Source organism: Anaerobacillus alkalidiazotrophicus (assembly GCF_001866055.1).
In genome coordinates, this window is record NZ_MLQS01000030.1 from 288,358 (window position 1) to 403,700 (window position 115,343).

General features: G+C 34.6%; 101 protein-coding genes, 1 riboswitch and 3 other annotated features (2 of these 105 only partly in view). Of the genes, 87 read left to right on the forward strand and 14 right to left on the reverse strand.

Annotated features, from left to right (window positions below):
- The 12 genes from sppA to argH all read left to right on the forward strand — a co-directional run.
- Window positions 1-468: the 3' end of a signal peptide peptidase SppA gene (gene sppA / locus BKP45_RS17405; RefSeq protein ID WP_071389856.1), read on the forward strand. It extends 549 nt beyond the left edge of the window; only the last 468 of its 1,017 coding nucleotides appear in the window; its start codon lies beyond the left edge, outside the window; its stop codon occupies window positions 466-468.
- A 6-nt stretch (window positions 469-474) separates the two neighbouring features.
- A complete protein-coding gene (locus BKP45_RS17410) occupies window positions 475-951 on the forward strand; it encodes an RDD family protein (RefSeq protein WP_071389857.1) in 477 nt (158 codons plus the stop codon).
- 92 nt (window positions 952-1,043) lie between these two features.
- Window positions 1,044-1,712, forward strand: a complete 669-nt coding sequence (locus BKP45_RS17415) for a DUF2953 domain-containing protein (RefSeq protein WP_071389858.1) — start codon at window positions 1,044-1,046, stop codon at window positions 1,710-1,712.
- Window positions 1,713-1,732: 20 nt separating this feature from the next.
- A complete protein-coding gene (gene ytfJ, locus BKP45_RS17420; protein ID WP_071389859.1) occupies window positions 1,733-2,176 on the forward strand; it encodes a GerW family sporulation protein in 444 nt (147 codons plus the stop codon).
- Window positions 2,177-2,763: 587 nt separating this feature from the next.
- On the forward strand, window positions 2,764-3,264 hold the full coding sequence (tpx, locus tag BKP45_RS17425; protein WP_071389860.1) for a thiol peroxidase: 501 nt from the start codon (window positions 2,764-2,766) through the stop codon (window positions 3,262-3,264).
- Window positions 3,265-3,630: 366 nt separating this feature from the next.
- The gene (locus tag BKP45_RS17430) at window positions 3,631-4,617 is read left to right on the forward strand and encodes a class I SAM-dependent methyltransferase (protein WP_071389861.1); all 987 of its coding nucleotides are present in this window, start codon (window positions 3,631-3,633) and stop codon (window positions 4,615-4,617) included.
- A gap of 400 nt (window positions 4,618-5,017) precedes the next feature.
- Window positions 5,018-6,205, forward strand: coding sequence for an acetate kinase (locus BKP45_RS17435; protein WP_071389862.1), 1,188 nt, complete (start codon window positions 5,018-5,020; stop codon window positions 6,203-6,205).
- 346 nt (window positions 6,206-6,551) lie between these two features.
- Window positions 6,552-7,493 (forward strand): 3'-5' exoribonuclease YhaM family protein, encoded by a 942-nt coding sequence (locus BKP45_RS17440; protein WP_071389863.1) that lies wholly within the window; start codon window positions 6,552-6,554, stop codon window positions 7,491-7,493.
- A gap of 122 nt (window positions 7,494-7,615) precedes the next feature.
- The gene (locus BKP45_RS17445) at window positions 7,616-8,467 is read left to right on the forward strand and encodes an EcsC family protein (protein WP_071389864.1); all 852 of its coding nucleotides are present in this window, start codon (window positions 7,616-7,618) and stop codon (window positions 8,465-8,467) included.
- 71 nt (window positions 8,468-8,538) lie between these two features.
- Window positions 8,539-9,369, forward strand: a complete 831-nt coding sequence (locus tag BKP45_RS17450; protein ID WP_071389865.1) for an alpha/beta fold hydrolase — start codon at window positions 8,539-8,541, stop codon at window positions 9,367-9,369.
- A 402-nt stretch (window positions 9,370-9,771) separates the two neighbouring features.
- On the forward strand, window positions 9,772-10,980 hold the full coding sequence (locus BKP45_RS17455; RefSeq protein ID WP_071389866.1) for an argininosuccinate synthase: 1,209 nt from the start codon (window positions 9,772-9,774) through the stop codon (window positions 10,978-10,980).
- A complete protein-coding gene (argH, locus tag BKP45_RS17460; protein WP_071389867.1) occupies window positions 10,977-12,359 on the forward strand; it encodes an argininosuccinate lyase in 1,383 nt (460 codons plus the stop codon). Before BKP45_RS17455 ends, argH begins: the two co-directional genes overlap by 4 nt.
- 69 nt (window positions 12,360-12,428) lie before the next feature.
- Here argH and BKP45_RS17465 read toward each other — a convergent pair whose 3' ends face one another.
- A complete protein-coding gene (locus BKP45_RS17465; protein ID WP_071389868.1) occupies window positions 12,429-12,863 on the reverse strand; it encodes a universal stress protein in 435 nt (144 codons plus the stop codon).
- A gap of 143 nt (window positions 12,864-13,006) precedes the next feature.
- Between BKP45_RS17465 and BKP45_RS22700 the strand changes: the two genes are divergently transcribed.
- The 3 genes from BKP45_RS22700 (at window position 13,007) to BKP45_RS17475 (ending at window position 14,582) form a co-directional block, all read left to right on the forward strand.
- Window positions 13,007-13,150, forward strand: coding sequence for a hypothetical protein (locus tag BKP45_RS22700; protein WP_169824101.1), 144 nt, complete (start codon window positions 13,007-13,009; stop codon window positions 13,148-13,150).
- A 171-nt stretch (window positions 13,151-13,321) separates the two neighbouring features.
- Complete coding sequence (locus BKP45_RS17470) at window positions 13,322-14,080, forward strand: SDR family oxidoreductase (RefSeq protein WP_071389869.1); 759 nt, start codon at window positions 13,322-13,324, stop codon at window positions 14,078-14,080.
- A gap of 121 nt (window positions 14,081-14,201) precedes the next feature.
- Window positions 14,202-14,582, forward strand: a complete 381-nt coding sequence (locus BKP45_RS17475; protein WP_071389870.1) for a hypothetical protein — start codon at window positions 14,202-14,204, stop codon at window positions 14,580-14,582.
- A 114-nt stretch (window positions 14,583-14,696) separates the two neighbouring features.
- Here the strand turns inward: BKP45_RS17475 and BKP45_RS17480 are convergent, their stop codons facing one another.
- The gene (locus BKP45_RS17480; protein WP_071389871.1) at window positions 14,697-15,794 is read right to left on the reverse strand and encodes a M24 family metallopeptidase; all 1,098 of its coding nucleotides are present in this window, start codon (window positions 15,792-15,794) and stop codon (window positions 14,697-14,699) included.
- A 197-nt stretch (window positions 15,795-15,991) separates the two neighbouring features.
- Between BKP45_RS17480 and BKP45_RS17485 the strand changes: the two genes are divergently transcribed.
- From BKP45_RS17485 to BKP45_RS17500, 4 genes are all read left to right on the forward strand, one after another.
- Entirely contained in the window at window positions 15,992-16,678 is a 687-nt protein-coding gene (locus BKP45_RS17485; RefSeq protein WP_071389872.1) for a metal-dependent hydrolase, read from the forward strand.
- A 133-nt stretch (window positions 16,679-16,811) separates the two neighbouring features.
- On the forward strand, window positions 16,812-17,060 hold the full coding sequence (locus tag BKP45_RS17490; protein WP_071389873.1) for a hypothetical protein: 249 nt from the start codon (window positions 16,812-16,814) through the stop codon (window positions 17,058-17,060).
- 89 nt (window positions 17,061-17,149) lie between these two features.
- Window positions 17,150-18,457 carry a CBS domain-containing protein gene (locus tag BKP45_RS17495; RefSeq protein WP_071389874.1) on the forward strand — a complete coding sequence of 436 codons (1,308 nt, stop codon included), beginning with the start codon at window positions 17,150-17,152 and terminating at the stop codon, window positions 18,455-18,457.
- A gap of 81 nt (window positions 18,458-18,538) precedes the next feature.
- Window positions 18,539-19,483 carry a DHH family phosphoesterase gene (locus BKP45_RS17500; protein ID WP_071389875.1) on the forward strand — a complete coding sequence of 315 codons (945 nt, stop codon included), beginning with the start codon at window positions 18,539-18,541 and terminating at the stop codon, window positions 19,481-19,483.
- A 212-nt stretch (window positions 19,484-19,695) separates the two neighbouring features.
- Here BKP45_RS17500 and ytrI read toward each other — a convergent pair whose 3' ends face one another.
- Window positions 19,696-20,202, reverse strand: a complete 507-nt coding sequence (ytrI, locus tag BKP45_RS17505; RefSeq protein ID WP_139193817.1) for a sporulation membrane protein YtrI — start codon at window positions 20,200-20,202, stop codon at window positions 19,696-19,698.
- Between the two features lie 6 nt (window positions 20,203-20,208).
- Window positions 20,209-20,535 carry a YtrH family sporulation protein gene (locus tag BKP45_RS17510; protein ID WP_071389876.1) on the reverse strand — a complete coding sequence of 109 codons (327 nt, stop codon included), beginning with the start codon at window positions 20,533-20,535 and terminating at the stop codon, window positions 20,209-20,211.
- A 454-nt stretch (window positions 20,536-20,989) separates the two neighbouring features.
- On the opposite strand from BKP45_RS17510, the gene dnaE reads away from it, so the two are divergent.
- The 8 genes from dnaE to BKP45_RS17550 all read left to right on the forward strand — a co-directional run bounded on the left by dnaE (window position 20,990) and on the right by BKP45_RS17550 (window position 32,964).
- Window positions 20,990-24,352 (forward strand): DNA polymerase III subunit alpha, encoded by a 3,363-nt coding sequence (gene dnaE / locus BKP45_RS17515; protein ID WP_071389877.1) that lies wholly within the window; start codon window positions 20,990-20,992, stop codon window positions 24,350-24,352.
- Window positions 24,353-24,537: 185 nt separating this feature from the next.
- On the forward strand, window positions 24,538-25,770 hold the full coding sequence (locus tag BKP45_RS17520) for an NAD(P)-dependent malic enzyme (RefSeq protein ID WP_071389878.1): 1,233 nt from the start codon (window positions 24,538-24,540) through the stop codon (window positions 25,768-25,770).
- A 589-nt stretch (window positions 25,771-26,359) separates the two neighbouring features.
- Complete coding sequence (locus BKP45_RS17525; RefSeq protein ID WP_084787866.1) at window positions 26,360-27,025, forward strand: FadR/GntR family transcriptional regulator; 666 nt, start codon at window positions 26,360-26,362, stop codon at window positions 27,023-27,025.
- A gap of 114 nt (window positions 27,026-27,139) precedes the next feature.
- A complete protein-coding gene (accD, locus tag BKP45_RS17530; protein ID WP_071389879.1) occupies window positions 27,140-27,994 on the forward strand; it encodes an acetyl-CoA carboxylase, carboxyltransferase subunit beta in 855 nt (284 codons plus the stop codon).
- Between the two features lie 17 nt (window positions 27,995-28,011).
- Window positions 28,012-28,989: an acetyl-CoA carboxylase carboxyl transferase subunit alpha gene (gene accA, locus BKP45_RS17535; protein ID WP_071389880.1), complete on the forward strand. Its 978-nt coding sequence runs from the start codon at window positions 28,012-28,014 to the stop codon at window positions 28,987-28,989.
- Window positions 28,990-29,189: 200 nt separating this feature from the next.
- Window positions 29,190-30,149, forward strand: coding sequence for a 6-phosphofructokinase (gene pfkA, locus BKP45_RS17540; protein WP_071389881.1), 960 nt, complete (start codon window positions 29,190-29,192; stop codon window positions 30,147-30,149).
- Window positions 30,150-30,267: 118 nt separating this feature from the next.
- Window positions 30,268-32,022, forward strand: a complete 1,755-nt coding sequence (gene pyk, locus BKP45_RS17545; RefSeq protein WP_071389882.1) for a pyruvate kinase — start codon at window positions 30,268-30,270, stop codon at window positions 32,020-32,022.
- Window positions 32,023-32,568: 546 nt separating this feature from the next.
- Window positions 32,569-32,964 (forward strand): FxsA family protein, encoded by a 396-nt coding sequence (locus BKP45_RS17550; protein ID WP_071389883.1) that lies wholly within the window; start codon window positions 32,569-32,571, stop codon window positions 32,962-32,964.
- Window positions 32,965-33,102: 138 nt separating this feature from the next.
- On the opposite strand, the gene ytvI is transcribed toward BKP45_RS17550, so the two are convergent.
- Window positions 33,103-34,212 carry a sporulation integral membrane protein YtvI gene (gene ytvI, locus BKP45_RS17555; RefSeq protein WP_071389884.1) on the reverse strand — a complete coding sequence of 370 codons (1,110 nt, stop codon included), beginning with the start codon at window positions 34,210-34,212 and terminating at the stop codon, window positions 33,103-33,105.
- 183 nt (window positions 34,213-34,395) lie between these two features.
- Here ytvI and BKP45_RS17560 point away from each other — a divergent pair, with 183 nt between their 5' ends.
- The 25 genes from BKP45_RS17560 to nrfD all read left to right on the forward strand — a co-directional run bounded on the left by BKP45_RS17560 (window position 34,396) and on the right by nrfD (window position 66,311).
- A complete protein-coding gene (locus BKP45_RS17560; protein WP_071389885.1) occupies window positions 34,396-34,866 on the forward strand; it encodes a DUF441 domain-containing protein in 471 nt (156 codons plus the stop codon).
- Between the two features lie 641 nt (window positions 34,867-35,507).
- Window positions 35,508-36,623 (forward strand): citrate synthase, encoded by a 1,116-nt coding sequence (gene citZ / locus BKP45_RS17565; protein ID WP_071389886.1) that lies wholly within the window; start codon window positions 35,508-35,510, stop codon window positions 36,621-36,623.
- A gap of 174 nt (window positions 36,624-36,797) precedes the next feature.
- Window positions 36,798-38,069 carry an NADP-dependent isocitrate dehydrogenase gene (icd, locus tag BKP45_RS17570; protein ID WP_071389887.1) on the forward strand — a complete coding sequence of 424 codons (1,272 nt, stop codon included), beginning with the start codon at window positions 36,798-36,800 and terminating at the stop codon, window positions 38,067-38,069.
- Between the two features lie 352 nt (window positions 38,070-38,421).
- Entirely contained in the window at window positions 38,422-39,360 is a 939-nt protein-coding gene (gene mdh, locus BKP45_RS17575; RefSeq protein ID WP_071389888.1) for a malate dehydrogenase, read from the forward strand.
- 299 nt (window positions 39,361-39,659) lie between these two features.
- A complete protein-coding gene (locus tag BKP45_RS17580; protein WP_071389889.1) occupies window positions 39,660-40,382 on the forward strand; it encodes a response regulator transcription factor in 723 nt (240 codons plus the stop codon).
- Window positions 40,375-42,147 carry a two-component system histidine kinase PnpS gene (pnpS, locus tag BKP45_RS17585; RefSeq protein WP_071389890.1) on the forward strand — a complete coding sequence of 591 codons (1,773 nt, stop codon included), beginning with the start codon at window positions 40,375-40,377 and terminating at the stop codon, window positions 42,145-42,147. Before BKP45_RS17580 ends, pnpS begins: the two co-directional genes overlap by 8 nt.
- A gap of 304 nt (window positions 42,148-42,451) precedes the next feature.
- Window positions 42,452-43,417, forward strand: coding sequence for an FtsH protease activity modulator HflK (hflK, locus tag BKP45_RS17590; protein WP_071389891.1), 966 nt, complete (start codon window positions 42,452-42,454; stop codon window positions 43,415-43,417).
- Window positions 43,417-44,346, forward strand: a complete 930-nt coding sequence (gene hflC, locus BKP45_RS17595) for a protease modulator HflC (protein ID WP_071310067.1) — start codon at window positions 43,417-43,419, stop codon at window positions 44,344-44,346. The genes hflK and hflC overlap by 1 nt, the downstream gene beginning before the upstream one ends.
- Before the next feature lie 170 nt (window positions 44,347-44,516).
- Window positions 44,517-47,129 (forward strand): DNA polymerase I, encoded by a 2,613-nt coding sequence (gene polA / locus BKP45_RS17600; RefSeq protein ID WP_071390154.1) that lies wholly within the window; start codon window positions 44,517-44,519, stop codon window positions 47,127-47,129.
- A gap of 233 nt (window positions 47,130-47,362) precedes the next feature.
- Window positions 47,363-48,190, forward strand: a complete 828-nt coding sequence (mutM, locus tag BKP45_RS17605; protein WP_071389892.1) for a DNA-formamidopyrimidine glycosylase — start codon at window positions 47,363-47,365, stop codon at window positions 48,188-48,190.
- Between the two features lie 176 nt (window positions 48,191-48,366).
- A complete protein-coding gene (gene ytaF, locus BKP45_RS17610; RefSeq protein WP_071389893.1) occupies window positions 48,367-49,002 on the forward strand; it encodes a sporulation membrane protein YtaF in 636 nt (211 codons plus the stop codon).
- Window positions 49,003-49,024: 22 nt separating this feature from the next.
- Window positions 49,025-49,627, forward strand: coding sequence for a dephospho-CoA kinase (gene coaE / locus BKP45_RS17615; protein WP_071389894.1), 603 nt, complete (start codon window positions 49,025-49,027; stop codon window positions 49,625-49,627).
- A gap of 395 nt (window positions 49,628-50,022) precedes the next feature.
- Window positions 50,023-50,430 carry a hypothetical protein gene (locus BKP45_RS17620; RefSeq protein WP_071389895.1) on the forward strand — a complete coding sequence of 136 codons (408 nt, stop codon included), beginning with the start codon at window positions 50,023-50,025 and terminating at the stop codon, window positions 50,428-50,430.
- Between the two features lie 263 nt (window positions 50,431-50,693).
- Window positions 50,694-51,158, forward strand: a complete 465-nt coding sequence (gene nrdR, locus BKP45_RS17625; RefSeq protein ID WP_071389896.1) for a transcriptional regulator NrdR — start codon at window positions 50,694-50,696, stop codon at window positions 51,156-51,158.
- A gap of 204 nt (window positions 51,159-51,362) precedes the next feature.
- A complete protein-coding gene (locus tag BKP45_RS17630; protein ID WP_071389897.1) occupies window positions 51,363-52,808 on the forward strand; it encodes a replication initiation and membrane attachment family protein in 1,446 nt (481 codons plus the stop codon).
- Entirely contained in the window at window positions 52,808-53,740 is a 933-nt protein-coding gene (gene dnaI, locus BKP45_RS17635) for a primosomal protein DnaI (RefSeq protein WP_071389898.1), read from the forward strand. The genes BKP45_RS17630 and dnaI overlap by 1 nt, the downstream gene beginning before the upstream one ends.
- A 179-nt stretch (window positions 53,741-53,919) precedes the next feature.
- On the forward strand, window positions 53,920-55,029 hold the full coding sequence (mqnC, locus tag BKP45_RS17640; protein WP_071389899.1) for a cyclic dehypoxanthinyl futalosine synthase: 1,110 nt from the start codon (window positions 53,920-53,922) through the stop codon (window positions 55,027-55,029).
- A 402-nt stretch (window positions 55,030-55,431) separates the two neighbouring features.
- Complete coding sequence (gene ytxC / locus BKP45_RS17645; protein WP_071389900.1) at window positions 55,432-56,295, forward strand: putative sporulation protein YtxC; 864 nt, start codon at window positions 55,432-55,434, stop codon at window positions 56,293-56,295.
- A gap of 75 nt (window positions 56,296-56,370) precedes the next feature.
- Window positions 56,371-56,732 (forward strand) — a binding site (T-box leader).
- 67 nt (window positions 56,733-56,799) lie between these two features.
- Window positions 56,800-58,722 (forward strand): threonine--tRNA ligase, encoded by a 1,923-nt coding sequence (thrS, locus tag BKP45_RS17650; protein ID WP_071389901.1) that lies wholly within the window; start codon window positions 56,800-56,802, stop codon window positions 58,720-58,722.
- Between the two features lie 360 nt (window positions 58,723-59,082).
- Window positions 59,083-60,018: a substrate-binding domain-containing protein gene (locus BKP45_RS17655; RefSeq protein ID WP_071389902.1), complete on the forward strand. Its 936-nt coding sequence runs from the start codon at window positions 59,083-59,085 to the stop codon at window positions 60,016-60,018.
- A complete protein-coding gene (locus tag BKP45_RS17660; protein ID WP_071389903.1) occupies window positions 60,015-61,901 on the forward strand; it encodes a histidine kinase in 1,887 nt (628 codons plus the stop codon). The genes BKP45_RS17655 and BKP45_RS17660 overlap by 4 nt, the downstream gene beginning before the upstream one ends.
- Window positions 61,873-62,526: a response regulator gene (locus tag BKP45_RS17665; RefSeq protein WP_245747456.1), complete on the forward strand. Its 654-nt coding sequence runs from the start codon at window positions 61,873-61,875 to the stop codon at window positions 62,524-62,526. The genes BKP45_RS17660 and BKP45_RS17665 overlap by 29 nt, the downstream gene beginning before the upstream one ends.
- Window positions 62,527-62,822: 296 nt before the next feature.
- On the forward strand, window positions 62,823-64,340 hold the full coding sequence (locus tag BKP45_RS17670; RefSeq protein WP_071389905.1) for a multiheme c-type cytochrome: 1,518 nt from the start codon (window positions 62,823-62,825) through the stop codon (window positions 64,338-64,340).
- A gap of 100 nt (window positions 64,341-64,440) precedes the next feature.
- Window positions 64,441-65,118 carry a 4Fe-4S dicluster domain-containing protein gene (locus BKP45_RS17675; RefSeq protein WP_084787870.1) on the forward strand — a complete coding sequence of 226 codons (678 nt, stop codon included), beginning with the start codon at window positions 64,441-64,443 and terminating at the stop codon, window positions 65,116-65,118.
- 14 nt (window positions 65,119-65,132) lie between these two features.
- Window positions 65,133-66,311: an NrfD/PsrC family molybdoenzyme membrane anchor subunit gene (nrfD, locus tag BKP45_RS17680; protein WP_071389906.1), complete on the forward strand. Its 1,179-nt coding sequence runs from the start codon at window positions 65,133-65,135 to the stop codon at window positions 66,309-66,311.
- Window positions 66,312-66,460: 149 nt separating this feature from the next.
- On the opposite strand, the gene BKP45_RS17685 is transcribed toward nrfD, so the two are convergent.
- Window positions 66,461-66,886, reverse strand: a complete 426-nt coding sequence (locus BKP45_RS17685) for a hypothetical protein (protein WP_071389907.1) — start codon at window positions 66,884-66,886, stop codon at window positions 66,461-66,463.
- A 326-nt stretch (window positions 66,887-67,212) separates the two neighbouring features.
- On the opposite strand from BKP45_RS17685, the gene BKP45_RS17690 reads away from it, so the two are divergent.
- The 6 genes from BKP45_RS17690 (at window position 67,213) to BKP45_RS17715 (ending at window position 72,408) form a co-directional block, all read left to right on the forward strand.
- A complete protein-coding gene (locus BKP45_RS17690; protein WP_169824102.1) occupies window positions 67,213-69,372 on the forward strand; it encodes a sensor domain-containing protein in 2,160 nt (719 codons plus the stop codon).
- A gap of 511 nt (window positions 69,373-69,883) precedes the next feature.
- Window positions 69,884-70,006 (forward strand) — a sequence feature (ribosomal protein L20 leader region).
- A 249-nt stretch (window positions 70,007-70,255) separates the two neighbouring features.
- On the forward strand, window positions 70,256-70,759 hold the full coding sequence (gene infC / locus BKP45_RS17695; RefSeq protein WP_071310049.1) for a translation initiation factor IF-3: 504 nt from the start codon (window positions 70,256-70,258) through the stop codon (window positions 70,757-70,759).
- A 65-nt stretch (window positions 70,760-70,824) separates the two neighbouring features.
- The gene (gene rpmI / locus BKP45_RS17700) at window positions 70,825-71,025 is read left to right on the forward strand and encodes a 50S ribosomal protein L35 (RefSeq protein ID WP_071389908.1); all 201 of its coding nucleotides are present in this window, start codon (window positions 70,825-70,827) and stop codon (window positions 71,023-71,025) included.
- A gap of 43 nt (window positions 71,026-71,068) precedes the next feature.
- The gene (gene rplT, locus BKP45_RS17705; protein ID WP_071310047.1) at window positions 71,069-71,425 is read left to right on the forward strand and encodes a 50S ribosomal protein L20; all 357 of its coding nucleotides are present in this window, start codon (window positions 71,069-71,071) and stop codon (window positions 71,423-71,425) included.
- A 97-nt stretch (window positions 71,426-71,522) separates the two neighbouring features.
- Complete coding sequence (locus BKP45_RS17710; RefSeq protein ID WP_245747457.1) at window positions 71,523-71,789, forward strand: DUF1294 domain-containing protein; 267 nt, start codon at window positions 71,523-71,525, stop codon at window positions 71,787-71,789.
- A gap of 37 nt (window positions 71,790-71,826) precedes the next feature.
- Entirely contained in the window at window positions 71,827-72,408 is a 582-nt protein-coding gene (locus BKP45_RS17715) for a TVP38/TMEM64 family protein (protein ID WP_071389909.1), read from the forward strand.
- 87 nt (window positions 72,409-72,495) lie between these two features.
- On the opposite strand, the gene BKP45_RS17720 is transcribed toward BKP45_RS17715, so the two are convergent.
- Window positions 72,496-72,879 (reverse strand): sigma-w pathway protein ysdB, encoded by a 384-nt coding sequence (locus BKP45_RS17720; protein WP_071389910.1) that lies wholly within the window; start codon window positions 72,877-72,879, stop codon window positions 72,496-72,498.
- Between the two features lie 118 nt (window positions 72,880-72,997).
- Between BKP45_RS17720 and BKP45_RS17725 the strand changes: the two genes are divergently transcribed.
- Both BKP45_RS17725 and BKP45_RS17730 read left to right on the forward strand, forming a co-directional pair.
- Window positions 72,998-73,489: a dUTP diphosphatase gene (locus BKP45_RS17725; protein ID WP_071389911.1), complete on the forward strand. Its 492-nt coding sequence runs from the start codon at window positions 72,998-73,000 to the stop codon at window positions 73,487-73,489.
- A gap of 67 nt (window positions 73,490-73,556) precedes the next feature.
- Window positions 73,557-74,633: a M42 family metallopeptidase gene (locus tag BKP45_RS17730; RefSeq protein ID WP_071389912.1), complete on the forward strand. Its 1,077-nt coding sequence runs from the start codon at window positions 73,557-73,559 to the stop codon at window positions 74,631-74,633.
- Window positions 74,634-74,887: 254 nt separating this feature from the next.
- Here BKP45_RS17730 and BKP45_RS17735 read toward each other — a convergent pair whose 3' ends face one another.
- Complete coding sequence (locus tag BKP45_RS17735) at window positions 74,888-75,139, reverse strand: hypothetical protein (RefSeq protein WP_071389913.1); 252 nt, start codon at window positions 75,137-75,139, stop codon at window positions 74,888-74,890.
- 643 nt (window positions 75,140-75,782) lie between these two features.
- Between BKP45_RS17735 and BKP45_RS23135 the strand changes: the two genes are divergently transcribed.
- Window positions 75,783-77,843, forward strand: coding sequence for a BMQ_0737 family morphogenetic spore coat protein (locus tag BKP45_RS23135; RefSeq protein ID WP_245747458.1), 2,061 nt, complete (start codon window positions 75,783-75,785; stop codon window positions 77,841-77,843).
- Window positions 77,844-78,350: 507 nt separating this feature from the next.
- Here the strand turns inward: BKP45_RS23135 and BKP45_RS22705 are convergent.
- From BKP45_RS22705 to tnpA, 3 genes are all read right to left on the reverse strand, one after another.
- Window positions 78,351-78,500, reverse strand: a complete 150-nt coding sequence (locus tag BKP45_RS22705; protein ID WP_169824103.1) for a type II toxin-antitoxin system RelE family toxin — start codon at window positions 78,498-78,500, stop codon at window positions 78,351-78,353.
- A complete protein-coding gene (locus BKP45_RS17750) occupies window positions 78,493-78,687 on the reverse strand; it encodes a hypothetical protein (RefSeq protein ID WP_071389915.1) in 195 nt (64 codons plus the stop codon). Before BKP45_RS17750 ends, BKP45_RS22705 begins: the two co-directional genes overlap by 8 nt.
- Before the next feature lie 642 nt (window positions 78,688-79,329).
- Window positions 79,330-79,728, reverse strand: a complete 399-nt coding sequence (gene tnpA / locus BKP45_RS17755; RefSeq protein ID WP_071389916.1) for an IS200/IS605 family transposase — start codon at window positions 79,726-79,728, stop codon at window positions 79,330-79,332.
- 212 nt (window positions 79,729-79,940) lie between these two features.
- On the opposite strand from tnpA, the gene BKP45_RS22710 reads away from it, so the two are divergent.
- Window positions 79,941-80,081, forward strand: coding sequence for a hypothetical protein (locus BKP45_RS22710; protein WP_169823119.1), 141 nt, complete (start codon window positions 79,941-79,943; stop codon window positions 80,079-80,081).
- A 187-nt stretch (window positions 80,082-80,268) separates the two neighbouring features.
- Here BKP45_RS22710 and sspI read toward each other — a convergent pair whose 3' ends face one another.
- Window positions 80,269-80,478 carry a small acid-soluble spore protein SspI gene (sspI, locus tag BKP45_RS17760; protein ID WP_071309350.1) on the reverse strand — a complete coding sequence of 70 codons (210 nt, stop codon included), beginning with the start codon at window positions 80,476-80,478 and terminating at the stop codon, window positions 80,269-80,271.
- 110 nt (window positions 80,479-80,588) lie between these two features.
- On the opposite strand from sspI, the gene BKP45_RS17765 reads away from it, so the two are divergent.
- From BKP45_RS17765 to BKP45_RS17780, 4 genes are all read left to right on the forward strand, one after another.
- Window positions 80,589-81,350 (forward strand): TrmH family RNA methyltransferase, encoded by a 762-nt coding sequence (locus tag BKP45_RS17765; protein ID WP_071389917.1) that lies wholly within the window; start codon window positions 80,589-80,591, stop codon window positions 81,348-81,350.
- A gap of 101 nt (window positions 81,351-81,451) precedes the next feature.
- Window positions 81,452-81,678 (forward strand) — a binding site (T-box leader).
- A 130-nt stretch (window positions 81,679-81,808) separates the two neighbouring features.
- A complete protein-coding gene (gene pheS / locus BKP45_RS17770) occupies window positions 81,809-82,843 on the forward strand; it encodes a phenylalanine--tRNA ligase subunit alpha (protein ID WP_071389918.1) in 1,035 nt (344 codons plus the stop codon).
- Between the two features lie 156 nt (window positions 82,844-82,999).
- Entirely contained in the window at window positions 83,000-85,426 is a 2,427-nt protein-coding gene (gene pheT, locus BKP45_RS17775) for a phenylalanine--tRNA ligase subunit beta (RefSeq protein ID WP_071389919.1), read from the forward strand.
- A 253-nt stretch (window positions 85,427-85,679) separates the two neighbouring features.
- The gene (locus BKP45_RS17780) at window positions 85,680-86,117 is read left to right on the forward strand and encodes a hypothetical protein (protein WP_071389920.1); all 438 of its coding nucleotides are present in this window, start codon (window positions 85,680-85,682) and stop codon (window positions 86,115-86,117) included.
- 35 nt (window positions 86,118-86,152) lie between these two features.
- On the opposite strand, the gene rnhC is transcribed toward BKP45_RS17780, so the two are convergent.
- Window positions 86,153-87,085, reverse strand: a complete 933-nt coding sequence (rnhC, locus tag BKP45_RS17785) for a ribonuclease HIII (RefSeq protein ID WP_084787874.1) — start codon at window positions 87,083-87,085, stop codon at window positions 86,153-86,155.
- Window positions 87,086-87,556: 471 nt separating this feature from the next.
- Between rnhC and zapA the strand changes: the two genes are divergently transcribed.
- The 10 genes from zapA to BKP45_RS17835 all read left to right on the forward strand — a co-directional run bounded on the left by zapA (window position 87,557) and on the right by BKP45_RS17835 (window position 102,736).
- Window positions 87,557-87,817: a cell division protein ZapA gene (zapA, locus tag BKP45_RS17790; RefSeq protein WP_071389921.1), complete on the forward strand. Its 261-nt coding sequence runs from the start codon at window positions 87,557-87,559 to the stop codon at window positions 87,815-87,817.
- A gap of 3 nt (window positions 87,818-87,820) precedes the next feature.
- Window positions 87,821-88,360 (forward strand): CvpA family protein, encoded by a 540-nt coding sequence (locus tag BKP45_RS17795; RefSeq protein WP_071389922.1) that lies wholly within the window; start codon window positions 87,821-87,823, stop codon window positions 88,358-88,360.
- 509 nt (window positions 88,361-88,869) lie between these two features.
- Entirely contained in the window at window positions 88,870-90,585 is a 1,716-nt protein-coding gene (polX, locus tag BKP45_RS17800) for a DNA polymerase/3'-5' exonuclease PolX (protein ID WP_071389923.1), read from the forward strand.
- Between the two features lie 12 nt (window positions 90,586-90,597).
- The gene (locus tag BKP45_RS17805) at window positions 90,598-92,958 is read left to right on the forward strand and encodes an endonuclease MutS2 (RefSeq protein WP_084787876.1); all 2,361 of its coding nucleotides are present in this window, start codon (window positions 90,598-90,600) and stop codon (window positions 92,956-92,958) included.
- A gap of 15 nt (window positions 92,959-92,973) precedes the next feature.
- A complete protein-coding gene (locus tag BKP45_RS17810) occupies window positions 92,974-93,384 on the forward strand; it encodes a DUF350 domain-containing protein (RefSeq protein WP_071389924.1) in 411 nt (136 codons plus the stop codon).
- 565 nt (window positions 93,385-93,949) lie between these two features.
- The gene (gene nirB / locus BKP45_RS17815; protein ID WP_139193819.1) at window positions 93,950-96,310 is read left to right on the forward strand and encodes a nitrite reductase large subunit NirB; all 2,361 of its coding nucleotides are present in this window, start codon (window positions 93,950-93,952) and stop codon (window positions 96,308-96,310) included.
- 14 nt (window positions 96,311-96,324) lie between these two features.
- Window positions 96,325-98,469 carry an assimilatory nitrate reductase catalytic subunit NasC gene (nasC, locus tag BKP45_RS17820; protein WP_071389925.1) on the forward strand — a complete coding sequence of 715 codons (2,145 nt, stop codon included), beginning with the start codon at window positions 96,325-96,327 and terminating at the stop codon, window positions 98,467-98,469.
- A 151-nt stretch (window positions 98,470-98,620) separates the two neighbouring features.
- Window positions 98,621-98,935 (forward strand): thioredoxin, encoded by a 315-nt coding sequence (trxA, locus tag BKP45_RS17825; protein WP_071389926.1) that lies wholly within the window; start codon window positions 98,621-98,623, stop codon window positions 98,933-98,935.
- 209 nt (window positions 98,936-99,144) lie between these two features.
- Window positions 99,145-100,914 carry an excinuclease ABC subunit UvrC gene (gene uvrC / locus BKP45_RS17830; protein ID WP_071389927.1) on the forward strand — a complete coding sequence of 590 codons (1,770 nt, stop codon included), beginning with the start codon at window positions 99,145-99,147 and terminating at the stop codon, window positions 100,912-100,914.
- Between the two features lie 227 nt (window positions 100,915-101,141).
- A riboswitch (Lysine riboswitch) is annotated at window positions 101,142-101,330 on the forward strand.
- A gap of 173 nt (window positions 101,331-101,503) precedes the next feature.
- On the forward strand, window positions 101,504-102,736 hold the full coding sequence (locus BKP45_RS17835; protein ID WP_071389928.1) for an aspartate kinase: 1,233 nt from the start codon (window positions 101,504-101,506) through the stop codon (window positions 102,734-102,736).
- Between the two features lie 98 nt (window positions 102,737-102,834).
- Here BKP45_RS17835 and BKP45_RS17840 read toward each other — a convergent pair whose 3' ends face one another.
- The gene (locus BKP45_RS17840) at window positions 102,835-103,284 is read right to left on the reverse strand and encodes a YslB family protein (protein ID WP_071389929.1); all 450 of its coding nucleotides are present in this window, start codon (window positions 103,282-103,284) and stop codon (window positions 102,835-102,837) included.
- 127 nt (window positions 103,285-103,411) lie between these two features.
- Between BKP45_RS17840 and BKP45_RS17845 the strand changes: the two genes are divergently transcribed.
- From BKP45_RS17845 to rph, 11 genes are all read left to right on the forward strand, one after another.
- Window positions 103,412-104,761, forward strand: coding sequence for a TrkH family potassium uptake protein (locus tag BKP45_RS17845; RefSeq protein ID WP_071389930.1), 1,350 nt, complete (start codon window positions 103,412-103,414; stop codon window positions 104,759-104,761).
- A gap of 354 nt (window positions 104,762-105,115) precedes the next feature.
- Window positions 105,116-105,724, forward strand: coding sequence for a succinate dehydrogenase cytochrome b558 subunit (locus BKP45_RS17850; protein ID WP_071389931.1), 609 nt, complete (start codon window positions 105,116-105,118; stop codon window positions 105,722-105,724).
- Between the two features lie 24 nt (window positions 105,725-105,748).
- Window positions 105,749-107,518, forward strand: coding sequence for a succinate dehydrogenase flavoprotein subunit (sdhA, locus tag BKP45_RS17855; protein ID WP_071389932.1), 1,770 nt, complete (start codon window positions 105,749-105,751; stop codon window positions 107,516-107,518).
- Window positions 107,515-108,276: a succinate dehydrogenase iron-sulfur subunit gene (gene sdhB / locus BKP45_RS17860; protein WP_071389933.1), complete on the forward strand. Its 762-nt coding sequence runs from the start codon at window positions 107,515-107,517 to the stop codon at window positions 108,274-108,276. The genes sdhA and sdhB overlap by 4 nt, the downstream gene beginning before the upstream one ends.
- Window positions 108,277-108,475: 199 nt before the next feature.
- Window positions 108,476-108,700, forward strand: coding sequence for a helix-turn-helix domain-containing protein (locus tag BKP45_RS17865; RefSeq protein ID WP_071389934.1), 225 nt, complete (start codon window positions 108,476-108,478; stop codon window positions 108,698-108,700).
- 571 nt (window positions 108,701-109,271) lie between these two features.
- Entirely contained in the window at window positions 109,272-109,535 is a 264-nt protein-coding gene (locus BKP45_RS17870) for a phosphocarrier protein HPr (RefSeq protein ID WP_071389935.1), read from the forward strand.
- Entirely contained in the window at window positions 109,535-111,253 is a 1,719-nt protein-coding gene (gene ptsP, locus BKP45_RS17875; RefSeq protein ID WP_071389936.1) for a phosphoenolpyruvate--protein phosphotransferase, read from the forward strand. Before BKP45_RS17870 ends, ptsP begins: the two co-directional genes overlap by 1 nt.
- 639 nt (window positions 111,254-111,892) lie before the next feature.
- On the forward strand, window positions 111,893-112,342 hold the full coding sequence (locus BKP45_RS17880; RefSeq protein WP_071389937.1) for a MarR family winged helix-turn-helix transcriptional regulator: 450 nt from the start codon (window positions 111,893-111,895) through the stop codon (window positions 112,340-112,342).
- A gap of 29 nt (window positions 112,343-112,371) precedes the next feature.
- Complete coding sequence (gene racE / locus BKP45_RS17885; RefSeq protein ID WP_071389938.1) at window positions 112,372-113,169, forward strand: glutamate racemase; 798 nt, start codon at window positions 112,372-112,374, stop codon at window positions 113,167-113,169.
- 480 nt (window positions 113,170-113,649) lie between these two features.
- Complete coding sequence (locus BKP45_RS17890) at window positions 113,650-114,717, forward strand: GerMN domain-containing protein (protein WP_071389939.1); 1,068 nt, start codon at window positions 113,650-113,652, stop codon at window positions 114,715-114,717.
- A 260-nt stretch (window positions 114,718-114,977) separates the two neighbouring features.
- A protein-coding gene (rph, locus tag BKP45_RS17895; protein WP_071389940.1) for a ribonuclease PH crosses the window boundary here: on the forward strand, window positions 114,978-115,343 show its start. The gene runs 393 nt beyond the window's last position; only the first 366 of its 759 coding nucleotides appear in the window; its start codon is at window positions 114,978-114,980; its stop codon lies off the right edge, out of view.

A 115,343-nucleotide genomic window follows, 5' to 3' on the forward strand; every position in this document is an offset into this window, starting at 1 on the left:
AATTTGGGCATCCGTACAGAAACAATCAAGAGTGGTCCATATAAAGACATTATGTCATCTATGCGTGAGATGACTGAAGCTGAAAGAGAAATTTTACAATCAATCATTGATGATTCTTATGAAAAATTTGTAGATGTCATTGCTAATGGAAGACAAATAGCAACCAAAGAAGTAAGAAAGCTTGCTGATGGGAGGATTTATTCTGGAAAACAAGCGCTAGATTTGGGGTTAGTAGATGGGATAGGAAATATAGATGTAGTAATCGATGTTATGCGTCAAGATATTGGTAGAGGTGACATTGATGTTGTAAAGTATGAAGCTCCGTTTAGCTTTCCGGGCTTTTTAACTATGACGATGCAGAATATGGTTTCCAAAAATCAAGACCCACTAGGATTAAAGCAACTTATAAGGTATTCTAATTCACCTAGTTTAATGTATTTATATGACGCAGATTATAAAATGGAGTGAGATAGAATGGATGAACAACACCTGGAGCAAAAAGTAACCATTGAAAAAGAAGAAAAGAACTATAGGTATGCTGGTTTTTGGATGAGATTTTGGGCTTACTTGCTAGATTTAGTCGTTGTTGCAAGTATAAATGGCATTGTTGTAACTTCGGTATTATCTATGTTGGGGTTATCAAACGTTAGAATTGCATTTTTTTCAATAGAAGCAGTATTAATCGCTTTTGTAACTGCCTTATATTTTTTATTACTAACAAAAAAGTGGGGACAAACAATTGGGAAAAAGGTTTTTGGGATAAAGGTTGTTCATGTTAATAACAAGCCGTTAACGTGGTCGTCTGTCATTTTTCGTGAAGTAGTAGGTAGATATATTTTACAAGTTTTCATTTTGACATATTTTCTATATCTCATTGTTGCATTTCAAAAGAAAAAACAAGGTTTACATGATATGGTTGGTGATACGTACGTAATTCATGAGGAAATATAGTTAACTAAGTTAATTTGATTTTTAGTTCAATCTTTTTCATTGTTTATTTTTATATAGAGAAGGCGATAATGATTGAGAAGGAGGAATTTGCCATGCATTGGATTTGGTGGGTAGTGATATCGATTACGACTTCTCTCGTATTGCTTCCTTTTGCAAAAATAAAAGTAAATATTAATTACTCTCATAATCAAGATAATGATGAGCTTGCTATAAAAATATCCACCTTCTTTGGCTTAGCTTCCTATAAAATAAGCGTTCCTGTCTTGAAAATTGATGAAGATTCCGCTTCTATTATTGTTAAAGAAGAACAACATTCAGCAGTAGGTGATAATGAGAAGACAGAAAAAATCACCCCAGAGATAATACTACGTGACCTTCGTAAGATAAAAGGTTTTTTAAGACATGTCGTAGGGTTTCATAAAATAGTTAAAAGGTTTTTAAATCGTATATCAATTAATCACTTCTCTTGGAGTAGTCATTTAGGTATTGGTGATGCAGCTTCTACAGGTACTTTAGTTGGTACGGCATGGGCAATAAAAGGAAGTACACTTGGTATCATTTCTCATTATATGAAGTTAAAAGTTGAGCCACTTATTGAAGTAAACCCGACCTTTCAAAAACTGACTTCACATACTCAAATTTCATGTATGATTTCATTTCGACTAGGGTATGCTATAATCGCAGCTTTGCAAACCGTAAAGCATTGGAAAAAACGTCCAAAGTTTACGTCGGGAAATTTGTATGAGCAAAAAGGTACTTAAAGCGAGGAGGTTATACTTAAATGTCAGAACATCCAATTCAAGGCCTAATGAAAACGGCTATGGAAAATTTAAAGGAAATGGTAGATGTTAATACAATTGTTGGAGATCCGGTGGAAACTCCTGACGGAAGTGTTATCATGCCAGTTTCAAAAGTAGGTTTTGGTTTTGCGGCTGGGGGAAGTCAATTTGTCATTGATAAACCTGGAACTAGTGATAAAGAGCACCCATTTGGTGGTGGTAGCGGTGGTGGTGTTTCAATTACACCAATTGCATTTTTGATTGTAAATGCATCTGGAGTTAAAATGGTTCATTTGGATGAAAATACACACCTTTATGAAAAGTTAATGGATTTTGCACCTCAAGTAGTGGATAAAATTCAACAAATGTTAGGTAATAATAAAAATCACAATGAAAACCAGAGTACAGCAAATCCAATTACAAACAATGATAAGTTTGAATTATAATTAAAAACTGAGCTTGAGGTGATTTTCTCAAGCGCAGTTTTTTTATATAATCAGAATTTATCCCACTCTTAAGGGGCAAGTAAGACCCCCACTGATTGAAGTTCAGCTTTATAAATTCTAACTTGGAAACTGTCTAGCGCAAGCAGCCTAGTAGCTCGGTTACTTCAGTCAAGCAACTGACTTCAATTACCTCTTGAAATCCTTCGTTGATTAGCTTCATGCAGCTTTGCTCCTGCGGTTACTCGTCGCACGGAAAACAATTGCTCCTGCGGTTACTCATCGCACAAAACACTGCTTCGAGGAAGCTTACTATGAAGCAGTACTTGAAGACGAGCACGTAAGAAGCAAAGAGCGGCTTCTGTCAAAGGACGCCCCAGTGAAGCTACTACTTGGAATACTTCGAAGTGGCTTTGCGACGAGCAAACGGAGTGGCACAGGAGCAGCTGCTCGTGACCAAGGCGCTTGCGCTTTTCTAGCTAGGTAAAATTTTGAAGCTAGAAAGTTGTAAGAAGCATATTTCTTGAAATTTCGCAAAAATACAACTATATTAACAGTGTAAAGATTGTTATTATGAGGAGGCAGTTCATATGGCTAACGTAACATTTAAAGGAAATCCTATAACCTTAATAGGTAATGAAGTGAAAGTAGGGGACAAAGCTCCACAATTTTCGGTGTTAGAGAATGATTTAACTCCATTCACATTAGAAAATATTAAAGATAAGGTTACAGTTATTAGTGTTGTTCCATCCCTTGATACAGGGGTGTGCGATGCTCAAACTAGGCGCTTTAATGAAGAGGCAGCTAAACTAAACGGTGTAGACATCTTAACAATAAGCGTCGATTTACCGTTTGCTCAAAAGCGTTGGTGTGGGGCAGTAGGTATTGAAAAAGTTAAAACATTATCTGATCATCGTGACCTATCGTTTGGAACAGCTTATGGTGTTGCAATTGAAGAATTAAGGCTTTTAACGAGAGCGGTATTTGTCATTAATAGTAAAGGGGAAGTTGCATACGTAGAATACGTTTCTGAAGCTACTGATCACCCTAACTACGAAGCGGCGATTGAGGCAGCTAAAGCATTAATTTAGATTCCATTAAAAACCGGAAGGCGCAACAAACAATATTAAGAAGTTAAGGTAACGTCGAGACCATCTAACTCACAAAACAATTACAGCTTTAAAAGACAATGGTAGTAGGATTATTATAATATCAATAAAAAACGCACATATTGTGCGTTTTTTACTTTGGTTATTTAACATAAGACGTATGTAAAATTAGTTAGGATGCTTTTTTCATGTTTTTTTAACAAACTCGAGAAAGAATTGCTAGGTGAGGCACTGTTTTTTTCGGTAAAAGCCTTTCAAGTACAGTTAAATGAGTAAAAGATGTATAATCTTCTTCTCAGGATGGAATAAAAGATGTAGAATAAACACTTGAGAAAGGAGAGGTTTTATATGGGTCAAGAGATTAGTTTTGAAACGTTTTTTAACAGTATAGATGAAAGTGTAGAAGTAATTCAAAATGACCAGAAACTTACATATTTAGAAGCACTTATCATTACGGGGGAATTTCTTTTTCAAGGTGAAATTGAACAACCATTAAGTGAATTAGCTTATAAAAAGGTGAAAACTACCTTGGCAAATGTTAAGGTTGATCAATTTTCGAATGAGCAAATTCGCAAGACTTTTCAATTAGCAATCTTAAAAGGAATGAAGGAAGGTACACAACCGCAACATTTAATGACTCCAGATGCAGTTAGTATGTTTGTGAGTTTCTTAGTAAATAAACTAACAGAGAAAAAAGAATATGTTCGTCTATTAGATCCATCTGTAGGTTCAGGTAATCTACTTACAACAGTATTAAATAATTCAAATAAAAAAATAGATAGCTTTGGGATCGAACCGGACGAGACACTACTACAACTAGCCTATGTAAGTGCCAATTTACAACAGCATAATGTAGAATTCTTCCATCAAGACAGCTTAACTGAAATTTTTATTGATCCTGTAGATGTAGTTGTTGCTGATTTACCAGTAGGCCATTACCCTAATGAAGAAGTAGCAAAACGATATAAACTAAAAGCAGAGAATGGTATGTCTTACACTCACCACCTGATAATTGAACAAATGCTAAATTATACGAAGCAAGGTGGATTTCTACTATTTTTAATTCCTAACACAATGTTTGAAACCGAACAAGCAAAACAGTTACATAGTTTTATTAAAGAACATGCTCATATATATTCTTTATTACAATTGCCGAAATCAATGTTTAAACATGATAACCACGGAAAAAGTATTTTTATAATTAGGAAAAAAGGAGAAGGGGTTAAAGCCCCGAATCAGGCGCTTTTAGCAGAACTACCTTCTTTTTCAAATAAACAAGCCTTAACAGAGATGATAAATAGTATAAACAATTGGCTTGAAGCATATTTAAATTAGGATGTTTAAATAGAGAAATATGAGTGAGTATAACCTTGGCTAGAATGTCAGGGTTTTTCCTTCGATATTTTATCTAATAAAAATATTGCTGATTGGAAAGCTAAAAAAGAATAATGGGTAGTAAATTTAGTTTTTTACTATAGTAATGTTGGTAATACAGGTTGTCGATTTGTTGTGTTACAGAAGTTTGTTTGGTTAGTTTCTTTCTTGTTATATCAATTGTTATCAGTAATTTAATATAAACTGTACTAACAAAATATGATTTTTTTTAGGAAATTGTTCTAAAGGTATTGAAATCTACGATTAACAGTGATTAAATGAGAAGGTATGAACATTTCAGTAATAATTAAATGTAGTTAAGGGATTAAAACAATTTATATTCTTGAAGGAGATGTAGTAAATGTCAAAAATCATGGCGATCAATGCGGGAAGCTCGTCATTAAAGTTTCAACTACTTGAAATGCCGGAAGAAACAGTAGTGACAAAAGGGATTGTAGAAAGAATAGGGTTAGAAGATTCAATTTTTCAAATTGAAGTTTCAGGGGAAAAGAAAAAAGAAACACTTAATATTTCAGACCATTCTCAAGCTGTAAAGATTTTATTAGATAAATTAACAAGCTTAGGGATTATTGAATCTCTAGATGAAATAGAAGGTATCGGACACCGGGTTGTTCATGGTGGAGAGAAATTTAATGATTCCGTATTAATTACAGATGAAGTTCTAAGCGGTATCGAAGATGTTTCGGATTTGGCACCGCTTCATAACCCAGCGAATATCGTTGGTGTGAAAGCATTTAAGGAAGTTCTTCCAAATGTTCCTGCGGTTGCAGTTTTTGATACAGCCTTCCATCAAACAATGCCTGAACAATCATATTTATACAGCCTTCCTTACGAGTACTATGAAAAGTACGGCATCCGTAAATATGGTTTCCATGGTACATCACATAAATATGTATCTGAAAGAGCAGCTGAGCTATTAGGAAGACCACTTGAACAATTACGTTTAATTTCTTGTCACCTAGGTAATGGAGCAAGTATTGCTGCTATTGAAGGTGGAAAATCAATTGATACATCAATGGGCTTTACTCCGTTAGCAGGTGTAACGATGGGTACGCGCTCTGGAGACATTGATCCGGCATTAATTCCATATATTATGGATAAAACTGGACAAACTGCTGCAGAAGTAATTGATGTTTTAAATAAGAAGAGTGGTATGTTAGCTTTATCAGGTTTCTCAAGTGACCTTCGTGATATTGAACAACAAGCACAAGAAGGGAACGAACGTTCTGAACTAGCTTTAGAGGTATTTACTTCTCGTATTCACAAATATATCGGATCTTATGCTGCACGGATGCATGGTGTTGACGCAGTTATCTTTACAGCTGGTATTGGTGAGAATAGTGACGAAATCCGTGCCCGTGTATTAAAAGGTCTAGAATTTATGGGAGTTTATTGGGATCCATCGTTAAATAAAGTGCGTGGAAAAGAAGCATTCTTAAACTACCCACATTCTCCAGTAAAAGTAATAATCATTCCAACGAACGAAGAAGTAATGATTGCTAGAGATACTGTTCGTCTAACTAAATAATATATTTAACTGTAAACAGTGGGAGTAAAGTAATTATAGATCTCCCACTGTTTATTAATACATAGGAGTAATCTGCGGTGGTTACTAAAATAAGGTTTTGCTATATCGGATTTTTAGACTTTCATAGGGGCAGTTAACAAAAACTTATCGTTATCTAAGGTTTTAGTTGGCGTTCTTTCCCCTTACGAGTGGTAAATGAAGAAAGCATCTGCTCAAGTGGAGTAGGTGCTTTTTGTACTATAAAATTATTTAGGTTTAATATTATATTAATTAGTGGATGCTAAATTTCAGTTACAAGCTCTAATTTAGTGATGAAAGTGTTTACAAATAAAAGGTGGTGCAGGAATTGACGTTAATTATAGATGCGGATCAAGGAGACCGTTTGATTGGCTTCTACCTTATTAAAGAATTGCAACAAAAAATAGCGACAAATGGTTCAGAGTATTTCGATCTGGTGTTAGGTGATCGTTCTGGAGTAATCTCGGCAAAGCTTTGGGATATTTCTGAAGAGCAAAAAACATCTTTTGAAGTAAAAAAAATTGTTAAAGTGGATGGTATAGTTACAATTTTTCGAAATCAAAGGCAGATACAAATCCAACGAATTCGTTTATCTACCCCAGAAGATAGTATTGATATACAATCCCTAGTACAAATGCCGTGCACTTCAAGAGAAGAGTTATGGCAAGAACTAAGAATGATGATTGAAGAAATACATTCACCGACTTTAAACAAAATTGTTAAAGCGATATTAATAAATAAAGACATACGTGATAATTTAACCACGCTGCCTGCTGGCAAAACAATGCATCATGCATACTATGCTGGCCTATTAGAGCATATTGTAACATTGATGCGATCTGCATTACAGCTTTTTCCCGTATATCCTCAATTGAATAAAGACTTAATCCTAGCTACTTGTCTATTACATGATATAGGGAAAACTAAGGAGCTTGCAGATCCAATTGTTCCTGAATATACAACTGAAGGAGAGTTAATGGGACATATAGTATTAGGCATTGAGATTATAAACGAAGCTGCTAGTGAGGCAGGAGTTTCGATAAGTGATGAGGAATTATTAGCTTTAAAGCATTGTATATTAAGTCATCATGGAGACGTTGATTTAGGCTACGGAAGTGCAGTTTCTGGGAAAATACCAGAAGCAATCTTTTTTCATTATTTAGATCAAATTGATGCGAAACTAAACGCGATGAAGTTAGCATGTCAAAGTACGAATGATGCTTGGGTTTATTCTCCTATTTTAAAGAGGAAAATACAAAATAATAGATAGTTGAGTAAACTTCATATTTTAATGTAACGGTAGAATCGAACTAATATGGTAACCGTGTAAAAATCTGTAGTATAGCTTCTTAAATATAAATTGTGAAAATTGCATGTAAGGGAGTGGAGGAATTGGAATTAAAAGGTCGTAAAAAAAACGTTTGGGAAGAAATTAAAAAGTGGGAACATTTGTATTTTGATAAAGGAGAAACAAATTCCCTCAACTCATTTGAAGAAAACTTCAATAATATAATAAAATCTTGGCGACCTGAAGTTCAAAAAAAACTATTACAGGCTGTTGATAGCATGATTTTTCATACATATTCAATCATTCAAGACAACCAATTCGATCAAAAGACTATCTCGAAAATTTTAGAACAAGGTAGAGTATTCCGTAGTGATGTTGAGAATATTAATGATATGAAAAAGTTGACAATCGATCAGCTTCGCTATATAACAAATAAGTTCCTAGCAAAGCAACGACTAGTTTCTCTTACCCAGGGCGGAACATTAGGAATTGGTGGGTTACCATTAGTAGTATTAGATTTACCACTATTATTGTTAGTAAATTTACGTTCAATACAACTAACTGCAATGACGTATGGTTACGATTTAAGAAAGCCATATGAAGTAATGCTAGCCCTGAAAGTTTTTCATGTTTCAACTTTGCCAAAAACATTGCAAAAACAAGGTTGGAACAAATTGTTACTAGAGTTAGATTCTTGTGAGGATGAATGGATCTTTTTCGATGAAAAAACAAGTGGTGAGTCCCTAGTATGTTTACAACAACCGATTAAGCAACTTACTAAAGGACTTTTAGTACTTATGTTAAAGAAGAAAACAATACAAGGAGTACCTATTTTAGGGATTGCTGCAGGTGCATCAGCGAACTATTTCTTTACCAAACAAGTCTCGAATATCGCTCATAACTTTTATCAGAAACGATTTTTATTAGAAGAAAAAATGATTAGTGAAAAACAATAAAAAATACATGAAAACTCCTTTAATAGCTTATTCTAAAATGTATAGAATTGAAGGGTAGTAAAGGGGTTTTTATGGAGAAACATTTTGTTTATATAGATGGTACAAAAATTTATTATGAGGATAGTCTTCATGGAAAAGATGTTTTAGTATGCCTTCATGGTTTTATTAGCTCATCTTTGTGTTGGTATCCGATTATGAAACATATGACAAAGTTTTTTCGGGTGATTGCCTTTGATCTTCCTGGCTTTGGACAAACTGTATCAAGTCATGATTTTGAATACACTTTAACAAACTATGGGTTACTAACAATTAGCTTTATTGAGAAACTAGGACTTAATAAAGTTCATTTAGTAGGACATTCGCTTGGTGGACAAATTGCTCTTCAAGCAGCTTTAAAAAAACCTAATCTTTTTCATAAGTTATTTTTAATAGGAGCGTCTGCCCAAAGAAAACGTCCTTCGAAAATTGCACGACTTTTTTGTTGCATTCCATTTGCTGATGAAGCCGCATTTCGCTTTTATTTTCAAGATCGTATGGTAGACATCGCTATTTCTAAAGTTTTAGCAGGTGGAGTTGGCTTAGAAGGCGAGATATTACAACCTTATATTGATACATGTAAAAAGAGAGAAGTTATTCAAGCTGTTCTTAAATTGGGAAAAGAACGAGAAGATGATATGAAGGAAAGCGATCTGAAAACTATTTGTCATGATACATATTTGTTGTGGGGGAGAGAAGACCAAGTAGTATCACTTAAAGAGGGGGAATTTTTAAATCAAAACCTAATAAATTCTACGTTAGCAATTATTGAGCACTGTGGACATCTCCCTATGGAAGAATATCCATTTACAGTATTGCATCACCTTTATTCATTTTTTATTCCAAATTACCGTAACCAAACCTGATAAATTTTATCCCACTCTTAAGGGGCAGTAAGTTAATCTAACAATCAGTGGAGATGAAGGAAAACCCCTACTGATTGAAGTTCAGCTTTATATTACAGATTTTCTGTACAAGGTACAATATCTGGCTGTGTTGGGTGCGCTTTCATCAAGATGTAGTTTGGTGTCCCTTGATTAATTGGATTAGGAAATTCATTTAAGTGAATAAAATTTGATAAAAATATTTATATTTTTTTATGATTCTGTATTGCAAATTTTATAATTTGTTGATAAAGTAGTGATTAGTTATTAATGTATAAAAAGTCAGTATAAATGAGAGAGGTTGTTAAACCCTCTTTTCTTTTAAAAACTTATGTATAATTATAATGATAATAGTATCAATATTCATAAACGGGGGAATTAAAAATGAGTAAACCGAAAGTTGTCTTAGCTTATTCTGGTGGATTAGATACATCAGTTGCTATTAAATGGATTGGAGATCAAGGGTATGATGTAATTGCTGTATGTCTTGATGTAGGTGAAGGTAAGGACTTGGATTTTATTAAAGAAAAAGCACTAAAAGTTGGTGCTATTCAGTCTTATACAGTAGATGCAAAGAAAGAATTTGCTGAGGATTTTGTTTTGCCAGCATTACAGGCTCATACAATGTACGAAGATAAATATCCATTGGTATCCGCTCTTTCACGTCCGTTAATTTCAAAGAAATTAGTGGAAATCGCTAACCAAGTGGGAGCAAGCGCAGTAGCCCACGGTTGTACTGGAAAAGGAAACGACCAAGTTCGTTTTGAAGTTTCTATTCAATCTCTAAATCCAGACTTAGAGGTTTTAGCACCTGTACGTGAATGGGGCTGGAGTCGTGATGAAGAAATTGAGTATGCAAAACAACATAACATTCCAATTCCAGTTAACTTGGATAATCCGTATTCGGTAGACCAAAACCTATGGGGTAGAGCTAATGAGTGTGGAATTTTAGAAGACCCATGGGCAACTCCACCAGAAGGTGCTTATGAATTAACAGCACCATTAGAAGAAACACCAGATGAGCCAGAAATTATTGAAATTGGCTTTGAACAAGGTGTTCCAAAAACAATTAACGACAAAGCATTTGAGCTTGATCAATTAATTTTAGAGCTTAATATTATTGCTGGTAAACACGGTGTTGGTCGTATTGATCACGTAGAAAACCGTTTAGTAGGAATTAAATCACGTGAAGTTTATGAGTGCCCAGGTGCAATGACATTATTAAAAGCTCATAAAGAACTAGAGGATTTAACGTTAACAAAGGACGTTGCTCATTTCAAACCTGTTGTTAGTAAGAAACTAACAGAAATGATTTATGATGGACTTTGGTTCTCGCCGTTAATGCCTGCCTTGCAAGCATTTTTAAAAGAAACACAAAAAACAGTAACGGGAACAGTGCGTGTAAAATTATTTAAAGGGCATGCTATTGTAGAAGGCCGTAAGTCAGAATTCTCTTTGTATGATGAAAAGCTTGCAACATATTCAACTGATGATGAGTTTGACCATAGTGCTGCAGTTGGATTTATTAAGCTTTGGGGCTTACCTACAAAAGTTAGCAGCATGGTTACAAAGAAGGGAGTCAATCAACTGTGACAGCTAAGCTTTGGGGCGGACGTTTTACAAAAAAAGCAGAAAGCTGGGTGGATGCCTTTGGGGCATCCATTGGCTTTGATAAAGAGTTAGTAAATGAAGATATTGAAGGAAGTATGGCACACATCAAAATGTTAGGAAAGTGTGGTATTGTTCCAAAAGAAGATGTTGAGAAAATATTGACTGGCCTTACAGTTATTAAGGAAAGAGCAGAAAAAGGTGAGTTAGAATATAACGTTCAAAATGAAGATATTCATTTAAATATTGAAAAGTTTCTTATTGATGAAATAGGTGAAGTAGGGGGAAAATTGCATACTGGTAGAAGTAGAAATGATCAAGTTGCAACTGATATGCACCTTTACCTTCGAAATCAGGTGAACGAAATAATGGTTTCAATAAAACACCTTCAGGAAGCTCTTCTTGGACAGGCGAAACAACATGTGGAAACGATTATTCCTGGTTATACACATATGCAGCGTGCTCAGCCTGTTTCTTTTGCGCACCATTTAATGGCTTATTTTTGGATGTTAGAGCGTGATTATGAAAGATATGAAGAAAGCATAAAAAGGATAAATATTTCTCCGTTAGGTGCAGGGGCTCTTGCGGGTACCACTTTTCCAATTGACCGAGCTTTTACAGCGGAATTATTGGGGTTTGATGGTATATATGAAAATAGTATGGACGCGGTTAGTGATCGTGATTTTATTATTGAATTTCTAAGTAATTCATCAATGTTGATGATGCATTTATCTCGCCTCTGTGAAGAGATTATCCTTTGGTCTAGTCAAGAGTTTCAGTTTATTGAACTGGACGATGCCTTTGCGACAGGAAGTAGTATAATGCCACAAAAGAAAAACCCTGATATGGCTGAATTGATTCGTGGGAAAACTGGACGAGTTTACGGAAGTTTGTTCTCGCTATTAACTACATTAAAGGGATTACCACTTTCCTATAACAAAGACATGCAAGAAGATAAAGAAGGTATGTTCGATACAGTTCATACTGTGAAAGGCAGTCTACAAATCTTTGCTGGGATGATTGAAACGATGAAAGTGTTAGACAATAACATGGAAAAAGCAACGAATGAAGACTTTTCAAATGCTACTGAACTTGCTGATTACTTAGCGAGTAAAGGAATGCCTTTTAGGGCTGCTCATGAAGTTGTCGGCAAATTAGTACTTCATTGTATTCAGAATAATAAGTTTTTGTTAGATTTATCAATGGCAGAATTCAAAGAAGCTAGTGAATTATTTGAAGATGATATTTATCACGTACTTGAGCCGAAAACTGTTGTGGCAAGACGTAACAGTGCAGGTGGTACCGGGTTTAATCAAGTAAAAGAAGCGATTGTTAAGGCTGAAAGCATAATAAATAAGAAGTAACAAAAAGAGCTGATTTTCAGCTCTTTTTTTGTTACTAATTTCGTTAAATAGGTAAGTGTTAGTTCTTTTCTAATTACGAACTATAAGGACGTCACATTTAGCGCTTCTCGCAATATATTCTGAAACGCTTCCGATCAGAAGTCTTTCAACGGTATTTAATCCTGTGGCACCTGTAATAATTAAATCAACATTATACCTTTGTGATATATGTTTGGAAATTTTTACTTTTGGTGAACCAAAGTCTAAAATACACTCTACATCTATTCCGGCCTTTACAACTTCAGCTTTATAAGCTGAAAGCATGTCCTTAGCGTATTCTTCAGCTCTAGAAACAACAGTTCGATCATATTGTTCAACGGTTGCAAAAGTCCTTGTGTCTACAACGTGAGCAATAAAAATTTTAGCTTGCTCTTTTTTTGCAACATCAATTGCCTTAAGCAAAGCTTTTTTTGCTTCTTCTGAACCATCTACTGCTACGAGAATTCTTGAATAACTCTTCTCCATGGATTCCACCCCTTTTTATAAGATAATGAAAGCCTTTTCGTACTAAGTATAACATGGAATATCAGATTGTTAAATTAAAGGTCGTGTCATAAATTGAGAAAGTTTGTTGAATAATATTTAAGAGGAAAAGGGAGGTGGTATTATTGAAAGAGCAAGAAATTAAAAATATAATTTTTGATGAAGAGGGAGAAGCGATTATTAGGCAACAACTGTTAGATTCCTATTACGAAGGAACAACAGAAACAAAAAAGAGAAATGATACTTATAACAATACTGATAATAAATAATTTTATTAATAATACTCACCTTGGTATAAAGTGCCAAGGTGAGTATTATTGTTCTAAATAAGACATTCTTTTTTACATATAATTTACATACTTCTATAATAGTGCTAAGAACAATTGAGAATAACTTGTTTTAGTTTTTAAATAAATAAAAATATGGGGAGGAGTTTTTCTATGCGTCATGTTTTAATCACAGCTGGAACAAAAGGTTTAGGGAAAAAAATTTCTGAACAGATGTTAGAAAAGGGGCATATGGTTACGATTAGTTATAGAAGCGACCAAGAAGCTGTTAAGCAGCTTTCAAAGGAATGGAAAAAATATGAGGGTTTTTTTCAATTTTTTCAAGCAGATGTAACTAAAAAGGAAGATTTAGTACATCTTGTTGAAGCTGCAGTGAACTCCTTTGGTGCCATACATATTTTAATAAATAATGCTGGTCCGTATGTTTTTCAAAGAAAAAAGTTAGTGGACTATAGTGACTCTGAGTGGTATGAAATGTTGGAAGGTAATTTAAGTAGTGTATTTCATTTAATAAGACAAGTTATACCTATGATGAAAAAGGAAAAATTTGGGCGTATTATTACTTGTGGTTTCCAAGGTGCAGAAAGTACTCCAGGCTGGATTTATCGTTCAGCGTTTGCAGCTGCTAAAGTAGGGCTTGTTTCGCTAACAAAAACTATTGCGATTGAAGAAGCAGAAAATGGCATAACTGCTAATATGGTTTGTCCTGGGAATATTGTCGGTAAGATGAAAGAGGCCTCTATTGCACACTCACGGAACCATTTCGATCAGGATACCCCAATTGGAAGATCAGGGACAGGAGAAGATATTGGGCGGATGATATCGTTTCTTTGTGAAGAAAATTCTGATATGATAACTGGTGCAGTTATTGAAGTGACTGGTGGAGTAGATGTTTTGCATCGCTATCGTTAGTAATGAAAGTTGAAGAAGTGCGACATATTAATTTAATTTATTTAAATTGTGTGACCGTAATACAAGTAGCACTTGTATAATTTACCCATTATTTACTAATAGTAGTGATGAGGTGATAATAATGTTGAAAAAGTTATTTTTAATATCTTTGATAATTAGTAGTAGCTTTGTTTTAATCCCATCACAAGGATTGGCTCTTAATTTGATGGAAAGTTTATACTTAAAGATTTCAATCGTTGAGAATGGTATAGAACATGAGTGGGAATATACTAGTCCAGGTAAGTATGAATATGAAAAAGGTGAGCGTGTAATAAAAACTAAAGTTGCAAAAGAAGAAATGCATTCAATTATCAAAACTTTGAATCTATCCAAAAGTGCTAAAATTGAAGACATGGTTAAGATACTGAAACAGGAGAGATTCCCAAAGTTAGAACGCCTCGATATCCGGTGGATGGATGGAGAAAATAAATTATATACATGGGTATGGATTAAAAATGAGTAGATATAACTTTAGGTTGAAAGAATAATCCCCTTAAGTTTTGTGATATGTTAAAGCTAGAAACAGTGAGGATGAAAAAACTCACTGTTTCTAGCTTAACTTACTAATTTTAGGTGGTTACTTTACTACCAGTAGCTCTTTTGGAAAGCTGGTTAAACTGCGGAAACCGTCTTTTGTAATGACAATATCGTCTTCTATACGAACGCCTCCTATACTAGGTACATAAATACCTGGTTCAACAGTAAAAACAAACCCTTCTTTTAATAAATCCTGGTTATTTTTGTTCATTGAAGGAAATTCATGTACTTCAATTCCTAGACCATGTCCAATACGATGTGGAAAATATTCTCCGTAACCAGCTTTTTCTATATAATCTCTTGCTACTGTATCGATATCTTCTATTTTTGATCCAACCTTACATAACGATAAAGCCGCATTTTGTGCTTCTAAAACCGTTTCGTAAATATGTCTTTGTTTCTCGCTAACCTCTTGATAAATTACTGTACGTGTAATATCAGAGCAATATCCATCTAAAACTACTCCAAGATCGAACAAAACAAAATCCCCTCTTTTTATTTTAGTTTGGCCAGGGTTGCCGTGAGGATCTGCTGTATTAGCTCCTGTTAGGACCATTGTCGAGAAGGACATTTCCCGGACACCTTTGCGTTTTAATTCATATTCAATTAAAGCTAAAATTTCCATTTCTGTTTTACCTTCTTTAATGGTGTTGACGCCAACCTCAACACCAAAATCTGCAAGTTCAGCAGCTTGTTTTAAAACAGTTAGCTCTTTTTCATCTTTTATTAGACGTAATGAATTTAACTTATCTTCAATAGAATGAAATTTAGTGTCAGGAAACATATGTGAAAAATTGTTTGCTCGAGAGAAGGAGATTTGTTCTTTTTCGATAGCGATTGCATGTCCTAATTTATTTTGCCTTTTTAATAGTTGGTGAATTAAGTCCCAAGGATTATCAGTATCACTGTAGCTAATAATCTCATATTCCCATCCAGCCGATTTTGCTGGATTTCTTTCCATATTTGGACATATTAGAACTGGTTCATCATTTGGGAATATAAATAAACCAATTAAACGTTCGTGAGGTTCAGAAAAAAAGCCAGATAAATAAAATACATTTGCTTTTGTTTGGACAAAAGCAAAGTCGTAGTCGTTTTCAGCAAGCCAATTCATTAATTTTTTTATACGTATGTTCATTTTACTCACTTCCTATTTTAATTTGATAAGGTAAGCATATTTAAAACTGTACCATTTTCTAGAGTGTTTGTTAATTTTATGCTTCACTTTTTATATTAAAGTTTAACCTTCGTTATAAAAAAATAGAAGGATTATGACGTTTAAAAGCGTAGTAGGTTTGTAAATAAAGTAAATATAAAGTTTAGGAGTGATAAATTATGAAATTAACATATCATGGCCATTCGGTCGTTTGTATTGAAACGAATGGTAAGAAGATTATCATTGACCCATTTATTAAAGGTAATAGCCAAACTAACCTCGACTTTAATGACCTAAAAGTAGATGTTATTTTACTTACTCATGGTCATAACGACCATGTAGGCGATACAGTTGAACTAGCAAAGAAAAATCAAGCCACTGTTGTTGCACCATTTGAACTGGCTACGTATTTAGGGTGGCAAGGAGTAACGGTTCATCCAATGCACTTAGGTGGTTCACACCAATTTAATTTTGGTAAAGTGAAGTTTACTCAATCTTTTCACGGTTCTGCTTACGTAGAAGAAGAAAATAAAAAGATTGTTTATACAGGAATGCCTGCAGGAATATTACTTTCCGCAGAAGGAAAAACCATTTTTCATGCAGGCGATACGGCTCTGTTTTCAGACATGAAGCTTATTGGCGAACGTAATAATATTGATGTTGCTTTTTTACCAATTGGTGATAATTTTACAATGGGACCAGAGGATGCAGCTATTGCGGCTACATGGTTAAGAGCAAAAATTGTAATTCCAATTCATTACAATACATTCCCGGTAATCGAACAAGATCCAAAGGCGTTTATTGCATTGTTAGCACCTGGGGTTGAGGGTAGGGTTTTAACCTCTGGAGAAACGATGGATTTGTAGAAGTGAATAGTATGAAGTAGACTAAACCATTTTGGTTTAGTCTATTTTTACGGAAAATTAAGATGAAACTAATCATTGTTATTATCTTTCTGCATATAATGCAAGTAAGACAACCTATAAGGAGGGTGAGTTTATGAGAAGAAATCGTTTGTTTTTATGTTTTATACTAGGAATCGCTATTGTATTTTACGGTGTACCATACTTGAATTTTCAAGCCGATTTGAAGACTACTATTTTTTCAGCTACTTGGTTACTGTTTGCGCTTATGGCAATTAGTGGAAACCTTATTGCTCTGTTATATAGTGATAAAATGAAACGAATGAAAACAACAAGAAGAAATATAAGTATACAAAAGAAACAAAAAGTACGACAATATGGATAATTGCCTTGATGTCAAGCTCTCTGATCGCTATACTTGTATCAGTACAGGCCCATTATTTCATGAATACAGGCTAGAAGAGGAGGAGCTTGATGACAAAGCATGAACAAATTTTGCAATATATCCAATCACTAGACATTGGTAATAAAATATCTGTAAGACAAATTGCAAAAGCGTTGTCAGTAAGTGAAGGGACAGCTTATCGAGCAATTAAAGATGCTGAAAACCAAGGATTAGTAAGTACAATTGAACGTGTTGGTACAATCCGAATAGAGAAGAAACAAAAAGATAATTTTGAAAAACTAACCTTTGCTGAAGTTGTTAATATTGTTGATGGACAAGTACTAGGTGGAAGAGACGGTTTATATAAAACGTTAAGTAAGTTTGTTATTGGTGCTATGAAAGCGGAAGCAATGATGCGTTATGTAGAGGCTGGGAACTTGCTAATAGTAGGTAATAGAAATGAAGTACACAAACTTGCTCTTCAAGAAGGAGCAGCAGTACTTATTACGGGTGGCTTTGATACTTCTGATGAAGTAAAAAAGTTAGCTGACGAAATAGCATTACCAATCATTTCCACAACTTACGATACGTTTACAGTTGCAACGATGATTAATAGAGCAATATACGACCAATTAATAAAAAAAGAAATTATTTTAGTCGATGATATTTACATTAAATTAGAAGACACTTATTTCTTGAAGACAACAGACCTGGTTGAAAAATGGTTTTATTTAAATCATGAAACTAGTCATAGTCGTTACCCTGTTGTTGACGAAAACATGAGAATACAAGGTATGGTTACTTCTAAGGATATTATGGGTGTAGATAAAACTTTAGAAATAGATAAAGTCATGACGAAAAGTCCAATTTCTGTAATTGGGCAAACATCAGTGGCATCAGCGGCTCATCTCATGGTATGGGAGGGGATTGAACAACTTCCTGTTGTCGATAATTATAAAAAGTTAATTGGAGTTATCAGTAGACAGGATGTATTAAAGGCTCTACAAATGAATCAGCGACAACCTCATGTAGGTGAGACCATAGAGGATTTGGTTACAAGTGGTTTTCAAGATGCTTCAACTAATAATAAAATTTGTTATCGCTGTGAGGTAACGCCGCAGATGACGAATCAACTCGGGACAATTTCTTACGGGGTATTTACAACAATTGTAACGGAAGCAGGAAGTCGAGCATTACGTACTCAAAAAAAGGGAGATCTGGTAGTAGAAAATATAACATTATATTTTATTAAGCCAGTTCAAATTGAAAGTTTGATCGATATCGTTCCAAGGATATTAGAAATTGGCCGTAAGTTTGGGAAGGTTGATGTAGAAATTTTTCATGAGGGAACTATTGTAGGTAAAGCTTTACTAATGGCGCAAATTATCGATCGATAAAGAGTATGTTGGTTTCGTTAAGAGAGATCCTAAAAGATAATAACACACAACTCTATGATTGATTTAAAAAGGAGAAGTTGAATGAAAGAAAGAATTATTGAAGCTGTTGAAAGTTATGACAAAATTATTTTACATCGTCACGTTCGTCCTGACCCGGATGCATTAGGATCACAAGCAGGTTTAGCTCTCATGTTAAAAAATCACTATCCACAAAAACAAGTTTATATGGTCGGTGAAGAAGAAAAGTCACTTCGATTTATCTCTAAAATGGACGAGATTTCTGACGAAACATTTCAAGATGCGTTAATTATTATTTGTGATACTGCTAATGTAGAACGAATTAGCGATGAAAGATATACAAATGGTGATAAAATCATTAAAATTGACCATCATCCAAATGAAGACCCTTATGGTGATATCATTTGGGTAGACTCTAGAGCAAGTTCTGTTTGTGAAATGATTTATGAACTTTATGAAACTTGGAAAGATTTAAAAGGGATGCAATTGACAGATGAAGCTGCAAGGTGCTTATACGCTGGTATTGTTGGAGATACGGGACGATTTCGTTACCCTAATACAACAGAAAAGACTTTTCGCTACGTAAGTGAGCTAATTAAATATCAGTTTTCACCGATTGAATTGTATGAAAAAATGGATGTGAAATCCTTACAAGATGCTCGACTTGAAGGGTATATATTAACCAATTTTCAAATTTTAGAATATGGTGTAGGTGTCATTAATTTACCAAACAAATTACTCGAACATTATGGAGTAACCGCCAACGATGCTTCAAAGTTAGTTAATACGTTTGCCAATGTTGAAGGATTAAAGGCGTGGGTGTTTTTTGTTGAGGAGCCAGATAACTTAATTCGAGTTAGACTTCGTTCCAAAGGACCAATTATAAATAAAGTGGCCCAAAAGTTTAATGGTGGTGGTCATCCTTTAGCTGCGGGTGCTTCAGTTGATAATTGGGAACAAACGAAAGGGGTAGTAGCTGAATTAATTGAAGCGTGTCGTTGTTATTAACAATACAAAAAAAGAGTCATGCAGTCCTTCTTTTATTAAAGAAAGAACTACATGACTTCCTTTTGGGGTAAAACCAGAAACCTATGCTAGTAATGTCTTCAAAAACAAAAATACCTAATTTCTCAAGTCCCTTTTTTATAGAAGGCAATCTCTATTGATTCGGTATAAGCTGAGTATCCAGACTTTATCTGTTCTACTTTTAAACGGGCGCTTTATTCTGCTAAACGAATCTCTACAAATAATTCTAGCGTTGTATAAATAGACCATCCTTTTATTGTGACTCGGTAACTCTTTTCATTAATGTTAAAATCCCGGTTTTCAATTGCTTGAATTAACAGTTCTTTAGTATTGGCAACTGATTCAATATTTTTGTTTTTTACAGCCTTTAATTCATTTTCAATTTGTAGACGAAATTCATGAATCGATAATTCACTTAGCTTTAAATCTTTATCATTTATAAAATATACCTTTACTTCTTGGATTGTAAGCTTTTTTAAATTTTCTTTATTTAGTTCATCTTGATCACTTCTTAAAATCTCAATCGTTTCTACTTGTGCATTAATCGTTGATTCTTGTTTTTTAATTTCGGTTACAAGTTTCTCTTGAACAGCTCCGAATTCATAAATAAAAAAAAACCAACCTATCAGAATTCCGATAATTATACCGGCAAAAAAGCGTTGCCATCCTGTTTTTTTATAATAAGGTGGGATTCGCATCATCGGTGATTATGCCTCCTGAGTGATCCACTGAATAATAACTCCACCCGAGTGTGCTCCAGAAAGTGCACAAAAGATCATAAACAATGTTTTGGCAATATCAATATGGGAACCGTCATAGATGCCTCTTTCAATACTATAAATCGCGTCAAAAGTACCGCCAATTGCTGCAACTAGTGCCCAGATTTTTAGTCCCGCTGCTAATTCATTAATTGTAGATAAAGGCGGTTTACCAATAAGGAAAGCGCCGATCCCACCTACAATTGCACCACCTATCACAACTCCAAAGGCTACAAAAAAATTCATAACTAGTGTCGCAACAAATTCTTTGTCCATACGAAAGCCTCTCCCTTTTTATTCTGGATTTTAAGGTTTTTTGATTACATATTTTAATTGGTAGAAAACACCAGTGTACGTCGGTGAATAATTCTCTTCTCTTTTATCTCATTTGGAGCGACGTAACATTTTTAAACTATGAGGAACGAAAAATAAAGCCGACAAATATAAAATAATCGTATTAATAAATATGGGACAAAGCTATTAATTATGCTAAGGATTTAAATTGTTTCTTATTTCATGTAAAATGTTAATAAGAAAATAAGGATCGTATGTTCTGTTACTGTTAGTTATAAAAGTTCTTTGTAGAGTGAAGGTCATAATTGCCAAAACCGAGATGCATAAATATTATCTCTAATTTCAAAAAACAACGTGATTAGATGCAGTATCCTAATCGTGTAAATATGTATGTGAAAAACATTGCGGTAAATTACTAATATAAGGGGGGAAAGTTGTGGAGTTCGCTCATTTACATATAAATACTGAATATAGCCTTTTAAAATCTGCTGCAAAAATAAATACACTAGTAAAGAAGGCGGCAGAACTAGGTTTTTTATCATTAGCTATAACTGATCAAAATGTAATGTACGGAGTTGTTCCCTTTTATAAAGCTTGTAAAAAAGCCGGTCTAAAGCCAATTATTGGACTTGAATTAAGTGTTAAAGGAGAACAAACTGATGAGACTAGATTGTTACTTTTAGCCAAAACATTTACTGGTTATCAAAATCTAATAAAATTATCAAGTATTGCTCAAGTATTTTCAACGACCAAATTAAAGCGAATTGAAAAAAAACAACTATTTGATTATTCCAAAGATTTAGTCGCTATTAGTTCGGCTTATAAAGGAGAAATTCAACTGTCATTACAAGACTCTGAAGAAATGGCCTTAAAGAAAATAAAGGAATATAAGCATTATTTCGGTGAGGATTTTTATATAGGCATTCAAGACCATTTTTTAGCTACGGAAAAACAATTAAATTTACAGTTAGTAAATCTTTCAAAGCGAGAAAAAATAAAGTTTGTAGCTACTAATCAGGTTATGTATGTTAGGAAAGAGGATGCGCTTGCACATAAATGCTTATTAGCGATTGACCAAGGAACGACATTACCTGAACTTGAAGGAGCTTTTCAAACAGAAGAATATTATTTAAAGCCAAAAGATGAAATGGTTGAACTCTTTTCGTATATTCCAGATGCAATTATAAACTCTCAAAAAATAGCAGATAGTTGCACTGTAGAATTAGAATTAGGCGGTCAAGCACTACCTAAATACCCACTTGAAAAAGAGAAGAATCCAAGAGATTACTTGCGTGAGCTTTGTTTTCAAGGGTTACAAAAACGATATACAGATATTACTAAAGATGTTGAAAATCGACTACTATATGAACTAGAAATTATTGATCAGATGCAATTTAATGATTACTTTCTAATTGTTTGGGACTTTATGAAATTTGCTCAAGGTCAAGGTATGATTACAGGACCAGGAAGAGGATCAGCAGCTGGGTCGTTAGTAGCGTATGTTCTTAACATTACAAATGTTGACCCCATTAAGTATGACCTTCTTTTCGAACGTTTCTTAAATCCTGAGCGGATTACAATGCCTGATATAGACATAGATTTTCCTGATACCAGAAGAGAAGAAGTTATTGATTACGTTTATCAAAAGTATGGAAAAAATCATGTGGCCCAAATTATTACATTTGGTACGCTAGCTGCAAAAGCTGCACTTAGAGATGTTGGAAAGGTGATAGGCTTACCATTAAAGCAAATTGATAATATTGCCAAGCTTATTCCTTCTAGGCCGAATTTAACTATTGATGAAGCAGTAAAAGAAACTCCTGTCCTACAAAAGCAAATCCAACAAAGTGAGGAAATTAGAGAATGGTTTCGTTTAGCTAGGAGAGTGGAAGGGTTGCCACGCCATGCTTCTACACATGCAGCTGGTATTATCATAAGTAAAGACCGATTAACTGACAAAGTACCCTTACAAAAAGGTCATTCAGACGTGCTACTAACGCAATATCCTATGACCATTTTAGAAGAAGTAGGACTTTTAAAAATGGATTTTTTAGGACTAAGGAATTTGTCATTTATTGAGGAGATTTTAAACCATATAAATAAAATGGAAAGTAAGAGGATTGATATCAACACGATCCCACTAAATGATAATAAGACATTTCAACTGTTAGGAAAAGGAGATACAACTGGAGTCTTTCAATTGGAATCACCAGGAATGAGACGAGTGTTGGCGAATTTAAAACCTACAGAATTTGAAGATATTGTTGCGGTAAATGCTCTGTATCGACCTGGCCCTATGGAAAACATCCCACTCTATATAGATGGTAAGCATAAAAGAAGAAAAGTTACATATTTGCACAAAAACTTAAAGCCTATTTTAGAAAAAACGTATGGAGTTATAATTTATCAGGAGCAAATTATGCAAATTGCTTCAAAAATGGCAGGCTTTTCGCTAGGAGAAGCTGATATTTTACGGCGTGCCGTAAGTAAAAAAAACCTTGAAACATTAGAAGAGCAGCGAGGGAAGTTTGTTCGTGGTTGCTTAGCAAATGGCTCTAATGAAAAAGTTGCAACTGATGTTTATAATTTAATTGTCCGTTTTGCTAATTACGGTTTCAATCGAAGTCACTCTGTAGCCTATAGTGTTATTTCATACTATTTAGCTTATTTAAAAGCAAATTACCCAACAGCTTTTTTTGCTGCGCTTTTAACAAATACTATTGGACAGCAAACAAAAATGAGCCAATACATTCTTGATGCCAAAAACAAAGGAATTAAAGTAGAGAGACCATCGATTAATAAGAGTGATGCAGGTTTTACGATAAGTAAAAATAACAGTGTTCAGTTTGGACTTGCAGCAATAAAAAATGTTGGAATAAGGGCTATTGAAGATATCGTATTTGAACGAAGTAAAGGTGGGGAGTATAAAGATATATTTGATTTTTGTGCTCGTAATGATTCTAAGAATATAAATAGAAGAACACTAGAAGCATTGGTCGCTGCAGGCTGCTTTGATGAGTTAGGGCATCATCGTGCTGCTTTATTAGCAACATTAGATTATGCACAAGAGTTTGGTGAGCAAATACGGCAACAAAATACTGAAAATCAAACTGCTCTTTTTGTTGATGAACTGAAAAAACCTGACCTAGTTCAGGTGCCACCATTTAAAGAAACGGAAAAGCTATATTTTGAAAAAGAAGTTTTAGGATTTTATCTATCTAGTCATCCGATTGAACAATATCATGATGTATTTATCTCACATGATAGAAATTCAATTTTGGAAGCATTGAAAAAAGGTGAAAGTCACCCGCGCCTTGCTGGACTCCTTGAAAGTGTAAGGTTGATAAAAACAAAAAAAGGTGAACAAATGGCTTTTCTAAAGCTAAGTGATGAAAGTGGAGAGATTGAGGTAACTGTTTTTCCGAAAACCTATCGAGAGTTTTATTCAGCTCTTAAGATAGGACAGCTTGTTTTTCTAGAAGGGAATTTAGAAATAACAAAAGAAAGAACACAGTTAATTCTAAAAAAAGTAGTAGATGTTACAACTTTACAAAAGAAGCAGAAGTTAGAAAGTGTATTATATATAAAAATTAGTAATGAATATGCTAGCCAAAAGAAATTAATACAATTAAAACAAGTTATTAAAAGGTACCAAGGTAACGTGAAAGTTATACTATATTATGAAGAAAAAAAACAATCAGTTCAATTGTCCGATGAATATAAGGTATCTGCAACAAGACAATGCTTAGAAGAATTATATACAATTTTAGGAAGGGAAAATGTGGTAGTTAAAAGATAAAGGGTAGACAGAAGAAATTGATCTGTTATAATATGGTGGGACGTGGTCAGACCACTTTTTTCGCATTCTTATAAATTTTATACTTGTGTTAAATAAGGGTAAAAAAGTTTGTCGCGACATAATAACGTATTCGTTTCTAATTTTTTAATTAGGTTTCAAATTACGATTATGGAGAGTGAAAGTTCATGGCAACATTAAGAGAAGAAGCACTTCATATGCACCGAATTAATAAAGGGAAGTTAGAGTCAAAATCTAAAATACCTGTAAGAAATGCCAAAGACTTAAGTTTGGCATATTCACCTGGGGTAGCAGAGCCTTGTAAAGAAATATTTGATGATGTAAGTAATGTGTATGAGTATACAATGAAAGGAAACATGGTTGCTGTAGTTTCCGATGGAACTGCTGTATTAGGTTTAGGTAATATTGGTCCTGAAGCTGCTTTACCAGTTATGGAAGGTAAAGCTGTATTATTTAAATCTTTTGCAGGTGTTGATGCATTTCCTATTTGTTTAGCCACTAATGATGTTGAAAAAATTATAGAAACCGTTAAACTTCTTGAACCTACATTTGGTGGCGTAAACCTTGAAGACATTGCGGCACCAAATTGTTTTGTAATAGAAGAACGCCTAAAGAAAGAGTGTAATATTCCTATCTTTCATGACGACCAACATGGTACAGCGATTGTAACTGCTGCCGGCTTATTAAATGCCTTAAAATTAACTGGAAAATCAATTTCAGAAGTGAAAGTTGTTGCCAATGGTGCAGGCTCAGCAGGGATCGCTTGTGTTAAACTTATGCAACGTATGGGGGTTAAGGATGTTATACTTTGCGACACCAAAGGTGCTATTTATGAGGGGCGTCCAGTTGGTATGAATCCAGTAAAGGATCAAATAGCTAAAGTAACCAATCGAGATAAGCTCCAAGGTAAATTGGAAGATGTTATTAAAGGTACAGATGTATTTATAGGGGTTTCTGTAGAAGGAGCTGTTACGAAAGAGATGCTTTTGAGTATGAATGCAGACCCGGTTATTTTTGCAATGGCTAATCCTGTACCTGAAATAATGCCAGAAGATGCAAAAGCAGCAGGCGCTAGCGTGATTGGTACTGGCCGTTCTGATTTTCCGAATCAAATTAACAACGTTTTAGCCTTCCCAGGTATTTTTCGTGGTGCATTAGATGTCCATGCGACAAATATTAATGAAGAAATGAAAATTGCAGCAGTAGAAGCAATCGCTAGTCTAGTTTCAGAAGAAGAGCTTAATGCTGACTATGTAATCCCAGCCCCATTTGATCCACGAGTCGCTCCAGCTGTTGCTAAGGCAGTAGCGAAAGCAGCAATGGAAACAGGTGTAGCAAGAAGAAAAGTTAATCCTGATGATGTTGAAGCAAAAACAAAGAAACTTGCAATTATAGACTAATTAGGTTCAAAATATTTTTATTAGTTTTCCTTTGCGATAAGAGTTCAGAGTTTGATTTCTTCCTCTTAAAGGTTTTGTGGATCTTTTCAAGTTCTGAACTCAATCTAATTATAATATGAAAAATAAAGTTTAAGAATTATAGAAACTATCTAGTTATAGAGCCTATATGCTCAAGGTTACTTGCCTCATTATTTGCAAGGAGTGGATCATTACTGTCTTAATGTATTGGTCTCTCGAGGGGGCGTCGGTGCTTGTTGCGGTGATTAAGGGCGCGCTTGCGCTTTTTTAATAAGGTAAGAAAGTATAAAATTTTTAACTTAGATACTGTCTAGAGCAAGCAGCCTACGAGCTCGGTCACTTCAGTCAAGCAACTGACTTCAATTACCTCTTAAAATTCTTCGTTGATTAGCTTCATGCAGCTTTGCTCCTGCGATTACTCGTCGCACAAAACACTGCTTCGAGGAAGCTTACTACGAAGCAGTACTTGAAGACGCAGAAGCACGTAAGAAGCCAAAGAGCGGTTGCCTATCGCTCGTGACTAAGGTGCTTGCGCTTTCTTATTACAATAAAGAATAAAGGTGGTGATATTATGTCATCACACCAAGACAAGGTTTATATCGAGATTATACGTGAACTTAATCGAATTATTCAAGAAGATGACTTGAAGGCTGGGGATAAACTCCCATCGGAAAGAGAACTTTCAGATCGATTACAAGTGGGCCGTTCTTCTGTACGAGAAGCCCTTAGATCACTTGAATTATTGGATCTAATTGAAACGAGACGAGGGGAAGGAACGTTTATAAAAACGATTGGTGGACATCGCTTGGTAGAGGTGCTAGCAAGTTTCTTTTTAAGGGAGGAAAAAGCTAGAAGTGACCTAGCCGAGACGAGGAAAATCGTTGAAGTTGAGGCTCTTCGCTTAGCTTGTGAGAGAATTAATGAAGAGCAAATATCAAATCTGGAAAGATTGATTGAACAGTCAAAAAGTTGTTTAGGGAAAGGCGACTTACCTGTTGAAGAAGATTATTTATTTCATAAAACCATTGTAGAAGCTTGTCAAAATCGTTTAATGGTTAATATTTGGATTTCACTTGTAGAGTATAGCAAAGTAACTTTACGGGAATCCTTGTCTAGAAAAGGGAGAGCTGAAATCTCAGTAAACGAACATGAACAGATTTTGGATGGACTAAAAAATAGAGATGAAAAAAAAGCGATTTCCGCAATGGAAAATCATCTCGAAAAAAGTCGTTTTTAATAAAAAAATGTATAAAAAGCGGTAATTGTTTATCTTGAAACAATTGAATTTATTATGGTATGATTTATGAAAATTTTGATTGAATGTGATCTTGTCCAGTAGAGAGGTGTAACTGTGTTAAGAGATTTATTTTCTAAGAAAAAAAAATATGCGACGATTCCGTCTGAGCAGGCAAAAATGGATATTCCAGAAGGACTTATGACTAAATGTCCAAAGTGTAAAACGATTATGTATACGAAAGAATTGAAGAAAAATTTATATGTTTGTGATTCTTGTGGGTTTCACCATCGTATCACAGCTTATGATAGAATTAATAGCTTAGTTGAAGAAGGTACATTTATTGAATATGATAGTGACATGGTTTCCAAAGATCCGTTATCATTTCCGTCTTATCTAGAAAAAACGAAGGCTGATCGTGAGAAAACGGGGCTAAATGAAGCCGTTGTTACTGGACAAGGTCAAATGGCAAATATGACAATTGTTATTGCCGTTATGGATGCTCGCTTTAGAATGGGGAGTATGGGATCTGTTGTTGGAGAAAAAATTACAAGGGCTATTGAAAAAGCCATTGAGATACATGCGCCATTTATCCTTTTTTCTGCTTCAGGTGGAGCTAGAATGCAGGAGGGAGTATTAAGCCTAATGCAAATGGCAAAGACGAGTGCCGCCCTAAAAAAACTAAGTAATGAAGGTGGTTTATTTATTTCTGTTATGACACACCCGACAACTGGTGGTGTATCAGCAAGTTTTGCTTCACTTGGGGATTATAACTTCGCTGAGCCAGGTGCTCTAATTGGTTTTGCAGGGAGAAGAATTATTGAACAAACGATACGTCAAGAACTCCCGGAAGATTTCCAAACCGCTGAGTTTTTGTTAAAACACGGGCAATTAGATAAAGTAATTTCACGTTTGGAAATGAAACAGACATTAACATTTGTTTTAGATATACATCGCAATATTTACTCGTAAAAGGAGGTGTAGATAATATGGCCAATGAACTACATTTTGAAAAACCGATTATTGAATTAAAAACAAAAATCGAAGAGTTAAAAAAATTTACTGAAGATAAAGGTATAGATTTATCAGGAGAAATTGTTAAATTAGAAGAAAGACTACTTCAGCTTGAGAATGAAATATATGGCAACATGAAACCATGGGATCGTGTTCAAATCGCTCGTCACAGTGATCGCCCAACCACAATGGACTATATATCTTATATGTTTACAGATTTTATTGAATTGCATGGTGATCGTTTGTATGGTGATGATGAGGCTATTGTTGCTGGAATCGCTAAATTTAACGGGATGCCGATAACAGTCATCGGTCATCAGCGAGGGAAAGATACAAAAGAAAATCTACGCCGTAATTTTGGGATGCCGCACCCTGAAGGCTATCGAAAAGCCTTAAGACTTATGAAACAAGCAGAGAAGTTTAAAAGGCCAATTATTTGTTTTATTGATACAAAGGGAGCCTATCCAGGTAAAGCTGCAGAAGAAAGAGGGCAAAGTGAAGCCATCGCTAGAAACCTTCTTGAAATGGCGGGTATAACTGTACCGATTATTTGTATTGTTATTGGAGAAGGTGGAAGTGGAGGGGCGTTAGCCTTAGGTGTAGGTAACCATCTTCACATGTTAGAAAATTCGACATATTCTGTTATTTCACCAGAGGGAGCTGCTGCACTTTTATGGAAAGATGCATCTCTTGCTCAAAGAGCTGCTGAAACAATGCGAATTACAGCACCTGATTTAAAGGAATTGAACGTAATCGATGAAATCATCCCTGAAGTTAGAGGGGGAGCTCATAGGAACGTGAAAGAACAGGCGAATAAAATTGAAGAAGCAATCAAAAAATCGCTCTCTGAATTGGTAAAATATTCCGAGAAAGAGCTCGTTGAACAACGTTACGAAAAATTTAATAAAATCGGCGAGGTGGACCTTGTAAACGATACCATTGCGATTAAATAAGGAATTTGCTTTCTCTTTTTAGAGAAGGCATTTTTATTTGTCGATGGATGTCTATTGTCATTATGAAAAAGAAGTGTTATTTTAGACACGTAATGAAAATACTAGTATTAAAGTTGTTTTAATCAAAATGAACATTTTAATACTTTTAGTATAATAATTAATTGAAAACTACTTATTATTTAATTATGAGGTGAATTGGAATGAAACGTATAGGAGTTTTAACAAGTGGTGGAGATTCCCCAGGAATGAATGCTGCAATTAGAGCAGTTGTTCGAAAGGCTATTTATCACAATTTAGAAGTTTATGGTGTTTATAATGGTTATGCAGGTCTTATATCAGGAAATATTGAAAAACTTGAAATTGGGTCTGTAGGTGATATTATCCATCGTGGTGGAACAATGCTTTACACGGCACGTTGTGAAGAATTTAAAACCCTAGAAGGACAGAAAAAGGGTATTGAGCAATTAAATAAGTTTGGTATTGAAGCTTTAGTTGTTATCGGAGGAGATGGTTCTTTCCAAGGTGCAAAAAAACTTACTGAACATGGCTTCCCTTGTATTGGAGTTCCTGGTACAATTGATAATGATATACCTGGTACAGATTTTACGATCGGTTTCGACACAGCTCTAAATACGATCATCGAGGCAATTGACAAAATTCGTGATACTGCAACTTCTCACGAGCGTACATACGTCATTGAAGTAATGGGGCGTGATGCAGGAGATCTTGCTTTATGGTCAGGTCTTGCTGATGGCGCAGAAACAATTTTAATTCCTGAAGAAAATTATGACATGAAGGATATCGTTGCACGCTTAGAAAGAGGACATGCTCGTGGTAAAAAGCACAGCATTATTGTTGTGGCTGAAGGTGTAGGAAGTGGTATCGATATTGGACGAGTTATCCAAGAAGAAACAAGTTTAGAAACAAGGGTAACTGTTTTAGGTCATATCCAACGTGGTGGTACGCCTACTGCTTTTGACAGAGTATTGGCTAGCCGTCTTGGTGCAAAAGCTGTTGAATTACTACTAGATGGTTATGCGGGTAAAATGGTTGGAATCGAGAAAAATGAACTTGTTTTCCATGACATTGATGAGGCACTAGCTAAGGAACATACTCTTGATCAAGATCTATACCAATTATCAAAAGAATTATCCATTTAATTTGTAACATGCAGTAATTATGCCATACTTTATTCCTCTAATCAATAGGAATAGTATGGCAAAATAGAAAAAAAAGGCATAATTAATTAATTTATATTATTTAGGAGGAGTATTAATCATGAGAAAAACGAAAATAGTATGTACTATTGGTCCCGCAAGTGAAAGTTTAGAGAAATTAACCAAATTAATTGAAGCAGGTATGAACGTTGCAAGGTTAAATTTTTCACATGGTGATTTTGAAGAGCACGGGCAAAGAATTAAAAACATTAGGGAAGCAGCTGCTAAAGCTGGGAAATATGTTGCTATCTTATTAGATACAAAAGGTCCTGAAATTCGTACCAATAACTTCGAAAATGGAGTGGCAGAATTAAAAGCCGGTGAAGAAGTTATTGTATCAATGGAAGAAGTGATGGGTACCGCTGAGAAGTTTTCAATTACATACCCTGGTCTAGTTGATGATGTTCAAATTGGATCTAAAATTTTATTGGATGATGGTCTAATTGAATTAGAGGTTATCGAAATTGCGAAGAAAGAGCTTAAAACGAAAATTTTAAATAGTGGAGTTATTAAAAATAAAAAAGGTGTTAACGTACCGAATGTAAGCGTGAAACTTCCAGGTATTACTGATAAAGATGCTAATGACATTATTTTTGGTATTGAACAAGGTGTAGATTTCATTGCAGCATCATTTGTACGTCGTGCTTCAGATGTATTAGAAATTCGTGAATTGCTTGAAAAACATGATGCAGGACACATTCACATCATTCCAAAAATCGAGAATCAAGAAGGTGTGGATAACATTGATGAAATTCTTGAAATTTCTGATGGGTTGATGGTTGCACGTGGAGATTTAGGTGTAGAAATTCCAGCAGAAGAAGTACCTCTTGTACAAAAAGAATTAATTAAAAAGTGTAACTTCTTAGGTAAACCTGTTATAACAGCTACACAAATGCTTGACTCTATGCAACGTAACCCTCGTCCGACACGCGCAGAAGCTAGTGACGTTGCGAACGCAATCTTTGACGGAACAGATGCTATTATGCTTTCGGGTGAGACTGCAGCTGGTGATTATCCAGTAGAGTCTGTACAAACAATGAATAATATTGCTTTACGTACAGAAGCAGCATTGAATTATGGAGAATTATTAAAGTCTAAAGGTAAAGAAAGTCAAAGAACTGTTACGGATGCAATTAGTCAATCTGTTGCACATACAGCTTTAAACTTAGAAGCAGCTTCAGTTGTAACTGCAACTGAAAGTGGACATACAGCAAGAATGATTTCTAGATACCGCCCTAAATCACCGATTCTTGCAGTAACTCATTCAGAGGATGTGTGTCGTAAATTAGCGCTTGTTTGGGGAGTTCTTCCTCAACTTGGAACAAAAGCTAGTACTACAGATGAAATGTTAGAAATAGCTGTTTCAGAAGCGGTAAAAACAGAGTTTATTGACCATGGTGACTTAATTGTAATTACTGCAGGCGTTCCTGTTGGTGAAACTGGAACTACAAATTTAATGAAAGTTCATGTTATAGGTGAAGTAGTAGCTAAAGGACAAGGGATTGGACGTAAAACAGCAACGGGGAAAGTAGTAGTGGCAAAAACAGCTGCAGATGCTAATGCTAAGATGCAAGAGGGAGCTATCCTTGTAACTGTAGGTACAGATAAAGATTTAATGGGAGCATTTGAAAAAGCTGTTGCTGTAATTACCGAAGAAGGTGGCTTAACAAGTCATGCTGCAGTAGTTGGGTTAAATCTTGGAATCCCAGTTATTGTTGGAGTACCTCAAGCTACGGATCAGTTTGAAGACGGTGATGAAATTACTGTAGATGCAACTCGTGGCAATATTTATAAAGGTCATACAAGTATCCTATAATTAAGGTGAAATAAAAGAGGGTATCCCGATAGTTTGACTCTTGGGGTGCCTTCTTTTTTATAAGGTAAGAAAGTATAAAATTTCTAACTTAGAAACTGTCTAGCGCAAGCAGCCTACGAGCTCGGTCACTTCAGTCAAGCAACTGACTTCAATTACCACTTGAAATTCTTCGTTGATTAGCTTCATGCAGCTTTGCTCCTGCGATTACTCGTCGCACAAAACACTGCTTCGAGAAAGCTTACTACGAAGCAGTACTTGAAGACGCAGAAGCACGTAAGAAGCCAAAGAGCAGCTTCTGTCAAAGGCCGCCCCAGTGAAGCTACTACTTGGATTACTTCGAAGCGGCTTTGCTCTTGAGCAAACGGAGTGGCACAGGAGCAGCTGCTCGTGACCAAGGCGCTTGCGCTTTTCTTGTAAAGAAACACTTAAGGTGAAAAGCTTAATTCAAGTTATCTCTGTTTAAGGTTTCACCCGAGTATTAATCTAGAATATAATAGGGGAACATAACTAACTCAATATTATTGTTAATAAAGGAGTACTTAAGAAATGTTGAAATTCCTTATTTTACTTTTAATTATTATTCCAACATTGGAAATTGCCGTACTTGTTCTTTCGGGTAATACAATAGGCATTCCTTGGACGCTATTACTAGTTATATTTACAGGGGTATTAGGTGCGTGGTTAGCAAAAAAAGAAGGACTACAAACCATTCGCTTAGCCCAACTTCAATTACAACAAGGGCAAATACCTAGTGGCGTTTTATTAGATGGATTATGCATTTTAGTTGGAGGTGTTGTATTATTAACACCTGGTTTCATCACAGATGCTTTAGGTTTTTTTCTATTAATACCCCAAACTAGAGCAATAGCTAAAGCGTTTCTTCAGAAAATATTCAATAGCATGATTAAAAATGGCTCTATTGTTTTTATTAATAGGCGATAACGATGATAGATTTTAATTCTTTTTAAGACAAAAAGGCTGTTTATAAAAGTTTCGACTCATTTAACATGTAGAAAGTGTACCTATGCAATTTCTACCGTCGTTATTGTGATGAGACTTATTAGAACAGCCTCTTTTAATCTAAACTTTAAATATATACCGCTTTAAATCTCGAAAAACATTCGCTTTTTGTAATGCTTGAATAAAGACTAAGAGAACAGGACCAATAATTAATCCTAAAAAACCAAACAGTTTATAACCAACAAACAAAGACAGTAGCGTTGCTAATGGATCAACACCAATATTTGAAGACAAAACTTTTGGCTCCGTTAATTGTCTTTGAATTACTACGATACTATATAAAATCGAAAGTCCAATTGTAAGTGGAAGTTGACCAGAAAAGAACGTATAGAATATCCATGGTATAAATATTAAACCGGTACCTATATATGGCAGTAAATCTACAATAGCAATGATAAATGCAATGGTAATAGGGTAGTCTACTTTTAGAAGTATTAGGCCGGCTAAAACAATAAAACAGGTAATAGAAATGAGTGTTAGCTGAGCAAAAAGGTATCCAATAAATGCTTTTTTAAGGCTATTCATAACATCTTTAGTTCTAGAGGCAATGAAGTTAGGTGTCCACTTCCGGTAGAAAAAAACCAATTTATACCAATCTTTGCTAATGAAGAACGTTGCTAATAAAGAAAAAATAATAACAGTAGCTAAATTAGGTAAACCTAGTAAAAATTCAGAAATACCACTTAAAATTGAGTGAATGGATGTTGAAGCTGCATTGGTAATTTGAGTTGTTACTGTTTCAATATATGTTAACACTGTTACTTGATTTTCATGATCTAAAGAATAAAATATTGTTATTATCTTGTCGTAAATCGGGATAACTTTTTCGGTGAAAAGCTCTTTTAATTCAAAAATTAATTTTTGAAAATGGAAAGGAACTGACTGTGATAAATAATTAGTCCCCATAATAATTTCAGAAATTAATATCGTTATGGAACCAATAAAGATACCAATAATGATAAATAATACAAGAGAAACCGATAGCCATCTAGCAACTCTAAACTTTTCTTGAAAAAAGTTTACAAAAGGATTTATCAAAAAAGCAATGGTGAGTCCTATAATGAAAGGATAGGCGGTTCTAAAAGCAAAATAGCTTGATAGTACTCCGATAATTATAACTGAAATTACTACAAGGAATCTTAATAGGATTTGAATATAGTTTGAGTTCATCTATCCTCTCCCTTTCTGACGGACTTCATATTACTAACATATGGCTTGGTTCATTTTTTAGAAGTTAAATGGACAATGTTTTATGAGACTTATTAATATTAAAATTCTTGAGAGTTGGCTCAAATTTATTTTGTATGATAAGATTATCTATGGATATGTTTATCAAGGAAGGATGCATCATTTTTGATATCACAGGCAACTGTTTTTATGTTTATTTTACTTTTCGTAGGACTAATTGCTAAAAATCAGTCATTAATAATCGCAGTAATAGCTTTATTAGCTATCAAGTGGATAGGTTTAGGTGAAAAAGCCTTTCCGATATTACAGGAAAAAGGAATACATATAGGCGTTACGATAATAACAATAGCTGTACTTGTTCCTATTGTCACCGGACAAATAGGATTTAAGGAATTGAATGAAGCAATGAAATCAACTTATGCCTGGATAGCACTTGGTGCTGGGATTTTTGTTGCTGTGATTGCAGCTAATGGTGTAGAGTTATTAAAAACTGATCCCCATATAACTGCAGCACTTGTATTTGGAACAATATTAGCAGTCGCACTTTTTAATGGTGTAGCTGTAGGTCCATTGATTGGAGCAGGAATTGCTTATATGGCAATGAAAATTGTTGAATTAATTAGTAGATTAGGGTAATAAAATAACTTTTGATAAAATATAAACGTATAGACCTATAAAGTTGGAAAATTATCTAACTCTAGTGTCATCGGCTAAAAAGCTTTTTTCCCTCATATAAGAAAAGTCGAGACCAAAAGCTTAACTCGACATCTTCTAAATCTCATGAGACTTCATTACAAGTTTTTTATGTCGTTGAACAAGGTTCCTTGTGCGGTTTTAATTTTCGTAACAATTTAAATAGTCGGAATTTATTTTTAAATAAACGTTCACAAATCTGTGGAAACTGTTTATAATTAAATTTGGTTGGGAATTTTTTAAACATTTTTCTTCTAGAAACAGGGCTTCTGGGCAAGTCCACAAGTAAATGCCTTAGTTTTTCTTATACTTTAATTTTTGTAGTAGCAAGATAATCCTTCCTTAAAGTATAAAAAAGACTAATTTCAAAAAGTCAACAGGAATCATTTGGATTTTCTGACGTTTTTATTAACAATGTCATTTTTTTATAAAGTGTCTTATTTTTAATCATTTCCCTAATCAATAATAGCTTAGTAGATAAAAACGTCAAAATAAAACTGGCAAACGACTTTTTGAAAGGCTCCTTCATTTCTATGCATGAAAAAGTATGAAGAAACAATCTATTGTAAAGGAGAGGTTGAAGAATGAGCGCAACTCGTGGTCTAGAAGGTGTTGTTGCAACAACGTCGAGTGTAAGTTCGATTATTGATGGAGTTTTAACCTATCATGGATTTAATATCGACGATTTAGCACACTATGCCAGTTTTGAGGAAGTAGTATTCTTATTATGGAATGGACGTCTTCCTAAGGAACAAGAATTAAAGCAGCTTACTGAAGAATTAGCTAGCTATGCTGAAGTGCCGCAAGGTGTAATTGAACAAATGAAGATGTACCCACTCGATAAAATTCATCCAATGGCTGCTTTACGTACTGCAATATCAATTTTGGGGTTATACGACCCCGAAGCTGATGACTTGTCAGAAGCAGCGAATAGACGTAAAGCTCTAAAACTTCAAGCTCAAGTACAAACGGTCGTGACAGCGTTTTCTCGCATTCGTGAAGGTAGAGAACCTGTAGCGCCGCGGAAAGACTTAAGCTTTGCCGCAAACTTTTTATATATGCTAAAAGGTGAAGAACCTGATGAAATCTCTGTAAATGCATTCAATAAGGCGTTAGTTTTACATGCTGACCACGAATTAAATGCATCGACTTTTACTGGACGTGTATGCGTAGCAACTTTATCTGATATATACTCAGGAGTAACAGCAGCCATCGGTGCACTAAAAGGACCACTTCATGGCGGAGCAAATGAAAGAGTAATGGCAATGCTTATGGAGATAGGTGAGGTTAATAACGTTGAACCTTATATTATGAATGCTTTGAGCAATAAGGTTAAAATTATGGGATTTGGTCATAGAGTATACAAAGATGGGGACCCGAGAGCAAAACACTTAAAAGAAATGTCAAAAAAATTAACAACGATCACTGGAGAACCAAAGTGGTATGAAATGTCTGTGAAAATTAACGAAATTGTAACAAGTGAAAAAGGCTTATTACCGAATGTTGATTTCTATTCTGCAAGTGTTTATCATAGCTTAGGAATTAAACATGATCTGTTTACTCCGATATTTGCTATAAGTAGGATGTCAGGATGGATTGCACATATATTAGAGCAATATAGTAACAATCGCTTAATTAGACCGCGCGCTGAATACGTGGGTCCAGAAAAACAAGAATATATTCCAATTTCCAAACGTTAATTTGTTGTGTTAGGGAGTATGATAATCATGGATAAAAGAAAATTTATGATTAGTAATGAAAAGCAAAATAACTCAGTACGATTATTAATTGAGAAACTCTTGATTGCTGATTAAGTTGCTTTTCATACTCCCATTACATATCTCAGTAAAATAGACTTTTAGGAGGAATTCATAATGAGTAAAGGTGAAAAAATTACTGTTCAAGGTGGCGTTTTGAACGTACCTAACAATCCGGTAATTCCATACATAGAAGGTGACGGCATTGGTCCAGATATTTGGGCTGCAGCTTCTCGTGTATTAGATGCTGCTGTTGAAAAAGCATATAATGGTGAAAAGAAAATTGTTTGGAAAGAAATCTTAGCTGGTGAAAAAGCATATGAGCAAACTGGGAATTGGCTTCCAGAAGAAACGTTAGAAGCGGTTAGAGAATATATAATTGCTATTAAAGGACCATTAACAACTCCAATTGGTGGTGGTATTCGTTCATTAAATGTAGCGCTTCGACAAGAGTTGGATTTATACACTTGCCTTAGACCAGTAAGATATTTTAACGGAGTTCCTTCTCCGGTTAAAAGACCGGAAGATACGAATATGGCGATTTTCCGTGAAAACTCAGAAGATATTTACGCTGGTATTGAGTGGCAAGCTGGTTCTGAGGAAGTGCAGAAAGTTATTAAATTCTTCCGTGAAGAAATGGGTGTTTCTAAAATTCGCTTTCCGGAAACTTCAGGTATTGGGATTAAGCCAGTTTCTGAAGAAGGGACTGCTCGCTTAGTTCGTGCAGCAATTGAGTATGCAATTAAAGAAGGCCGTAAGAGTGTAACGCTTGTTCATAAAGGAAATATTATGAAATTTACAGAAGGAGCCTTCAAAAATTGGGGTTATGAGTTAGCTGAGAAAGAATATGCTGATAAGGTATTTACTTGGGCTCAATATGATAAACTAGTTGAAAAAGAAGGACAAGAAGCAGCGAACAAAGCACAAGCCGAAGCTGAGGCAGCTGGAAAAATAATTATTAAAGATACAATTGCGGATATTTTCCTACAACAAATCTTAACTCGTCCAAAAGAGTTTGATGTAGTTGCAACGATGAATCTAAATGGTGATTATATTTCTGATGCGTTAGCAGCTCAAGTTGGTGGAATTGGGATTGCTCCGGGTGCTAACATCAACTATGAAACAGGACATGCTATCTTTGAAGCTACTCACGGGACAGCACCTAAATATGCAGGATTAGATAAAGTAAATCCTTCTTCTGTTTTACTTTCAGGGGAGTTAATGCTTCGTCACCTAGGGTGGAATGAGGCAGCTGACCTAATTATGGCTTCAATGGATAAGACAATCGGTGAAAAAGTAGTCACTTATGACTTTGCTCGATTGATGGACGGAGCGACAGAAGTAAAATGCTCAGAATTTGCTAATGCATTAATTAGTAACATGAAGTAATACAACTATCGTTTAGTTAAGTTGACTCATATAGAGTAGTGTACTCCGAAGGTTAAGGGACATATATAAATGTTCCTTTACAATGGAAACACATACTCGTTTTGAGTCAACTTTTTTTTCGTGAAAGCAATGATTCGAGTATGTATAATAGATGTAATTTAACGATACACTTTACAAGCTTCTGTAAATGATTAATGAAATTTACCATCAAATATGCTGAGTTTATAAATTTAGTTACTATCAAGAGTAGATTATTTCTTTTAATAATAAGTAACATTGGTTCTCGCGGCAACATATGGGCCATATTTATTAATGTGGATACTTAAACTAAAAAGGATTGGAGTGAGAAGGGATGGCAATTAAAAGACGAAAGATCTCTATTATTGGTGGCGGATTCACAGGAGCGACAACTGCTTTAATGGTAGCTCAAAAGGAATTGGGTGATGTTGTATTATTGGATATCCCGCAAATTGAAAATCCAATTAAAGGAAAAGCGTTAGATATGTTAGAAGCGAGTCCCGTACAAGGCTTTGATGCGAATATTGTTGGTACTTCAAATTATAAAGATACTGCTCATTCTGATATTGTCGTAATTACTGCTGGAATTGCTAGAAAACCTGGTATGAGTCGAGATGATTTAGTTAATACAAATGCAAAAATAATGAAGGCGGTTACTAAGGAAGTTGTAAAATATTCACCTAATTGTTATATAATTGTGCTTACTAACCCAGTTGATGCCATGACATACACAGTTTTTAAAGAATCTGGATTTCCGAAAAATCGTGTAATGGGGCAGTCGGGAGTTTTAGATACAGCACGATTTCGTACATTTGTTGCCCAAGAACTAAAAGTATCAGTAGAAGACATTAGTGGTTTTGTTTTAGGAGGACATGGTGATGATATGGTTCCTCTAGTTCGTTATTCGTATGCAGGTGGTATTCCTTTGGAGAAACTAATTAATGGCGAACGCTTGAATCAGATTGTACAACGTACTCGAAAAGGTGGTGGGGAGATCGTAAATCTATTAGGTAATGGTAGTGCTTATTACGCACCAGCTGCATCTGTTGTGCAAATGGTAGAAGCGATAATAAAAGATAAGAAAAGAATTATCCCAGCAATTGCCTATTTGGAAGGTGAATACGGGTATCAAGGTCTTTATTTAGGAGTACCCACAAAAATAGGTGGAGACGGTATTGAAAAAGTGTTTGAATTAGAATTAACTAATGAAGAAAAAAATGCCTTACAAAAATCAGTTCAATCCGTAAAAAACGTAATGAACGCATTGGAATAAATCGTAAAAAAGTTGGTCACTTCAGAAAAGCAATGGACTTCAATAACTACATGAAATACGTTGTTAAATATAGCTTTTTACAGAATTAATATTAGAAAAATCCGGTTATACCACCAACCGGATTTTTCTATGTTAAATAATCACGTAAATTTATTTCGTACAATTTGATCACTATATTATGTATAATAGAAAAAACAAGTTTAAATTATGACTTTGGGGTTAAGTATTAACTTTCGAAACAGTTACAAAACAACGACTATGGTGGGGGCCATAGCGATTATCAGGAGGAAATATATAAAATGGGTCAAAGACTATTAGTTGTTGATGATGAAGATTCAATCGTTACTTTGCTGCAATTTAATTTAGAACAAGCTGGGTATGAAATTGAAACAGCAATGGATGGAAGTACAGCTTTTAAAAAAGCGAGTGAATTTAATTTTGACTTAATCATATTAGATCTGATGATTCCAGAAATGGATGGGTTGGAAGTTTGTAAACAGTTAAGGCAAAATAAAGTTAGTACTCCAATTTTAATGCTTACCGCGAAGGATGATGAATTTGATAAGGTATTAGGCTTAGAGCTTGGTGCAGATGATTATATGACAAAGCCTTTTAGCCCAAGAGAGGTTGTTGCACGTGTACGAGCTATCCTTCGACGTGTAAGCCAAAACCAGGATGAAAAACCAAAAAAAGACACTATAAAAAAGGATTTATTAAAAATTGGAGAAGTAGAAATCTTCCCTGAGAATTACGAAGTATATTATCAAGGGAATCAGCTTGAATTAACACCAAAAGAATTTGAGTTATTATTGTACCTTTCTAACAACAAGGGGCGAGTCTTAACAAGAGATCAACTCCTTAATGCTGTTTGGAATTATGAATTTGTTGGAGATACACGGATTGTTGATGTTCACATTAGCCACTTGAGGGAAAAAATTGAGCCAAATACAAAAAAACCTATCTATATTAAAACAATTAGAGGTCTAGGCTATAAACTTGAGGAGCCGCAATTTAATGCATAAATATAGATTGAGGTTAACTCTATCATTACTTATAGCAATATTTATAGTATTAGTTGGTTTAGGTTTTTTTCTAGGTCAACTAATTAAAGAATTTTATTTTAATCAATTGAGTGAAAGGGTTTCAAAAGAAGCGAAAATAGTAGCAATAAGTATATTAGAAACGGGATTAGGTCATCGTGACCTTCATTCAATTGTGAAGGATATGGGAGATCAGTTAGCTGCTAGAATAACCATCATTGCTGATGATGGAGAGGTTATTGCGGAAACTGATACTGACCCAGGTACGATGGAAAATCATTATTATAGACCTGAAATCAAGGATGTTAGGGAATTTGGGGAAGGACAAGCAATTCGCTATAGTAGTACGGTTGGTGCCGATTTACTTTATTATGCTGTTCCTCTTATTGAAGGTGAACAAATAATTGGTTACGTTCGCTTAGGGATCTCAATACATGTCCTAGATGAAGTCCACAAGAAAATATGGGGTTTATTACTTGTTAGTTTTACAATTGCTTTTTTAGTTATTGTTTTACTTAGTTCTAGAATTACAAATGAAATGGTTAAACCGATAGAAGAAGCTACTTTAGTAGCTAAACAACTTACTCATGGTAACTTTAAAGTGAGGGTTTCTCACGGGAAAAATGATGAAACTGGTCAATTAAGTCAATCACTTAACGTCCTAGCCCAAAATTTAGATGAAGTGACTCGTACATACCAGGTTCAACAAGAACGTTTAGAGACATTAATTGAAAACATGGATAGTGGACTAATCTTGATAAATAATAAGGGTGAAATAAGTCTCATAAACAAATCCTGTAAAATAATTTTTCAAGAAGATGTAGACTCTTGGTTAAACAAGGTTTACCATAGTGTAATTATTCATAAACAAATTATTAAAATTGTTCAAGAACTATTTTTAACCGAGAAAGGGCAGAGAAAGCAAGTTGTTTTGCCAATTCAATTAGAAATGCGCCATTTCGATGTTCAGGGAGCTCCAATCATTAGTAGTGGTGGAAAAGAGCGTTTAAAAGGGGTTGTATTAGTCTTTCATGATATTACCGAATTGAAGAAACTAGAACAAATGCGTAAAGATTTTGTGGCAAATGTATCTCATGAATTAAAAACACCCGTAACTTCAGTTAAGGGGTTTACAGAAACATTATTGGATGGAGCTGCTAATGATGAAGTTTTAAGAAATCGCTTTTTAAAAATAATATGGGAAGAAAGTGAACGACTCCAAAGTTTAATTCAAGATTTACTTGATCTTTCTAAAATAGAGCAAAGTCAATTTCAGCTAAATTGGCAACATGTTGATTTAAGTTTACTCACTGACGATGTTATTATAATGCTTAGTAATAAAGCAAAGAAAAAGGAAATACAGATTTCAAAGGTAATAGAAGGTTTAACTTCTATTGAAGGAGATCCTTTAAGAATTAAACAGATAATGATCAACCTCGTTAATAATGCTATCATGTATACACCCAAAGGTGGGAGTATTGTAATAAGTATTAAGGAAAATACCAAAGAAAAGGTACTTTTTTCTGTTAAAGATACTGGAATTGGTATCAGTAAAAGCGAGACTCTTCGTGTATTTGAACGTTTTTATCGAGTTGACAGAGCTAGAAGTAGAAACTCTGGTGGAACAGGTCTTGGTCTTGCCATTGTAAAGCATTTAGTTGAAGCTCATCATGGTGAAATTAGGTTAGAAAGTGAAATAGGAAAAGGGTCGCAGTTTACAATTTCTTTTAATAAGAAACAGAGGTAAATATATACTTTCTTTACAAAGAATTAACATTAAATTCAATGTTAATTTACGTTAGATAAGTATAATTTCAATTGTGAACTGTTTCGTAAGCAATTTTAGCTATTGATGCATAGTGACAAAATTGTTTAACAGCCCCTTTGTTAGGTGTGAAAGCCCCCTTAGCTTTCCACCTTTTTTTATTCTCAATTTTTGTAGAAAAAAATTTAGGTAATAAATTGGTAAGTTACGAAACTTTTATTATAGTATAATCGTAAGTATAATTAATAAAATGATAGAAAATACAAACTTAAGAGGGGGCAAATTAATGGTAACTATGAAGCAAATAATAGTTGGCTTCTTTTCCTTAGTTGGAATAGCTATACTAGCCTTGTTTTTAGTAACAGGTTGGTACATAGTCGACGAATCAGAACAGGCAGCACTTATTACATTCGGTAAAGTAGATGACCATATTACAGAGCCAGGTCTAAAATTTAAATTACCATGGCCAATTCAACGCGTTGAAATTTTATCTAGAGGAACATTCACAACTACTGTAGGTTATGATGAAAGAGATGGAGAAGTTATTGAATATCGTGACGAAGCGAAAATGATTACAGGGGACGAAAACATTCTCCTTGCTGATTTAGTTGTACAGTGGCGTATTACAAACCCAGAAAAGTTTTTATTTAATTCAAATGACCCTGAGCAAATATTGTTTAGTGCAACATCTGCGTCACTACGTGGGATTATAGGTAGTTCAAGAATTGATGATGCACTAACAGATCAACGTCCTGAAATTGAAGCTCAAGTTTGGGATTATTTAGTAGCGTTAATTGAGGATTACGATATTGGTATTTCAGTTATGGACGTAAAATTACAAGATGTTGAACTTCCAAATGATGAGGTTCGTAGTGCATTTATGGAAGTTACAGATGCTCGTGAAGAACGCTTGACTAAAATCAATGAAGCGAATAAATACAGAAACCAAAAAATAAATGAAGCAAAAGGTGAACAAGACGCAATCATCTCTAGGGCAGAAGGTACTAGAACAGAAAGGCTTGAACGTGCTCGTGGTGATGTAGCAAGGTTTGAAGCACTTTATAATGAGTATTTAATTAGTCCAGAGGTCACGAGAAGTCGACTTGTCATTGAGACCTTAGAGAGAGTTTTGCCAAGCACAGAAATTTACATTATGGATGAAAGTAGTGATACGGTAAAATATTTACCTATTAGATCACTAGAGCGTAATCCATCCACTGCTACAACAGCAAGTGAAGGGAGTGGAAACTAATGAGTGAAAAAATAATTGATTTAAGTGAGCGTAAACCATCAGACGAATGGAAGAAATATTCAAAGTTTGGTATTGTTTTGGTTGTTTTAATAGGATTAATTACATTTATTTCTAATAATTTGTTTATTGTTGAACAAGGTGAGTTTAAAGTTGTTAGACAATTTGGTGAAGTAGTAAAAGTTATTGATGAACCGGGTTTAAATGTAAAAATTCCTTTTATACAATCTGTTTCAACATTAACAAAAAAGCAAATGGTTTTGGATGTTGACCCAACGGAAATTAATACACGTGATAAAAAGCGTATCTTAGTAGATAATTACGCTATTTGGAGAATTGACAACCCACAGCTAATGATCGCAAACGCTCAAACAATTGACCGTGCTGAAGCGATTATGATGAACTTTATTTACTCTGTAATTCGAGCTGAACTTGGTCAGCTAAATTATGACGAAATTATTAATGATGAGAAGTCATCTCGTGGAAGCTTTAATGACAGGGTACTAAATCGTGTTAATGAATTGTTATTACGAGATAATTACGGTATTTCAGTAACTGATGTAAGAATGAAACGTACAGATTTACCTGAGGAAAACGAACAAGCTGTATATCGTCGTATGATATCTGAACGAAACTCAATTGCACAAGATTATTTATCACAAGGGGATGCTGAGGCAAACCGTATTCGTGCGAACACAGATCGTGAAGTAAAAGAAATCGTAGCTAAAGCTAATGCTGATGCAAATGAAATTATCGGTGAAGGGGAAGCTGGGGCTGCCCAACTTTATAATGACGCGTTTAGCAAGGATATTGAGTTCTATAACTTATATCGAACACTACAAAGTTATGAACATACAATTGATGATCAAACTGTTATTGTACTTCCTGCCGATGCACCATACGCACGTATATTAATGGGTTATACTCAATAACTCAAGTCCTTTCTCCGGCTAGCTTTAAAATGATAAATAGAGTATATTAGCGTTAAACTTAGCCAAGCAAATGCTTGGCTATTATTTTTGAATGATCGTTAATCATGGTAAAATACTACAAAGTATAAAAAGATTATATTGAGGTGTGTTTCTTGAAAAACAAATTAGTGATGATTGATGGAAATAGTATTGCTTATCGAGCGTTTTTTGCTCTACCCCTTTTGAATAATGATAAAGGTGTATACACAAATGCTGTATATGGCTTCACAACCATGTTATTAAAAATTATTGAAGAGGAAAAACCTACTCATTTAGTGGTTGCTTTTGATGCTGGAAAAACAACATTCAGACATGAAACGTTTCAGGAATATAAGGGTGGTAGACAAAAGACTCCCCCTGAACTTTCGGAACAGTTTCCATTAATTCGTGAATTATTAGACGCATTCCAAATTAAGCGTTACGAAAAAGAAAATTATGAAGCAGATGATATTATTGGAACACTTGCTAAAAAAGCTTCTGAAAAGGAATGGGAAGTAAAAGTTTTTTCAGGCGATAAAGACTTACTACAACTTGTTTCGCCAAAAGTAACTGTTGCTTTGACGAGAAAAGGAATATCCAATGTTGATACATATGACGAAGCTGTTGTGAATGAAAAATATGGTCTTACACCTAAACAAATTATAGATATGAAAGGATTAATGGGAGATCCTTCAGATAATATTCCTGGTGTACCGGGAGTTGGCGAAAAAACTGCCATTAAGTTATTAAAAGAATTTGGTTCGGTAGAGAAAGTTCTTGAGTCTATTGAGTCAATTTCAGGAAAAAAATTAAAAGAAAAGTTGGTAGAAAATAGACAACAAGCTTTAATGAGTAAAGAGTTAGCAACTATTTTTTGTGAGGCACCTGTTGATCTTTCTCTTGAGGATCTCACTTTTAGGGAGTATGAAGAAAAGAAAGTCGTTTCATTATTTAAAGATCTGGAATTTCAATCTTTATTACAGCGTTTTAGTACTGATGAAGTTGAAAATGAAGAAACTATAGAAAAACTAGAATTTACTATTGTAGAAGAAATAAATGCTGAAATCCTTGGAACGGATTCAGCTATCGTTATTGAAGTCTTAGATGAAAATTATCATCAAGCTGACATACACGGTATTGCAATTGTAAATGAACATGGACGTTATTTTATTCCGACGGAATTGGCCTTATCAAGTGATGTCTTTAAAACATGGGCAAAAGATAAAGATGCTAAGAAGGCAATATTTGATGCAAAAAAAGCAGTTGTAGCATTAGGGTGGAAAGGGGTAATCCTAGAAGGAATTAACTTTGATCTTTTCCTAGCATCTTATATCATTGATCCATCTGCCTCATCTCATGAAGTCGCTGATATTGCTAATAGAAAAGGAAAACGTATTGTGGCTAATGATGAAACGATTTATGGAAAAGGGGCAAAGCGATCGGTTCCAAGTGTCGAAGTTTTAGCTGAACACCTCGTTAATAAAGCCAATACAGTATACACATTAAGACAAGAAATAGTAGAAGAATTAACCAAAAACCAACAGAAAGAGCTTTATTATGAATTAGAAATGCCGCTCTCAATTATCTTAGGGAAAATGGAGATGGATGGGGTAAAAGTTGACGTAGAACAATTAAAAAATATGGGTGAAGATTTAAATACACAGTTAAAGAAACTTGAACAGGAAATTCACGCATTAGCAGGCTTACAGTTTAATATTAATTCACCTAAACAATTAGGTGAGGTATTGTTTGAAAAGTTAAATTTACCTGTGATCAAAAAAACAAAAACTGGAGCGTCGACTTCTGCAGATGTGTTAGAAAAGTTGGCAGATAAACATGAAATAATTCCAAGTATCCTTCACTACCGACAATTGGGAAAACTTAATTCTACTTATATAGAAGGTTTACTAAAAGTAGTACACAAAGATTCTCATAAAATTCATACGATGTTTAATCAGGCATTAACACAAACAGGTCGTTTAAGTTCTACTGAGCCTAATTTGCAAAATATCCCAATTCGATTGGAAGAAGGGCGGAAAATCCGAAAAGCATTTGTACCATCGAAACCGAACTGGATTATGTATGCTGCTGATTATTCTCAAATTGAGTTACGTGTATTAGCCCATATTGCCAATGATAGTAATTTAATCGAAGCCTTTAATAAAGGTCTAGATATTCATACCAAAACAGCAATGGACGTTTTCCATGTTAATCAAACAGAAGTAACTGATCTGATGAGACGAAGCGCGAAGGCAGTTAACTTTGGTATTGTTTATGGTATTAGTGATTACGGTTTATCTCAGAGTTTAGGTATTACTCGTAAAGAAGCCGGTAATTTCATCGAGCGCTATTTAGATAGCTTTCCAGGAGTAAAAGACTATATGGAAAACATCGTACAAGAAGCAAGGGAAAACGGTTATGTGACAACGTTACTACACCGACGTCGTTTTTTACCTGAAATTACTAGTCGAAATTTTAATTTGCGTAGTTTTGCTGAAAGAACAGCAATGAATACTCCAATTCAAGGAACTGCTGCTGACATTATTAAAAAAGCTATGGTTGATATAACTGAAAGAATTGAGAACGAAGGTATGGAAGCTAAGTTATTATTACAAGTTCACGATGAATTAATTTTTGAGGCTCCTAAAGAAGAATTGGAAAAACTAAAAGAAATAGTTCCTGAAGTGATGGAAGGGGCAATTGAGCTTAAAGTACCACTAAAGGTCGATTATGCATTTGGTGATTCGTGGTACGATGCTAAATAAGCTTAATTAATGTTATTGACTGGTTGTGTTGCCCTTATACAGTCATGAACAGCACAATCAGTACATTATAATTGTTATCTTTACGACGATCATCTAATGTCGAGTGGACACGCTCGTAGTAGAATAGTTCCTAAAAGCTATAGGACACTACTTAACGTTAAATAGTGTTTTTTATCTTTCATTAAGGTTGGAAAGAATAATATTGTTTAGAGTATCTTTAGAGAGGTGATTGTATGCCAGAATTACCTGAAGTGGAAACGGTAAAGAGGACATTACAAAAATTGGTTATCGGTAAAACAATTAAAGATATTACAGTACATTGGGGAAAAATTATTAAACGTCCAGATGATGTAACGCAGTTTCGGCATCTTTTAATAGGTCAAACCATTATTAATGTAGAAAGAAGAGCAAAGTTTTTAAAACTCATCTTTAATGATTATGTTGTTGTTTCCCACCTGCGTATGGAAGGGCGATATGGACTGTACAAAGTGGGAGAACCAATAACTAAACATACCCATGTTATTTTTTCATTTACTGATGGAACTGAACTACGCTACCAAGACGTTAGAAAATTTGGAACGATGCATTTGTTTCTAAAAGGTGAGGAAGAATTTCAATTACCACTTGTCCAATTAGGGATTGAACCTTTTGATAACCTTTTTACTCCAAAGAAGTTAAAAGAACTATTCGAAGGGACAAATAGAAAGGTCAAGGTAACCCTTTTAGACCAAACAAAACTAGTTGGTTTAGGGAATATTTATGTGGACGAAGCTTTGTTTCGTTCAGGAATATACCCTGAACGAATTGGTAAGGAATTAACCCAAAAAGAATTGAAAAAGCTCTACCAAGAAATTAAAGCTACATTACAAGAAGCGATCAATATGGGGGGGAGTTCTGTAAAGTCTTATGTAAACGGTCAAGGTGAAATGGGAATGTTTCAACAAACGCTTTTTGTTTACGGGAGAAAAGGTGAACCTTGCAAAAGGTGTGGTACTGAGATTGAAAAAACAGTCGTTGGTGGTAGAGGTACACATTTTTGTCCTAAATGTCAGAAAAAATAACATTGAACAAAGAAACGAATAGTAATATAGATTTTCCGAACGAGAAAGCCCAACTGCTTTTTTGTGGGAGTTGTCAGTTTCATGAAATCATCATTATTGAAAATTAAAAAAGTAAGTACGTTGGATGGGCTCTAACCATATACTATCGTATCAGTGGTTGGAAGGAGCTTTTAAATATGGTAGAAATTCTTTCCTTACTTTTATTAGCATTGGCCGTAAGTCTTGATAGCTTTGGTGTAGGATTAACATATGGTTTAAGAAAAATGAAGCTTCCTTTTAAATCTTTACTTTTTATTGCTTCATGTTCAGCCATTTCAATTCTTATTGCAATGACAATAGGAAATTGGATTCAAAAATATCTATCTGCTAGCGTGGCAGAAAGTATTGGTGGGTTAATTTTAATCATTATAGGTGCATGGGCACTTTATCAAATTTATCGTCCAGCTAAAAGAGATGAAAAAAATAAAGATGATCACGTAATCTTAAATTTTGAAATTAAATTATTAGGAGTAGTTATCAAAATCTTAAGAAAACCAATGGTTGCCGATTTTGATAATTCAGGAACAATAACAGGAAGAGAAGCATTTATGTTAGGGATTGCACTGTCCTTAGACGCCTTTGGTGCTGGTATAGGAGCTGCCTTAATAGGCTTCTCTCCGATAATTATGGCACTTAGTGTAGCTTTTATGAGTGCTTTATGTGTAACTTTTGGAATGAAAAGCGGCTATATTTTTTCAGATTCAAAAATTATTCAAAAATTTTCATTTGTTCCAGGTTTATTATTAATTATATTAGGAATATGGAAATTGTGAATTGTAACAAGGAGAAGTTGTCATGATTATTGGTTTAACTGGTGGGATTGCCAGTGGTAAAAGTACAGTGTCTAAAATGCTAAAAGATGAGGGAATACCAGTTATTGACGCTGATATTGTAGCAAGAGAAGTAGTCCAAATTGGAGAAGAGGCTTATGAAAAGGTTGTGAACAATTTCGGAATAGAGGTTACAAACAGTGATGGTACTTTAGATAGAAAAAAACTTGGTGCTATTGTTTTTAATGACGAGGAAAAACGGTCAGCTTTAAATGAGATTTTGCATCCGGTGATAAGAAATCGAATGGAAAACAGGGTAGGGGAACTAAAAGAAAAAGGATATAAAACAATTGTACTTGATATTCCGTTATTATTTGAAAGTAAATTAACTAATTTGGTAGATAAAATTATTCTTGTGTATATTGATGAGGACCTACAAAGGAAGAGGTTGCAAAATAGAGATCAGTTTTCTGATGAGGAAGTAGAAGTCAGACTGAAAGCTCAATTTCCATTAAAAGAAAAGATTAAGTGGGCTGACGAAGTCATTCACAATCATGGATTACTAAGCGATACAAAAGAACAATTAGTAACTATTTTGATTAAGTGGAATTGCTTACCCCGCTCATAAGCACTCTGTTCTCACGATAATACCTAAGTGGAATGGGATTTTAGAGTTCGATGAGACCTATCCCTAGAGCTCGAATATATAACGGTGAACGGAAAAGATCAACTTAATACGATTATGTTCTATAAATGGTGATCAATAAATCACTTTATTAGTCTGAGATCTCTGTCGATTAAGTGTATTTAAGAGGTAGTATACTGTAGGAATACAGAAACTACCTCTTAATTAATTATTTAGGATTGTCATTTAATAAACACGATCAGAAAAACTTTTTAAAGTTTGTCATTACTGATTAAAAGCTAAGCGGTGTATTTTACACCTCTTTTTTTAGTCTTAAATAGCAATTTACTATATTTTCAATTATAATTTAACTATACATAATTAATTGAGGTGAGGATATGGGAATTAAAGATAAAATTAATAAGTATATCTCTGCTCACACGGAGACAAAGGAAAAACATGTAGATAAAGAACTACAAACAAGATACTACAAGACAATGAAAGATAAATCTTTTAACGAATTACTTAATATATTCCATCAAAATTCTAATTTTAAAGTAAAGTCAAGTTCTGTTGACCGTGGAGAGATTATTGTTGATGGTATTGGAAAGAAAAGAATATTCGTCATTGCTACAGTTGTTATGGTAGCACCGAACAGAACGGCCATTGATTTTGCAGTTACTACTGAGACTGTTCTTCCTATGGACTTTGGATATAGTGCAACAGTAATTAAATCACTTTATCAAAAAGTTGATCAACAATTAGAATATGTTGGTTCTGGTTTAGGTGATCAACTTATGAAATAGCTGCAAGTTTAGATGTTCTTCTACACATTAAACTTCTTCTTGTACTTCTTGTCATTTTTATATAAGATTAAAGGACAAGATTTATTATTACGAAAGCTAAGTTTATTGTTCAAGTTCCTATAAATTTAATTGCTCCTACGAAAACAATGATTTTATTTTATTTAATTGAAAAATTGGACGATGAGCTTGTTTCAATTATTACGAACAAAATAAACGGCGCATAAGAGATTTTTTGCGTTTAACTAATTTTGGAGATGATAGGTATGCGATGTCCAACCTGTAATCATAACGGAACACGGGTTTTAGATTCACGGCCAAGTCATGAAGGGCGTTCTATTAGAAGAAGGCGCGAATGTGAAATCTGTAATTTTCGTTTTACAACCTTTGAAACTGTTGAAGAAACACCGCTAATAGTTGTTAAGAAAGATGGTAACAGGGAAGAGTTTAGTAAAGAAAAAATTCTACGTGGGCTTATTAGGGCCTGTGAGAAAAGGCCTGTTCCTTTACAAACACTAGAAGATATTGTCGGTAAGGTAGAGAAGGCGCTAAGAAGTGCTGGTTCAGCTGAAGTGAAAAGTGAAGATGTTGGTGAAATTGTCATGGAATACTTAGCCAAAATTGATGATGTAGCCTACGTTCGTTTTGCATCTGTTTATCGCCAGTTCAAAGATATTAACGTTTTTATCGATGAATTAAAAGATCTTCTACAAAAGGCAGAAAAAAAATAAATGCGAGCTTAAGATATAATAATCTAAGCTCTTTTTTTTTATGAAAGATTATTTATTATGTAACTGCATGTTTCATTGGCTTTTTTAGAAGGATTTGTACATTTTTTCCCGAAATGGCTTTAAAAATTAATCGTTTTTATCTAAAGTTTAAGAGAAAAAGTGTTAAAATAGATAAGTAAATTTATAGATACAGGTGATTAGAGAATGACGTTACATTGGATGCATTTATTACCCGTTGATCGATATGTCGTTCGTATGAACTGCTTCATTAATGAAGCAGATAAAAAAATTATTACACTCTTATATCAACCGCTAATTGGAGCAGTTGCTCACAGTATATACTTTGCATTATTAAGTGAACTTGAAAATGATCAATACACTTCTACAGAGACGACTCATAAGACGTTGATGACAATGCTAGGAATTCCTTTAGATAAAATTTATGAGGAAAGAAAAAAGTTAGAAGCAATTGGACTTTTAAATGTTTATAAGAAAAAGCAAGATGATGATATTACTTATTTGTACGAATTGCAAAAGCCGTTTAGTCCTTTAGAATTTTTTAAAGACGATGTTCTTAGTGTTTATTTATATAATAGAGTTGGGAAGCATCGCTACCTTCAATTGAGGGAACGATTTACATTAGATAAAATAAATCATGAGGTTTTTGAAGAAGTTACTCATTCATTTAGTGATGTTTTCACATCATTACACCATTCTGAAATCTCATCTCAGCAAGGTGAATTAGCAGCTTCACTAACACTGGTAGAAGAAAAAGAAATTATCACTAATGACAAAGGAGAAAGTTCTTATACTATTTTAGAAGAAGCTTTTGACTTTTCGTTATTATTAGCCCATTTATCGAATTTAATTAATCCAACAAAATTATTAACTAATAAAGTAAAGTATACAATTGTTCGTTTAGCCTTTGTGTATAGAATTGACCCTTTAGAAATGAGTAAGATTGTACAGGATTCATTAACACAGAATGATACTGTTGATCTTGATGAGTTAAGAGTAAAGGTGAAAAATTGGTATCGGTTTACGCATGAAAGCGAGCCACCAGCACTAGGTTTACGAGTCCATCCAGAAAAGTTTAGGATAATGGCAGGAAAAGCTCCTACCTCAGAAGAAGAAGAAATGATTTTACATTACGAAACAGTATCACCATTAACGCTTTTAGAAAGTAAGTCTACTGATGGAGCGAGAGTACCTTTAACAGATATGAAAATTGTTGAAGCATTAATACTAGATTACAAGCTTCTGCCTGGTGTTGTTAATGTCCTCATAGATTATATACTTGAGATTAACAACATGAAATTAATAAAATCTTATGTTGAAAAAATTGCTGGGCAATGGGCTAGAAAAAATATAAAAACAGTAAAAGAAGCGATGGATTTGGCAAAAGAAGAATATATAAATCGTGAAAAATTGGAAAAAGGCGAAAATGAGGTAGCTGTTACGAAAGAAAAACAAACTACAAAGCGCCAAAACAATAACCGCTATGTTAAAAAAGACCGACTTCCTAAATGGTTAATCGAAGAGAAAAAAGAGAAAAACTTAGTTGAAGACGGTGATATCTCTAAGATGAAAGAGGAACTTGAGACAAAGTTTAAACAATTAAAATTACAAAGAAATAGGGGGGATAGCTAATGGAATCAATTCAGCAAACGCTCCATAAAATGAAAAACTCTACTAACATTTTAGATAGATTTCAACGTTTAAAAGATGAAGTTCTATCTGATAAATTAATTTTGGACTTTATCCAATCTAATCCTACCCTCTCAGAACATGAATTAGACCGTAATGTATCTCGCCTTTTTGAGTTTCGTAACGAGCGTAAAAATTGTACAAATTGTTCAAGTTTGCAAGAATGTTCTAATATGATGGGAGGCTATCAGCCACAATTGTATACTGAACGTGGGCAAATATTGATTCGTTATAACGTCTGTGATAAAAAGAAAAGTGCAGATGAACGAAAACGTCAGCAAACCCTAATTAAAAGTTTATATGTACCTAAAGAAATACTATCTGCTACCTTTGATCAACTTGACCAAGATAATCGTTCAAGACTTGTGGCAATTGCAAAAGCTGTTGAATTTGCAACAACAACAAATCCAGGTGAAAATGGAAAAGGACTGTATCTACATGGGAAATTCGGTGTCGGGAAAACGTTCATAATGGGAGCTATTGCAAATGAATTAGCAGAAAGAAATATTTCGTCAATGTTAGTATATACACCTGATTTTTTCCGAGAGCTAAAAAGTGGTATTCATGACGGGTCTTATAATGAAAAATTAGAAATTGTGAAAAGTACTCCTATTTTGATATTAGACGATCTTGGTGCTGAGACAATGTCAAGTTGGGTAAGAGATGACATTTTAGGTGTTATTTTACAACATAGAATGCTAGAAAAACTTCCGACTCTATACACGTCAAATTATGATTATGAAGAACTTGAAGAACACCTATCGTATTCTCAAAAAGGTGGAATAGAACAATTGAAAGCGAAGCGAATTATGGAACGAATCCGGCATTTTGCTGAACCGATTTCTGTAGAAGGAATCAATAGAAGGGGTAATTAGTGTATAAACTATTCTTTTAAACTAATTCTCAGTTTTAGATTCTAGATTATAATAAAATATGTTACGATATTCAAAGTTATAATTATTAATATAGTGTTAATAGATTAAAATTACGAAGGTTTAAACTTGTGTAACCTTCGTTTTCTAGGACTTATCTACGTAGATTTGGGGGTTTTTTGATGACTATAGATCATATTCTAGATCGTGCAATTAATGGTAAACGATTAACGATTGAAGATGCTATTTATTTATATGAAAGTAATGAAGTAGAGAAAATCGGAGCGGCTGCTAATGAAGTGATGAAAAAGTTTCATCCAGATCCAGTAACTACATTTGTTATTGGTAGAAATATAAACTATACGAATTACTGTGATACGTACTGTCGTTTTTGTGCTTTTTATCGGCCGCCAGGACATGAAGATGGCTATGTATTAGAAGATGATGTTATTTTTGATAAAATTCAAGAAACGCTAGATGTTAATGGAACTGAGATTTTGATGCAAGGTGGAACACATCCAGATCTTTCATTTAGCTACTATACTAACTTATTAAAAGGTATAAAAGAACGTTTTCCAACAATTACGATGCATTCATTTTCTCCAGCAGAAATTTGGAAAATGGTTGAAGTTTCAGGATTTAGTTTAAAAGAAGTATTGCTACAGCTTAAAGAGGCAGGTCTTGATTCAGTTCCTGGCGGTGGAGCGGAAATACTAGATGATCGGACTAGGCAAAAAATTAGTAAGAAAAAAGGTTCTTGGGAAAAATGGATTGAATGCATGAAGATGGTAAAAACAGTTGGTATGCATGGTACTGCTACAATGGTTATTGGTTTTGGGGAATCATACCATGAGCGTGCGTTACATCTTCAACGTATTCGTGATGCACAAGACGAGACAAACTGTTTTTTAGCTTTTATTCCATGGACGTTCCAGCCGGATAATACAAACCTTAAAGCTGATAAGATAACACCAGAAGAGTATTTGAAAAACTTAGCAATATCAAGATTGTTCCTCGATAACATTTCTAACTTCCAGTCTTCATGGGTTACAATGGGTCCAGAAATTGGTAAGAAATCTTTATCCTATGGGTGTAACGATTTCGGTAGCACAATGATGGAAGAGAATGTAGTATCGGCAGCAGGTGCTACTCATAAAGTAAATACTAATTTGATTTTAAGATTAATTCGTGAAGCTGGAAAAGTGCCAGCTCAACGTAATACAAAGTATGAAATAATTCGATTATTTAAAGAAGAAGAAAACTCAGATAAAGATTTTATCATGCAAAACTAACTTTTGAGAGGAGAAGTAGATTATTTTTCTACTTCTCCTTTATCTTTATATAACCAGAATTTATAAATTTCTAACTTAGAAACTGCCTATCGCTCGTGACCAAGGCGCTTGCGCTTTTCTTGCATAATCAGAATTTATAAATTTCTAATTTGGAAACTGTCTAGCTTCAGCGCCTACGAGCTCGGTCACTTCAGGCCTTTTCGGAAGCCAAAGAGCGGCTTCTGTCAAAGGCCTTCTAGTGCCTATCGTTCGTGACCAAGGCGCTTGCGCTTTTCTTGCTAGAAAGCATTGATTTTCTGAAAACATTTAATCATTTTTTAGGATAAGCTCCCATATACATGTAAAGATAAAATGAACACTAGGTGGAGTGTTTTCGTCTAATTGTTGTGGGAGGGGCTTTCATTGATAGAGATATATTTACAAAATAAGCTCGATCGTTATAAGCTATTTAAATATTTTAAGGCTGGACTCCATGCTTTTATCAGAAATGGAGTTGTCGAACTTTCATTAGCTAGTGATCGCTTGATTATTAAGGTAGATGAATCGTTTGATTTTCAAGAGACAATAAAGCCAGTATTAATTGAGGCACTGAAAAAGCATGTTATAGAAACAAAAGAAGAAATTTGGCTGTTAGATATTATAAAAAATGTTTTTTACTTTGAAGACTCTGAGGAACAAACACAAATATTAGCTATGGCTAAATCTATTCTTTCAGGAGAACGGTTAGAGCTTCCTAATGTCACAAAATTATTTACTTGTGAGAACATAATTTATGATGCATTTAGGGCCTTTTTAACGAGGAATTGTCAGTTTGATTATGAATCGTTTTTAACGTTTCGATTAAAGAGTTATTTAGATAGGCTCATAGACTGTGTTGAAATGTCAATTGATGAGTATCAACTAGAACAAGAATATCAAAACCTAATTGAAAGTTTCAGGTATTATTTAAAAAAGCGTACACCTAAATTATATTCTGTACATCTTCTGTTGGATGAGAGTTACACTTTCTTTGATGAATTTTTTCAACAAATATCTGAAGAAAAACTTGAACAGTATTTAGATCGAGAAATAATTTTTGAAAAAGGGATCCCTATTCAAGAGATCGTAATTAGTCCGCTTGTAAGTATAGCTCCTAAGGAACTTCACCTCTATTGTGATGAAGTTAATAATGGGGTTGTGCAATCAATTCAAAATATCTTTCAAGAACGAGTGAAACTTTATAACAAAGATTTTTTTTGGAAAAATAGCCATAAAATGAAGTTTTAGTTGTTGGAATAATCAATTGGACTTGATTTTCTATTTAGAAATTCATATAATACGTACATATGATAATTATATCCAACAACAGTTTTGATGAGGACATGAGTATTATTTTACGGTTCAAAGAGAGGGGAGTAGTAGCTGAGAGCTTCCTAACACGAAAATAACACTTACCACCTCTGAACTTCAGTAGGGAATTAATAGTATCTACTGACGGCTACAACCGTTATTTTCTCATGAGTCGCTTTTTCATTAGGTGAAAAAATTGGAAAACGAGAGACAAGAAGGTCAAGGAAGCGAAGCTATGAGCAACGAACCGTAAAAAATGCGGTGAGTAGCAGACTAGCAAGCTGACAAAGAGATTCGACGTCCGTAGTTACCTGATTTTTGAACTTGATTTGCGAGAATGAGGGTGGAACCACGAGTCAACACTCGTCCCTTTAGTTGGGATGGGTGTTTTTTGTTGTTTTACCAAAATTTTCTTTAAGATCTAAATAAGGAGTGTTCAAAATGGAACAAATAAAAGTAACTTTCCCTGATGGAGCAGTACGTGAATATGATAAAGGAGTTACAACGGAAGATATTGCGGCTTCTATAAGTCCAGGTTTAAAGAAAAAAGCAGTTGCAGGCAAAATTAATGATAAAGTCGTTGATTTACTATTACCAATTACAGAGGATGTAGTAGTTGAGATTGTTACTCTTGATTCTAAGGCAGGTTTAGAAGTATATCGCCATAGTACAGCTCATTTAATGGCTCAAGCATTAAAACGCCTATATCCAGATATTAAATTAGGAATTGGTCCAGTAATTGAAAATGGTTTCTACTACGATATTGATATGGAGCATGTATTGAAACCAGAAGACTTAGTAGTAATCGAAAAAGAAATGAAAAAGATAATTAATGAGAACTTGAAAATTGAGCGCAACGTTGTCACTCGTGAAACAGCCTTAAGTACTTACGAAGAAATTAATGATCATTTAAAGTTAGAGTTAATTCGAGAACTTCCTGAAGGAGAAGAAATATCTATTTACGAACAAGGTGAATTTTTTGATCTTTGTCGTGGTCCACATTTACCTTCAACAGGAAAAATTAAAGCATTTAAATTAATGAGTATTGCAGGGGCATACTGGCGTGGGAATAGTGATAACCAAATGCTTCAAAGGATTTATGGAACAGCATTTCCTAAACAAGCAGAACTTGATGAGTACTTACATTTCATTGAAGAAGCTCAGAAGCGTGACCATCGTAAGTTAGGAAAAGAATTAGAGTTATTCATGTTTTCAGAGGAAGCACCTGGCATGCCGTTTTATTTACCTAAAGGACAAATAGTTCGAACTGAGTTAGAAGATTTTTCTCGTGAATTACAAAGAAAAGCTGGATATGATGAAGTACGTACACCTTTCATGATGAACCAACGTCTTTGGGAGCAATCTGGTCACTGGGAACATTACCATGAAAATATGTATTTTTCAGAAGTAGATAATACAAAGTTTGCAATGAAGCCTATGAACTGTCCGGGGCATATGCTAATTTTCAAAAATGAACTTCATTCATATCGTGACTTACCAATTCGTATGGCTGAATTTGGTCAAGTACATCGTCATGAATTAAGTGGAGCACTAAATGGTATGATCCGTGTTCGTACGTTCTGTCAAGATGATGCACACATTTTCGTTACACCACAGCAAATTGAGTCAGAAATTAAAGAAGTGTTTGGGTTAGTTGATAAAATTTACAAAACGTTTGGTTTTGAATATTCTGTTGAATTATCAACTCGACCTGAAAATTCAATGGGTGACGATAAATTATGGGAGCAGGCAGAAAATGCTCTTCGTAATGTATTAGAAGATCTTCAATTACCATACCAATTAAATGAGGGAGATGGAGCTTTTTACGGTCCAAAAATTGACTTCCATATTAAAGATGCTCTTAAGCGTAGTCATCAATGTGCAACTATCCAGGTCGACTTCCAAATGCCTGAAAAGTTTGATTTAACTTATGTAGATGAAAATAATCAAAAGGTTCATCCAGTCGTTATTCACCGTGCTATTTATGGATCAATCGATCGTTTCTTCGGTATCTTAGTCGAGCATTTTGCTGGTGCATTCCCTACATGGTTAGCACCGGTTCAAGTGGAAATCATCCCAGTAAATGAAGTTCATCTTGATTATGCAAAAGAAGTGAAAGCAAAACTCCAAGATGTTGGTGTTCGTGTTCATATCGATACACGTAATGAAAAAATGGGATATAAAATGCGCGAAGCACAAATGAAGAAAACACCTTACATTCTAGTATTAGGTGACAAAGAAATTGAAGAGAATGCAGTTAATGTTCGCAAATATGGTGAACAAAAATCAGAAGCAGTCGGACTTGAAACGTTTGTATTTAACATTAAAGAAGAAATTGCAACAAGAAAAAATAATTTGATATAAATAAAAAAAGGTGCCCTGAATTAGTATATCAGGGCACCTTTTTTCATCAAACTGTTGAATTTACTTCCACCACTAAAAACTATTTTTTACTATACTAAAATTAGTGCGTTAATTAGTTATTTTTTGCAAGGTAGAAAGCATAAAATTTCTTACTTGGAAACTGTCTAGCGCAAGCAGCCTACGAGCTCGGTCACTTCAGTCAAGCAACTGACTTCAATTAAATGCTTTGAATCCTTCGTTGATCAGCTTATCCAGCTTTATAAAGAGCAAACGGAGTGGCACAGGAGCAACTCGTGACCAAGGCGCTTGCGCTTATCTTGTTTTAACAAAATTCTGTCCTATTAGACAAGGAGGGAAATAATGAAAACACTAAGAGTAGTATTTTTCTCACTTTTTAAAATTATTATCGTCATTTTAATGACCTCTTGCTCAATGAGTGAAAACAAAACGTTTGTCCAATTAACTAATACACCACTTTCAGATAAATCTGTAAGTGTAGGTAGTCTCGAAGAAGAGCCAATAAGGTTTGGTGTGGTATCTATTATGTCTATCAGAGAAACGCATCGCTTATACTATAATTTTAAGAAATACTTAGAGGAACAGTTAGGACGACCAATTGAAATCATACAAACGCAAACGTACTCAGAGATGAAAGAACTTTTTGAAAGGAATGAAATTGATGCAGGTATTGTTTGTTCTTATTTAGCTGTTATTGGTAGTCGAGATGAGATTTTAAAAAAGATTGCCATGCCAGTAATAAATGGTGAAAAAAAGTTTACTTCCTATATCATTACTCAAAAAAATAGTGAAATAAACTCCCTCGAGGACCTTTATAATAAAAGCTTTGCTTTTTCCGACCCCTTGTCATATTCCGGATATCTTGTAACAAAATACGACATTATGAAAGGTAAGAATGATTTTAATAAATACTTTTCAAACACTTATTTCACATATAGTCATGATAATACCATAATTGCAGTATCAAATGGTTTGGTAGACGCAGGAGCAACACATAGTTCAATATTTGAAAAGTTAAAGAGCGGAAATAACCCAATCGTTGATAATATAATTATTATTGGCGAAGGTGAATATGTTGGCCAATCACCAATCGTGGTTAATCCCAATATCGATGATGAATTTATAAAACAGTTAACTGATGTTGTACTAAACATGCACCTAAATGAAAAAGGGAAAGTTGCTTTAAATAAATTAAGCTTTGATTATTTTGATTTACCTGAAAAAGAATTATATGAGCCGATTACTCAAATCCTCGAAGAAATTGAGAACTTAAAATGAAGAAAACAGTACAATTTATTATTACTAGTTTAAAAAATAAAAGTGTAAAAACAAAAATTCTTGGTATTACGATTGGGTTAGTTTTATTAATGGGATTGACAAGTACAATCATACTTAGGGAAATTTTGGTTGTGAAACTTAGTGAAGACCTTGATCGCCGAGCTATTTCTATAGCTAGTGATGTTAGTTCCAGAAGTATTGACCATATAATTTTAAGAGATATTTATAGTTTTCATACTTTATTACAAGATACATTGAGCAATAATCCAGACATCGAATATATTTTTATTGTCGATCAAAATTTTGAGATGATCATCCATACTTTTGGATCTAATTTTGAAGTGTCAGACGAACTCTTAAATGTAAATATGATAGATACAAATGGTGATAGTACAAATACGCAGTTAGTTGTATTTGAATCAGAAACGGGAAAAATTCACGATGTGATTGCTCCTATTTTTTCTGGCGATGCTGGGTTTGTAAGAGTAGGATTAAATGAAAAACAAATTTACAATACCATTGACGAAATTACATTTATGCTTGTTATGACTACAATTATTATTGGAGGGCTTGGCTTTGTTATTGCATTCATATTAACGAAATATATGTATCGAGATTTAACACAACTAATGCATACAACACAACAAGTAGGAAAAGGAAATTTGGATTGTAAAGTAGATATAGAATGTAAAGATGAAATAGGGATGCTTGCTAAAGAAATTAATACAATGATCGAACGTTTAAATGATAAAAAAGAAGAAAATAATCGTTTTACAAAAGTATTAAAAATGAGAAATAATGAACTTTCCTTACTACACCAACTTGCTGTTGGTTCGACGGATATTGCTCATTTTGAAAAACTTCTAGAGAGTACAGCAGAACGTTTAATTGAGGAGCTTGGATTAAACAGTTGTTTCATTGACATCTTACTTGGTGGGGAAAGTCTTTCTACGTATAAAGGTAGTAAATGGTGTACAAATTGTACTAGTTTTGAAGGAAAAGTAGTCTTAGATTCTAAGCATTTCTTCATTCCTTTTAAAACAAAAGGGAAGAAAATTGGTCAAATTTTATGCTGTTTTGAAAATGATCCAGATGATACAACAGTAAAGTTTTTGACCTCTTTTGCTAGGCAGCTTACTGTCATTGCTGAAAATGCTGAACTTTGGAAGGAAATAAAATATAAAGAAGAACTACGATTAAAGCTTTTGGATCGTGTAATTACTGCTCAAGAGGAAGAAAGAAAACGGATTGCTCGTGAATTACATGATGAAACGAGTCAATCGATAACTTCTATTATAGTTGGATTAACTCTTTTGGAGGAGTATGATATACCACCTTCGATGCAACAAGAGATTATTGACCTTAAAGAGGTTTCCCAACGTACACTCGATGAAGTTCATTATCTTTCATGGTCATTAAGGCCGAGTGTTCTTGATGACTTAGGATTAATGCCAGCGATTAAAAAGTACGTCATTGAATATATGAAAAAATTCACAATTGATGTTGACATTCAAGTAATTGGATTTAAACATGTGCGACTTTCTTCTATATATGAGGTTACGATATATCGTGTTATTCAAGAAGCGTTAACAAATGCAGCCCGACATGCAAATGCTGATAATATTAGTATTATTTTAAAGCATATAAATGGAGTAGTTTCAGTTATCATTGAAGATGATGGGGAAGGATTTGACGTAAATAAAACCTTAAATGGTAAATTAACAAAGAATCATTTAGGACTCAAAGGAATGCAGGAAAGAATAGAGTCAATAGGTGGAAAACTAGTGATTGAATCGAACACTGGTATAGGAACTACAATATACATGAAAGATATCATGATTGGAGATGAAACGGGTGGCGAAGCCGAAAATAATGCTAGTTGATGATCATGGGGTTTTATTATCTGGGATACAGCTATTACTGTCAAAGATAAACGAGTGGGAGATAATAGGTACTGTTTCAAGTGGTGAAGAAGCTGTAGAAAAGGTCTTCGTTTGGAATCCGGATTTGATACTGATGGATATTTCAATGCCTGGAATTGGGGGAATTGAAGCAACAAAACAAATTAAATTATCACACCCTAAAGTGAAAATATTAATGTTAACGATGTATTCTGAAGAGGATTATTTTAAGAAAGCTTTAAAGGCCGGTGCTTCTGGCTATGTACTGAAAAAAGCGGTTGATACAGAATTGATTTCTGCTGTAAGAACTGTACTTCAAGGAGAAACTTACATTTATCCTACCTTATCAAGCTTTCTATTAAAGGGTTTTTTTGGGGAGAGGCAAGAAGATCATTCAAAGAAATCTCCTTTAAGTAAGAGAGAAAAACAAGTACTAAAGTACGTTGCTTTAGGTTTTACGTATCAAGAAATTGCTGATCAATTATATGTTAGTGTCAAAACTGTTGAAACACATAAAGCCAGGATATCGGAAAAATTAAATTTAAAGAAACGATCAGAACTTGTTCGCTATGCAGTAGCGCAAGGTCTAATTTCTATAAATGAGTAAAGTCAGGGGATTTTCCCCTGACTTTACTCATTTTTTGAACTGGAAAAAGATTAATTCAAGCACATTATTTATTTTTAAAACGTTCAGGTTATTTGTCTATCAGGGAAATCCCTGATTGTTATAGGGGGTAAGTAGTGATTTTTCTGAAATCATTCAGGGATTAGACTAAGTAAAAAGGTGGCTTTCACTGATAACAGATTGTGTAATAATATGTGAAAATATGAACAAGGACTTACTAAGAAAAACAGTAGGTCAATAATTTTCAATCATTTTATTTACTAAAGGGAGGGGAAAATATGAAAAATATACGGTTATTGGTTTTATCAATCGTTTTATTAATTTTAGTGGTATTCGCTGTAGGGTGTCAAACCAATACATCTGTTGGAGGGCAACCAGTAAAGCCAACATTTCCTACAGAACCAACTGCAGAAGTAGTAGACCTTATAACAAATGGTTCTTATTATGATAAGTTTGTAGGTCCTGAAAGATGCATGGATTGTCATGAAGAAAAATACGAAAAATGGGAAACTTCTTGGCACACTGCTAAAACGACGGAAGGGCCAAATCTTGGGTCTTACGAGTATGTTTGGGATTGGGTTTTTGATCAGTGGGAACAAATGGATTCATATTTAATTCTTGACCAAAAAGACAGCAATACCATTTATTTAAGCACAAAGAAATATGAATTATCTGAAGTTGATTATGTAGTAGGTAGTGTAAGAAAGCAACGATATATGGTTTATTACGATGGATCACCGCAAGAAGCTTACTTAGCAACTACTGAAGATGGTGGAATTAGTTGGAATTTGGATAAGTCCGAAAAGGTTCAGTTTGAAGGTAATAAAGAACGGGCTGGATATAATTTCTTATTTCTAGAATTAACTCCGAAACAAGAAATTAAAACATACGGAACATGGCGTTCATGGCAAGAACAGTGCATCGCTTGTCATACTACTGGATTCGATCCAGATGCTTGGGAAGAAGCAAAAGAGGAATATATTAACGGGGAACGTGAGGATTTAAGAGAAACTTTTACTGTAGATACACGTGTAAGTTGCGAATCCTGTCACGGCCCAGGTTTAGAGCACGTATATTATCCGTTACGTGAAGGTACAATCATTAACCCAGTAACAATGGATGGTGATGTTGATACGCGTAAACTTGTCTGTGAACAATGTCATACACGAAACCAAACAAATCTTATGTATGGAAATGGTTCAAATGATTTCCGTGGATTTCAGTTAGGTGTTCATGATTTTAATGACTATTTGAATATTATTCAATATACGCGGCCAGCATGGGGTGAGGGTAATCGTCAAGTTTCTATTGATGGAAAAGGTCGCCGTGACCACCAACAAGACATGGACATTCGCCTGCAAGATCATATTAAAGGTGGAGAAACGATCCACGGTTCTATGACTTGTTTTGATTGTCATGATGCTCATAATGTAGGAAATAACCCAGATAACTTACGAACTTTTGGTGATACACCTATAGCTAATTGTCTAACCTGTCACGGGCTAGAGTCTGAAGAAATGATGAAAGCTCTAGATGGTAGAACTGGTTGGGATAGTTACGGATTCGGAAACTGGAAAAATGAAGGTGGCCGTGTGCCAAACAAACAGCACATCTTTAATGTTGACGAGGAAGGCAGAAGCTTTGGGTTGTCCCCAGATCAATATATTTGGGCACTAAAGGTTGATGGTGATGCTTCACTAAAAGAGGATTGGCTACCAATTTGGCCATGGGAAAAAGATCTATATAGAGAGAAAGGTCAAAGAGTATCTGTTGGGGCTGAACCTTGGAATCAGTAGCTCTTAATATTGATTAACACAATAGGGTACTAATCATGTTTAGTACCCTATTAGAATAAAAGTTTTGTTGTTATAAGAAAAATTAAAAGGAGGGAAAACGATGAAAACAAAGGTTTCACGTCGCGCTTTTTTAAAGAAGACTGCAACCTTATGTTCTGGGGCAGCATTACTTACAAGTGGTTTATTATCACTTACTAGTTTAGTAACAGCTTCTAATGGAAATACCGTAAAAGTTAAATTTGGTATGATCATTGATAATACGAAATGTATTGGCTGTGGTCTATGTCAGGAAGCTTGTGCTACTAGACATGAGCTGCCAGAAGGTGAGTATTTTATTAAGCTCTATAAGGAATACGAACGAGGAATGTATCCTAATATCGTTGTAGAGAATATTACTACGCAATGCAATCATTGTGAGAATGCTCCATGTGCTAGAATTTGTCCAACTGGAGCAACATATTTAAATGATCAAGGTATCATGGTTATGAATGCTAAGAAGTGTATTGGCTGTAAAGGGTGTATCACTGCTTGTCCTTATAACGCAAGAATTTGGAGTGAAAAATTCGGTACACCTGAAAAATGTAATTTCTGTGATGGGTTTGTACAGGCAGGGAAGGACCCAGCGTGTGTGAAAGCATGCCCTCGCGATGCTCGTATTTTTGGAGATTTAAACGATGTAAACAGTAAGATTAGTAAAACGATCATTGAACGTCGACTCGAACCATTAAAGCCTGAACTTGGAACGAAGCCGAAAATTTATTATGTGAGACATAAGTAAAGGAGGAACTGGAGATGAATGAAGTCGTTCAACAAAAGTCGATATTACCGAAAAGTCCCAAAAATCAAACTCCTTTACTAGTGATAACGGGTGTGTTACTTGCTTTATTTATTTATGGTGCGATAGTAACACTCGCTAAAGGTCATCATGCATGGGGTACAACCGATGAAGTACTATGGGGGTTATTAATCTCTGCGTATGTATACTTTGCTGTTGGGTGTACAGGTTTATGTCTCTTATCAACATTAGGACACCGAGTATGGATTCTACGTCTTGTTTTTGGAGACACAAAGTTTACAAACACAAAAGAATTTGAAGATATGGGAATAAAGCCGATCATTTTGGCTATTACATTTTTATCTACAGCGTTTATTGTGCTTGCTCTAGAGCTTAAATACCCTCTTAACTTGGCAATTTATGCTGTTCTGTCTCCAAATTTCCAATCAGCGTTTATTTGGATGGGTTACTTATATGGAATTTACCTAGTGTTTTTAATTGCAGAAGTTTTTTTCCACATGATAAATAAAGAAAAGGCAGTAAAAGTATTTGCTGTACTAGCGATTACTACTGGGCTAGCAGCAACAAGTAATTTAGGTGCCGTTTTTGGTACGATGCCAGGAAGAGCTTTCTGGACTTCACCTTATTTACCTATATTGTTTATATTTACGGCATTATTAACTGGAGCGGCAGCATTACTCATATTGTTTTATTTCACAAGTGAGAGAACTAGAGAACAGCTCGTTCCGTATTTAAGTAAATTATTAGTATTGTTTATAATCGTTGTTCTTATTTTAACTATTTGGAATATACTCAGTGGTTTGATTGGGCAATCTCCTGAAAGATACGAAGCTACAATGTATTTGCTAACAGGTAGTTTAAGTATAAGTTTTTGGGTGTTTGAACTTGGATTAGGTCTTTTACTACCTTTGTTGATTGTACTAACAGTAAAAGATCCTCGGAGCTTAATGGCTGCCGGTGTAATGGTGTTAGTTGGAATGGCATTTGCACGTCATAATCTCATAACAGCAGGGCAAATCGTATCGCTAAAACCAGAAGTAAACGCTCCCGTTACGTTGTTAAGCTACACACCAACATTCGTTGAGTATAGTATGGTGATCGGTGCGCTAAGTATGATATTGATAGGGTATTTCTTAGGAATAAAGTTAGTAAATAAATTTCAAAAAGCTCATTGATTTAATAATTAAATATATTTTTACGATAAAAGGTGAATTCAAAGCTCGTGAAACTAAGGCTTTGAATTCACCTTTTAAGTAGGTAAAAATATATGTTGTTTTGAAGCTTGGCTGATGCCAGTTGATACGGGTATTTTAAGTAGCTTTTTCTAAAAAGTAATTTTATGACCTTCTAATGTAATATTTTTTAAAATTTTTAGTTTGTTATTTCGTTTGGATTTGATATAGTATTTCTCATAAGGGTAAGTTAAATCTTCTGGTAAATCATTGGCTTTTATTTCCGCTTTCACTTGTGTAAGCAGTGATTGAAATTCAATTTCCACATCATCCTCTAACTTTTTGCCTCGCTCTATATAATTGAACAATAGTGGTAGCGTTATTTCCCCTTTTTCTTTCTTATTTTGATACTCTACAAAGGCTTCATCAATTAATGAATTCAATTGTAATATCGCTTTTCTTTCAATCTCCTCAAATTTAGGTAGATACTTTTCCTCTAGAAATTCTGGCGAGATAGCGGATGCTGAATGACTAAATAGTGTGATAAAAAGAATAGTTAATAATAAGTATTTTTTCACTTTCTTCACCTTCATAAATAATATAAATTTTTTTGTACAAGTATAAGCTTAACTCATAGTTTTATCCAAAAAATGCTTTAATATTTAATGAATTTTATTATACAGATTTACATGACTATGTTACTATATCTAGCTGAATTGGTGCGTTTTCAACTAGATATAGCATGATGTCGCTGGATTAATGAAATTATAAGATTCAATAATTATTATGATAAATAATTACACTTTTCGACATTGGTAAATAAGTGGTAGACTTACTATACCAATAAAAGCGAAATACTCTATATTTTATGTTAAGAAGTTTTCTTCTCAAGGGGGGAATTTTTTTGAGTAAGGATTTAATTAATACATTTAAACGTAATACATCGATAAATCTTGTCTATGAACTAAAGCGTGAGCTAATAAAATTAAATATCAAAAGTCAAATGGTAGAAGAAATATTAGGTGAGTTATCTGACCTTAGTTATGCCCATGATCAATCAACCATTGTTGCAACAACAGATAAAAACGGTACAATTTTAAGCGTTAATGATACATTTTGCAGAATTTCTAAATATTCGAGAGAAGAATTAATTGGGAAAAATCACAGGATATTAAAATCTAACCATCACTCAGATGATTTTTATGCGGATATGTGGAGAACGATTACTAGTGGAAATGTTTGGCATGGTGAAGTGAAAAATCGGGCAAAGGATCGAACCTACTATTGGGTGAAAACTTCCATTTTTCCTTATTTTGATGAGAATGGAATTCCATATAAATTCGTATCAATTAGAACGGATATAACTGAAGGAAAGCTTTATGAAGAACAAGGACGAAGATTACTTAAAAATGATTTCTTTCAAGTGATGGGGAATTTAGATAACTTTGTATTTAAGTTAAAGAAAATAAATAAAGATTATGTTTTCACTTTAATTGCTGGAAAACTAGCAGAAGAAATTGGAATATATAAAGATAATTTTCTACACTCTTCTATTTCGAAAATTTTACCGCCAGTTATTTTAGATAAGTTTTTATACTATGTAGAAAAAACGTTTACAGGGAAGAAGAGTAAGTTTGAATTAAAAAATAATAATAAGCATTTGTATATAACACTTTCGCCATTTTATCGAGAGAATGAAATACAAGAAATAGTTGGATCGGTAAATGATATTACAGAATTAAAAAATTCTGAATTAACGGTTCAACATATGGCTTATCATGACACACTCACTAATTTACCAAACAGAAGAATGTTGGATCTTAATTTAACTCAACATATACAAACGGCTAAGGAAACAAATAAAAATGTTGGAGTAATGTATATTGATTTGGATCATTTCAAACATATAAATGATTCGTTAGGTTACCAGGTAGGGGATTATATATTAATTTTGGCAGCACACCGTTTAAAAAAAGTAGAGTTAACCAATTATATTGGTGATTATGTGCTTTATCATCTCGGTGGCGATGAGTTTTTATTAGTCATTTATGATTTTAAAGAAGATGATGTAGTTAAAGCGTGCCAATACTTATTAAAAAATTTTGAAAGTCCATTTTTATATAAACAAGCTGATATACACCTAACAATAAGTATAGGTATTAGCGCTTATCCATCATGTGGCGAAACCTCTGAAGATTTAGTGAAAAATGCCGATATTGCATTGTACACTGCTAAAGAAAAGGGTAGAAATACGTATATGTTCTACACCGATGAAATGAATAAGAAGTTAGTCAAAAAATTACAAATAGAAAATGAATTAAGGAAAGCATTAACAACAAACGATCAGTTAATGCTGCACTATCAACCACAGGTTGACTTAAAAACGAATAAAATTGTTGGTGTAGAGGCACTTATTCGCTGGCTTCATCCAGAAAAAGGCTATATCCCGCCTTTAGAATTTATACAAGTTGCTGAAGAAACTGGTTTAATTATCCCCTTAGGAGAATGGGTGTTAAAAGAAGCGGTTACTGAAATTAAAAAGTGGCAACAGCTTGGCTTTGATAATATTAGAGTGGGTGTTAATATTTCTAATAAACAATTCCAACATCCTAGTTTTATAAACGATTTATCAAAATTGTTGGAAAAAACTAGGGTCAACCCGAGTTTATTAGAGCTAGAAATAACAGAGAATAGTTTATTAGAAAATACTAAAGCAACGGTTGAGACATTAACCCAATTAAAAGAATTAGGAATTCAAATTGCTATCGACGATTTTGGTACAGGGTATTCTTCGTTAAGTTATTTGCAAACATTTCCGATAACTACTTTAAAGATTGATCAAACCTTTGTTTATCATTTACCTGATAATAAGGGCGATCGAGCAATTGTATCTTCAATAATAAATTTGGCACATAATTTAGGTTTACGAGTGATCGCTGAAGGGGTAGAAAATAAAGAAGCACTGTGTTATTTACAAGAAGAACAATGTAATGAAATGCAAGGCTACTACTTTAGTCGACCAGTTTCTGCTGACGAAATCATTTCCCTTTTAAAAAATGAATGATTTATCCCACTCTTAAGGGGCAAGTAAGACCCCACCTCAAAACTTAAGAAAATCGAGAAGTTTAGGTGGGGGATAAACTGCCCCTAAAGGTCCGATAAGTTGAACTAACAATCAGTGGGGGATGAAGGAAAACCCCCACTGATTGAAGTTCAGCTTTATCATAACGGTCCGTATCACCTATTAAACTCTACGAATTGAATTTTAACTATTTAAAGAGAATAATGAATTTCATCATTCATTATTCTCGCCGCTAAGATATTATCTTGGGTCTGTTTGGTTAATTAGAAAACTCATTCAATAAGTATATTTAAATACGGAAAATATTAATAGAGCAATTAATATTCATTTTTAGGAAAAAAACACTTGAAATGTTTCATAGATTCTTGTTAAGATAAATAAGTCGATTTTCGAATTTCTTAATTGTTGTGAAGTAAAAATAATTAGTACACGTAGAATGTTGACAAACAACTTGCTTCTTGGTATAGTAACTTAGTGAATTAAATATTGGAACCAATGCAAGAAGAAGCGCCCGCTTCTCACCTGACTGACTAATGAAGTTTGTAGGTTACTAAAATGTTTAAGTTATGAACAGTATAGGTGTGGGCGCAATATGTGCTCACACCTTTTTTATGCTTCAACTTTTAACTTTGTTAAAAGATTAGAGTATAGAAAGGATAAGACGCATACTTAGAGTTTGCGAATGATTAAGTTGTTCAAGTACATTGGATAATCAAGTAAGTAGGGCATTCAATTTATGCATGGATCCTTGGTATATCGTTTTGAAAAAAGTAAAACGATATACATAGTAAACTAAGGTTACAGTTGCTTTAATAAGCAATATTTTTCTAAAAAACCATGGAGGTGGCTAGTTATTAGTAAAGACATGATGGTCAATGAGGGCATCCGTGCCCGAGAAGTTCGTCTCATTGGGGCAAACGGAGATCAAATTGGTGTAAAATCAAGACAAGAAGCTCTTGAAATGGCTCAAAATGCAAACCTTGACTTAGTTATGGTTGCACCAAATGCTAAACCGCCAGTATGCCGAATTATGGACTACGGTAAGTTTAGGTATGAGCAACAAAAGAAAGACAAAGAAGCTCGTAAAAATCAAAAAATTATCACAACGAAAGAGGTTCGCCTGAGCCCGACGATTGAGTTAAATGATTTTAATACGAAGCTTCGTAATGCCCGCAAGTTCCTTGAGAAAGGAGATAAAGTAAAAGCTGCGATCCGTTTTCGCGGACGTGCGATTACTCATTCTCAAATCGGAAGAGATGTTTTAATGCGTCTTGCCAAAGAATGTGAAGACATTTCAACGGTGGAGTCGGCGCCAAAAATGGAAGGCCGAAGCATGTTCTTAATTTTAGCTCCAAAAGCTGAAAAATAGTTGATAAAACTATTAAGAACATAAGAATCTTTTAATAGTAGTAATCAATAAGGGAGGATTTACTTATGCCTAAAATGAAAACTCATAAGGGTGCAGCAAAGCGTTTTAAGAAAACAGGTTCTGGCAAGCTTAAGCGTGCGCGTGCATACACAAGTCACTTATTTGCTAACAAGTCAACAAAAGCAAAACGTAAGCTTCGTAAAGCTGCAATGGTTCATAGTGGAGATTTCAAACGTATCCGTGAAATGTTAACGTACAAAAAATAATTATTATTTTCAACATTGTTGAAGATTTGAGGAGGGAAACACGATGCCAAGAGTAAAAGGCGGTTATGTCGCTCGTCGTCGTCGTAAGAAAGTATTAAAGTTAGCTAAAGGTTATCATGGTTCAAAACATAGATTATTTAAAACTGCGCAAGTCCAAGTAATGAAATCATTACTTTATGCTTACCGTGATCGTCGCCAAAAGAAGCGTGACTTCCGTAAGCTTTGGATTACTCGTATTAACGCAGCTGCACGTATGAATGGTCTTTCATATAGCCGTTTAATGCATGGTTTAAAAGTAGCAGGTATTGAAGTAAACCGTAAAATGCTTGCTGATTTAGCTGTTAACGATGAGAATGCATTTGCTGAATTAGCAGCAAAAGCAAAATCTAGCTTAAACTAATAGTAAAATTAAAAAGCCACTCTCATGAACGAGGGTGGTTTTTTTACACATTATGTAGTTGAGTATAGGCCTAATGTTAAGAAAGTAGGGAAAAGTTGTGACAAGTACAACCATCGTCGCATATGCTTTTTTTATCAATATTGTATCATTTGTCTATATGTTTGTAGATAAACAAAAAGCAATAAAAGGTCAGTGGAGAATTTCTGAGAGAAAATTTTTCTTACTAGCGATAATCGGAGGTAGTGTCGGTATCATGCTAGGTATGAGAGCTTTTCGTCATAAAACAAAGCACAATTCTTTTAGAATAGGGATGCCGGTTATAATGATTATACAAATTGTCCTAATGAGTTATCATTATTTGTAATCGGAATTCATATTTGTTAATAGAGAGGAGGAAGACAATGATTGAACATCTTTCAGAAGCTATCCCCATCTATATTGAACAGAGTGGATTTTTAGCGCCATTATTATTTGTTTTATTTCATCTTATTCGTCCACTTTTATTATTACCCGTTATTTTTGTTTGTATGGTTGGTGGGTATTTATTTGGTGTCATTTACGGATCGATCTTTTCAATGATAGGATTAACACTAATGTGTATCATTTTTTATTTTATCACAATGAAGTTTCCGCATCTGTTATCCAAATTTGCGAAGTTAAATAAAAAAATGATGAAAAATGGTCCAATGACAATGAATCAAATTATGGTGTTAAGGATGGTTCCTTTTGTTCATTTTCACCTCTTATCGCTCTATATTGTGGAGCAAACAAATAGTTTTAAAGAATATACGAAATATTCGTTTCTAGGTATCGTTCTACCATCAATTATTTTCACTAGTTTTGGGCAAATGATAGTTGATCTTCCGCTTTTTTATTCAATCGCTCTTTTGGTCTTTTTAACTGCTATCTTTTTTGGGTTTCGTAAAAAGAATTTAGACAAACAGACAAACGTTGAATGGAAGAAATTTTTTAAAACAAGCTGAAAAAACAACCGTCCAATAATATTATTGGATGGTTGTTTTTTAGCTTGTTTAGTTAAACTTTTGTCTTTACGGTTGCAGCGGTTTTTGTTAGCGTGAAAGTAATTCTTTTATTGGGCTCTTCCAAATTACTTTCGCATTTGGATATATGATACTAATTTCTTTCTCGATAAAATGAAAATCTTCCTTATTTAAACCTTGTAGGTTATTGTTATTCTTTGCCCAAACTTGTATAGTGACAACCTCAAAGGCATTTTCAGTTGTCCCTAAATATTTTTCTCCCTCAAATAAAACACCGCGGTAAGTCAAAAGAAAATTTTTTCTGACATTTGATTTTTCGTCTAGTAAATAAAACAATTTTTTATTATGGGCTAATTCTAACTTTCGTTTAGGGTTTATAAAATATTTGATAGCACAATATGCTAAAATAAAAACGGCTATTAATACCAAAAATCGAAATAAAAAAACAGCCATCGACATCACTCCTAGTTAAAATCATTTAATAGTATATGCGCATAATCAGATATCATCTCATTTACATACGTTTTAAAAAAGAAAAGGTTTCAAAAAATAACAAAAGGACGTGAATTTATTGGATTTAATAAAAATGTTCCAGTTGCAGAAAGAATTAGACAACCGAATTAGAGAAGAACACAATGTTCTTGGTAAGAACTTAATTGCTGAAAAAGTATTAGCTTTTCAAGTAGAACTTGGTGAATTAGCAAATGAAACACGTTGTTTCAAGTATTGGAGTTTAAAACAACCAAGTTCACAAGAAGTTATTTTAGAGGAGTATGTAGATGGATTTCATTTTTTATTATCAATAGGAATAGATATCTCAATATCAATAATAAAGCTTAATGTTGAAACTCCTAAAAATAGTTCAACGTTAACAAACCAGTTTGCAACTCTATATTCTCTTAGTAGTCAGTTTGAAAAAACGAAAGATGAAAGTGATTTTATTGTATTATTTCAGCAATATTTAGTTTTAGGAAAATTATTAGGTTTTACAGATAATGACATAGAAACAGCATATAGAGGGAAAAATGAAGTGAATCATCAACGGCAAAACGATGGCTATTAATTGAGTATTATTTCGATTATCGATATAATTAAATGAGAGATATTATATTTTAAGGAGGCATTTACATATGGATGAAACGTTAAAGATGTTAAAGGCACTGACAGATGCAAACGGAATTCCAGGGGATGAACGCGAGCCACGAGAGGTTATGAGAAAATTTATTGAACCTTATGCTGATGAAGTGACTCAAGATCACCTTGGGAGTCTAATAGCAAAAAAAACGGGTGCTGCTGAAGGTCCAAAAATAATGGTGGCAGGGCATTTAGATGAAATTGGCTTTATGGTTAAAAGCATCGATGATAAAGGATTTTTACGCTTTCAAACAGTAGGTGGCTGGTGGGGGCAAGTGATGCTAGCACAACGTGTTACTGTTATGACACGCAAAGGTAATGTGCCAGGTGTTATCGGCTCTAAACCACCGCATATTCTTCCACCTGAGGCAAGAAAAAAACCTGTTGAGATTAAGGATATGTTTATTGATATAGGTGCGTCAAGTAAAGAAGAGGCAATGGAATTTGGTGTTCTTCCCGGTGACTCAATAGTACCAGTTTGTGAATTTACGGTCTTAAAAAATGAAAAAATGCTTATGGCAAAAGCGTGGGACAATCGAATTGGTTGCGCAATTGCGATTGAAGTACTTCGCCAATTAAAGGATGTTGATCATCCTAATACAGTTTACGGTGTAGGGACAGTACAAGAAGAAGTGGGACTTAGAGGGGCTCGAACATCGGCTCACTTTATCCAACCAGACATAGGTTTTGGTGTTGATGTAGGAATTGCAGGAGATACTCCTGGTGTAACAGAAAAAGAAGCATTGGCAAAAATGGGGAAAGGCCCTCAAATTATCATTTATGATGCTTCAATGATTTCTCATAAAGGACTTCGTGATTTTGTAACTGATACAGCTGATGAAGCTGGAATTCCATATCAATTTGATTCTGTTGCTGGTGGTGGAACAGATTCTGGCGCTATTCACTTGACAGCGAATGGGGTTCCGGCTCTATCTATTACTATTGCTACACGATACATTCATACACATGCAGCGATTCTTCATCGAGATGATTTTGAAAATGCTGTGAAATTAATTGTTGAAGTTATTAAAAAACTTGATAAAGATACAGTTGCAAAAATAACATTTGAATAAAAATAAAAGGAGGCTGATTTAATTCTAACGGGTTCAGTTTTGGGAGGGAAAACGTTAATTTATAGGATAAATACATTACATTTAACATTCCAATTCCAAACGAATTAACACTACAATTAGCATACAAAAACGCACAGATACTGTGCGTTTTTACTCATATTTTCTTTTCTTGTTAAACTAAAGCCTCCTTACTTTAAGTGAAACTTTTCACAAATTAAAAGATAATTTCTTGGCTAAAAAAATCAGTACTTATATTAGGACTGAATTCTCTTTTCGAGGCTATTAATTTTCGTATCGTGTTTCCCTGTTTTTTCACTTGAATAATCAACGTCATACTTAATACCGTCAACCTTTTTAGAGATTAAATAAAGGGTGTCTTTAACATCTTTCTGCTGACTTTTTTCTATTTGACCAAGCCTTGATAATACTTCATCAAACTGAAGATCTACTTTATCAAAACGCTCTAAGATGATTTTGAGCAGATGTTCATTATCCGTTTTAATCACCTTTTACTCAGCAGACGTCATTTCAATTATTTTCTTATATATTGAAAAATACTCTGTTTCACCAATTTGATCACCGTCTAAAAAATCTTGGTTACCTTTCATACTAATAACAACTAGAAGATCATTTGAATTTTTATAAGTAACAATGTCCCAAATTTCTTCATCATTTTGAAGTTAAATGATAGGCATATTGTTGGATTCTTCGATTATTTCAAATCCCTTATATTCGTTATTAAACATTTCTTTAATTTTGATGAGCCATTCATCAGAACTACCACTATTATTAAAAAAAATCTCCTTGTAACGAATCAGAAGAAATAATTCCTATTCCGAAAGTTATTTCCGTACCATTCCTTGCTGCATTTTTATATATTTTTTTAAAACCTCGATATACCCTTTACTCTATATCATAATTCGAATGGAGGGATTACTTTAAAAGAGATGGTACATCTTTGAAAGCTTTTTTCAATAAACTTCCTAGAATAAAGATTGTATATTTCAACAACTTCTTAATTGAATCAACTCTAAATATGAAAATATTTCCTGATAAGGAGAAGTTAGATTTTTGCCCAAGCATAGTATTTTGGTTTAGAATAAAATATTTTATGTTTTACTATATTAATCAGTTTAGAAAGGAGGAATTATGTTAAACCTATGTGATATTTTAAAAGCAAATTGCATTCTTACAAATCAACAAGGAATTCCTATAGTCTCTTTATCACCAGGCACTATTAGCTGTAAAGAAATACCTCAGAAAAACGGCAGAAAAAATGTCAATACGACGTTACCAAACGGTGAAGTCATAACTTTACAAAAAGTGTTCGTTCAAAAAAGTGGATTGGTTATCATTGAAATCACTGGACCTGGAACCACCTGCCGCAGCCAACCTCTTCCATTTAGTTTTATTGAATCTTTTATACTATGTGCGCCTGAAGGTACAGAACTTGAATGTAATATAACTGAATTTGATTGTATTGCACAGCTAAACTGTCAAAATGGGCTTGTTACTTCGGTGGACCTATTTTTCGCTATTTGCCAAGATGTAGAAATAGCTGCAGATATGGTAATTAGCATTCCTGAACAATTGTGTAATCCGCGTCAAGAGATTAATATCAACAGTTGTCCAATTACTCCTCCAAATCAATGTCCAGCGGTATTTCCTACTTCTAATACCTCTGCAGGAACCCAAAGCAAAGTTAACTCTATTAAATTAACAAGTGATACGTTAGTTTCTACAAATCATACTTTTCAAAAAGAATTAGCCTGTGTATCTGTAAAAAAGGTATATGACTGGATTGTCCGCCCAAGCACATTTCAGTTAAATTTCAATATAAATGATTTAGTGCTTGATTGTGATATCCCACCTTGCGATGCGCATCTTTTTGTACATGCAGCCTATATATGTGAAGGAGATCTTCAAGGTCAAGTTCTTTGCGGAAATATACCTGTTGAGGGCGCACAAGTGTCGTTTAGTGCAGAACCAAACATTGTTACCTTCTCTCCTGATCCTACGGTAACGGATGCTAATGGCAATTTTGATACAATCGTCACTGTTCCACCTGGAACCCCGCCAACACCAGTTACAATTACAGCTAATACTTTTGTTAGTGGTCTACCTATTACTACCTCACTTGATACGATTGTCGAGTGCCATGGTCCTTGTGTAATTGAATTATTCACTACAGATGTAATTGACTGTGACGGATTTGTTGAGGGAAGAGTTATGTGCGGTGGAAGACCAATTGAAGGTGCTGTAATTGAGGTAACTTCAGATTCTGAAGATGTCACTTTTGCTCATGATCAAATTACAACTGGTACTGATGGAAACTTCTTCGTAGGTGTTACTGTTGAACCTGGAACTCCTTTACAAACCATTACAATTACTGCTTCAACAATAGTTGAAGGACAGAACATTTTCACCTCCATTGATGCCCAAGTGGTTTGTTCTGAAGATGCTTGTGTCTTAACACTCGAAGTTCCAGCCAACATTAGTTGTGAAGCTACAATCACTGGTTCCATTTTCTGCGGTGATGATCCTGTTAGTGGAGCTGATATCTCGTTTAGCAGCTTTCCAAATATAGTAACATTCAGTCCTAATCCTGTAGTATCCCTTGCGAATGGAACTTTCTCAACTACAGTGACAGTACCAGAGAATACTCCTTTTACATCGGTTCTTATTACGGCTACTACCACAGTTAATGGTCAAACCGTCTCGACCCATGTAGGCACGAATGTAGAATGTCCTGGTCCAGATCAATGTCCTTGTAAGTTCCGAATAGGTATTCAAGGCAATAGTGCCCCAGCGACTGTTAATATTACCCAACAAGGTGTTCCTTCAACTTTAGCAGGAACGATTAATGTGACTGCAGTCCAATGTTTTATCACAGCACCTATGTGTAATCCTGCCGTTGATAACTTTAATATTACATTTGGATCTGGGGGTACAACAATTAATTTTATTCAAGGAAGAAGAATTCACATTGATTGTACGGCCAATACAGCTAGAGTACATGGAACCGCAATGGCCAGTGGAAATTTATTCAGCGGGATATTTGATGTAGAGATTATATTGACACTCTTGCCAGGGAATACTGGGACATGGCAAATCAATGCTAGTGATTTATTGGGTAACACATTTACCACTACCTTTACGGCACCTTTGAACCCTATAACTTTTGTTGGGGATTGTAACCAACAACCTTAACATTTGTGGCACTGTTGCTAACAGAATAAGTTTGTCTCTATATGTGGTGGTCATCTAATCATGAAGGATGCCGATAAGCGTGTTGATCCTGACAAACAAGGACAAAAAAAGAACGAGTAAACTGTGTGCTTTTAAGCGCATGTAAGTGATCCAAATTGATTACGGTCTATTATATGCGCCAGGTATAAAAAACAGCCACCTCCAAAAAAGGAAGTGGCTGTCTCGTTATTCAACTAAAGGGAGTTAAGTAACTTCAACAAATAGAAGGCATTATATCTTGGATCAACAACGAGATGTGCAGTACTTTCGATAAAGCCTCCGTTACTTCAATAAGCTAATCTACCCACTCGGTAATAACTGTAAATTAAAAAAGGTTAAGAATACTCCCTAACCTTTTATCCTTGTATTTATTTGTAGATGTTACCTCGGAAATCAATGTCTAACATGTATAATATTAATTTTTCAACTTCTACTTTATAAATCATTCTGATGTCGCTAACTCTGAGTCTAAATATATCGTTGTACTCTATCATTTTCTTTTCGATAATATGGGTCTTCTGCTAACTGTAATAAAGCATTCTTTATTCTTTTTCTTGTAGGAGCGTCTTGTTTTTGAAAAAACTTTTTGGCTTTGTTCGAAACTTTAATTTCAAACATCTAAGACATCCTTAAACACATCTTCAAAAGAATGAAATTCACTATACATTGCCTCTTCAATTGCTTTCTTTTCCTCATTAGTTGGTTCAACTTCATAAAATTCCTGTCCATACTTAGTTAATGTTTCAAGGATTTCTTTTACCTTCTCTAAATTTTTTTCTGAAATATTGTCAATGATTTTATACAAATCTTCTCAGACATAGTTTCTTCTTGTTTTCATCAATCCACTCAACATAGAAATACATTGATTATTTTTTCTGTTGACACGAAAAAAAGCCAAACCTTAGTAAACTGTTCAGCGCTTAGATAAAAGGAATCAGCAACAACTAACCCTTTTCCTTGTTAAGCATTTGCACCCGTTACTTGAATATGAATTAGGCATTCAGTGAATTAGCTATTTCAAGTAGTTCATCTTTTGCTTTATTATCTTCATTAATAACGAAATTGTAATGTAAGTTATATTCTATCTCATCTTTTAACCAATTTAGGTCTGAAGATGGGAATGGAGTCTCTCGAAAAAATGCTACTGTTCCATCTTCTAATATAATTTCCTCATATTCGCTGCTTTTTTAATACTCTAAAATAACGGTCAAAATTTGCTACTATGAACTGTATGTGAACCACTCTTTCTTTAGAATTGTAAGTAATACTATATATGATTTTTTTCAAATCTTTTTCCCAATCCCCTATGGTTACATCTGACTCTTCAGCTAAAAATGGTAGAGTTTTTAAGTATTTAGCCTCAAAGGGTAGGGCGGTAATGTTGACTTAACTCATTCTTCAATCTTGAATATATCGTTTTTCTATTAAACTGGTTCGCTATATAGTTTTATATTGTTTCTTCATCCACCGTTCCTACTGTGGCACAAAAGTAGCCCCTTGCCCATAGGTGCTGTCCCCAATTTTTCTTTTTTAGCTCCGGAAACTGCTCCTGATGCAACCTTGATGACCTTCCTTTTAGGTACTGCATGATTTTACTAGGAGAAAGACTAGGTGGATGCGATAACAATAAATGAATGTAGACTTTTCCAACACTACCTTGCAAAATTGTGATTTCTCTCGCTTTGCATCTCTGACTGATTAATTCTTGTGTTCTTACGACATTCGCACCATGTAATTCCTTATATCTATATTTTGTCATCCAGATCACATGGAATTTGATGTCAAAAACTGCATGACTATTCTTTTCAAACGTTGATATACCGAAAAAATAAGCGTACAAAATCATATCTAATTTGTACGCTATTTCTAATGTTATTTGTCATTTGCTCTCCCAAAACTGAACTCGTTAATTTAATTCAGTCTCCTTTAATTTAGGGAATCTCACATTAGGTACTGGTCCTTTTGGAAAAACAATGTGATAAAACCTTACTATATTGCTGAAAACATTATCTTAGCTAGTTAATATAAGAGTAACAAAAAGGATAGGGGCGATGTTAAATGAAAAATGAAGCTTTAAAGTTAGCAAGTGAAATAATTCGCCTAGATTTAGTTCGGGATGAATTATTAGAAGAATTAATTTTACTATCTGGGAATGACGCACATGAAATTTTACGACAGGTTCAAAACGGTCATCAATGATCGTTAATGATATATTTTGATTTGTAATACAATTTTTATTCTCCTCCTTAAAATGAGAAAAAAGCGATCCAAATGTGGGTCGCTTTTTTCTTGAATATTTCATTATCACTTATTTTAATACCCGTCACACCTAAATGTAGCTTGATGTGGTAATCATTTTAATGAACGTAACTCAAATAACGGTATTTTACCTTTGTAATCCTTGAGAAATTTGAGAAATGACTTTTTGTTTACTAGTTTCATCTGCTTGTTGCCAATAAACTTCGAATAAAACCCCTAAACCAGGAAGCATTTTCTCTTCGCCACTTTGCATCGCATCATCAATAGTAGCTTTCACATCATCCGCTGTACTATTTGCTACATTTGCTAAAATTGCACCACGTAAATTAAACCCCATCTAATTAACAGCTCCTTTATGGTAAAATAAAATTTAAGCCAATTGGCATTTCTGTTATAGTATGACAACAATTGGACGAAAATATTTGTAAATGAAAAAAGGAGTTTGTTATGGAACGAATTGAATCGGTAAAAAACATAAAGATTAAAACAGTAAAAAAATTACATACTCGTAAAGGTAGGGAAAAGTTAGGGAGTTTTCTAATAGAAGGAGAACATTTGGTAGAAGAAGCATTAAATTCAAATGTTATTATAAATGAAATTTTTATAGAGGAGAATTTTACTATTCCCTCAAACTGGGATTTATCAAACATTCCAATATATATCGTAAACGATAAAATCATGAAAGAGATTTGTGATACACAAACTCCTCAAGGGATTGTTGCGGTCTGTGAATTATTAGGTAGAAAACCGTTAACGATAGAGAAAAACGGTTTATATATATTAATTGATCAAGTTCAGGATCCAGGTAATCTTGGAACTATTATTCGTACAGCGGATTGTGCTGGTTTGTCAGGAGTCATTTTAGGGACGGGAACGGTCGATATGTATAATAGTAAAGTTATTCGTTCTACACAAGGCTCTATTTTTCACTTGCCGATAGTTAGGGGCGAATTAACAGAATGGGTGGAAAAGTTTAAAAGTGAAAAAATACCCGTTTATGGAACAGCCTTAAACGAAAAGGCGAAAGAATATAGAACGGTCATGGCACCAGAGAGTTTTGCTCTCATTGTTGGAAATGAAGGAAATGGGTTATCGAAGGAACTTCTTCAAGTGACGGATGAAAATCTCTTTATTCCTATCTATGGAGAAGCTGAATCACTAAATGTTTCTATCGCTACAGGTATCCTATTGTATCACCTCCGTAAATAATACAAGACTTCAAGTCGAATTTGAAACGTAAAATTAGGGATATAAAGAAGGTTTGCCTTATTTAGAAAAATCAACTATAATTGAATTCGAATTTCATAATACTAAAAACGTTGAAAGAGAGTAGTAAATTGCCTAAACGACATCTCAGGGATGAAGTACCTAGACTGAAAGTGCTTCTATGATCGCAGCAATTGAATTCGCTCTGGAGTTGGCACCGGAACATAGAAATATTAAGGTTGCATCGGTCTTGGACCGTTATCAAGTTTGAGTGAATGAATCAGTTTGGATTCGTTAATTAGGGTGGTACCGCGAAGTCTTCGTCCCTTGCTTGGGATGAGGGCTTTTTTGTCTTTTATCCTAACTTTTAATTACAACCCCTACTGATTAAAGTTAAAGTGAAAAAAATTGATCGTTTAGGTCAAATTTTTTTAACATACATAAATTAAGGAGGAAAAATTATGCAACAACGTTTAAAAGAATTAGAGCAAGAAGCTTTAAATCAAATTGAAACAGCTGAGACTCTAAAGGATCTACAAGATATTAAAGTATCATATTTAGGAAAAAAGGGTCCAATAACAGAAGTATTACGCGGAATGGGAAAGCTTTCAGCTGAAGAACGTCCCGTTATTGGTCAAATGGCTAATGATGTTAGGGAAGCGATTTCTAATAAGTTAGAAGAGAAGGTTACGAAACTTGAGGAATTAGAGGTAGAACAAAGACTTGCAAGTGAAAGTATTGATGTAACATTACCAGGCCGTCCAGCGCGAGTAGGTGCAAGTCATCCTCTAACAACGGTAGTAGAAACAATTGAAGATATATTTATTGGATTAGGTTTTGAGGTAGCTGAGGGACCTGAGGTAGAAACAGACTATTATAACTTTGAGGCTTTAAATTTACCAAAAGATCATCCTGCCCGTGATATGCAAGATACTTTTTATATTACAGAAGAAATTTTACTAAGAACTCACACATCTCCAGTTCAAGCACGTACGATGGAAAAGTATAAAGGGAAAGGCCCTGTAAAGATTATTTGCCCAGGAAAAGTTTTCCGTCGAGATGACGATGATGCTACTCATTCACATCAATTTATGCAAGTAGAGGGGCTTTACATAGATGAAAATGTTCGTATGAGTGATTTAAAAGGAGTTCTTTTAGAGTTTGCTAAGAAGTTTTTCGGTCCAGATCAAAAGATTCGTTTGCGTCCTAGCTTCTTCCCATTTACCGAGCCGTCGGTTGAAGTTGACCTTTCTTGTGTAATGTGTCATGGCGATGGTTGTCGTATTTGTAAGGAAACAGGCTGGATTGAAGTGTTAGGTGCTGGAATGGTTCATCCACGTGTATTAGAAATGGGTGGTTTTGATCCGGAAAAATATTCAGGATTTGCATTCGGAATGGGTGTAGAACGTTTAGCAATGTTAAAGTATGGGATTGACGACATACGTCATTTTTACTTAAATGATAAAAGATTTTTAGAGCAATTTAAACGAGCATAATTTACTTAAATAAAAATTAAAAAATGAGTGGAAAGTTTATAGTATAGGTAAGGTTCTTTTAAGTAAATTTCTGCCCTTAGGAAAAAGCAAAGCAGAAAGAAACGAGAATCATGTCTAGCGTGTTACTAGGGCTTTTCTTACAAGGAGGAAATGTTTGTGTTAGTATCTTTTAATTGGCTTAAAGATTATGTTGAGCTTAATGATATATCAGCAGTAGAATTAGCAGAACGTCTAACAAGAAGCGGTGTTGAAGTTGACATTGTACATTCATTAAATAAAGGTGTAAAAAATGTTGTTATAGGTCATGTTGTAAAGCGTGAACAACATCCGGATGCCGATAAGCTTAGTTTATGTCAAGTTGATATAGGGGAAGAAGAACCAGTACAAATCGTTTGTGGTGCAAAAAATGTAGCAGAAGGTCAAAAAGTGGCCGTAGCAAAAGTAGGAGCCGTTTTACCGGGTAATTTTAAAATTAAGAAAGCGAAACTTCGTGGGCAAGCATCAAACGGTATGATTTGTTCATTACAAGAACTAGGAGTTGAAACAAAATTTGTTCCTAAAGAAGTTTCAGAAGGTATCTTCGTTTTTCCTAATGATGTTGAGGTTGGGAAAGACGCATTATATTACTTAAACTTACACGATGAGGTGTTAGAACTAGGATTAACACCAAATCGAGCAGATTGCTTAAGTATGCTTGGGGTTGCATATGAGGTAGGAGCGATTTTAGGTGTAGAAGTTAGCATTCCAACAACAAATTTACCAAAAGGCTCTGAACTTGCTTCAGACTATATAAAGGTAGATGTAGAAGCTCTAGAAGATAATCCTATGTATAGAGCTATGATTATTAAAGATGTAAAGGTTGGTCCATCTCCACTTTGGCTACAAAACCGTTTAATGGCTGCGGGAATTCGCCCTATTAGCAACGTAGTAGATGTGACAAACTATGTTTTATTAGAGTATGGTCAACCACTTCATGCTTTTGATTATGATCTTTTTGGTTCTAAGGAAGTTGTAGTTCGTAGGGCTTCAGAAGGCGAGGAAATTGTTACATTAGATGATGTTACACGTAAGCTTTCAAGTGATCACCTTGTTATTACAAATGGTAGTGAACCGGTTGCCGTTGCTGGTGTTATGGGTGGAGCGAAAAGTGAAGTTAACGAGGGTACAACGACAATTTTACTAGAAGCAGCCTACTTTAAAGGGGCAACAATAAGAAAAGCATCAAAAGATTTAGGATTACGAAGTGATTCAAGTGTTCGTTATGAAAAAGGAATTGATCCAAATCGTGTTGTCCTAGCTCAAGAACGAGCGGCAAAGCTAATTAGTGAGTTTGCAGGTGGAAATGTGTTGGAAGGTTTTGTTGAAATTAATGAGCTTGATGTGAAACCATTGCCAGTTGAAATTTCTATTGAGCGTTTAAACAAAGCGTTAGGTACAGATTTAACTGTCGATGTCGTAGAACAAATTTTCAAGCGACTTCAGTTTCTATATTCCAATAATGGGGATCTTTTAACGGTTTATGTACCAACTCGTAGACCAGATATTACAATTGAAGCAGATTTAAGAGAAGAAGTAGCTAGGCTTTACGGCTATGATCATATACCTACAACGTTACCTGTTGGTCTTACTACAGCTGGAGCATTGACACAAAGACAATTACGTCGTAGAAAAGTTCGAAAATTTTTAGAAAGTGTTGGCTTAAATCAAATCATAACGTATTCGTTAACTAATTCAAGTAAAGCAAAAGGATTTGGTGAAAAGTTAGAGAATGTTCAACCTGTTCGACTAGCAATGCCAATGAGTGAGGACCGTAGTACGTTAAGAACAAGTCTTATCCCACACGTATTAGATGTGATCCAATATAATCACAATCGTAAAATTGATGATGTTGCTATTTATGAGGTAGGTTCAATCTTTTTATCTGAAGAAAAAGAATTGTCAACTCAACCAACTGAGAAAGAAATGGTAGCTGGAGCATTTACTGGTACTTGGCACAGTCATTTATGGCAAGGTGAGAAAAAGAAAGTAGATTTTTTTGTAGCAAAAGGTGTACTTGAAGGTTTGTTTGAGTCTCTAGGAGTATCAGAAAGTATTCGTTACGAAACGGCGAAAAAAGATAGTTTACATCCTGGTAGAACAGCAGCAATCAAGTTAGAAGGAAAAGAAATAGGCTTCATCGGGCAAGTTCATCCTGTTTTACAAAAAGAATTAGATATAAATGAAACTTACGTCTTTCAATTTGATTTAGAAACAGTTCTTGAATTTCATCCTAAAAGTGTATTTTATGATGAAATCCCTAAATACCCTGCCATTTCTAGAGACATAGCTCTTGTTGTTGATGAAAAAATTAATGCTAAACATGTAATGGATGTAATCGAAGACCATGGTGGTAAATTACTCAAATCAGTGCAGCTCTTTGACTTATATCAGGGTGAGAAAATGGAGAGTGGACATAAATCTTTAGCTTTCTCACTTACTTACTTTGACCCAAGCAAAACGTTAACAGACGAAGAAGTAACGAAAGTGCATAATGCCGTACTAGAAGGGTTACAAGATAAGTTAGGAGTAACTTTAAGAGCATAATAGCTAAAAACGGAAGGGGGAATTTCTCCTTCCGTTTTAATATACAAAGTAAGAAATTCTAATTTGAGAGTTGGTAAAGGTCTTCCAGTGAAGCTGCTATTTGGATGGTTTCGTTGCTACTTTGCGATGACCAAATGGAAAAGCGGTTATTCGTGACTCAGACAATTTCGCTTTTTGCAAATTTAAGAAAAAGTTTTTTATGCCGATAGTAATAAGTATATTGAAAAATTAATAATATAAGGGTGGAGAGTCTGTGTACGAGATTTCAAATATTATCACTTTGAAAAAAATGGATTATTGTGTATGGAATGTAGTTTTTCAGATGGATGGGGAGCCACTTAATTATTCAACTGATTTTTTATATTTAATAAAAGAAAAAAAATGGGTATGTAATTCATTAATTACACATGAACTTACTAGTTTGATGCAAGGAAATCAATGTATTTATTGTGGAGAAGATAAAATCGCTTGTTTTATTGCAAGTAGAGATTATCAATTAATTAAACAGAATCTTGTTAACAATACTGATCTTCAAAAGGAAGTAGAAAAGGAGATAAACCTTTCAGTAGAACAAATCTCAACAGAAATTATCGTGATCAATGATAAAGCAAAATGGGAAAAGATAGCAGAAGACAATCGGTTTTACGGAAATATTCTTCGTATAAAAAAGAAAAACGAGAATGTTGATTGACTGTAGTAATCTACTCTCAATCAACATACCCATTATTAAAGTAGCTTTTTTGCCTTTTCTGTATTTGCGAAATGTAACTTGCAGAATTTATTTAAAGCCTGTACACCTTTTTTCTTTATCAGAATAGCCGCGGCTTTGTCTACATGAGGACCAGCTCCTTTTGGTATTTCAAACCCTGCAGCCTCACTTAACTTATCCATTTCTTTTACAAAAGCATAACGGGCAATAATTGATGATGCTGCAACAGATAAGTGAAGTGATTCTGCTTTTGTATGAAAAAACATATTTTCGTCTTGTACTTTTTCTTTCTGACCAGCAATGTAACGATAATAAATATTCCGTTCAACAAATTGATCAATTAAAATTCCATCATAGGGTGTATCGGCTAACTTCTTTTTTAAATGTAGCAGCGCTTGATTATGTAATATAGCCTTCATTTTCCCTTGATTCATACCTTTCGTTTGGAGTGAATTATATTTTTCATTAGGAAGAACTAGTAGGCTGTAAGGAATTTCCTTAATTAGTTGTTTGGCTATTTTGCATATTTCAGGATCTTTCATTCCTTTCGAATCTTTTACTCCGAGTTCTGTAAGTTGTTGGAATTTCTCTTTAGAAACAAAGGATGCCACTACTGTTATCGGTCCAAAATAATCTCCTGTGCCTACTTCATCAGAGCCAATTAAAGATAGTTGAGATAAACGTTTTTTCTCATCCCCATTATTAATCGTCTTATTTTTTTTGTTTTGTTGAACTGCGCCCTTTGCAAATTCCATCCAAATCATAGCTTCTACCTCAGGACGTGCTCCTTGGAATAAAACCTTCCCCGATTTGTAAGCAGTAACGGTACAATTCGTAGGTTTTGCTGAGAAGACTGCCCCGGGTGGTAGTTTAGATTGTAAACTGTCATTATAAAATTGTTTCATTTTTTCAATAGTACTAGCTTCTACTAACAAAACTTGTTGGCCCAAAGTGAAAACTCCTTTATTCAATGTGAAATTTAAAGAATTTCATCATTCATTATTCTTGCTACTAAGAATACTATACCTAGTACGCTAAAATTGTTCGTGAGTATATATTAACATTGATTGTACCATTGTTTCCCATTCCTTCTCAATTATCAAACGACATATTTTCAATCGAGTCGGTTCGTGATATGATAGACTGTAGGATTTTTGGATTGAAAGATGTATCATAGCGCTTACTTATTTCGTAACATATAAGAAGAAAGTATATACAAATTTAAAGTTGGAGAGATGTCTAGTTTCAGCGCCTACCAGCACGGATGCTTCAGTTAGTATACTGCTTGTAGTTACTTTATTGCTGTTTGTGATAGGTAATATCAGAAGTACAAGGGAGTCCAAAAGTGGTTTTCCTCAAAGCACTTTTGTATCCGTTGCTTTTAAATAAGGGGCTTGAGCTTTTCGAATAGGAGGGTCGTTGTGAGAGAAGAAAATGAAAAACGACGAACTACGGTAACGATAAATGGACAAAAATATGTGATCTCCGGTAGGACGGATGTAGGGCATATTATTGAGGTTGCGAATTTAGTTGATAAAAAAATGAAAGAAATGAGAAATGCAAATCCGTATCTTGATAAAATGCAGCTTGCTGTATTAGCAGCAGTAAATATTAGTGATGAATATTTACGTCTAAAAAAACAAGTAGAGAAAGAAAGACTAAAGAAAGATGGGGAAAAATAAAAAATGTTTAGTTTACTATTATTTATTTTATTAATTACTAGTTTTTTTGTTGGATTTAGGAGAGGTTTCATTCTTCAACTCATTCACTTAACTGGCTTTATTATTGCTTTTATTGTAGCTTATCTTTACCATGGAGAACTAGCGACTCACATTAGGCTTTGGATTCCATACCCACAATTTCCGACTGATAATCCAGCTTTTATGTTAATAGAGGCATTTAATTTTGAACACGTATATTACACTGGAATTGCTTTTGCAATCTTATTTTTTTCAACAAAAATTTTATTGCAAATAATCGGCTCTATGTTTGACTTTTTAGCACATCTACCTATTTTAAGTACTATTAACGGATGGCTTGGTGGTATTCTATGTTTTTTAGAAACATTACTTATTTTAGTAGTTTTACTCCATATCGCAGCCTTATTACCTATTGAATTTGTTCAAGATATCCTTAAAGAATCCACGTTTGCAAAGTTAATTTTAGAATATACACCAATTTTATCTAACGAGTTGAAGGAAATGTGGATTGAAAATATATTTTAATGTATAGAAAATAAACTTCTCTATCAATACGAGAGGTTTATTTTCAATTTATCCCCCTCTTAAGGGGCAAGTAAGACCCCCACCTCAAAACTTAAGAAAATCGAGAAGTTTAGGTGGGGGATAAACTGCCCCTAAAGGTCCGATATAGAATAACTTTCATCAGTGATAGCTGATGATTAGTTATTCTTATGCCTGTGGTATAAGTTGAACTAACAATCAGTGGGGGATGAAGGAAAACCCCCACTGATTGAAGTTCAGCTTTATGATGAATATTGAACACTATAAAGCCTTTTTTGAGATATAACTTTTCATTTTATCTCACTTTCTATTGGGCAGTAGTGTCCAAAAATGAAAACAGAAGTGATCGATAAGTTTAGGTGGCTACTTGATTATATAGAAGTGTTGATAACAAAACTGAGTGAGTTCAATAATATTTGCTCATATTAGTAAAAAGAAGGTATGATCATTTTGTGAGATATATACTCTCAAAATAAAGAGAGGGGTTTATTATGAACAAAAAACAAGTCATAACTACACTAGAAACTATTGCTTTATATATGGAAATAAAAGGTGAAAACAGTTTTAAAGTTTCAGCTTTCAGAAAAGCTGCACAGGCGTTAGAAGTAGATGAAAGAACACTAGAACAGATAGATGAACCAGCAAAACTTAAAGGTATTGGTAAAGGGACAGCTACAGTTATAGAAGAACTAAAAAATGAAGGGAAGTCTAGTCTGTTAGAAGAATTAATGAATGAACTACCAGGCGGGCTAATTCCATTATTAAAGCTACCAGGGCTTGGTGGTAAAAAGATTGGAAAGTTATATCAAGAATTAAATGTTGTAGATGTTAAAACTCTTAAACAAGTTTGTTTAGATGAAAAAGTACAAGCCCTTGCTGGTTTTGGTAAAAAGACAGAAGAAAAATTATTAGCTGCTATTGAAGACTTTGGAAAGCAACCAGAACGTCTCCCTATTTACGAGGTTTTACCAATTGCGAAAAGAATTGAAGAAAACTTGGTAAATATGTCTGGTATTATTCGCTTTTCGCGGGCAGGAAGTTTGCGAAGAGTAAGGGAAACTGTAAAGGACTTAGATTATATTATAGCAACAGATGATCCAAAAGAGATACGTGACCAGCTTTTAAAGTTTCAAAACGTAGGTGAAATAATTGCTGCTGGGGACACGAAGGTATCGTTACACTTAAATATGAATGATCTTCGTTTATCAGTAGATTTTCGACTTGTTACAGAGAATGAGTTTGCTACTGCACTACATCATTTTACAGGATCAAAGGATCATAACGTTCAAATGAGGCAGCTTGCAAAAGAACGCGGCGAGAAAATTAGTGAATATGGAGTAGAAAATATTGAAACTGGAAAAATAAGTACATTTCGCTCCGAAGAAGAATTTTTCGAACACTTTGGACTTCAGTACATTCCCCCTGAAGTGCGAGAAGGCGATGGCGAGATTGATGTATGGCAAATCGAAAATCCATTAATTTCGTTGGATGATATACGTGGAGATATGCACATGCACTCAACCTGGAGCGATGGAGCAAATTCTATTTTAGAAATGGCCGAAGCATGTAGAGAAAAAGGATATTCTTACATTGCAATTACCGATCATTCAAAATTTTTAAAAGTAGCTAATGGCCTTACCGTAGAAAGACTTAAAGAACAACACAGAGAGATTGCTAAGCTTAATGAAAAGTGGGATGACTTCAAAATTTTTACTGGTATTGAAATGGATATATTACCTGATGGGACTCTCGATTATGATGATGAAGTGATAAAAGAAGTTGATTTTGTTATTGCATCGATACATTCATCATTTTCCCAAGATCGAGCTGTAATTATGGAGCGTTTAACAAACGCTTTAAGAAATCACCATGTAGATTTAATTGCTCACCCAACAGGTAGGCTGATTGGAAGAAGAGATGGTTATGATGTAGATGTAGATTTGCTGGTTGATATTTCGGTTGAAACAAATACAGCTTTAGAACTGAATGCAAACCCTCATCGTCTTGATTTAGCTAGTCATTGGCTAAAAAAAGCTCAAGAAAAAGGGGCGAAGATTATGATTAATACAGACGCACATAATTTGGATATGTTAAATGATATGAAAATTGGCGTATCAAGTGCGAGAAAGGGTTGGATAAAAAAAGAAACTGTAATCAATAGTTGGGATCTTCCTGAACTAAAGAATTATTTAAATAGAAATGATTAAGGAGTTGGGACAGTGTTACAACGTGTATGTCGTCTTCTAGAGTACGATAAAATGAAGAAACAATTGATTGAACATGTAAGCTCTTCGCTAGGTAGAAAAAAAGTAGAAGAACTAGTACCGATGATAAACATTGAAGAAATACAACATGCGCAAAACGCAACACATGAAGGAACGAAAGTACTCCGTTTAAAGGGGCAGGCACCATTAGGGGGAATACGTGATATAAACGCTAGTGTAAAACGTGCTCAAATAGGTGGTATGTTAAATGAAATGGAGCTTTTAGATGTTTCAAGTACCATCTACGGTGGAAGAAGATTTAAAAAGTTTATAGAAGATATGCTTGAAGACGAAGTAGAGCTACCAATACTAGCAGAATTAGTGGCGACGATTACACCACTTACTGATGTAGAACGTGAAATTAAAATGTGTATTGATGACCATGGACATATGCTTGATTCTGCTAGTCCAACGTTACGTACGATTCGCTCGCAAATTAAAAGTCACGAAGCATCGATTCGTTCAAAACTAGAAAGTATAATCCGGTCATCTAGTAGTCAAAAGATGTTATCAGATTCAATCATTACAATCCGTAACGATCGTTACGTTATACCAGTAAAACAAGAATATCGTAGTAATTTTGGTGGATTAATTCACGATCAATCAGCTTCAGGAGCAACACTATTTATTGAGCCACAAGCAGTAGTATCTATTAATAATCAATTACGTGAAGTTCGGGTTAAGGAGAAGCAAGAAATAGAAAAGATCTTATTGGAGCTTTCAGAGAAGGTTGCTCTCGTTAGTGATGAACTATTACAAAATGTAATAACGCTAACTGAAATAGATTTTATTTTTGCTAAGGCCTTATATTCAAAAGTGCTAAAAGCTTCCCAACCAAAATTAAATGACATTGGATATATGAACATGAAAAAAGCTCGCCATCCATTAATTGGACATGATGAAGTAGTACCGATTGATGTAGAACTTGGTAAAACATATAGCTCTATTGTCATTACTGGACCAAATACAGGCGGTAAAACAGTTACACTTAAAACAACAGGATTACTTACTTTAATGATGCAATCAGGTTTACACATTCCAGTTGATGAAGGATCTGAAATGGCTGTATTTAAATCTATATTTGCAGATATTGGTGATGAACAATCAATTGAACAAAATTTAAGTACGTTCTCCTCTCATATGACAAATATTATTGATATTTTAGACAAGGTAGATCACGAAAGTCTTGTCCTTTTTGATGAACTTGGTGCTGGAACTGATCCTACAGAGGGAGCGGCATTAGCTATTGCGATATTAGACGATGTTTACCAACGTGGAGCACGAATTGTAGCTACAACCCACTATAGTGAACTAAAAGCTTATGCTTACAATCGTCCAGGAGCGATAAACGCTAGTGTGGAGTTTGACGTAGAAACGTTAAGTCCTACTTATCGACTTTTAATTGGAGTTCCCGGTCGTAGTAACGCTTTTGCAATCTCAAAGCGTCTTGGCTTAAGTTCTGATATTATAGATAAAGCAAAGGCACAAATATCGACAGAAACAAATAAAGTAGAAAACATGATTTCCTCGCTAGAATCTAGTCAGAAAGCTGCTGAAAAAGAAATTGAAGAAGCGGCGAAAATTCGTGAAGAAGCTGAACACCTTAGAAAAGATCTTGTGGAAAAATTTGCCTCGTTTGAAAGAGAAAAAGAAAAAATTATCGAAGAAGCCGATAAGAAAGCTTATGAAACAGTTCAAACTGCAAAAGAGGAAGCTGAATTTATCATTGAGGAACTTCGAGAATTGCAAAAAGAAGCAAGGGTCGTAAAAGAACACCAATTAATTGATGCGAAAAAACGCTTAGAAGAAGCTGCTCCAAAATTAAAGGATAAAAAGAAAAAAACTGCAGCTACAAATACTATTGGTAAAGAACTACTCCCTGGAGATGAGGTAAAGGTACTTAGCTTTGGTCAGAAAGGTCACATTGTTGAAAAAGTGTCTGATAAAGAATTTCAAGTTCAAATTGGGATCATGAAGATGAAAGTAGCAATAACAGATCTTCAATTACTCGATCGCCCTAAACAAATAGAGAAAAAGCCGATGGCAACGGTACGGGGCACGACAAACCATCATGTGAAACCAGAACTAGATCTTAGAGGTGAACGGTTTGAAGATGCGATGCAACGTACTGAAAAATATTTAGATGATGCGTTATTGGCAGGATATAATTCGGTGTCAATTATTCACGGTAAAGGAACAGGTGCCCTAAGAAAAGGTGTACTTCAACTATTGAAAAACCATCCACACGTAAAAAGTTCTAAGATGGCTGCAATGAACGAAGGTGGACTTGGTAATACAATTGTTGAATTTAAATAATGGGAGGTGAGGAATGTGGACCGGTTATTTCAAATTGATTTCGTTTACACAGCTGCCACCTTTAGTGTTGTAGTTTTAGCTACTATTGTTTTCTTAACAATTTTTGAAACAGTAACCAAATATAATAATTGGGAAGAGATCAAAAACGGGAATGTGTCTGTTGCATTAGCGACAGGGGGGAAAATATTTGGGGTGGCAAACATTTTTCGGTTTTCAATTCAACATAACGATTCGCTTTTTACAATGTTAACCTGGGGATTTTTCGGATTTGGCTTACTTATATTTGGTTATTTTGTTTTTGAATTTTTAACGCCACGTTTTAAAGTCGACGAAGAAATACAGAAAGATAATCGCGCTGTCGGTTTACTTTCATTTATCATTTCGCTTGGTCTTTCCTTTGTTATAGGTGCAGGGATCATAAAATAGTTTATTAATTTAACAAGGAAACTAGTTATATATAATATAAATGAGTGAAATAAAGCGACATTAAACTATGTCTATTTTAAACGTAACAATTCAACTAGATATACTATCTAGTGGCTAAAAAATTGTATATTATGAAATTCTTAAACCGCAAAGAATTAGTCTTTGCGGTTTCTTTTTTTAAAAGGATTATTTTCCCCACTCTTAAGGGACAGTAGGCTCCCACCTCAAAACGTAAGAAAATCGAAAAATTTAGTTGGGGATGAAGGAACCCCCCATTGATTTAAGTTTTGCTTGATAAATTCTCAAGCTAGTAAACGAATTTACTCGTTTGATCCCGATTCGTGGAGGGGGTGTCTTATGCTGGTGCACTTTTCTTAATACAAATTTTATAGAAAGTCTATATTTTTCTTTATATTTAAAAATAGAAAATAACATTATGATACATCAATGTTTATTTTGTATGTGAGTAAATGTGACGTAATTTCTTTATTTTAACTCATTTTATGAAAGAATAAGTAAATAGTAGCAATTAGCTACAACATTATGATTTTGTTAGGAGATTATCTTGATGAGAAAAAAATTATTAGTTGTAGGTAACGGTATGGCTGGTGTTCGTAGTGTTGAGGAAATAATTAAAAATAATTCTGAGGCCTTTGATATTACCATTTTCGGAAAAGAATCACATGTTAACTATAATCGTATTTTGCTTTCGACAGTTCTTCAAGGCGATACATCCATTGAAGACATTATAATTAATGATCAAAATTGGTATGAAAAAAATAATATAGAATTATTTACAAATGAAACAGTTGTCAAAATAGATAAAGAGAAAAAAATGATTATAACCGATCAAAATCGTGTAGTAGGTTATGATAAATTGATTTTAGCGACCGGGTCAAGACCATTTATGCTTCCTATTCCTGGGGCTAAGAAGGAAGGGGTTATTCCTTTCCGTACGATTGAAGATTGCCAAAAAATGATTGAATATTCAAAACGATATAAAAAAGCAGTAGTGATTGGTGGGGGACTTTTAGGGTTAGAGGCGGCTAGAGGTTTACTAAACTTGGGGATGAGCGTTGATGTCGTACATTTAGCTCCTTTTTTAATGGAAAGACAATTAGATGAAACGGCATCTCATTTACTGCAAAAAGAATTAGAAAGTCAAGGTATGAATTTTTTACTAGAAAAAATGACCGAAGAAATTATTGGAGATCATCGTGTGCGAGGCTTACGGTTTAAGGACGGAACAGAAATAGAAGCAGAGTTAGTTGTGATGGCTGTGGGAGTAACACCAAACATTCAGTTAGCAAAAGAAAGTGGCATCGAAACAAATCGAGCCATTATTGTAAATGATTTTTTACAAACAAATATACCAGATATTTATGCTGTAGGAGAATGTGTAGAGCATAGAGGAATGGTATATGGATTAGTCAAACCATTGTATGAACAAGGAAAAGTACTAGCTAAATCGATATGTCATATTGAAACTGAAGGCTACAAGGGCTCTGTCCTTTCGACTCAATTAAAGATTTCTGGTGTTGATTTATTCTCTGTCGGTCAATTGAATGAAGATGATACTTCGAAAACTGTAAAAGTTTATGATGAACTTGAAGGTGTTTATAAGAAAATTATTTTCAAAGGTAATAAAATGATTGGTGCAGTTATGTTCGGGGATACGAGTGATGGCTCACGAATTTTAGATATGATAATAAAGCAAAAAGATGTAACTGATTTAGAGAATGTTCAAATGTTTCAACCACCAAATATGACAGAAACACAAGTCCAAGCTATGGATTCTAGCAGTATTATCTGTCAATGTAATAGTGTTTCTAAAGGGAAAATTATTGAAGCTTGTCAAAAAAATGATATAACAACTATTGGAGAAGTGAAAAAGTGTACAAAAGCATCTGGTTCGTGTGGAAGCTGTAAGCCATTAGTTCAAGATCTATTAAACTATATTCAAAGTCCTGAATTTGATGAAGTTATAGAAAAAATACCTTTTTGTGGGTGTACGGCGTTATCAGAAGATGAAGTTGTTCATCAAATTCAAGTTCAAAACCTAGTTTCTATTGAAGAAGTAGTGAAAGCACTTAATTGGAAAACCGAATCTGGCTGTTCAACCTGTCGTCCAGCTTTAAACTATTATTTAGCAATGATATATCCAACTTATGTAAAAAAACAAGAATCGCTTTTTTTTAACGAAAATATGAATGCTACATTACAAAATGATGGGACTTTTTCAGTCATACCACAAATGTATGGTGGTGTAACAGATGCTAAAGAATTACGTAAAATTGCAGACGTAGTTGAGAAGTATAGTATCCCGTCTGTTACACTGACAAGCGGGCAACGAATCAGTTTAAATGGTGTGAAAAAAGAATATTTACAAGGTATATGGTCTGATTTAGGCATGAGATTGTGCTCCAGAAATGAACATACGGTTCAACCTGTACGAACATGTATGGGTGAAAATGTGTGTAAATGTGATAAAGAAGAAGCCATTGATCTAGCAATTCGTATAGAACAAAGTATGGAATTTATTCAAACACCTCACCGTGTGAATATGAGTATTTCAGGATGTATCCACGATGGAGCTGAAGCAACGACGAAAGATGTAGGAATCGTACGTATTGATCGAGGTTGGGAAATTTATGTTGGTGGTAACAGTGGACGGAATGTTAAGGTTGGAAATTTATTATGCGTTACTGAAAATGACGAAGAAGTTATTAAGTTAATAAGCGCATTTATCCAATACTACCGTGAAACGGCAAATTATTTAGAGACTACTGGAGAATGGTTAGATCGTATTGGCCTAATCCATGTTCGTGAAGTGTTGTTTGATGAAGAACTTTGTAATGTATTACTAACCCGATTAGAAATGGAGACTTCTACACAAAGAAAGTCGCCAGCATTAAAAATGATTTAAAGGAATGAGTAACTATGACCGAGATGTTATTAAAGTACTTTCGAACCAACCAACAAAAATGGCAGGCCGAAAAAACATATGATACACAATGTCCTTATTGTAGTATGCAATGTAAGATGCAATTAATTGAACAATCTTCCTTTACAAATAAAAAATATAAAACAATCTCAAAAGATAATCCGACGTCACAAGGTCGTTTATGTATTAAAGGTTTAAATGCTCATCAGCATGCACTGCACAAAGAGCGCATTAAGTATCCTCTTTTAAAGAAAGATAGTGAATTTGTTCAAATTTCATGGGAAGAAGCTTTAGAACATATAAAAATAAATTTTACTCGTATTCAATCTGAATATGGTTTAAATGCACTATCTGTTTACGGCGGTGGCTCTTTAACTAATGAAGAAGCTTATTTACTCGGGAAGTTTGCACGTGTTTCATTAAAAACAAAATACATTGATTACAACGGGCGTTTTTGTATGGCAGCAGCAGCAACAGCGGCAAATCAAGCCTTTGGTATTGATCGAGGGTTAACTAATAGTTTGTCAGAGATCCCAAATTCAAGGTGTATTATTATAGTAGGGTCAAATCTTGCAGAATGTCAGCCGACAATGACTCCTTATTTTCATAAAGCAAAGGAAAACGGAGCTTATATTATTGTCATTGATCCACGCGAAACAGAAACGACGAAAATGGCGGACCTACATCTAAAGCTAAAACCAGGTACAGACGCTGCACTAGCAAATGGACTATTAAAAGTAATCATCGAAGAAAATTTTGTTGATGATCTTTTTGTTCAAGATCGAACGAATGGATTTCCAGAATTAGAAAAGCATCTAAATGCTGTTGACTTAAATGAGATTGAACAAATAACTGGCATCGAAATTGAGCATATTCAAAGAGCAGCTAGGAAATTTGGAGAAGAAGAATCAGGAATGATTTTTACTGCTCGAGGTGTAGAACAACAAACAGATGGGGTTATGGCTGTCAGAAATCTATTGAATATCCTTTTGGTAACAGGGAAGATTGGAAAACCTAGTTGTGGCTATGGTGCTATAACTGGGCAAGGGAATGGACAAGGCGGAAGAGAACATGGGCAAAAGGCTGATCAATTACCAGGGTATCGGTTGATTGACAATGAAGAGCACCGTAAATATATTTCGGAAATATGGGGAATTAATGAAAAGGACTTACCGAGAAAAGGTGTCTCTGCTTATGAAATGATGGAAGAGATTCATAGGGGGGAAATTAAGGGGATGTTTTTGATGGGTTCCAACCCAGTTGTTTCCAACCCAAATGCAAATTTCGTAAAAGAAGCTTTTCAAAAATTAAAGTTTTTGGTCGTTGTCGATATGTTCATTTCTGAAACTGCCAGACATGCTGATTTAATTTTACCTTCATCGTCTTATTTAGAAGATGAAGGAACATTAACGAATTTAGAAGGGCGTGTCACGTTACGAGAAGCATCGAGGGCATGTCCAGGAGAAGTTAAGCATGACTGGCAAATTATTTGTGAAATTAGTCATACTCTTGGAAAAGGAAAATACTTTTCTTTTACATCTGTAGAAGATATTTTTAATGAACTGAGAGTGGCAAGTCGTGGTGGAATAGCAGATTACTACGGTATTACGTACGACCGATTAAGAGAAGAGAATGGAATCCTATGGCCGTGTCCTTCGATAAATCATCAAGGTTCGAAAAGGTTATTTGAAACATCATTTGCTCATTCAGATGAAAAGGCTGTGCTTATTCCTGTTTCAAATTATTCAACTGTGTCAAAAGAAAATATTAGTGAAGAATATCCTCTGTATTTAACGACTGGAAGGGTATTGGCTCATTATTTAACAGGTGTACAAACGAGAAAAAGTTCGGCTTTAGCTGCAAGAAACTTTGAGTCTTTTATAGAAATTCACCCATCAACTGCAATGAAATACCGAATTCAAGATAACAGTTTGGTCCAAATTGAATCTAAAAAAGGGAAGATCATAGTAAGAAGCAAATGGTCTAAACACATTCGCCAAGACACAGTTTTTGTTCCTTTTCATTGGGCAGAAACCCAAAATGTTAACTGTTTGATATCTGACTCATTAGATCCAACCTGCAAAATACCAGGCTTTAAAATTAGTGCAGTTAAGATTTCGCCAATAGATATCATAAATTAATAAGGCTAAGTTTTTGAAGTTTGAGTGGTTGTAGGGATAATTTCTTCGTTTAAGGGAAATTTCTTATTGTAAGCAATTTAGTAGCATGCACTAAATAAATAATGATATAATACGCGTGAGTATAAAATGGTATTTAGGGAGGATTTTAACAATGGCTATTGTAAATGTTACTGACCAAACCTTTACTAGTGAAACAAGTGAAGGTGTAGTATTGGTTGATTTTTGGGCACCTTGGTGTGGTCCTTGTAAAATGATTGCTCCAGTTCTTGAAGAACTTGATGGAGAATTCAATGACAAAGTAAAGATTGCAAAAATTGATGTAGATGAAAATCAAGAAACTGCAAGTAAATTTGGTGTAATGAGTATCCCTACATTATTAGTATTAAAAAATGGTGAAGTTGTAGATCAAGTAGTCGGCTTTCAACCAAAAGAAGCATTAGCAGAATTATTAAATAAACATTTATAAGCTTTTTTCTATTTATTTGGGATTACTACCCACATGAGAGCTTAATCAATGAAAAGTCTACTGTCCATTTAAGGATAGTGGACTTTTTCTATTCTAAATAATACCGTTTGTTCGACTTTTGATCCTATGCTATAGTTTACTGATAAAACACCAAAAACTTATCATACCAGCTTAAGAGTAATATAAAGTAAAGAGTGGTGATTAAACAGATGGAAAAGCTTAAGAAGAAATTAGAGATCTTACCAGATCAGCCAGGTTGTTATTTGATGAAGGACTCAAAAGGTACGGTCATTTATGTTGGTAAAGCGAAAATATTAAAAAATAGGGTGAGATCCTACTTTTCGGGTTCTCATAATGGCAAAACCCAGCTTTTAGTCAGTGAAATTGATGACTTTGAATATATCATTACTTCCTCTAATCTTGAGGCATTAATTTTAGAATTAAATTTAATTAAAAAGTACGATCCAAAATACAATGTTATGTTAAGAGATGACAAAAGTTATCCTTATCTAAAAATTACTGCTGATGAACACCCTAGACTCATCACTACAAGAAAGGTAAAAAAGGATAAGGGGAAGTATTTTGGACCATATCCAAATGCAGGCTCTGCAAATGAGACAAAAAAACTACTAGATCGTCTTTATCCGTTACGAAAATGTACAACTATACCAGAACGTGTCTGTCTTTATTTTCATATTAATCAATGCTTGGGTCCATGTATTCAAGAAGTTAGTAGTATTACAAATAAAGAAATGGTAGAGGAAATAACGCGTTTTTTAAATGGCGGTCATACGACGATAAAAAAAGAACTAATTTCGAAGATGGAAGCCGCAGCTGAAAATCTTGAGTTTGAACGAGCAAAGGAATATCGTGATCAAATCCAACATATAGAAGCAGTCATGGAAAAACAAAAGATAACAATTACCGATGAAATTGACCGAGACGTATTTGGTTTTTATTACGATAAAGGCTGGATGTGTGTACAAGTATTTTTTATTCGACAGGGTAAGCTAATCGAACGGGATGTATCTATTTTTCCAGTTCTCCAAGAACCAGATGAAGAGTTTCTAACGTTTTTAGGACAATTTTATAGTCAAAAGGAACATATAAAGCCAAAGGAAATCTTTCTTCCAAATTCAATAGATAAAGACCTAACAAGTGAATTTCTACAAGTGCGAACAGTTCATCCGCAACGTGGTCAGAAAAAGGAATTAGTAGAATTAGCGATACAAAACGCTACAGCTGCTTTAAAGGAAAAGTTTGATTTAATCGAAAGAGACGAATCAAAAACAATTAAAGCTATCGAGAATTTAGGTTTTGCACTAAAAATCCCAACCCCAAAAGTTATTGAAGCTTTTGATAACTCGAACATTCAAGGTGTAGATCCAGTTTCAGCGATGGTTAGTTTTGTTGATGGGAAACCTAACAGGAAAGGTTATCGTAAGTATAAAGTTCGTACTGTTCAAGGGCCTGATGATTATGAATCTATGCGCGAAGTAATTCGAAGGCGATATATTAGACAGTTAAAAGAAAACTTACCGTTACCTGACTTAATCGTTATAGATGGGGGGAAAGGGCAAATTTCTGCCGCGCAGAGTGTTGTTCAAGATGAACTAGGCCTTACAATACCAGTATGTGGCTTAGCTAAAGATGAAAAACACCGTACATCGCAATTATTAAAGGGTGATCCGCCTGTGGTTGTACCGTTAAAGCGAGATAGTCAGGAATTCTATTTATTACAAAGAATTCAAGATGAAGTTCACCGCTTTGCAATTACTTTTCACCGACAAATTCGTAGTAAGAGTCTCTTCTCTTCTGTGTTAGATGAAATAGAAGGAGTTGGTGAAAAACGCAAACGACTCCTATTAAAACATTTCGGCTCTGTAAAAAAGATGAAAGAAGCTAGTTTAGAAGACTTTCGTCAGATTGGAATACCGGAAAAGGTAGCTCTAGGATTAATGGAAAAACTGAAAGGGTAGAGGCAGAAAAAGGAGTTTGTAATCAAACTGATTTGAACTTAAGTCATAGACCCCCACCTCTAAGCGTAGCGTAGGTGGGAACTTCCATTCAGGTGGAGTTGAGACTCCATCTGAATTTCCGATGTTCTAGCGAAGCTAGAACGAGTTCTCTCTAACCTAGTATTTTACATTCTAATAGTATTCTGTTACAATATTTATTAATTGAATATCCAATACTTCAAAAATGAAGTGGTGGTAGAGGCGCAAAAACCATTAGTATGTTATAGGAGGGCGATGAGGTCCGGTGATTATAGCTGAAAGGGGAATTTGCCGAAGTATAATCAGTAACTCACTACTATTATACTGGACCTACATTGAATAAATGTAGAGCTGTCACACAATCGATCCCAATGGTTGTGTGGAGAACTATCTCACGTGAAAGGGAACAATAATAGTTTCTTTTTGTTTTGACTACATTTGTTAAAGCATCAGTGAGGAGTCTTCCTTACTGATGCTTTTTGTTTATTATCGTATGTAGGACGGGATTTTCACGAATGAATTACAGGGATAGAATTTTTGGGAAACTAAAATTTGAAAGGATGGTAGTCAAATGGCTTTAGTTGTTCAAAAGTTCGGTGGAACATCAGTTGGTAATATCGAACGAATTAAAAATGTAGCAAACAGAGTGATTAATACTGTTGAAAATGGTGACCAAGTTGTTGTGGTTGTTTCAGCAATGGGAAAATCTACAGACGAATTAGTTGCATTAGCAAAAGGAGTTACTGAAAAGCCGAGTAAGCGTGAGATGGACATGCTACTTTCTACAGGTGAACAAGTAACTATATCGATTTTAGCAATGGCACTTCAAGAAAGAGGTTATGATACAGTATCGCTAACGGGGTGGCAAGCAGGAATAATAACGGAAGCTTGCCATAGCAATGCTCGAATTGTTAATTTTGAAAAAGAAAAAATAACGAATTATTTGACCACAGGAAAAATTGTTATTGTCGCAGGGTTTCAAGGGGTAACAGAAAGTGGAGAGATTACCACATTAGGAAGAGGAGGTTCCGATACGACAGCCGTAGCTTTAGCTGCAGGTTTAAAGGCGGACCGATGTGATATCTTTACAGATGTTACAGGTGTGTTTACAACTGACCCTAGAGTGGTGAAAGAGGCTAGAAAGTTAAGTTCAATTTCTTACGATGAAATGTTGGAATTAGCAAATTTAGGTGCTGGGGTTTTACACCCTCGTGCGGTTGAATTTGCGAAAAATTTCCAAGTGAAGTTAACAGTTCGTTCTAGTATGGTTGAGGAAGAAGGAACAATGATAGAGGAGGAAGCGTCAGTGGAAGAAAATCTAGTTGTAAGAGGGTTAGCTTTTGAAAGTAATGTAACAAAAATTTCAGTGTGTGGGATGCCTAATAATATTTCAGGGCTATCAAATCTATTTACTACGCTAGCAGCAAACAATATTAACGTTGATATTATTATTCAAAATGTGATTGATAGTGAGAATACCAATATTTCTTTTTCAATTAACTCTGAAAAGTTAACTGAAACTCTTGAGGTTTTAGAAGGAAATCGCTCAGTTCTTTTATATGAGGAAATCCAACATGAAACAGGGCTGGCAAAAGTTTCAATTGTTGGCTCTGGAATGATTTCAAACCCTGGGGTAGCCGGAATTATGTTTAAGTCTCTTTCTGATGTAGGAATCTTAATAAAGATGGTTAGTACGTCTGAGATTAAAGTTTCAACAGTTATTGATCAAAATGAAATGGTTAAGGCGGTAGAAACGCTACATAAAGAATTTAAGTTAGACGAAATAAAAGTTCTTCAAAGATAAAGTGAAAAAAGACAAAAAAGAGTTAACCAATTGATTATGGTTCAACTCTTTTTTACATGGTAGAAAACCATAAAGTTATTTCCTTTTTTAGTTGTTTACTATGTTGTAACACGGTCTTCTAGATCCCATTTAACATGAAAAACAACTTTTTTTAACTTTCCTATTTTAGAAACCTCGTTTGCTTCAGTAATAAATCCTTGTATGTTTTGGATTTGTTCTGCTATAAAACCAGCTTCTAAAGGAGCAGAAAACGATTTTTTTTGATCAAATAGAAATGAAGTTAATTCAAACATTGCTTCTGTCTTCTTTTCCTTCACTAATACTAGGTTGCCCCAACCCGCTTTATCAAAAAAAGCGATCAGTTCGTCAATTGAAGAAAGTGGATATTTTCTAGCTAATGATTTTCCTGCCCAATATAAAATAACATTATGGTCTTTTCCTAATAGGTCGGGAAGTACTTCCTCTCTTAAGAGTTCATAGCCAAACAATGGTATTTGTAACTCTTCGGTGTGTTCAGTTAAATTTCTCTCTTTATGTTTAAAAATCATTTTTTTCCCCCACTTTTTTTGCCGTACATTCAGTTATTATTATATCTCTTTTCCTTTAGAATGTACTATATAAACTTGTGCAAAATATGGTATACTAAACCCCGAGTGGATTCGGAGGTATGTAGTTATGAATTTTTCAAAGGGGAAATTTCTAACCCCATTCAGAATTATTATTATTTCATATATAATAGCAATGTTTTTATTTAGCTTGTTATTATATTTGCCGATTTCACACCTTCCTGGTGTCTCAGTTACTTACTCTGAAGCATTGTTTACCTCAGTTAGTGCAGTTAGTGTGACGGGGCTAACAGTTGTAAATGTTTCAGAGACATTTAGTTATATAGGAATTATCTTTTTAGCCATTGCCATCCAGTTGGGTGGAATTGGTATTATGACCCTTGGGACGTTTGTGTGGATGTTATTTGGTAGGAAGATCATTTTGTCACAACGAATGCTGATTATGGTTGACCAAAATCAAAATACATTTTCTGGCTTAGTAAATTTAATGCGCGGTATTTTGTTTGTTGCATTAATTATTGAGCTAATTGGAGCTTTAATATTAGGTACATACTTTTTAAATTACTTTGATACGGTTGGAGAAGCATATTATCAAGGCGCTTTTGCATCTTTAAGTGCATTCACAAATGCCGGGTTTGACGTGACTGGAGAATCATTAATTCCTTTTGCTAATGATTATTTTGTACAACTAATTGTTGTCTTATTGATCTTTGCTGGTGCAATTGGTTTTCCGGTATTAATGGAATTGAAGCAATACTTTTCAAAAGCTCACCCGAATTTTAAATTTAGCTTATTTACAAAGATTACCACAACCACTTATTTCATTGTTTTTGTTTTTGGTTTTGTATCAATTTGGTTGTTGGAAATGGGCCACTATTATGTGGAGCTTGAATGGCATCAACAACTATTTTATTCGTTATTTAATTCAGCTACAGCAAGAAGCGGTGGGCTAGCAACAATGGATGTCTCGCAACTTAGCTTAGCAACATTATTACTGTTGTCAGGTTTGATGATTATAGGTGCAAGCCCATCGAGTGTGGGTGGTGGGATTCGTACGACAACTTTAGCAGTTATGTTTTTAACCATTCGTAGTTTTGCATTAGGGAAAACGGATGTCAAAGTATTTGGTCGGGAGATACATCAAGAAGATCGACAAAAATCATTCATAGTATTATCTGTTTTTCTCGTTATGTTATTTTTAGCGATTATTTTAATTGCAGCTTTTGAAAATAGTAGTGAAATAGCTTTGATGGCAATCATATTTGAAGCAAGTTCTGCTTTTGGAACTTGTGGATTATCTATGGGGATTACGCCAGATTTAACTTTGCCAAGTCAAATGATATTAATGGTTTTGATGTTTATTGGACGTGTAGGACTCATTGCTTTTCTTTTCTCAATTCGTAAAAAGGAAACGAAAAGTTATTATAAGTATCCTACCGAACGAATTATCATAGGGTAATAAATGGCTCATTGAAAGTATATACTTCAATGAGCCATTTTGCATTATTTTTTTGTTTCATTAGTATTAACTTGTATTCGCTTTCTTGACGCTGAATATATATAGACGTTAAAATGAAATTGTCATAATATTTTCAAAAAATGCAGTTGCAAACCAAAGGTTTCATAAATAAGGTTTTCAATAACTAAGATTTGTACATAATTTAAAGGGTCTCTAAGGTATTTTTATAGAAAAGTTATATAAATAGAGGAAATCATTCAAAGTTAATGAATAAATATTGGTAGTAGGACTTTACCAAAATAGAATTATCCGATGAATAAACCTACTAAAAAACAATGGACAGGAGGAAAACGTATGGTTGGAAATCGAGAATTTTTATATCGTAAGTTACATTCTTTATTAGGTGTTATACCAGTGGGAATTTTTTTAATTGTTCATTTAATGGTTAATTATACTGCAGTCCATGGTGCTGAGAGTTACAATGCGGCAACTCATTTTATGGAGAATCTCCCATTCAGGTACTTATTAGAAATCTTTTTCATATTTTTACCTTTACTATTCCATGCTGTGTATGGTCTATTTATTGCTTTTCAAGCAAAGCATAACACAAATACGTATGGTTACTTTCGAAACTGGATGTTTAGATTACAACGTACCACTGGAGTAATTACAGTAATTTTTTTAGCTTGGCATGTTTGGGAAACAAGAGTTGCTGCTGCTTTAGGAACGCCTGTTGACTTTGATATGATGGCCAATATCGTCGCTAATCCGTTTATCTTAACGTTTTATATTGTAGGAATAGTAGCGGCAACGTTTCACTTTGCTAACGGACTATGGTCGTTTTTCGTCACATGGGGAATCACCATTACTCAAAGGTCACAGCAAATTTCAACCTATGTAACGCTTGGTGTTTTCGTGGCGTTAACGTTTGTTGGTATTCGTGCAATCTTAGCATTTATCTAGCAAAATATGGAGGAGTGATCTCATATGAGTAAAGGAAAAATTGTGATAGTTGGTGGTGGTCTAGCAGGATTAATGGCCGCAGTAAAATCAGCAGAAGCAGGAGTTAAAGTAGATTTATTTTCAGTTGTTCCCGTAAAACGTTCTCACTCTGTTTGTGCCCAAGGTGGTATAAACGGGGCTGTAAATACAAAAGGTGAGGGAGATTCACCAGCTGAACATTTTGATGATACTATTTATGGTGGTGACTTTTTAGCAAATCAACCACCAGTTAAGGCAATGTGTGAAGCTGCACCTGGTATTATTCATTTATTTGACCGCATGGGTGTGATGTTTAACCGTACATCTGAAGGATTACTAGATTTTCGTCGCTTTGGTGGTACTCAATATCATCGAACAGCTTTTGCTGGAGCCACTACAGGTCAGCAATTATTATATGCGATGGATGAGCAAGTGCGAAGGTTTGAAACAAAAGGTCTCGTTAATAAGTTTGAAGGCTGGGAATTTTTATCAGCAATAATTGATGATGATGGTATATGTCGTGGAATTGTTGCTCAAAATCTAAATTCTTCAAAAGTTGAATACTTCAAAGGTGATGCAGTAATTATTGCTACAGGTGGTCCAGGGATAGTATTCGGTAAATCAACTAATTCAATGATAAATACAGGTTTTGCTGCTGCTAAATTATATGAGCAAGGTGTATATTATGCGAATGGTGAGTTTATCCAAATTCATCCTACAGCTATTCCGGGAGACGATAAACTTCGCCTAATGAGTGAGTCAGCTCGTGGAGAAGGTGGACGTGTATGGACATATAAAGATGGAAAGCCTTGGTACTTTTTAGAAGAAAAATATCCTGCGTATGGAAACTTAGTACCTCGTGATATTGCTACACGAGAAATTTTTGATGTGTGCGTGAATCAGAAGTTAGGAATTAATGGAGAAAACATGGTCTATCTCGATCTTTCACATAAAGATCCTAAAGAATTGGATATTAAACTTGGTGGTATTATGGAAATCTATGAAAAATTCATGGGAGATGATCCTCGTAAGGTACCAATGAAAATTTTTCCTGGAGTTCATTACTCTATGGGAGGAATATGGGTAGATTATAATCAAATGACAAACATTCCTGGTTTATTTGCTGCCGGGGAAGTAGATTACTCACAACACGGTGCCAACCGTCTGGGAGCAAATTCGTTACTTTCTGCCATATTCGGTGGGATGGTAGCAGGCCCTAAAGCTGTTGAATATATAAATGGACTCGAAAAGTCTGTTGAAGATATTTCTACAGCATTATATGACCGTTACTTAAAAGAGGAAGAAAGTAAATTCGATTCACTGTTAAAAATGGATGGGAAAGAAAATGCATTCCAACTTCATCAAGAACTTGGTGCTAGTATGACGGAAAATGTGACGGTAGTTCGTGAAAACAAACGTCTATTAAAAACGGATGAGAAGATATTAGAGTTAATTGAGCGCTATAAAAATATAAATATTTCAGATACAACAAAATGGAGTAATCAAGGTGTAGCCTTTACACGTCAACTTGAAGGAATGTTAAATTTAGCAAGAGTAATCACAATAGGTGCTTATAACCGTAACGAAAGTAGGGGGGCACATTACAAGCCAGAATTTCCAGACCGTAATGATGAAGAATGGTTAAAGACAACAAAGGCAAAATATAATGCTCAATTGAATGGTCCAGAGTTTGAATATGAAGAAGTAGATGTTTCATTAATCAAACCGCGAAAGCGCGACTACACCACTAAAAAGAAAGTGAGTGAAAAGGCATGAGTCAAAAAACCATTCGATTTATCATTACCAGACAAGCGGATCCCGAATCTACGCCTTTCAAAGACGAATTTGTAATACCGTATCGTGAAAATATGAATGTCATCTCAGCTTTAATGGAAATGCGTAGAAATCCAATAAATGCATCCGGTAAAAAAACAACTCCTATCACGTGGGATATGAGTTGCTTAGAAGAAGTATGTGGAGCCTGTTCGATGACTATTAATGGGAAACCAAGGCAATCCTGTACTGCTCTTATTGATCAACTTGAGCAACCGATTCGGTTAGAACCGATGCGTACGTTTCCGGTCATTCGTGATTTATTAGTAGATCGCACGAAAATGTTTGAATCTTTAAAGAAAGTAAAGGCGTGGATTCCTATCGATGGGACATTTGATTTAGGGCCAGGTCCAAGAATGGCAGAAGGTAAACGTCAATGGGCATACGAATTGTCTAAGTGCATGACATGTGGAGTTTGCTTAGAGGCATGTCCTAATGTTAATAGTAAATCTCCTTTTATTGGTCCGGCGCCATTGTCTCAGGTTCGTCTTTTTAACGCTCATCCAACAGGCGCAATGAATAAAGCGGAACGACTTGAAGCAATAATGGATGATGGTGGTTTATCAAATTGTGGTAATTCTCAAAACTGTGTTCAAGCATGTCCTAAAGGAATTCCTTTAACGACATCTATTGCGGCTCTAAACCGTGACACAACAATACAATCTTTTAAAAACTTCTTTGGTAGTGATAATAATTATTAATAGAATGTGCCCCTTTATCGCTAAAGTAATCTAAGGATCAAAAAGATAAAAATGGGCACGGAATTTATAAAAAAAGACGAAACTTCTTTCACATCTTCTCATAAATAAGTCACATGGGAACATCCCCTTACATAGGATATCGTAGCTAAATATTAAAATATCCTATTCACTGCAGCCCGTGCAAGAGAGGGTGAATTAATTGAAAGATCACGAATTCCGTCCTAAGCCACTACTCACAAAACGTGAGAAGGAAGTATTTGAATTACTAGTTCAAGACAAGACTACAAAGGAAATTGCACAGCAGCTATTCATAAGTGAAAAGACTGTTCGTAATCATATTTCGAACACAATGCAAAAGCTTGGAGTAAAGGGGCGCTCGCAAGCAGTCATTGAGTTAGTGCGGTTAGGTTATCTAGAAATTTAATGGTTCCGGCTTTCTATTTTAGAAGGCCGGCTTTTTTACAAGGTAAGAAAGCATAAAATTTCTAACTTGGAAACTGTCTAGCGCAAGCAGCCTACGAGCTCGGTCACTTCAGTCAAGCAACTGACTTCAATTGTCTAGCTCCAGGCGCCATCGGCTCGACCACTTCAGGCCTACTCTTTCGGTCAAAAACCGACCGCTAGAGTAGGCCTTCCAGTGTTTGTCGCCTATAGGCGGACGCCTTCTTATGTAAACGTCTTTATTTTTCAACTAAAGCTATTGAAAACATTTGCTGAATTGTGCTATAATTTGTTGCAACAGAACAAAATTTACGTGTTACTGATCCGATCAGGCATGAGTAAAGTTGTATATATGTACGATAATATGGGGAATTCTAATACTAGAATCATCTATTTTTTCGTCATGTTTAACTTTACCCATGTCTTTTGTTTTGTAAACGATCTACATACAAGGGTTTTGTTAAAACTTTTGACTCTAACTTTTTTTGAATTTTTATTAGGTTAGTTTCGAAGTTCAATAAAAATTTTATTAATTCTATTAAGGAGTGTTTTAAATGGCAGAAAAAACTTTTAAAATTACAGCAGATACGGGAATTCATGCAAGACCAGCAACATTATTAGTAAATAAAGCAGGGCAATTTCAGTCTGACATCACATTAACATACAAAGAGAAAACAGTTAATTTAAAGTCTATCATGGGTGTTATGTCACTTGGAGTTGGACAAGGTGCTGATGTAACGATTAAAGCGGAAGGATCTGACGCTGATCAAGCTTTAGCTGCTATCGAAGAAGTAATTAAAGGTGGTCTAGGAGAGTAATGTCAAAACTAATTAAAGGTATTGGCGCTTCTAGCGGGATTGCCATTGCGAAAGCGTTTAAATTGGAGAATCCAGATCTAACAGTTGAACGAAAATCGGTTGATAATACTGATGAAGAAGTAAGTAAACTTGATTTAGCTATAGAACAATCAAAAAAAGAATTAAAAGTTATTCAAGAAACAGCTAAACAAGAAATGGGTGATGATAAGGCTGCTATTTTTGAAGCGCACTTACTCGTTTTAAGTGATCCTGAGCTTGTTGATTCTGTAAAGGATAAAATTAAATCTGAAAATATTAATGCTGAAAGTGCAATGGATGATGTTTCTTCGATGTTTATTACTATGTTTGAAAGCATGGATAATGAATATATGAAAGAAAGAGCAGCCGATATTCGTGATGTTTCTAGACGTGTCCTTGGTCACTTGTTAGGTGTTCAAACAGCATCTTTAGCAAGTATTAACGAAGAAGTTATTATCATTGGTGAAGATTTAACTCCGTCTGATACAGCTCAATTAAACCGCAATTATGTGAAAGGTTTTGCGACAGATATCGGTGGAAGAACATCGCATTCAGCGATTATGTCTCGCTCTTTAGAAATTCCTGCAGTAGTAGGTACGAAAGAAGCTACTACACAAATTGAAGCTGGAGTACTTGTTATTGTAGATGGTATAGAAGGAACTGTAATCGTTAACCCAACAGATGCAGAAGTTTCAGAATATGAAGCAAAAAGAGAAGGTTTTGAAGCTCAAAAAAGAGAGTGGGCAAAGCTTGTTAACGAGAAGACTCTTTCTAAAGATGGACATCATGTAGAATTAGCTGCTAATATTGGTACGCCAAATGATCTTGAGGGTGTTATTAATAATGGTGCAGAAGCAATTGGTCTTTATCGTACTGAGTTTTTATATATGGGTAGAAATGAACTTCCTTCAGAAGATGAGCAGTTTGAAGCTTACAAAACTGTTGTTGAAAAGATGGAAGGAAAACCTGTTGTTATCCGAACTCTAGATATTGGTGGAGATAAGGAGTTACCATACTTAGAATTGCCAAAAGAAATGAACCCGTTCTTAGGATACAGAGCGATCCGCTTGTGTTTAGAAGAACAGGACATTTTCCGCACACAGTTACGAGCTCTTCTTCGAGCAAGTCATTATGGAAATTTAAAAATTATGTTCCCGATGATTGCTACTCTTGAAGAGTTACGTGAAGCTAAAGCAATCCTTAATGATGAAAAAGAAAAGTTAAAAGCTAATGGAGTAGAAGTTTCAGAAACAATTGAAGTAGGGATGATGGTTGAAATTCCATCTACTGCTGTGATTGCTGATATTTTTGCAAAAGAAGTGGATTTCTTTAGTATCGGTACCAATGATCTAATCCAATACACAATGGCAGCTGATCGTATGAATGAGCAAGTTTCATATTTGTATCAGCCGTATAACCCAGCTGTTTTACGTTTGGTAAGTTCTGTTATTAAGGCGGCTCATCAAGAAGGTAAATGGGCTGGGATGTGTGGCGAGATGGCAGGAGACGAAATTGCTATTCCTCTACTTTTAGGTCTAGGTCTAGACGAATTTAGTATGAGTGCAACTTCGATTTTACCTGCTCGAACGTTAATTGCAAAACTTTCTAAACAAGAACTAGAAAATATTGCTAATGAAGCTTTAATGCTAAGCACTGCAACGGAAGTTGAAGAGTTAGTTAAAACTAAAGTTCTTAAGTAATTTACCATTTAAAGGGGCTATAAATTTATAGCTCCTTTATTTTACGTTCCCTAGCTAAACTCTACGTCCTGTACTTAATATAAATATATTCCGGTTTTGGTAAGGTAGGATTTACAAAAACTGTTAGCTAAACAACAATCAGTGGGGATTTCTTCATCTCTCACTGAATGCTGTTTAACTTTTACCACAGGAATAATATTAACTAATCATTAGCTTTCACTGATGAAATTATTCTATCCGATTCTTTAGGGGGAGTTAATCCCCAACAAAAACTTTTCGGTTTTTTTTAACATAATCAGAATTTATAAATTTCTAACTTGGAAACTGTCTAGCGCAAGCAGCCTACGAGCTCGGTCACTTCAGTCAAGCAACTGACTTCAATTACCTCTTGAAATCCTTCGTTGATTAGCTTCATGCAGCTTTGCTCTTGAGCAAACGGAGTGGCACAGGAGCAGCTGCTCGTGACCAAGGCGCTTGCGCTTTTCTTGTTTTTGAGGTGGTGGTCTTTCTACCCCTCAAGAGTAGGATAAAATATTTTGTGAAATGATTACGATAGAAGACTTGAAATTATGATAAAAAACAAGGAAAATGAAAACATAATATGTCGAACTGGTGATTATCCAATTAAGGAGGTACAGAATGGGAGAAAAACTAAATAAAGAAATGGAGCAAGTGGTGCATATCGAAAAATCATTACGTATGATTGCTGATATTGTAAAACAAAAGGGGAGAGAAATATTAACACAATTTCCTATTACCCCACCACAATTCGTAGCTTTGCAGTGGCTTCATGAATATGGAGATATGACAATTGGTGAATTATCTACAAAAATGTACTTAGCATGTAGCACAACAACAGATTTAGTTGATCGCATGGAAAAAAACGAGTTAGTCGAGAGAGTCAAAGATACAAATGATCGAAGGGTTGTTCGAATACATTTACTAAATAAAGGTGCCACAATTATTGAACAAGTGATTATTAAGCGTCAAGACTATTTGAATGATGTACTTAAACATTTATCTGAAGAAGAAGTTAATGTGCTTGAACAAAACTTAAGTCACCTTTATCAAGAAATGAAAAGAGAGTAATAATTTAGAGACGAAAAAGAGGGAAAGCATTGAATAGAGCAATAGGAGTTATTGATTCGGGTATAGGAGGCTTAACGGTAGTCAAAGAGATGTTACGTCAACTTCCTAAAGAAGAGGTTTTATATATTGGGGATACAGCTCGTTGTCCGTACGGCCCTAGACCGCAGGAAGAAGTTAGAAAATTCACTTGGGAAATGATAAATTACTTACTTGAAAAAGAAATAAAAATGTTAGTTATTGCATGTAATACTGCTACGGCAGTGGTGTTAGAAGAAGCAAAAAGTAAATTATCTATTCCTGTTATCGGTGTTATTCACCCTGGAGCTATTTCTGCATTAAAAGTTACAAAAAATGATCATGTAGCAGTGATAGGAACAGTTGGTACCATTAATAGCGGAGCATACAAAAAAACACTTACAAGCATTAATAATAAAGTAAAAGTTGAAAGTTTAGCTTGTCCACTTTTTGTTCCAATTGTAGAGAGGGGGGCATTTAACGGCCAAGAAGCTTATGATGCTGTCTCTAAAAGTTTAACTCCACTAAAAGGCACCAACATCGATACGCTTATTCTAGGTTGTACTCATTACCCACTTTTAAGTGAAGTAATTCAAGAAGTGATGGGTAATGAAATTGAGATTATTTCATCTGGGGATGAAACCGCTCGAGAAGTAAGTGCCCTTTTATATCATAAAGGAATTCTCTACACTGGTAATAGAAGACCTAATCATACTTTTTATACAACTGGTGAAGAAATTCGCTTTAAAAACTTTGCCCAAAGCTGGTTAGAAACCAACGTTCCTTTAGTTACTACTATAAAACTTACGTAAAAAGTCCTTTGAGAAGGGCTTTTTTGTTTTAATCAGGTAAGGAAGTATAAAATTTCTAACTTAGAAACTGTCTAGCGCAAGTGCCCTATCGACTAGAAAGCTTCCTTCGTCTCGTCTACAATAAGTCGAGAACGAAAGTCTAACGACTTTCGACTCTCCTATATCTCACTCGACTCAGTCCAGCTTATTACGTCGATGAGCAAGGGCGCTTGCGCTTTTCTTACATAATCAGAATTTGTAAATTTCTAACTTGGAAACTGTCTAGCTTCAGCGCCTACGAGCTCGGTCACTTCAGGCTTTTTCGGAAGCCAAAGAGCGGCTTCTGTCAAAGGTCTTCCAGTGCCTATCGCTCGTGACCAAGGCGCTTGCGCTTTTCTTTAATAGAATCCCTTTTAAAGAATAAATTTACCAAAAGGGTTGGTCTAAAAACAAAAATAACTCGTATACATAATAGTACAAACCACCTAAGGAGGGAAAAGCATGCATAGAAGTTTCAAAACAGGAGTTCCAGTGCTGATTGCACTAGCATTTCTTGTATCCGGTTGTAGTTTTGGGGCAAATAAAATAATGGATGAAACTGATCCGCCACCTATCAGTTATGTTGACGAAAGTACTTCCTTCGAATTTAGCATGGAGGAGGAAATGGTTACTGAAGAAACAAATACTGATATGGTGAATGAAGAAACTAAGAGAGAGCTATACTTGCTTGATCAAAATGGATTAGTGGCACCACAAACGTTAGCGTTACCTAAAACTGAAGGTGTTGCAAAACAAGCGTTGGAATATTTAGTGAAAGACGGTCCGGTAACACAGTATTTACCAAACGGTTTTCAAGCTGTAATTCCAGCTGGAACTGAAATTTATGGAGTGAATATTAAAGACGGGATAGCCATTGCGGACTTTTCTGAGCAATTTAAAGAGTATCGTCCAGAAGATGAATTAAAGCTCCTTCAAGCAATCACATGGACGTTAACTCAATTTGATAGTGTAGAAGCTGTAAAGATCCGTATTAATGGTTATGATCAAGAAGTAATGCCTGTAAACGAAACACCTATTGGTGAAGGTTTAAGTCGTTTAAATGGTATAAATCTTGAAACGGAGAATGTAGTAGACGTAACTAATAGTAAGGCTGTAACAGTATATTTCTTAGCGCAAAATGGTGATAATGTTTATTATGTTCCTGTTACGAGAAGAGTTAACGCAAAAGAAGATCAATTAACAGCAGTTATTTCACAGCTATTAATGGGACCTTCTAGCTTTTCTAGATTGTTAACTGATTTCCGTTCTGGTGTTGAATTACTAGAAGAACCGCGATATGCAAATGGTGTGGTTACTGTAAACTTTAATGAAGCGGTCCTAAATCATAATGAAGGAACAGCCATCAGTGACGAAGTTTTAAATCTCCTAGTATTATCATTAACTGAGCAAAGTGGTGTTGAAAAAGTAGCAATTGAAGTTAATGGTGAAAGTGAAGTGCAAATGGCTACAGGGGAGTTGTTGTCAGAACCTGTATCGAGACCACTTAAAGTGAACTCAGGTAAATACTAACAATTATATTGTGAGGTGTCTAAGCTAAGACACCTCATTTCGTTTACGAATAACATTAAATTCAGAACGGCCTTTACCACTTTTTAGCTAAGAATAAAGATGACCTAGTAACTTGGAGTTTGTATAACATATAAACTGTGCCTAATTAGTATGGATTATTTAATAGGAATATTAGAGAAAATATATATATGATATAAGGTTTGTAGAAAAACTTAAACATTGGTATGATAGAATTTGAATGAAATAAAGGAGGAGTATGAATGCGTGTTGATGGACGTCAATTAGATGAACTTAGACCGGTTCGTATAGAAACGGATTTTATTAAACACCCAGAAGGGTCAGTGTTAATTACAATAGGTGATACAAAAGTTATATGTACAGCGAGTATTGAAGATCGGGTTCCACCATTTCTACGTAATCAAGGTAAAGGTTGGATTACTGCGGAATATTCTATGCTACCAAGAGCGACAGAACAACGAAATATTCGGGAGTCTTCGAAAGGGAAAGTTACCGGGAGAACAATGGAAATACAACGATTAATTGGCCGAGCATTAAGGTCGATTGTTGACTTAGAGAAAATAGGTGAACGGACAATTTGGATTGATTGTGATGTGATACAGGCTGAT

Bases quoted from the DNA above. Each gene is read 5' to 3' on its own strand.
- BKP45_RS17410 (WP_071389857.1), top strand. From the start codon at position 475: ATGGATGAACAACACCTGGAGCAAAAAGTAACCATTGAAAAAGAAGAA.
- BKP45_RS17415 (WP_071389858.1), top strand. From the start codon at position 1,044: ATGCATTGGATTTGGTGGGTAGTGATATCGATTACGACTTCTCTCGTA.
- ytfJ (WP_071389859.1), top strand. From the start codon at position 1,733: ATGTCAGAACATCCAATTCAAGGCCTAATGAAAACGGCTATGGAAAAT.
- tpx (WP_071389860.1), top strand. From the start codon at position 2,764: ATGGCTAACGTAACATTTAAAGGAAATCCTATAACCTTAATAGGTAAT.
- BKP45_RS17430 (WP_071389861.1), top strand. From the start codon at position 3,631: ATGGGTCAAGAGATTAGTTTTGAAACGTTTTTTAACAGTATAGATGAA.
- BKP45_RS17435 (WP_071389862.1), top strand. From the start codon at position 5,018: ATGTCAAAAATCATGGCGATCAATGCGGGAAGCTCGTCATTAAAGTTT.
- BKP45_RS17450 (WP_071389865.1), top strand. From the start codon at position 8,539: ATGGAGAAACATTTTGTTTATATAGATGGTACAAAAATTTATTATGAG.
- BKP45_RS17455 (WP_071389866.1), top strand. From the start codon at position 9,772: ATGAGTAAACCGAAAGTTGTCTTAGCTTATTCTGGTGGATTAGATACA.
- BKP45_RS17465 (WP_071389868.1), bottom strand. From the start codon at position 12,863: ATGGAGAAGAGTTATTCAAGAATTCTCGTAGCAGTAGATGGTTCAGAA.
- BKP45_RS17470 (WP_071389869.1), top strand. From the start codon at position 13,322: ATGCGTCATGTTTTAATCACAGCTGGAACAAAAGGTTTAGGGAAAAAA.
- BKP45_RS17475 (WP_071389870.1), top strand. From the start codon at position 14,202: ATGTTGAAAAAGTTATTTTTAATATCTTTGATAATTAGTAGTAGCTTT.
- BKP45_RS17480 (WP_071389871.1), bottom strand. From the start codon at position 15,794: ATGAACATACGTATAAAAAAATTAATGAATTGGCTTGCTGAAAACGAC.
- BKP45_RS17485 (WP_071389872.1), top strand. From the start codon at position 15,992: ATGAAATTAACATATCATGGCCATTCGGTCGTTTGTATTGAAACGAAT.
- BKP45_RS17490 (WP_071389873.1), top strand. From the start codon at position 16,812: ATGAGAAGAAATCGTTTGTTTTTATGTTTTATACTAGGAATCGCTATT.
- BKP45_RS17495 (WP_071389874.1), top strand. From the start codon at position 17,150: ATGACAAAGCATGAACAAATTTTGCAATATATCCAATCACTAGACATT.
- BKP45_RS17500 (WP_071389875.1), top strand. From the start codon at position 18,539: ATGAAAGAAAGAATTATTGAAGCTGTTGAAAGTTATGACAAAATTATT.
- ytrI (WP_139193817.1), bottom strand. From the start codon at position 20,202: ATGATGCGAATCCCACCTTATTATAAAAAAACAGGATGGCAACGCTTT.
- BKP45_RS17510 (WP_071389876.1), bottom strand. From the start codon at position 20,535: ATGGACAAAGAATTTGTTGCGACACTAGTTATGAATTTTTTTGTAGCC.
- BKP45_RS17520 (WP_071389878.1), top strand. From the start codon at position 24,538: ATGGCAACATTAAGAGAAGAAGCACTTCATATGCACCGAATTAATAAA.
- BKP45_RS17525 (WP_084787866.1), top strand. From the start codon at position 26,360: ATGTCATCACACCAAGACAAGGTTTATATCGAGATTATACGTGAACTT.
- accA (WP_071389880.1), top strand. From the start codon at position 28,012: ATGGCCAATGAACTACATTTTGAAAAACCGATTATTGAATTAAAAACA.
- pfkA (WP_071389881.1), top strand. From the start codon at position 29,190: ATGAAACGTATAGGAGTTTTAACAAGTGGTGGAGATTCCCCAGGAATG.
- pyk (WP_071389882.1), top strand. From the start codon at position 30,268: ATGAGAAAAACGAAAATAGTATGTACTATTGGTCCCGCAAGTGAAAGT.
- BKP45_RS17550 (WP_071389883.1), top strand. From the start codon at position 32,569: ATGTTGAAATTCCTTATTTTACTTTTAATTATTATTCCAACATTGGAA.
- ytvI (WP_071389884.1), bottom strand. From the start codon at position 34,212: ATGAACTCAAACTATATTCAAATCCTATTAAGATTCCTTGTAGTAATT.
- citZ (WP_071389886.1), top strand. From the start codon at position 35,508: ATGAGCGCAACTCGTGGTCTAGAAGGTGTTGTTGCAACAACGTCGAGT.
- icd (WP_071389887.1), top strand. From the start codon at position 36,798: ATGAGTAAAGGTGAAAAAATTACTGTTCAAGGTGGCGTTTTGAACGTA.
- mdh (WP_071389888.1), top strand. From the start codon at position 38,422: ATGGCAATTAAAAGACGAAAGATCTCTATTATTGGTGGCGGATTCACA.
- BKP45_RS17580 (WP_071389889.1), top strand. From the start codon at position 39,660: ATGGGTCAAAGACTATTAGTTGTTGATGATGAAGATTCAATCGTTACT.
- pnpS (WP_071389890.1), top strand. From the start codon at position 40,375: ATGCATAAATATAGATTGAGGTTAACTCTATCATTACTTATAGCAATA.
- hflK (WP_071389891.1), top strand. From the start codon at position 42,452: ATGGTAACTATGAAGCAAATAATAGTTGGCTTCTTTTCCTTAGTTGGA.
- hflC (WP_071310067.1), top strand. From the start codon at position 43,417: ATGAGTGAAAAAATAATTGATTTAAGTGAGCGTAAACCATCAGACGAA.
- polA (WP_071390154.1), top strand. From the start codon at position 44,517: ATGATTGATGGAAATAGTATTGCTTATCGAGCGTTTTTTGCTCTACCC.
- mutM (WP_071389892.1), top strand. From the start codon at position 47,363: ATGCCAGAATTACCTGAAGTGGAAACGGTAAAGAGGACATTACAAAAA.
- ytaF (WP_071389893.1), top strand. From the start codon at position 48,367: ATGGTAGAAATTCTTTCCTTACTTTTATTAGCATTGGCCGTAAGTCTT.
- coaE (WP_071389894.1), top strand. From the start codon at position 49,025: ATGATTATTGGTTTAACTGGTGGGATTGCCAGTGGTAAAAGTACAGTG.
- BKP45_RS17620 (WP_071389895.1), top strand. From the start codon at position 50,023: ATGGGAATTAAAGATAAAATTAATAAGTATATCTCTGCTCACACGGAG.
- nrdR (WP_071389896.1), top strand. From the start codon at position 50,694: ATGCGATGTCCAACCTGTAATCATAACGGAACACGGGTTTTAGATTCA.
- BKP45_RS17630 (WP_071389897.1), top strand. From the start codon at position 51,363: ATGACGTTACATTGGATGCATTTATTACCCGTTGATCGATATGTCGTT.
- dnaI (WP_071389898.1), top strand. From the start codon at position 52,808: ATGGAATCAATTCAGCAAACGCTCCATAAAATGAAAAACTCTACTAAC.
- mqnC (WP_071389899.1), top strand. From the start codon at position 53,920: ATGACTATAGATCATATTCTAGATCGTGCAATTAATGGTAAACGATTA.
- thrS (WP_071389901.1), top strand. From the start codon at position 56,800: ATGGAACAAATAAAAGTAACTTTCCCTGATGGAGCAGTACGTGAATAT.
- BKP45_RS17655 (WP_071389902.1), top strand. From the start codon at position 59,083: ATGAAAACACTAAGAGTAGTATTTTTCTCACTTTTTAAAATTATTATC.
- BKP45_RS17660 (WP_071389903.1), top strand. From the start codon at position 60,015: ATGAAGAAAACAGTACAATTTATTATTACTAGTTTAAAAAATAAAAGT.
- BKP45_RS17670 (WP_071389905.1), top strand. From the start codon at position 62,823: ATGAAAAATATACGGTTATTGGTTTTATCAATCGTTTTATTAATTTTA.
- BKP45_RS17675 (WP_084787870.1), top strand. From the start codon at position 64,441: ATGAAAACAAAGGTTTCACGTCGCGCTTTTTTAAAGAAGACTGCAACC.
- nrfD (WP_071389906.1), top strand. From the start codon at position 65,133: ATGAATGAAGTCGTTCAACAAAAGTCGATATTACCGAAAAGTCCCAAA.
- infC (WP_071310049.1), top strand. From the start codon at position 70,256: ATGATGGTCAATGAGGGCATCCGTGCCCGAGAAGTTCGTCTCATTGGG.
- rpmI (WP_071389908.1), top strand. From the start codon at position 70,825: ATGCCTAAAATGAAAACTCATAAGGGTGCAGCAAAGCGTTTTAAGAAA.
- rplT (WP_071310047.1), top strand. From the start codon at position 71,069: ATGCCAAGAGTAAAAGGCGGTTATGTCGCTCGTCGTCGTCGTAAGAAA.
- BKP45_RS17715 (WP_071389909.1), top strand. From the start codon at position 71,827: ATGATTGAACATCTTTCAGAAGCTATCCCCATCTATATTGAACAGAGT.
- BKP45_RS17720 (WP_071389910.1), bottom strand. From the start codon at position 72,879: ATGGCTGTTTTTTTATTTCGATTTTTGGTATTAATAGCCGTTTTTATT.
- BKP45_RS17730 (WP_071389912.1), top strand. From the start codon at position 73,557: ATGGATGAAACGTTAAAGATGTTAAAGGCACTGACAGATGCAAACGGA.
- BKP45_RS23135 (WP_245747458.1), top strand. From the start codon at position 75,783: ATGTTAAACCTATGTGATATTTTAAAAGCAAATTGCATTCTTACAAAT.
- BKP45_RS22705 (WP_169824103.1), bottom strand. From the start codon at position 78,500: ATGTTTGAAATTAAAGTTTCGAACAAAGCCAAAAAGTTTTTTCAAAAA.
- tnpA (WP_071389916.1), bottom strand. From the start codon at position 79,728: ATGATTTTGTACGCTTATTTTTTCGGTATATCAACGTTTGAAAAGAAT.
- BKP45_RS22710 (WP_169823119.1), top strand. From the start codon at position 79,941: ATGAAAAATGAAGCTTTAAAGTTAGCAAGTGAAATAATTCGCCTAGAT.
- sspI (WP_071309350.1), bottom strand. From the start codon at position 80,478: ATGGGGTTTAATTTACGTGGTGCAATTTTAGCAAATGTAGCAAATAGT.
- BKP45_RS17765 (WP_071389917.1), top strand. From the start codon at position 80,589: ATGGAACGAATTGAATCGGTAAAAAACATAAAGATTAAAACAGTAAAA.
- pheS (WP_071389918.1), top strand. From the start codon at position 81,809: ATGCAACAACGTTTAAAAGAATTAGAGCAAGAAGCTTTAAATCAAATT.
- BKP45_RS17795 (WP_071389922.1), top strand. From the start codon at position 87,821: ATGTTTAGTTTACTATTATTTATTTTATTAATTACTAGTTTTTTTGTT.
- polX (WP_071389923.1), top strand. From the start codon at position 88,870: ATGAACAAAAAACAAGTCATAACTACACTAGAAACTATTGCTTTATAT.
- nasC (WP_071389925.1), top strand. From the start codon at position 96,325: ATGACCGAGATGTTATTAAAGTACTTTCGAACCAACCAACAAAAATGG.
- trxA (WP_071389926.1), top strand. From the start codon at position 98,621: ATGGCTATTGTAAATGTTACTGACCAAACCTTTACTAGTGAAACAAGT.
- uvrC (WP_071389927.1), top strand. From the start codon at position 99,145: ATGGAAAAGCTTAAGAAGAAATTAGAGATCTTACCAGATCAGCCAGGT.
- BKP45_RS17835 (WP_071389928.1), top strand. From the start codon at position 101,504: ATGGCTTTAGTTGTTCAAAAGTTCGGTGGAACATCAGTTGGTAATATC.
- BKP45_RS17840 (WP_071389929.1), bottom strand. From the start codon at position 103,284: ATGATTTTTAAACATAAAGAGAGAAATTTAACTGAACACACCGAAGAG.
- BKP45_RS17845 (WP_071389930.1), top strand. From the start codon at position 103,412: ATGAATTTTTCAAAGGGGAAATTTCTAACCCCATTCAGAATTATTATT.
- BKP45_RS17850 (WP_071389931.1), top strand. From the start codon at position 105,116: ATGGTTGGAAATCGAGAATTTTTATATCGTAAGTTACATTCTTTATTA.
- sdhA (WP_071389932.1), top strand. From the start codon at position 105,749: ATGAGTAAAGGAAAAATTGTGATAGTTGGTGGTGGTCTAGCAGGATTA.
- sdhB (WP_071389933.1), top strand. From the start codon at position 107,515: ATGAGTCAAAAAACCATTCGATTTATCATTACCAGACAAGCGGATCCC.
- BKP45_RS17870 (WP_071389935.1), top strand. From the start codon at position 109,272: ATGGCAGAAAAAACTTTTAAAATTACAGCAGATACGGGAATTCATGCA.
- ptsP (WP_071389936.1), top strand. From the start codon at position 109,535: ATGTCAAAACTAATTAAAGGTATTGGCGCTTCTAGCGGGATTGCCATT.
- BKP45_RS17880 (WP_071389937.1), top strand. From the start codon at position 111,893: ATGGGAGAAAAACTAAATAAAGAAATGGAGCAAGTGGTGCATATCGAA.
- BKP45_RS17890 (WP_071389939.1), top strand. From the start codon at position 113,650: ATGCATAGAAGTTTCAAAACAGGAGTTCCAGTGCTGATTGCACTAGCA.